This is a genomic window from Ignavibacteria bacterium, assembly GCA_036262055.1.
Classification (GTDB): domain Bacteria; phylum Bacteroidota; class Ignavibacteria; order Tepidaquicellales; family Tepidaquicellaceae; genus DATAJP01.
The window spans coordinates 1,030,344-1,145,686 of sequence record DATAJP010000003.1 but is presented as its reverse complement, the minus strand read 5'-3'; the positions used below and the strand labels follow the sequence as shown (position 1 = coordinate 1,145,686).

Below are 115,343 nucleotides of genomic sequence, written 5' to 3'. Positions count from 1 at the left end.
TATGTAAGACTTTTTAGTATCTTAAAATCAATAATTTCCTTTGAAAACCAAAAAATTATTAAAGAAGTAATTAAAGAAGTTAAATTTTTTAAAGAAATTAAAGCACATAGAAGTTCATTAGACAGTGAGTGTGACAGTTTGTTGTCTTTATTGTTTTTTTTCTCAGAATTATCCGAATCTGATTTCAAAGAAAGAATGAATTTACTAAATAAATTGGATTCAAATGCAGCAGAATTAGAGATAGATAAAAATAGTGTAATAGTATTTTGGAATAGATTAAGTTCAAAGCTGACTATAAAATTAAATCCTTCATACTATGAATTTGCAAAACTTCCCACAGAAAAATTTAAGAAGATTTTAAGTGAAGGAATTATTACTTGCGAAGAAGAAAAAAAGAATAACGAAATTTGGAATGATGAATTATCATTAATTGAGTCAATTAGGAGCAAGCATGGAGAAATGGAATTATTTAAAGTTTTAGATATAGGTAAAGAAAATCCATCAGTCGTTATTGAAAAACTTGAGCCCTATGTTAATGATTTATTACTATTAGGAGAAAAAATTACAAATGTTCAAGAATTACAAGTAATGTTTTGGATTGATAAACTAACTATAAATATGGTTAGGCTAAAAGATTTTAAAAATGCAGTTAATTTATTTGAAAAAGCTTTTTTGTTATCAGAAAAATACTGGGAAAGATCAAATAATACTGAAAAAAATTCTATTTTAAAGAGATACGAAAAATGTTTAAAGGAATTAAACAAATAGATTTTAAAGAAATTTTTGCTTGGATTCCTGCTTTCGCAGGAAAGACAAAGAGTGTCTTTCCTTTCCTTGAATTTATGGTTTAAAATGGGTATCTTTAATGCTATTTTAATTTTGATATATTTACGATGAAAACCGCTATTAGAAAATCCATAAGGACGACAGAATTTGCAAAACCGGAGCAAAATCCAAAGAAATGGCATTTAGTTGATGCCGAGGGCAAAGTTCTGGGGCGTCTTGCTTCCGAAATCGCAAAGAGAATAAGAGGCAAAATGAACCCGCAATATACACCAAATGCCGACTTGGGCGACTGGGTAGTTGTTATCAATGCCGAAAAAGTGAAAATGCTCGGCAAGAGAACCGAACAGAAAGAATACAGACATTACTCGGGTTATCCGGGCGGTCAGAAAGTTATTTCATATAACGAGATGATGAAGAAGCATCCGGAAAGAATCATTCAGCTTGCAGTTAAAAGAATGCTTCCGAAAACAAGACTTGGTAACAGATTGATTCATAAGTTAAAAGTTTATAAAGGAAGTGAACATCCGCATTTTGCTCAGAATCCAAAATCATTAGATATATAAATCGGATATATAAATCAGATAATTTCGAGACATAAAAAAGTATGCCAGCAAAACCAATAACAGTAGGAAGAAGAAAAACAGCGAGCGCAAGATGTTTATTGACATCAGGCAACGGCAAGATTACGATTAATAAGAAAGAGGGAAAAGTATTTTTCATCCCGAGCCAGTATGACTTAGCAATATTGCCTTTTAAGGTAACGGATACGCTTGGAAAATATGATGCAGTGATTAACGTTCACGGCGGCGGTTTCACAGGACAGATTGGCGCAGTTCAGCTTGCGATTTCAAGAGCTTTGGTAAGAGAAAACGCGGAGTTTAAGACAGCTTTGAAAGCTAAAGGGTTGATGACAAGAGACCCGAGAATGGTGGAGCGTAAGAAATACGGTCAGCCAAAAGCAAGAAAGAAATTCCAGTTCTCTAAGAGATAATTTTACAATGCGTGTGGTTGTTGGTGCGGCAAAGCCGTCCCTTCGGGAAAAACACCAACAACGGCGTGTGATGTTTCAAATATAAGTTTTTTAATAAAAAATCATACCGCTTGATTTTTGCAGACGGGTGTCTTGTGTAACAGAGATGTTTGCAGCAAGATGTTTGTAAGAAGATGAGAGCGGTAGTTGAATAACAAAAGCCAACCATTTTTACTTTTCTTTTGAGCGCTTAATTCAAATCACGAGCGCAGACTTAATGAGATGGCTTTGTTTACATAAACAGAACAAGAAAAGGAGAATCATTAAATGTTTAATGTTCAAGTAGAAGACCTTTTGCTCGCAGGTTCACATTTTGGTCACCTGACCAGAAGATGGAATCCTAAGATGAAGAAATATATCTTCATGGAGCGAAATGGAATTCACATCATTGATTTAAAAAAGACACGCGAGATGCTTCAGGATGCTTGCAACTCGGTATCGAAAATTACTTCTGACGGAAAGAAATTGCTTTTTGTCGGAACGAAAAAACAAGCAAAGCAAATCATCAGGGATGAAGCAGAAAGATGCGGAGCGTTTTATGTTTCAGAAAGATGGCTTGGCGGTATGTTAACCAACTTCAACACTGTAAGAAAGAGCATAAAAAAGCTTACGACTTTGCAGAAGATGGAAGAGGACGGAACGATTGACAGATTTGTGAAGAAAGAAAGACTTATCATGGGAAGAGAAAAAGATAAGCTCGACAAAGTATTGAGCGGGATTGTGAACATGACAAAGCTTCCGGGCGCAATATTTTTAGTTGACGTTAAGAAAGAGCACATTGCAATCGAGGAAGCAAGAAAGTTGAATATCCCGGTTTATGCAATAGTGGATACGAACTGCGACCCAGACTTGATTGACTATGCAATTCCTGCAAATGATGATGCGGTGAAATCTATCGAGGTGATTACAAGAGCCATTGCAGATGCGGTGATTGACGGTCAATCGCTTGCAAAGCAAAAAGCTGAGGATGAGTCAGAAGAGATGAAAGAAAAAATGGAAACAGCGTAAGGGGAATTTATTACAACCCCCTTTGTCCCCCTTTGCTAAAGGGGAATTTCAAAATGTCATTCCTGCGAGGGCAGGAATCCAGATAACAGAAAAATTAAATAACATAATAAACGATGGCAATAACTTTAGATCAAATAAAAGAATTAAGAGCCAAGACGGGTGCCGGAATGGCTGATTGTAAAAAAGCTCTTGAGGAAGCAGGCGGTGATTTAGAAAAATCGATTGAGATTTTAAGAAAAAAAGGCGCTATGCTTGCCACAAAGAGAGCCGATAAAATAACAAACGAAGGCGCGATAAAAGATGCGTTTAGTGAAGACAGAACTGCGGGTGCAATCGTAGAAGTAAACTGCGAAACTGATTTCGTTGCCAAAGGCGATGACTTTCAGAACTTTTCAAAATCAGTTGCTGATGCTGCTTTGTCTGCTAACAGCTCTGACGTTGATGCTGTTTTGAAAGCAAAAGTAAACGGATTGACTGTTCAGGAGCATCTTGATGCATTAATGGGAAAAGTCGGCGAGAAAATCGAAGTGAAGAGAGTGAAGAATGTGAATTCAAAAGACGGATTCATTGCTGATTACATTCACTTCGGAAGCAAGCTCGGCGGACTTGTTGCTTTCAAAGGAAACAAGAATGAAGAGTCGCTTGACCTTGGAAAGAAGATTGCGATGCAGTTAGTTGCAATGAATCCTATTTCTATAAAAAGAGAAGATATTGGTGCTGATGTAATAGAAAAAGAAAAAGATATTTACAAGACGCAGTTGTTGAACGAAGGAAAGAAAGAAAATATCTTAGATAAAATCATCGGAAACAAAATCGAGAAGTTTTATCAGGAAAACGTATTGATGGAACAGTCATTCATTCAGGATGAAAAGAAATCAATCGGTGACCTTATAAAAGATTACAATAAGAAGACAGGGGATAACCTCGAAATCCTTGAAATTGTAAGATTTCAGTTAGGGTAATTTTTTTAAAGTCCGCTTTATGCGGACTTTTTTTATATTAAAAAATGAAGACACCTTACAAAAGAATCCTCTTAAAGCTCAGCGGTGAATCCCTGATGGGAAACCAAAACTTCGGAATTGATTCAGACGTGCTTGAGCATCTCGCAACGGAAGTTCAGAAAATAATTTCACCAAAAGTTCAGATTGGCATAGTTATAGGGGGCGGAAATATATACCGCGGACTTTCTGCAAGCAAGCAGGGAGTTGACAGAGTTACAGGCGACCATATGGGTATGCTTGCAACGGTGATAAACTCTCTTGCGCTTCAAAACGCAATCGAAAAAATGGGAACTCCTTCGCGCGTCCAGACTGCAATTCAGATGGATGAAATTGCCGAGCCGTTGATTTTAAGAAAGGCAATCAGGCATCTTGAAAAAAGCAGGGTTGTTATATTTGCAGCCGGAACGGGAAATCCGTTTTTCACTACTGATACTGCGGCAGCACTCAGAGCTATTGAAATAAAAGCTGATTTTGTATTGAAGGGAACAAGAGTTGACGGTGTTTATGATTGTGACCCGGAGAAAAACCCTAATGCAAAAATGTTCAAAAAACTGACATATTCTGAGGTTTTGGAGAAAAATTTGCAGGTTATGGACTTAACTGCCATTACTTTATGCCAGGAAAATAACTTGCCGATTAAAGTTTTTAATATGAATTTAAAAGACAATCTGCTGAAAATCGTATCAGGTGAAGATGTCGGAACGCTTATAAGCTGAGGTTGATAATTTAATGCAGGGATTCGAAACTATTTAAATTTAAAAAAGTAAAATTATTAAAGATGGTAAAAGATATTTTAAAACAGACACAGGACAGAATGGCGAAAGCAGTTGAACACGTTCGCCTTGAACTTATAAAAATCAGAACAGGTAAAGCTACAACGAATTTGTTAGACGGAATAAAGATTGATTATTACGGGACACCAACGCCGCTGAATCAGGTTGGAAATATCAGCACTCCTGATTTTCATACAATTACGATTCAGCCTTGGGATAAGACTGTTATCAGCTCAATCGAAAAAGCAATTTTATCTTCTGACTTAGGATTAAATCCTGCAAATGACGGAAATTTAATCCGCGTTCCGATTCCTGCTCTTAATGAAGAAAGAAGAAAAGAAATTGTTAAGCTTGTCCGCAAGTTTGCTGAAGATGGAAGAGTTTCCATCAGAAACATAAGAAGAGACGAGCTTGAGAAATTAAAAAAGACTGAAAAAGAAGAACATATTTCTGAAGACGAAAGAAAGCAAGGCGAGAATGATATTCAGAAATTGACTGATAAATATGTAAAAGAAATCGATGAGCTTCTGTCGGTCAAAGAAAAAGAAATAATGGAGGTCTAAAGACCTTAACAAAATGCGAAAATTCTGGTTCATCGCATATAACATTTTTTTTGTGCCCCTGATGTGGTTCTTTTTCCGTTTCGGATATTTTTTTAGTCCGAAAATCAGGCAGGGGCTTAACGAGAGACGAAATTTATTCCCGCGTCTTAAAATGTCACTCGGATATCTTGACGTAAACAAAAAAACAATTCTCATTCATTCATCATCGCTCGGTGAATTTCAGCAGGCGCTGCCTCTCATTAACGAACTCGACCATACAAAATTTAACATTGTCCTGAGCTTTTTCTCACCTTCGGGATATACAAACGCCCGCATTAATTTAAAAAATACAATCAAGACATATCTTCCGTTTGATACTGCATCAAATGCGAGAGAATTGCTTGATTTGATTAATCCCGATAAAGTGATTTTAATGCGTTATGATTTGTGGTACAATTTTTTGTATGAATGCAAAAAAAGAAGTCTGCAAACAATTCTTGCAAATGCGCGTTTTGATGAAAAAGACATTTTCTGGAAGCTTCCCGTAACAAAGTCATTCAAGGTTGCACTTTATAACATGATTGATAAAATTTTTGTCATCAACAAAGAAGATGAAGTTAATTTCAAGAAAGTGGTTAAATCTGAAATTAATCTTGCAGGTGATTCAAAATTTGAGAGGGTAATTCAGGCGTCAAAGAAAATCGAATCAAAAGATATTTTGCCTGCGCAGGTTATTGCTAATAAGAAAATTTTTGTAATCGGAAGCTCATGGAAAGATGATGAAGATTTTATTTTTCCGGTGTTAAATAAAATTAACAGATTCCATCCTGACTTGCTCACGATTCTTGTTCCGCACGAACCGAAGGAAAAGAAGCTTGAACAAATTGAAACACGAATTACGAATGAATTTGAGAACATAAAACCGTTAAGATATTCAGAGCTTCATAAGTTTTCAAAACATAACATGATAATTGTTGACAGGGTCGGTTTGTTGATGAAGCTTTACTCGGTTGCTTATCTTAGCTATGTCGGCGGTGGATTCAGAACGGGGCTTCATAACATACTTGAGCCGGCAATTTATAATATGCCGATATTTTATTCAAACAAAGCTGTTAATTCCGACGAGCATGAAATTTTAGTTTCTGCAGGCTGCGCATACATAGCTGAAGACCAGAGGAAATTTTATAAAGAATTGAGTGAGCTTTTATATAAACCTGAGTTGAGAAATGAAACCGGCGGGAAATGCGAACGAGTTTTTGAGAACTCCCTGGGAATTGCAAAGAAAATAATCTCGAATATATGAAATTATGAAAGTAGGACAGACATTCTGTCTGTCCCGACAGGCAGGAATGCCTGTCGTACTAAAGTTTGTTTATTAATCTTTCTTTGGATAAAAGAAAGATTCCTTGCCAGTTATATCCTTTGCGTAAAAATAATAATTAAATTCGGTGAATCCACTTGATGAGGGAATGCTTGCGGTGTATCTTCCGGAACCGTTTGCATCAAAAACTTCCGTGCTTAATGTAAGCGGAGCTTCATCGTAATTACTTGCACCGTCAGTGTTATAAAAAACTTTTATGCTCGATTCATCAAGTTTTGTATTTGAAGCTATGTATGTTGAAATGTTTATGCCGTTTGTATTCGTCTGAATTTCAGGATATGGGCTCCAAATTATTCCGCTGTATAATGCGGCATTGTAAGCATTCACAACTCCCCATCCAAGAACGTTGTCGGGTTTATCCGATTGATTTGCTGTCATTCTCAGCGCTTCACGAAGCTGCATTGGAGTTAAACTTGGGTTTGCTTCAAGCAGCAATGCTGCAACCCCTGCAGTGATAGGAGTCGAGAAAGAGGTTCCATCACCGTATTCATAAGATATATTGTCACCTGATTTTTCTTTCATCGTCGCAAAATAAACAAACACACCGGGAGCAGAAACATCAGGTTTCATTTGACCGTCGCCTGTGGGACCGTTTGATGTGAAGTTTGCAGGTTTGCCATTATACATAACAGCACCGACTGAAATCACCGAATCACCATCTGCGGCAGAGCCCAGTGATGGTTCGGTTGTCTGGTCATAATTTCCCATTGCCTGAAATACCGCAACACCTAAATATGTACATCTGTCGCCTGCGAATGAAGTAATAGGAGCGTCACCGTTCAAATGTTTATATAAATAAGTATTATTGCTGTATGCATCGTCATAATTTCTGTAAATCAGCGAGCTCGTGATGATGTCGACACCAAGAGCTTCAGCCCATTCGGCGGCTTCAAGCCAGAAATCTTCTTCCATCGGAGTTTCAGTCGGGACATATTCTGTTTTTGCGAGAATAATTTCCGAACCAAACGCCGGACTTACAAGCTTGCCGTTTTTAAATCCGCTCATTGTCGAAAGCGTTGCAGTTCCATGCGAACCCTGATTGTTTTTGTCCTCATATTTCTGATTCTTCTGCATATAGGTTGCGCTGTCCTCATTTATGAAATCATATTCCATTGTGATGTTCAAATCCTGCAATGATTCATGATTTCTCCAGTCAAATCCATCATCGAAGCTTGCAATCATAACGCCCTTGCCTGTGAATCCCATCTGATGGAGCAAAGGAACGTTTACCATTTCCATTTGCTTAAGCGAACGACCATAATCATATTTATATTTTATGGAATCTTTCTTTTGCAGTTCCGTTTCAAGTTCAGCTTGTTGTGATTCAACTGATTGTTTTATTAATTTATCAACAACCCTTAACCCCATTACATAATCAAGGTCTAAAATTTCTTCAACCTGCTCTGCTGTAAGATATGCACTTACACCGTTCAGCCATCTTGAAACAGCAATTATCTGAACTTTTTCGGATTTTATTTCATTGATGTATTTTTGATTAACAGGTAAGTCCATATAATCAATCAGCTTATTCTCCGGCAATACTTTGAGACGGCGATTGACAGCGCGTTCGGTCAGAAGCGAGAGTCCTACATTATATGCCTTTGAGCCGAGTTTGATGACAGTGGTTGGCTTAAACTCACCTTTATCTTTAAAGACTATCCAGTACTTAGTGAAGTTTTTTTGTTGTGAGTAAATCTGCGGAGTAAATCCGAAAGAAAAGAATAATACGAGTAAAAGTATTTTTTTCATATAAAGGGGAACAAGTGTGTCATTCTGAGCGGAGCGAAGGGGAACCCATCGGGTCATCCCATTCTTTCAAGTAAGGGGATTCTTCGTCATTTCATTCCTCAGAATGACAAATATTTTTATGAATTATAATTTTCGAGATAATGAACGATTCTCATCAAGAACTGTCCGCCGAGCGCACCGTCAATCAATCTATGGTCGAATGAAAGCGAAAGATATACCATCGGTTTTATCACGACAAAATCACCCTGCTCGGTTTCAAGAACTGCAGGACGTTTTTTAACTGCGCCGACTCCGAGAATTGCTACCTGCGGCTGATTGATAATCATTGTGCCGATAATGTTTCCGAACACTCCGTAGTTTGAAATCGTGAACGTTCCGCCTTGAATTTCATCAAGCGTAAGTTTTTTTACTTTTGCACGCTTGCCGAGGTCGCTTATGTCGCGGGCAAGACCGACAAGATTTTTTCCATCGGCGTTTTTTATAATCGGAACTATAAGTCCGCCGTTATCCATTGCTACTGCCATTCCGAGATTGATTTTGTTTCTCATGATGGCTTTGAACGGAGCTGATGTATCGTCTATAATCGAATTTATAAGAGGAAAATCTTTCAATGCTTTCACGGTAGCTTCGGCAATGAAAGGCATATATGTCATTTTGAAACCTTCTTTTTCAGGGAAGTCTTTGTTCATTTCTTTGCGTGCTTTGTCAACAGCGCTGAGGTCGCACTCTGCGATTGCATTTACGTGAGGTGAAATAGCCATCGAGACAACCATGTGCTCTGCCATCTTTTGGCGTATGTTGTCGAATTCCATAACCGACAAACCTTCTTCGTTGTAGTCAACTTCGTATTTCGGAAGCTCAGGTTTTCTGACCTGTGTTGCCTGTGGTTTTGCAGCGGGTTGTGAAGTTGTCTGAACAGGTTGAGTTGCCGGTTTCTGAGCTTGAACCGGTTGTGTTGCTTGTGTTTTACCTGATTTTCTATTTTCTAAATAAGCGAGAATATCTTTTTTGGAAACTCTTCCGCCTGCGCCTGTGCCGGGAATTCTTTCAAGCTCTTCGAATCCGATTCCTTCTTTTCTTGCAATGTTCATCACGAGCGGAGAATAAAATCTGTCGCTTGTTCCCGATAACTTTGCAGATTCAGGTTCTTCGACTAATGTATCAACTTCTTTTGAAGCTTGCTGAGGTGTTTCTTTAGGAGTTTCTTTCGGTGCTTCTTCTTTAGGTTCAGATTTTTTCTCTATGACCTCTGTGGCTGAAGCAGAACCGTTTGTGTTTATCTTTGCGATTACATTGCCGACCTGAACGACGTCGCCTTCATTGAACATAATTTCCGAGATAACTCCGCTTTCGGGAGACGGCACTTCGGTATCAACTTTATCAGTGGAAATTTCAAGAACGGTTTCATCGCGCTCGACTTTATCGCCTGGCTTTTTATGCCATTTCAATATCGTGCCTTCCATAATGGACTCGCCCATTTTCGGCATCACTAAATCAACAACCATATAATTCTCCTGTAATTTTTAAAATTTGTGCGGAAAAATACGGGCTTTAGCCCATAATCCAACATTCCATAAAATACCTATATAGATTGAGGTATTCAATTCAAAGATTAAGGAGAATTATAAATAAATTTTTATATCATTTCCGAATTGGAGGTTTTTCAATTTCAGTAATTATAAAATGAGTATTTTCTTTTATAACTTCTTTTGAAACTGGAATTAATATAGGATTATTTTCAATAGTTAAATCTCTTAATTGATACCTTGTATAAAGATACTTTGCTACCATTAAGGTGATAAATATAGATGTTATGAAAGACGGCATAAAGCTTCTTCCGTCTGCGACAGCGGACATAAAACCATATACCCATAAAAACATTGAAAAGAAAAAAATAGCCACAAAAAATTTTTGATAATTATATTGCTCCGTAACAGAAAGATTAATGTCATATTCCATTTTATATTTTTTGACAAAGTATAAATACACAAACATTATGCTAATCAAACCGGGAATACCCAATACCAGAAGGGGAGCAATATAAGCTCTCGTTCTGAATAAATTTGTAAAAAACAAATCGAATGCAGGAGTCCAGATATATGATGGCAAATCATTAAACTGAATTCTAACTATTGCAATAGCTGTTAAGGGGAGAATAAAAATCGCTGAGTAAAAAATTAATTTGTTTGGTTTATATTGTTTGAATATGTAATTATAAATAAAATATGTCGGGATTAAAATCAAAGTAAATTCTTTAGCCAGAGCTCCGAGAGTTAAAGCTATTAAGAATAAAAAATCGTTTCGTTTGAAAATGGAATATAGTCCCACCACATAGAAAAATATAAAACCTGACTCTATTAATCCCATTGTCAGATAATAAAAAGTAAAAAAAGATATTCCCAGCATATAGCAACCGATAACCGAAAAACTTTTTGAAAAATTTAATGCTTTTAGAGTAAAATAAAAAAGAACTATTGAACATAAAAAAAGTATTATGTTCATTACGTTTAATGAAGTCAGGGCATCGTTGACAGGCAAAAGCGAAGCGAGATACGGAACAAGGAAACGATAAACAAAAGGTGTGTTTAGTTTGCCGCGGTCTGTTTCACCCCGGTAATATTTGACGCAAAGCAGGTAATCGACTGCGTCACCGGATAAATGATATCCGCGGACAATATTATACTCATCATACTGCCCTGCAATTTTGTTTAAACCGAAGAGATTTTGCTGGTTAAATCTTGGAAAGGATAATGCAATAACAAAAACAAACAATAAAACAAAACTAAATATGATATTGGCGGTTTTCATATTAGTATTATTTGAGGGTTTATAAAAGCTTCAACCCGCTTGCAAAATACATGCATGCAAGCATGCACATTAAGCTTTTAAAATTTTATTTTTGGTTGTGCGGGGTCTCCAATTACCAGCAAACTAAATATTTCTTTTTTAAAAGTAAAGAGGAAAGAGGGAGTTAACATTTATAGGTTTTAGTTTAATAAGGATTTAGGATTTTGATTAATTATTGCAGGATTTTAATAAAAAAATTATATTTGATTAACTTAACTATACGGAAATGAGTGAAATTAAATTGAGTGATAAAGATTTTCTAGAAGCATTTATCAAGAACAATCTAGAATATAAAAAAATTATAAATGATATATTGTTTGAAAGTTCAAAAAAATATTCAGATATAGAAAGTATAAAAAGTATTGTGATACAATTAATAGAAATCTACGTTATTATAACTGAAACTGTTCTAATGGTTTTATATGCAATTAGAAAATATCAATATAATGGAAAATCATTTTTATCTATATATAAATCAATAAAGATAAGTGAGTCTGAAAATTCAAAAATGAGTACTGAAAAAATTCTTGAAACGATTATGAATTTAAATGTAGAAGATTTTATAAAATATTTTAATTTACCATCTTATGATGAATTTTACAGTAGTGTTTCTAAAGAAAAACAAAATGAAGCCAAACAACTATTTGGAAATGAAGAAGAAATTAAAACACAACTATATATAGAGTATTCAAATTTAAAGAAAACCTTAGAAGCACTTGCACAAAATAGAATAAAAATAGGAGATACAGATATAATACCTTTTTATAGGATGTATAACAAATTAAAGCATGGGATGCAAATATACACGGAAAAGGATAAAGATAATATAGGTTTTATTGACGAAGTAAATAGTGTTGATTCTATAACTTCAAAAATTACAATAGATTTTATTTTGTTTCAGAATAAACATATATTATATTATCACAATCAAATTAATAATATGATATTTTCACTAAAACATTTAATAAGTTTAATTATTTGGAGATTAAATTAATTATCTCATCCCTTGTTTATATCAAACAGGGAGCTGACGGAGCGGTTTTTGTTTGTGCGGCTGATTGCTTCTGCAAAGATTTTTGAAACGGAAACAACCTGAATCTTGGGAGATTTTTTTGCTAATGGAAGCGTATCGGAGACGATAAGCTTTTTAATTCTTGAATCATTTATTCTGCTAGTTGCCGGACCTGAAAGTATTGCATGCGTGCAGAATCCATAAACACTTCTTGCGCCTTTATTCAGAAGCGCATTAACGGCATTCACGAACGTTCCTCCGGTATCGATAAGGTCATCAACTATGATGACATCTTTTCCATCGGCATCTCCTATGATGTTCATTACTTCGGCTACGTTCGGCTTAGGACGGCGTTTATCGATTACAATAAGGTCGCCGTGAAGACGCTTTGCGTAAGCGCGAGCCATTTTTATTCCGCCGACATCGGGAGTAGCGATTGCAATATTTTTCAGATTTAATTTTTTCACCTCTGCAGTGAAAACACTTGATGCATAAAGATGGTCAACGGGGATGTCGAAAAAACCCTGAATTTGCGGAGCGTGCAAGTCCATTGTGATGATTCTGTCAGCGCCTGCGGCTGAAATCAGGTTTGCAACAAGCTTTGCAGTGATTGAAACGCGCGGCTGGTCTTTTCTGTCCTGACGGGCATATCCGAAATAGGGGATTACCGCATTTATTCTTCTTGCAGATGCGCGGCGCGCAGCATCAATCATAATGAGAAGCTCCATTATGTTTTCAAACGGCGGATTGGTTGATTGAACGAGATATAAATCCGCGCCGCGGATATTCTCGTTATATTTCATCCATATTTCACCGTCAGAAAAAGTTTTGAACTCGCATTTACCCAGCCTGGTTTTCAGATGTTTTGCAACGGATGCTCCGAATTGGTTAGATGACCTGCCTGCAAAGATTTTTAAATCTGACATTTAAGAATAAATGATGTTTGTGTTGAGATAAGAAGTAAATAGAATTGTAAAATAACTTAATTTTGTAAAATGTAAAACATAAAACGTAAAACAATTAGAGCAAAAATTCTCTTATGGAATTACAGATAAATTCTGTTTCACTGCCGGTAAGCGAAGGAAAGCTCGGCAAGTTGATTCCTGTCCATCCTAAGTTTTCTGCAACGGGAAGCTTCTGATATTTACCTGAATACATTGGCATTGTATGCACGGGATAAAATGACGGTCTTGTTTCAATTCCTTTTTGTTTCAGATGCTCTCTTAAGCTGTCACGAAGATTTATGTCTTTAACCATAATTGTGAACATCCAGTATGTACTAAAAATGTCTTTTGTTTCGCGCTGGTAATCTAAGGGAAGACCTTCGAGTAATTCCATGTATTTAAAAGCAAGCTCGCGCTTAAGTTTTATTTTCTCACCGGCTTTTTCAAGCTGCGCGGTTCCTATAGCAGCGCAAATGTTAGTCATACGGTAATTAAATCCGACAACATCATGCCAGTACTCTCTGTATTTTGCAAGACCATGCATTTTAAAATGATACGCCCTGTCATATAACGTCTCATCGTTTGTGACAACCATACCACCCTCGCCTGTTGTAATGGTTTTATTGCCGTAAAAACTGAAAGTGGATATATCACCAAAAGTTCCTACATATTTATTCTTAAACTTTGACCCGAAAGCCTCGGCGCAATCCTCTATGACGAAAATGTCATGTTTCTTTGCAATATTGCCAATTGCTTCCATATCGCACGGATATCCATAGATATGAACTGCCATTATTGCTTTTGTCTTATCGGTAATCTTTTTTTGAACATCGGCAGGGTCCATTTGCCATGTGTTTTCAAGCGAGTCTACAAATACCGGCTTTGCGCCTGAAAACGTAATAGAGCTTACGGACGCAATGTAAGTGAAGGAAGGAACGATTACTTCATCTCCGGGTCCTATACCTAAAGTTACAAGCGCAAGGTGAAGCGCAACGGTTCCATTGCAAACCGAAGTTGCATGGTTTACATTAATGTAGCCTGCGAAATTATCTTCAAATGCTTTTACAAATTTTCCTTTGGAAGAAATCCAATTTGTATCAAGACATTCATTGACGAATTTTTTTTCGTTGCCGTCGAGCGAGGGCTTATATACAGGAATTTTATAATCCATTTTTAAAAATTTTGTAACTCAGTTATTAAAGGAAGGCTTGTTCAAACTGAAGTTTATTACACCTTCTTTGATTTTTTTTAAGTCAATCATCGCGATACATTCAAGATTATACGGGCAGACACGCTTCCAGCAAGGCGAGCACTCGAGTCCTTCAGGGACAAGCTTAATTCCGCGTCCATAAAGCTCTATTTCGGATGCGCATGAAAGTCCAAACCAAGCTATGACATATTTTTTTAAAGCAATTGCAAGATGCATTCCGAAGCTGTCGCCAGTGATAACCAGGTCGCAGACATTCATATAGCATGCGCCTTTGCGGATGCCCTCGCCGGTTGGAGTGTTTATTATTTTCTCACCGTGAAAATCAGGAAAGCTTTCGTAAATAAGCTTGTTCCGTTCGGTGTCTTCACGTCCGCCAAGCAGGACAATCTTGAGATTATCATAAAACATTAGTTCGCTTATGAGCTGTATATGCTGTTCGATGGTCATTTTTTTATTAGGAAAAAGCTCCGAGCATCCCGTGTTAAATCCGACATAAGTAAATCTGTTGTCATATTCAATTTCGGCTTTATAATCTTCGATGAATTTCAGTTCTTCTTCTGTAAATTCATAGATATATTCATCAGCTTCATATTTTAAATCGAATACCTCATGCAGAATTTCAATTCCTGTCCTTTCATTCTCCCGGAATTTTAGCTGGTCATCATTACCGAGACGATAGCTGTAATAAGCATTTTCATTTGCAGGAATAATTTTTCCGTCTTCATTAAGCAGAAACCCGAATTTGTTTTTTGCTTTTACTTCATTTGCAAATGCGCAGGCATAAACAGATTTATCGGCATTCATCAGGTAATCAAATTCCATATTCCGCAAAATCATTTTATCTTCATCAGTCCAGACAAATATTTTATCGATGAGAGGATTATTTTGTAATAATTTTTGCGCATTCTGCAAAGTTATCCAGTATATAGTACTTTCGGGAAATTTTCTTTTAATCGCTTTCAGTATAGGGGTATTATCAAGAACATTTCCAAGCGCATCCAGTGAAATGATAAGTATCTTAACACCGGTTCTGTTTTCAGGCGTGTCATATTGACAGCCGTTAGTGAGGCAATCGACATAAGAAACACAGGGCTTATAACCCGAAAAATTTTTGCAGCGTGGAAGTTTTAAATCCAAAATTATTTTTTTATTAGTTTATTTTTTTCTTAATCGCATCAAATACTGTTTCAACGGTAATCCCGTTTTCAATCATACATCTTTCCTTGTCCGGACTGCAATGCGAATCGCAATAAGATGCAGTAACTTCGATGTTGCTTGAAGGGTCATTTATAATTCCCCAGTGTTTTGCGCAATTCATCGGACGGTGACAGTGAATTACAACTGCTTTTTTCTTTAACGCATCCGCAATGTGCGCAGGTCCTGTCGAAGAAACCATTATCAAATCGACTGCATTTATAAAAATTATCAGGTCTCTTAACGAATCAAGCTTCTGAGCAATATTAAAAATTCTTTTATCGTTGAGCTTAATGATTTTTTCCAAAAACTCAGGTGACATTTCGCGCGCAGTTAAAAAAATGTTTGTCTTAACATTTTTAATTTCTGTAAGCAATCTTGTTATAAGCTCAAAATATTTATCTTCGCTCCAGTTCGGTGAAGAGTTTAATGAACCGGAATGAACGATAATTTTTACCGCTTCAGGGTCAGCACCGACTTCTTCAAGAAATTTTTCACCTTTAGTCAGCTCTTCCTTAGTTAGAAAAATCTCCGGTGAGATATTATTTGTTTTTACACCGATTTTTCTTGCCAGGTCCATGCAGTAATCAGCTTCGTGACGTAATGGAATGTATTTGTTTCTCGAAACACTTTCCATTAACGTGATAACTTCGTAAAGCTTTTTACCGACACCGATGCGTTTCTTTACTCCTGCAAGAAACATTTGATAAGCAGCGCGCTCGGTCGGCATTACGAGCAGACCATGCATGAATTTTCTTGACCGTAACTGCCTGACGATTTTCCAAAAAGAATCTTTTTGAAGGTCATCAGTTATAATTTCATCCAGATGCGGATTATTGATTAAAACATCAGCAGAGCTTTTGCGCACAAGCGCAGCAATGTATGAATCAGGAAAAGCTTTTTTTATTTCTCGTATCATAGGTGTAATCATAATAACATCTCCGATTCTATCGGTTCTGACAATTAATATGCGTTTCATCTACGCTTATTAGTTTTCAGTCAAAATCGGCGGTGTTCCCAAAATTGTTCTTGTCTGCATATAGCTTTCAACTTTGTAATTTCTCGCATATAGTATGAAACAAATTGCTGTAACCATCATAAATCCCGCGAAGAACCAGAAATAATTTGCACCTGTCAGCGCTTCTGCAATGGCAGGAACACTGATGAATGAATTGACGAGCCCGGTAAATAAATTACCAACTGAAACTGACAAGAGCCAGAGCCCCATTATAAATGACTTCATGCTGTTCGGAGCTTGTGTATATGAAAACTCAAGACCTGTAATAGAAACCATTACTTCTGCTGCTGTGAGAATCACATAAGCAAAAAACTGATATAAAATACTCGGAGTTGCTCCACCGTCAATCTGCATCTGAGCTATTGCTATTACGGCAAATGAAAATGCCGTTATGAACATTCCAATGGAAATTTTTCTAAGAGCAGTTAACGTCCAGAATTTATTAATGAAAGGATAGACCAGATATGTAAATAAAGGAATAAATATTATTATCAGAAACGGATTAATTGCCTGTATCTGCGATGCAAGCAGTTCAAATCTGACAAAACCAAGATTTACCCATCTGTCCATGTTTTCCGATTGCAATACCCACGAAGAACCGGTCTGGTCAAACAACGACCAAAAAACCGCGATGAACAAATACATTATACTAAGATTAAAAATTGCTTTCTTGCCCTGAGGACTGAATACGTCTTTCTTGTATTGTTTCCATCCGACTGGTGGTATCGCAATAAAGACTTTATGTCCCATATAAAAGACTATTGTAGCAACGAGCATTAAAAGTCCCGGCACACCAAAAGCGACGTGAGGACCGAATTTATCCAGAAGAACCGGAATGAGCAAAGTGGAAAGCATAGCTCCGGTATTTATTGAAAAATAAAATATACTGAAGATTTTTTCTAAAAGGTTTTTGTTTTTTTCTTCGAATTGGTCGCCGACGTGAGCCGATACACAAGGCTTTATACCTCCCGAACCGATTGCAATTAGAGTCAGCCCGATTGATAATCCCAAACGCGTATCATCAATAGCAAGCGCAAGATGTCCGAAGCAGTAAACAATGGATAATAGAATTATTGTTTTGTATTTGCCCCAGTAAACATCTGCTATTATTGCTCCTAATATGGGGAAAAAATAATTTGCCATGCTGAAATAATGAAACCATGCTGTTGCTTCATTGTCAGACATCGGTGTAACTACTCCCTCGCTGTTCATTATGTATTGAGTCATAAAGACAACGAGAATTGCCTTCATTCCGTAATAGCTGAACCGTTCGGCAAGTTCGTTACCGATAATGTACGGTATGCCTTTCGGCATTTTATTGCTCTTTTCTGCCATATTAATTGCTATGAATTTTAATCAGTCTTACTTATCTGATTTATTAATTAAACTGTAATTTATTAATATCTATCAATTGATTTATTTTATCAATAATTAAATCTTTAGATAATTGAGTCATGCATATATTGCCTATAGGGCAATCAAGCAGATTGCAATAGAGACAATCGAGTTCTTCTTTTACTATGGTCAAATTTTTCTCGCCGAAAGGTCCCTGAAGTTTTGGATTTGTAGGACCATAGATTCCAAGAACGGGGGTGCCGACTGCAACGGCAAGATGCAATGGTCCTGAATCATTGCCGATTATTAATGCGCACTTTTCTATTAAAGCTCCGAGATATCTTATTGGGCTATCAGGTATAATGAAAGTATTATGCGGAACTTTGGAATGAATATATTCCGCTTCTTCCTTTTCGTTTGCGTTTCCCCATATTAAAATAAAGTTTAAATCGTATAACGCGTTGAGCATTTTTATAAGTTCAACATAATCATCCTGCTTATATTTTTTTGCTTCCCATCCGCCGGTAAACGTTAAGCCGATTGCAGATTTTGCATATAAATTATTTTCTCTGAAAAATTCATCAGCAAAATCTCTGTGAACTACATTAATGGGGATATATAACTCTTTGCTGATGACGGGAATTCCAAGAGTTTCAAGAGCATCAAGATTGAACTGAACATTGTGGACAATTCCGCCGCGTCCTTCACGTGTAATATTATAAGCATATTGTCTTCCCCTGAAATTAAATCCGAACCTGTATTTTGCACCGCTTAAATAAGTTATTAGTGCAGTCCTCGGGTTTCCATAGAGGTCAATGATTAAATCATATTTTTGCTTGCGGATATTTTTTATGAGACACCATGAGCTGTCTTCTTTAGGATCATAAGTAAGAACCCGGGAGATATAAGGATTTTCATCGAGTATGTCGCGGGAATGGCTTAATGATAAAAAATTTATTACGGCATTTGGGAAATATGCGCGCAGGTTCGGAAGCACAGGTGTCGTGAGCAAAATATCTCCTATGCCGCCGAATTTTATTACAAGAATTTTCTTTATTTTATTTTTATCTAATGCCAATTATCTAGCTTATATATGCTCGAAAATTATAAAATTATTTTCCGTTCCGGGAACGTTAAAAGTTTTTTCTTTAAAGAATTTTTTAAGTTCGAATTCGCAATAGCGATAAACGGGACAGATGCCGCATAAAGGGTTCTGAGCGCGGCAGATGTTCCTTCCGAATTTTATTACGTCTGCATGAAACGATACTTTGTATTTATCGGGAATAATTTTATTTGCCTGCTCGAATGTTTTATCAGGAGTATTGGCTTTTGTAATTCCTATGCGGTTCAAGACACGGTGAACGTGTCTGTCAACAACGAAGCTCGGTCTGTTCAAGCCAAACGTGAGCAAACATGAAATTATTTTCACACCAAATCCTCGATATTGCAAAAGTTCCCTGTATATTTCGTCATCCTTCATTTTATGTAGAAACGATAAATTAAAATTTCCGTATTTTTCTTTCATTTGCCGGAGCATTTCCTGAATTTCTTTTGCTTTCGTATTTGCAAGTCCGCAAACTCTTATCTCATCGGCTAATTCCTTATGAGATGCTTCAAGTGCTTCATTCCAATTCTGATATTTTTTCTTCAGATTTTCAAAAGCGATATAAGCGGATTTATCGGTTGTGTTCTGGGTAAGTTTTGCGGCTATCAGCAAGTCCAGCAAATCATCTCTTTTCGGATAACTTCCCTGACTGCCGTAAAGCTTGTGTAATGCATCAATGATTTTTAATAAGGTTTCTTTGCTTTTCAATTTATATCAATTAATATGTATATCAGCTAATCTTCTTCAATAAAATTTTTACGATTCTGCCTGCTGTTTTGCCGTCCCAGTATTCTGGAACTTTTCCTTTTTTATATTTACCGTTTTCAATTTCTTTTATTTTCTTAATGATTAAGTTTTCGTCAAGTCCGCATATTGTATTTGTGCCGATATCCGACGTTACGGGGCGTTCTGTATTTTCACGAAGGGTTAAACAGGGAATTTTGAGAAACGTCGTTTCTTCCTGTATCCCGCCCGAGTCAGTCATAATAAACTTTGCATTATATGTCAGGTTAAGAAAATCAAGATAACCAAGCGGTTCGGTTATGATAAGATTTTTTATTGAGCTTATGGTTTTATCTAAACCAAATTTTTCAATCATTTTATAAGTTCTGGGATGAACCGGGAAAACAATATCAAGCAAAGGATTTATTTTGTTTATTTTCTTAAAGACATCCAGAATTTTGCTAAGATTTTTTTTGCTGTCGACATTTGAAGGTCTGTGCAGGGTTACAAGCACATAATTTTTTTCTGAAACGGCAAGCTCTTGTAATATTTTATTCTTTTTGATTTTTTTCAGATAAAAATTTAATGAGTCAATCATTGTATTGCCGGCATAAAAAATCTTTTTCTTGTCGTATCCTTCTTTTGTAAGATTTTTTATTCCGCTTGGCTCGGTAACAAACAGATAATTTGCAACAACATCGGTTACTTTCCTGTTTATTTCTTCGGGCATTAATAAGTCAAAGCTTCTCAAGCCGGATTCTATATGAGCAACCGGAACCGGCTGACCGTTTTTTCCATACATCTTTGCGCAGACAAGCGCTGCGGCAGTCGTTGAATTAACATCCCCGTAAACCAAAACTAAATCAGGTTTTTCTTTCGCGACAATTTTCTCGAACTTAACCATTATATCGGCAACCTGTTCAGCGTGAGATTTTGAGCCGGCATTCAGATAGATATGCGGTTCAGGTAATTCAAGTTCTTTAAAGAAAATACCCGACATTTTACGGTCATAATGCTGTCCCGTATGGACTATTTTATGAGTTACCTGTTTTTTATATTTTTGGAGCTCTCTATGAACAGGCGCCATTTTCATAAAATTAGGTCTGGCACCCACTACGGACAGGATTTTTTTCAAGAAAAGTTGAGATTTTTGATTAAAAAATGAAACTAAGTAAAATAAAAACGATAAAAAATGAAAGAGGAGTTATATAAAATATTGGGTTTTTGCTTTGATTTTAAACATATAAGTTACTAAAAATAAATTTCTATAATGAAAAAAATATTACTTTTAATTGCTGTGTCAGGAATTTTTCTCACAAATGGCTGCAGTGACAATCCGGAATATTCAGCTCTTTTTCATACCGTTCAGGGAACGGTAATTGATAAATATGGTAAAGCAATACCCGGTGTTAATGCTTATATCGGGAACTATAGATTAACATCAAATGCTGACGGACAATTTCAGTTTAACGCTATTCAAGATCCATATGATTTACAATTAGCTTATACGAATGCAGCGGGAAAACGTGTCGGAATCCATTATACTTCTTTGTTTAATGAAAAAGTAATATTACAGCTCGAAGATTATGTAGCATCATCTCCTTTTTCGGCAAATATATCATTAACTTTACCTGATATTCCTTCAAACTCAAGGTATCTGTTTTTTATCAGCGACTTTAGAAATTTTACATATTCTAATTCAACTACAGGAAGTGTGTCATCATTGATTATTAACTGGTTAGATTCAGTAAACATAAATGCCAGAGTAATGGTACTTATTCAGAATTTAGTTACTCAGCAATACGATAATTATGCATCTAAACCTTTTGTTTTGACAAATAACGAGAATATAAATATAACATTTACTTCGGGAGATTTTGATTTTGATCCATCTGACACACCAATTTCCGGTAATATAAATACAGCCAGCGGGTTTACAGCAAGTGGTTCGGCTTTGTCATTTCGATTTAATGAAGGTCCCGGATTATATGGAAGTATGCCGGCACAAATCGGTTCATCAACTTCGAATTATAGTTTTTTTATTCCGGACAATTTACCTGTGAATGCAAAATATATTGTTAGTGCTTCGGCAACAAATTCTTCGGTATCTGCTATATATAATACAATCACATATACTCCCGAGTTTCCGAATGCTGACCTTCCTTTATATGCTCCGTCTCAGCAACTTGAGCCGGCTAATAATACAACAGGAATAAATTATGATAAATATTTTACCTTTACCGACGGAGGAGGAGACGGAATTTATAAAATTTACCTGACAGGCACCAGCAAACAATTTATTATTTATACGAGGGCGACATCATTCAGGATTCCCAATTTTCCTTATGATGACCTGCTTAAAATTATAAATGATGAAAGTTTTACGTGGCAAGTTTATAAATTAATTGATATTAACAATGTGGATGAGTGGCTGAGGATGAGGGAAATTAACCAAGCGGATTTTGACGGAATAACACGTTCGGAAATTTATAATTTCACTACAAGCAGTAATTGAAAAAAGTTTTTTTAATATTTTTTTTATTTGTAATTCCTGCACTGACGTTTGCGCAGGCAAAGATTGCCTCAATAGATTTCAGAGGAAATGATTTTTTCAGCAGCAGGACTCTCCAGGACTATATGGTGCTGAAAAGAGACCGGGACTTTAACTCTTTTCAGTTCGACGCCGATTTAAAAGCAATAAGAAGCAGATACAAAGCAAACGGGTTTTTGTTTGCAAAAATCGACAGCTCTGCGATACGTTATAACTATGACAGCTCGTTTGTTGATTTATCTATTTTCATAAGTGAAGGTGAGCAGGTTAAAGTCGGGAAGATTGAACTAAGCGGAAATCATGTCATTACCGATACCGAGATTCTATCTCAGCTTGAAACGAAATCAGGTGAGATTTTAGATGAAAGAGTTCTTGATGATGACATTATAAATCTTCTCGATTATTATCAAAAAAAAGGACTACCGTTTGTAAAGGCAAGTATCGATGATGTTTCGATTTATGAAGGTAATGGTAAAACATATTTAAAAATAAATCTACAAATTGAAGAGAACTCGCAGATAAAAATTCAGGAAATAAAAATCACCGGCAACGATGTTACAAGCCGAGACGTGATTCTGCGTGAGATTCAACTCGACACAAGCGATTATGTAACTTCCGAAATGCTTGAAGACATAAAGCTTCGGCTGGAGAAACTGAATGTTTTTGATTATGTTGAGAATCCCAAAATTTATATTAACAAAAAGCAAAATAAAACCGGTCTGCTGATTCAGGTCAGAGAAGGGAACAACAATACATTTGATGGAATTATCGGATATGTTCCGCCGCCGAGTGAAAATGAGGATGGTTATTTTACGGGACTTGTAAATGTTTCTTTCAGGAATTTGTTCGGCACAGCGCGCCGTCTTCATCTTCGCTGGCAGCAGGAAGTCAGGGAGACTCAGGAACTTGAGTTTCAGATAGGCGAACCATATTTGCTTTCAAGTCCTGTGAGTGTTGACCTGGGTTTTCTGCAGAGAATTCAAGATACAACTTACACTCGCAGAAGAGTTGACGTTGTTGCCGGGCTTCCTGTTACTCAAAGGTTTTCTATTTCGGCGCTTGGGGGTTATGATAGAATAATTCCTGCGGAAGAAAACAGGAACAGTTTTATAATTGCTGACTCAAGAATTTTTTCAACCGGAATAGAACTGCGGTATGATACGCGCGATAATATTTATTTCCCGACAAGCGGAAATTTGATTAAGACTTCATATACATACGGTGATAAAAAGATTTTTAACATTGCTGAGCTGGACACGCTTGGGTTTAAGGAAAATTATACGATACAAAGATATACCGGCGAGCTTGATATTTTTTATTCTTTCTTTAAAAGAACTTCTACTTTATTAAAATTATTCGGGGGTGAAGTAAGAGGCGAACGGATTGAAGAATCGGAGCTTTTCAGAATAGGTGGAAACAAAAGCATCCGCGGATACCGCGAAGAACAGTTCCTTGCCTCGAGATTGTTTTATGGAAATCTTGAAATGCGCTTTGCAATTTCGCGTCGAAGTTTTTTCTATGGATTTTATGATGCGGGATATTATCAGAGAGTTGCAGATGAGATTAATAAAATTCCCGCGCAGGAAGGATTTTTGTTCGGGTATGGCATCGGCTTGCGCCTTGAGACAAATCTCGGATTAATCGGTGTCAGTTACGCGCTCGGCAAAGGCGACAGTCCGCTTGACGGGAAGATAAATTTTGGTTTGATTACGGATTTTTAGTTATCCTCCCCCAACCCCCTCCAAAGGGGGCATTGCTAAAGTCCTCCTTTGGAGGAGGATTTAGGAGGAGGACTTTAGATATTAGTATATAATTATTTTCATTGGTTCGAAGGTCATGTTGTTGTAATATAAAAACTTTCCTATATCACACTCACTACATTTACCTTTTATGCAGTAAAAATTATGCAAGTGAATCAACCCCTGCTCATCCTGCAAATATTTTGTTTTGAAGTTTAGCTGTGCATTCATCTTGCGGGTGATTTCATTGTCGTTTCCGGATTTCATTCTAGCATAAACTTCTTTTATTTTTAAAGTCAGTTCAGGTTTTTCAAATAGTTTAGCATATAAATATATAACTGGTATGACTACGTTTATGAAAATGTCCGTTAATCTTTGCTTGCCGATGAGTGAACCTGCGGTTTTCTTTGTTTCTTTGCCGAAGTTATAATGATTCAGCCAGTAATCGCTTACTTCAACTTCTTCAAATAAATTTATAAAATCTTTTTCGGTGTTTTTGCTTTTCTCAAATAATAAAATGACTCTCTTAAAGTATTCTTCATAAATAATTTTATAAACTAAACCTGATAAATATGCGAGGCGTATTGTCGGGAAGTTTGCAGGTCTTAAGCGGAAGAAATTCCAATCGGCTTTGTTAAGCACTTCATCAAATTTTTTGTTTAATGCTTTCCAGTTGTCTTTTAAATGAGATATATATTCATCTTTAAAACGCAAATCTTTCAGAAAACCTGCGGTGCCATAAAGAACGGAATCAATCTGAATTAAATTCAAATTTAGTTTTTTTATCTTATTTAGTTTAGTGAAATTTGCAAGCTTTAAAAACTGTTCTTTGTTTTTTGAGTACCCAAGCGCTTCTGCAATCAGCTCAAAGAATACCTGCTCCCAGTTTTCACGGCTCGATAAACTTTTTCCAGAACAAATTAATTTGTATTTTATTCTTTCAGCTTTATACTTCAGACGCATTTCGCTCAACTCAAAAATCCAGTCGCGTTTTAAATCGGGATTAACATCGTGATTATCAGGGTGGCAGGGGATTTTAAATTGTTCGGAAGGATTGTTTATTATGTCACGCCAGATTTTATGAACGGACGTATTCAGAAATTTTGACAAAACTACTGTCGGAATTTTTCTTGACTTCGACATCTTTGGAATTTCACCATCGTAAGTTTCCCACATCACGATTTGCAATACAACGTGATTATATTTTTTATCTTTGTAATGCTTGTGGCTGTCCCAGTCGGTCATTGAGCGGTGAATTTCAACATCACCTCTCAAAACTGTCTCGCCGATTTTAACCACGGCTTCCTTATAATCGGCTCCCGAGTCAAAATTTTTTATTCCAAAGTTAATTATTGAAACTTTTTGTCCTTCGGTGGTGTGTAAATCAGTATAATATTCCCCGTTTTCCCATATCCGTGAGATGAAGCTTTCGTTTAGGTCAAGTTTTTTCATTAAAATTGTGGGATAAATTTGATAATTTTAACGAATTAATAATTAAATTAAAAAGTAAATTTATGTTAAGAAAACTATCTCAGTTATCATTTTTAATTATTTTGGCGGTGGTGATTTCATCATGCGGGAATAAACAGGCTGCAAAGTCAGAACAGCAGTATATGCAGGAAGCGCAGGCGAAAGTCGATGCTAAGCAGTACGAAGAAGCAATAGCTATTTACAGGGAATACATAACAGCTTATCCTAAATCGGAGGGTGTGCATGATGCTTACAATAAAATTGCAGGTTATTATTTAACCGAACTTAAAAATACTCCCGAGGGAATAAAAGCATATAAAGAGCATGCTGAAAAATATCCTGATACAAAACAGGGAAAAAATTCTTTGTTCCTTGTTGCGTTTACTTATGATGAAGTTCTGAAGGATAAAGACAATGCGATTAAAGCTTATGAAGTGTTTTTAGCAAAGTATCCAAATGATACAGACCCGAACGAAAAGTTCAGCGAGTCTGCAAGAGTAATGCTTGAGAATCTGAAATCTGGAACATCGATTGAAGAAATGATTAAGAAAATCGAAAGCCAGAATCCTCCAAGCACAGACACGACTACTAAAGTGAGCCCTGATGTTCAGTTAAAAAAAGTAGAACCGGAAAACACAACCAAGAGTCCGAAACAGGAATTATTAGACCAAAGAAAAGAACTGGAAAAGAAAAAATAATTTTTAAAACAGAGTTTAGAATAAAAAGCCGCTTTATTTAAATAAGCGGCTTTTGTTTATGCAGAATGATTATCAAAAATATTTAATTCCTAATGTTATTGCGCGGCTTTCAAATATGGAGCTTCGCGCTAAGCTTGTTGTTGAGGGATTTATGGCAGGGCTACATAAGTCGCCGTATCATGGCTTCAGCGTTGAGTTTGCCGAGCATCGTCAATATATTCCGGGAGATGATTTAAAGTTTCTCGATTGGAAAATTTTTGCAAGAACAGAGAGATATTACATAAAGCAATTTGAGGAAGAAACAAATCTTAAATCTTATATATGTCTCGATATCAGCAAGTCAATGGATTTTTCTTCTCAAAAAGAACAAACAGTTAAGAATAAAACAAAAAGTTTGTTTAAGAAAGTTTTGAATAAGTCTTTTGAAGCGGCTGATAAAAATTCAGATGACGTAATTACAAAACTTGAATACGCTTCTTATCTTGCGGCATCACTTGCATATTTAATGCTTATGCAAAGAGATGCTATTTCACTAACTACTTATGACGTTAAAAGACAAAGTTACATTCCTCCTCGCGCAACTCCGAATAATTTAAGACAAATTTTAAACACCCTGACATCTATTAAGCCGAGTAATCAAACAGGTACTGCAAGTTCACTGAATGAAATTGCTTCCGGTATAAAACGCAGAGGGCTTGTTATAGTTTTGAGTGATTTATTCGATGAACCGGAAGAAGTGGTTAAATCATTGAAGCACTTCAGATTTATGAATAATGAGGTGATTGTATTCCAGATTTTAGACCCGATTGAGATGAATTTTCTTGAGGGCAATCCTGTAACTTTAATCGACATGGAAACAAAAGAGGAAATGTATTCGCAGCCGTTTGCAATACAAAAAGCTTACAAGGAAACGATAAAAGAATTTCTTGAAAATTATAAGAGCCAATTAAAAAATAACGGCATTGATTATCAGGTGCTTTCGACGGAAACGTCATTTGATAAAGCCCTGCTTACTTACCTCGCAAAAAGAACCAAGCTAAATTAATAGGAGCGTGTTTTTTCGTTCCAGATTGGTTCGGTTAAACGATAATCGCCAAATCCTGTATTATCTACAAAAATAAATCTTCTGTTTACGTCATAATAATCCCAGATTTCATATGGTTTTGTGCCTTCCGTGAAGGGGTGTCTTTCAATATTGCTCGGGTCTCCGAAAATTATGTAAACCATTCCCATATCTGTTTTCCAGCCGGGGAAATGAGTTGAATATCTTTCGTTTGCAATTCTCACACGGTTGTAATAATCCAGCATTACCTCATTTTTTGCAGTGTTTGGCGTCGGGTCCTTGCTACGCCAGAAGTTTATAAACGCTTTTTCTTTTTCAAGACGTGTCTTTGCGTTTCTCAGTTTATCAAATTCATCTGCATTTGCAAAGTATATACACTGTGCAATTGCAACATCCAAATCTTTTATAGTAACGGGAAAATCAGTCCATCTGAAATTAAATTCTTTTGTAACAAGATTTTTGTTCTCAGCTTTATCGGAAATTTCGATTGAATAATTTCCCGTCAGGAAATCCTCAGAAGAGAATTTTTCAATTTTTTGGTTCTTGCCGGGTTTCAAAATATAATCAAATGTTCCAGCTGAGACGATATTCTTCTTGTTGTTGTCGATTTTTGAAATTTTATAATCGAATTTTTTTTCTATGTTTGCATCACTGAGATTGTTAACTTCAAAAAAAACATAAAAGGTTTTATTGCCTCCGACATTCTTTGTAACAAGCGGAGTTATGATTTTCTTACCGTCTTTGCCTTCTTCATAGTTTGAAACAAACATTATATCACTCAGAGTAAAATCGGAGCTTTGAAAGTTATTAACGTGTATAATGCTCGATTCAGAAAATTGGTTCTGGTTATTTTTATCTCTTATTTCGACTTCAACTGAATACTTGCCTGATGGTAATGAGAAAGATTTGATTATATATTCAGAGTTATACTTGCTTTTCAGGCGGTCGTCTTTTGTATATGAAATATCAGACGAAAATTTTTCATTGACAAATGCTTTATTTGTTTCATCAACGATGAGAATAGAATATTCAATGTTTGCAGTATATTTATTCTGAGAGGAAATAAATTTAAATTGAATATTTTCCAGAGGTATCTCTATGTATATATCAACTCTTGAATTTGCGGAGGAATCACCTGTATAAAAAACAATCGGGTCTATGTAAAAATAATCCTTCTCGTAGTTGAGATTAGTTATCGATTTCTCCTCGAGCTGAGAATAGGATACATTACTTGCAAAAAATAATGCAAGAACAATTAAAAACGTTTTTGTAATTTTAAAAAATTTCATAGTTTAAGTCCCTCCGGATTAATTTATTACTTCGCCAAAGAGGTCAAATTCTTCAAAGTCATTAATTTTGACATTATAAAATTCACCTGCTTTGAGAGGGTTAACAGGATGCACAAAAATTTCCTGGTCAATTTCGGGTGCGTCTTTATAGCTTCTACCAATGTAGTAATCATTTTCCTTTCTATCAATCAAAACTTTAAGGACACTTCCGACGGTTTTTTCGTTAGATTCCAATGAATTTTCCCGCTGTGCTTCCAGGAGCAGTTTTTGCCTCAATAGCTTCTCTTTATACGGAATTTTGTCAGGCAAGTTAGCGGCGTAAGTATTATCCTCGTGAGAGTATGTAAAAACGCCAAGACGGTCAAACTTAAAATCTTTCACAAAATTGAGCATTTCCTCAAAATCTGCTTCTGTTTCATCCGGATAACCTGTAATTAAAGTCGTTCTGATAGCCATTCCATCGGCATTTTTCCGTATCGATTCCAATAAATTCATCTGTGTCTTTTTGGTTATTCCCCTGCGCATTGATTTCAGAACGTTGTCGGATATATGCTGAACAGGTATATCTATATATTTTATTAACTTAGCATTAGTTCTAAAGGTTTCCAAAAGGTCATCAGGAAAACGTGATGGATATGCATACATAAGACGAATCCATTCAATTCCGTTTATTTCCGAAATTGCATTTATAACATGCGAAAGATTTCGCTTTCTATCGGTATCAAAGCCCCAGTAAGTTGTGTCCTGCCCGATGATGATTAGTTCTTTTACACCCTTTGAAGCCAATTTCTGAGCTTCAATTAAAATATTCTGCAAAGGTTTTGATTTGTGTTTTCCGCGCATGATTGGAATCGCGCAGAATGAGCATGGATTATCACAGCCCTCGCTGATTTTTAAGTATGCAAAATGTTTTGGAGTTGAAAGCTCGCGTTCGCCGAGAAGTTCGGATTTGTAATTACAGCACGCGGCATTTAATATGTCGATAATTGTTTGCGGCTTATCGGTTGCGCCGAAATATTGGTCAACTTCAGGAATGTCTTTTTCGAGTTCCGGTTTGTAACGGTCTGAAAGGCACCCGGCAACATAAACGCTTTTTAAATGTCCTTCTTCTTTGCGGCGAACTGCTCTCAATATGGTATTGATTGATTCTTCTTTTGCTTCTTTAATGAAACCGCATGTATTTATGATGAGATTTTCGGCATCATTTTCGTCTTCGACGATTGTGATGTCATTTGATTTTAATTGTGCTAAAATAAACTCCGAATCTACAAGATTTTTCGAGCATCCGAGCGTTATAAGCTTAAATTTATCTTTCTTAACTTTCATATTTTAAAATAACTTATATAGGGGTAAATTTTAAGTCAGAAATACTCTACTTTTAGTGGGACAGACATTCTTGTCTATCCCGACAAGCAGGAATGCCTGTCGTACCCACGTTTCTTTTGTAGGGGAAGCATTAATACTTGTAAAGACTATTATCAAAGCATAGCAAAAGATTTTCTATTTTTGTAAATTAATTACACAACTTTTTATCAGGGGAATTACCACTTCATTGAAAGAATTTATTCACTTACATAACCATTCTCATTTTTCTCTCTTAGATGCAATTTCTACCATCGACGGACTGATAAACGCAGCAGTCGAAGACAACATGAAAGCTGTTGCATTGACCGATCACGGAGTTATGTACGGCGCGATGGAGTTTTATAAAAAAGCAAAAGCTAAGGGAATAAAACCAATCATCGGCTGTGAGGTTTATGTTGCGCAGTCTGGGACAAGACACGAACGCGGAAGAAAAGATACCGATATTGATGCTTCCACAGAAAGTTCCGACGGACTTGCCTCAACAAACATAAACTATGCGCATCTCATTCTTCTTGCCAAAGATGAAATTGGTTATAAAAACCTGATGAAGATTGTTTCCATCGGACATATGGAAGGTTATTATTATAAACCAAGAGTGGATCTGGAAATTCTTAGGCAGTATAACAAAGGGCTTGTCGCAACATCCGCCTGTGCCGGAGGCGTGATTTCGTGCTATATTACGCGAAATGACCTTGAAATGGCTCGAAAAATGACGGGAGTATATAAAGATATTTATGGTGAAGATTTTTATCTGGAGATACAAGACCACGGCTCAATAGATGCAGAAAAAAAAGTGTTGAGAGAAATGCCGAAGCTTGCGAAAGATTTTGGCATAAAATTGATTGCAACAAATGACGTGCATTACATAAAGCACGAGCATGCCGTTGCTCATAATATTTATTTAAACATCAGCGCAAAGCAAAGCAAAAGCAGTATTCCGGTTGATGTGATAAATGATTTGCGTTACGGCACCGACCAGATTTATTTCAAGACGGCAAAAGAGATGACCGAATTGTTTAAAGATTTTCCTGAAGCAATTCAGTCAACTCTTGAAGTAACTGAAAAATGCAATCTTGAGCTTGACCTTTCGAAGAATCACATGCCGAATTTTAAGATTCCGGGAGAAGAGAAGAAAGCAAAAACTCTTGAAGAATATCTTGAAAAATTATCACGAGAAGGTTTAAAACAGCGAGTTAAGGAAGTTACAAAAGAAGCTGAAGACCGTCTTGCGTATGAGCTTGGTGTAATTAATAAAATGAACTTTGCGGGATATTTCCTGATTGTGATGGATATTATCAAAACCGCAAAGGAGAAGGGCATACTTGTCGGTCCGGGGCGGGGAAGCGCGGCGGGAAGCTTAGTTTCATATTGCATTGGCATAACTGAAGTTAATCCGCTTGAGTATGATTTGCTTTTTGAAAGATTTCTGAATCCGACAAGAATATCAATGCCCGATATAGACATGGATTTTCAGGATGACAGACGAGATGAATTGATTCAGTATGCAAAAGAAAAATACGGAGAGAAATCCGTTGCGCAGGTGATAACGTTCAATAAGCTTGCTCCTCGCGGTGTTTTGAAAGACGTCGGCAGAGTTTTGAATTTTAATTTCGATGAGATAAATAATCTCACTAAGCACATACCGATTGTGTTCGGCAAGGTTACTTCTCTTAAGAAATCTCTTGAGGAAGTTCCTGATTTTGGAGTGTATTTCAAAGGGGGGAATGCCGATGAAAAAAAAGCACGAAAGAGATTGTTCGATTACTCGACCGTTCTTGAAAATCTTAATAAAAACTCATCTCTTCATGCATCGGGAGTGGTTATTGCACCCGGGGATATAACGGATTATGTTCCGCTCTCAAAAGTAACAGGCGAAGATAATCTTTTCTGCACGCAGTATGACATGAATCAGCTTGAAGATGCAGGGTTGATTAAGATGGATTTTCTCGGATTGAAGGAGTTGAAAGTAATCGGCAAGACGCTTGAGCTTGTAAATAAAAAGTATAATTTAGATTTAACGACGGAAAAAATTCCGCTTGATGATAAAAAGACTTATGATTTATTTTCAGCAGGTGCAACTGTCGGCATATTCCAGTTTTCAAAAGGGAAGATGCGCGAGTCTCTTGCAAAGCTGAAGCCGAAAAATATCAATGACCTTTCTGCGATGAACGCTTTATATCGCCCGGGTCCAATGAAATTGATTCCTGAATTTATCGATAAACGTTTCGGAAGAAAACCGATAAAATATTTACATCCACTTCTTGAAAATTCCTTGAAAAGCACTTACGGAATTATTGTATATCAGGAGCAGGTGATGCAGATTGCGCGCGACCTTGCAGGATTCTCTATGGCTCAGGCAGACAATATGAGAAAGGCAATGGGGAAGAAGATTAAGGAAAAGATGCAGCAGATTAAAGAAGAGTTTGTTGCAGGTGCGGTTAAGAATAATGTTCCGAAAAAAGTTGCCGAAGAAATTTATAATTTGATTCTGGATTTTGCTGATTATGGCTTCAATAAATCTCACGGAGTTGCTTATTCGATTTTAGCTTTTTATACTGCGTATCTTAAAACGCATTACCCGATTGAGTTTCTTGCAGTATCGATGCTTTGCAGAAAAGACAGCGATACTGAAATTCAGGAGCTTGCAGTCGAAGCTAAAAAAATGGGAATCAGGCTGCGACCACCAAGTATTAACGAAGCGGAGATTGATTTTAAGATAAATTATTTTGATGATGAATCATCTTTTGGAAGTCATTCCCGCGAAGGCGGGAATCCCAGTCAGGATTCTAAAAAGAAACAAATCGGTGAGATTATTTACGGACTAAGCGCATTGAAAAATGTCGGTGAAAAAGCAGCGCAGAATATTATACTGGAAAGAGAAGCAAACGGAAAGTACAAAGGTTTTATCGATTTCATGAAGCGGGTTGATTTGCGTCTTGTGAATAAGAAAGCTTTAGAAAGCATGATACTCGGAGGTGCGTTCGATGAGCTCGAGCCGAACAGAAAGAAATTATTCACGCACATGGAACGCGCGACTGCTTATGCGATTCATTATAAAGAGCGACCTGAATCAAAAGGTCAGGAAGGTCTTTTCGGCGGAGCAGAAGAAGAACAAAAAAATGAAGATTATATTTTAGATAACTGCGAAGATTTCAGCGAGACCGAAAAGTTCATAAGAGAAAAAGATGTAGTCGGGTTTTATCTAACAGGTCATCCGCTTGATAAATATGAGAAAGAGATAAAAAGCTTTACGACATTAAGCTTCAATGCGGACTTAAACGAGATAAATTTGAATCAGATTAATCCTGTTAAGATGTGCGGAGTTATTCATGATTTGCAGATAAAGATCTCCAAACGCGGCAAAAAGTTTGCTATTTTTAAGCTGGTGGATTTCTTCGGAAAGGGCGAATGCGTGGCGTTTCCGCAGACTTATGAGGAAAAAATGAACTTATTCAGAGAAAATGCACTTATAGTAGTAGAGGGAAAAGCCGAAGAAAACGGGGATGAAATAAAATTAGTCTTAGATAATATTTATTCGATAGACGCTTTGCACGAGAAAAACGCAGCAAACATGCAGATTATTTTGCATAAACAGTTCGACCCTGAGAAGCTTGATAAGATTTTTGAGGAAATCAGCAGGCATCCAGGGGGTAGCTGCAGACTATTCTTCACAATTGTGAATAATGGCAGCACAAAAAAATATTTATCGAGAGAAATGAGGGTAAATCCCAAACAAGAACTAATTTCAAACTTGAAAAATATTGTTGGTGAAACTAACTTAATTATAAATTAAATATATAAAGGAAAAAATAAATGAAAGCATTAGAAATAACAGATGCAAATTTTGCCGCCGAAGTTGAACAATCCACTATTCCTGTATTAATTGATTTCTGGGCTGTATGGTGCGGACCTTGCAAGATGATTGCTCCGATTGTTGAAGAGCTTGCGGGCGAGTATGAAGGTAAAATTAAAATCGGAAAGCTTGACGTCGATAACAATCCTAACGTAGCAATGAAATTCGGTATAAGAAGCATACCTACATTACTCATTTTCAAAGACGGTAAGGTAGCTGACCAGATAGTAGGCGCAGTTCCAAAGCCGCAAATCGTTTCAAAGCTCGAAGCACAACTTCAGACAGCATAAATTATTTCACAATCCTGTTCCGGAAAAACCGGGACAGGATTACTCTTCTTTTTATTCCCCGATAATTTTTACTAAAACTCTTTTATCTCTCTTCCCATCGTATTCACCATAGAAAACTTGTTCCCACGGACCAAAATCCATCTTGCCGTTTGTGATTGCAATGACTGCTTCACGTCCCATGATCGTGCGTTTTAAGTGAGCATCGGCGTTATCTTCAAAGCCGTTATGTTTGTATTGAGAATGCGGTTTTTCGGGAGCGAGCTTTTCGAGCCATACTTCAAAATCCTGATGCAAACCTGATTCATCATCGTTGATAAATACGCTTGCAGAAATATGCATCGCATTGCAGAGCATGAGACCTTCTTTGATTCCGCTTTCTGCCAAGCAGTCTTCAAGCTCGGGCGTGATGTTGATATATGCGCGTCTGGTTTTTGTATTAAACCAGAGTTCTTTACGGTAAGATTTCATTTGTCCTCCTCCTAAATCCTCCTCCAAAGGAGGACTTAAAAGAATATTTATTTAAACGGGTTTTTGAACTTATATAGAACAGGAACTTTATTTGCGAAATATTCCATGTCCTTTGCAGTAAGCTTTTTCTTATCGAACACATCAGGATTGTAAACTTCTTTCCACGGGTCGAGCGCAACATAAATTGAACCTTCGTTATCAAACGTGATTGATTCGGGAGAAAAGCCCATAATTTTGTTTATCTCAGGATAACCTGGAACGGTTAAATTCATATCGGCAACACCGTAATCGGCAACACTGAAATCAGGATTAAATTTTATGCAAAATATTTTTTTCTGATTACGGTCGATGCAGTATAGTTCATAGTCATTGACTGCATAAAGCCCGCAAATAGTCATAATACCCAAATCATGCGTATTAATTTTTTTAAGAAGCTTTAAATCATCATCAAGAATGTAAATATATGTGCTGTCGCTGAAAATTATGTCGGAAATCATTGCATTCTCAAGCCCCATAAAATAAAAATTCGGACTTTTCGTCATTCCTTCAATGGCAACATTAACCCGGGTAAATTCAAACACTTCTGAAGGGACATTTATTTTTTTTATTGCGGTAATTGTGTCGCAGGAAATTAAATTACCATTTGTCTGCAATTCAAAAACACCTTCATAATTTTTGAAGTCATAAACAATGTTACTATCGTTAACGTAGCCCTCGATTGATATAAGCAGTTTATTATCAGATTTTCTAAAAATAATTTCTTCAAAATCTTTTTTTCTGAAATTTTGCAGAAAAGATTGCGCTGCTGCACTCAAATGGATTGAATCTATCCGAATCGTATGAGGAAAAATATTTTCGTTGATGACAACTCGTCTTATCACACCAATATCATCTGCGACGATAAAATTTTTTATATTAGCACTGTCGGAAACTATGCAAATGCCGGAAGTTTGATTTGTGTAATGTCCATCGCTGTCCTGCATCCAGATTGGGTAACCCGGAACAGGATCGACGGTTTTAGAAAGGTATGTTGAATATACAACAAGAGAAACAATTATTAATAACGGTGTTAAAACTCTAAGCATTTCTTAAATTGATTACTTATTTGCATCCGGTTTGTCATCAGACTTGTCAGATTTTTTTGGTCTGTATATGTGAGTGCTTTGTCCAAAAAATATTTCAGCGGTTTCCATGAGTGTCTCGGATAAAGTCGGGTGCGGATGAATTGTTAGTTTTAAATCGGTAACGTTTGCACCCATTTCTACTGCAAGAACTCCCTCTGCAATTAATTCTCCTGCACCTGCTCCGGCGATTCCCATTCCTAAAATTCTCTGACTTCCTTGTTCGATTATAATTTTGGTTAAGCCGTCTGTTCTGTCCAAGGTCATTGCTCTTCCTGATGCCGCCCATGGGAATTTTGCGACTTCGTATTTTATGCCCGATTCTTTTGCTTCAGCTTCGGTGTAACCGCACCAAGCTATTTCGGGGTCAGTGAATACTACTGCAGGAATTGCATTAGGAGCAAACTCAACTTTATGTCCTGCGATGACTTCAACCGCAGTTCTGCCTTCGTGAGATGCTTTGTGAGCAAGCATCGGCTCGCCTGCAACGTCGCCGATTGCATAAATACCCGTTACGTTAGTTTTGCATTGCTTGTCGACGATTATGAATCCTTTGTCATCAACCTTAACTCCGGTTTTTTCTAAATCAAATCCTTTTGTATTTGGCTTTCTTCCTGTCGAAATCAATACGGCATCAAATTCGCGTTCATCTTTTTTCTTATCGGAAGTTTCGAAAGTTACTTTTACTCCTGATTTTGTTTCGGAAATACCTGCAACTTTTGTGCTGACTAAGATTTCTTTGAATAGCTTGCTGATTCTTTTCTGAAACACGGCAACCAAATCCCTGTCAGCACCGTTTAGCAAATGGGGAAGCATTTCGACAACGGTAACTTCCGAACCAACCGAGGCATAAACCGTTCCAAGCTCGAGTCCAATATATCCGCCTCCGATGACTAAAAGTTTCTTCGGAATTTTTTTGATGTCGAGTGCGCCTGTTGAATCCCAGATTTTATCTGAGAATTCAGGAAAGTTCGGGATGCGCGCAGGTGATGAACCTGTTGCGATGATTATATTTTCAAAAGATAATTTTTCTTTTTCTCCGCCGGATTTTTCGACTTCAAGTGTATGCGGGTCTAAAAATTTTGCTGTTCCCTGAATATAATGAACTTTTCTTTGCTTTGTTAATTGTCCGAGTCCGCCTGTTAAATTCTTGACGACTTTATTTTTCCACTCGTTGATTTTTTCGGGATAAAGCTTCGGTTCAGAAAACTCGACGCCCCATTTCGAGGCTTCCTTTGCTTCGTTTACGAGTTTCGCAATATGAAGCAATGCTTTTGAAGGAATACACCCGCGGTAAAGACACACGCCGCCGGGATTTAATTCTTTGTCAATTAATGTTACATCCATTCCAAGGTCAGCGGCAAGAAATGCAGCAGCATATCCACCCGGACCCGCACCTAAAACTATAAGTTGTTTCTTAGACATTAAAGATTTTATCGTTAAAGTGATGCCGTCAGGTCTTCTGACCTGACGGAAGACTGTCAGGAAGTAATTCCTGACAGCAAATCAAATAATTCCTAACAGCAAATTTAAATTATACGCTGTTTCTTAGACAATTCTTTTGAAAAGGGTAATGGGATGACCCAAAGGGTACCCCTTCGCTTCGCTCAGAATGACACGAAGGAAGTCATTCCCGCGAAAGCGGGAATCCCAACACATTTTATAAAAACAAATTAAATAAATTTTCCAGCGAGCCGCAGACCCAACGAAGGAATCTTGCTGCGTCGGCGCCATCAATTATTCTATGGTCATACGAAAGCGATAACGGAAGCATCAATCTCGGTTCGAATTTATCATCAACATAAACTGCTTCTTTGCTTGCTCTTGAAACTCCAAGTATTGCAACTTGCGGTGAATAAACAATCGGAGAAAAATTTGTTCCGCCTATACCGCCAAGATTTGAGATGGTGAACGTTCCGCCGTCCATTTCATCGAGAGTGATTTTTTTACTGCGAGCTTTTTCGGCAAGCTGAGTAAGCTCGATTGAAATTTCAGTGAGCCCTTTGCTGTCAGTGTTTTTAATTACAGGAACAAGAAGTCCTCTGTCGGTATCAACCGCAATACCTATGTTATAATACTTCTTGTTTATAATCGTTTGATTTGATAAATCAATGCTTGTGTTAAAATTCGGGAATTTCTGCAAAGCAAGAGTAATGACCTTCACAAGAATAGCAGTCATCGTAAGATTGCCGCCCTGCTTTTTTACCTCATCAGCATTTTTCTTTCTGAACTCCTCGAGTGAAGTGATGTCGGCTTTATCGAACTGTGTTACCTGCGGAACGGAGTTCCATGAGTTAAGCATTGTCTCTGCAGTTTTTTTGCGGACGTTAGACATCTTTTCGATTTCAATATCCCCCCATTTGGAAAAATCAGGAAGTTTGATTGCAGTCGCAGGAGATACCTTACCGCCTCCGCCTGAAGACATAGTTGTCTTTATATGTTTCTTAACATCATCTTCGGTTATTCTGCCGCTTCCGCCGCTTCCTTGTATGTCGGATAAGTCAACACCAAGCTCACGCGCTAAACGTCTAACGGACGGCGAAGCAGGAACTACTTTTGAAGGAGCAGATTTTTCTTTGGACTCTTCTTTTGGTTTCTCTTCTTTTTTGTCTTCTTTTTTTACGGATTTTTTATCTTCAGAAGCTTTTATTTCTTTCTTTGATTCTTCTTCAATTTCATCCTCATCGGCTTCATCCTTTTCTTCTTCCTCTATATTTTTTTCCTCTTCGCTTTGTTCGTTGTCAGTGTCTTCTTCTTTTGGCTTTGACTTTTCTTCTTTAGAATCCTCTTTAGATTCTTTCTTATCTTCGGATTTCTTTTCAGATTTCTCATCCGATTTTTCATCAGATTTTCCGCCGCCGCTTTCTTCAACCTTAACAATCACGCTGCCGACTTTAATCTTGTCGCCTTCTTTGACATTAATCTCCGTTACTTTTCCCGCAACGGTTGAAGGAACTTCAAAAGATGCTTTCTCAGTCTCTACCTCAATCACAGGCTGGTCAACTTCAATTGTATCTCCTATTTTAACGAGAACTTTGGTTACATCACCCGAATCAATATTTTCGGATATTTCAGGTAGTACTACTTCTTTTGCCATAGTAATAATCTTATAAGTTGGGACAGACAAGATTCCCGACAAGTCGGGACAGGTGCCTGCTCATTAAATTTTTTATACTGTTACCGGATTTGGTTTTTCCGGATTAATTCCAAAATCTTTTATCGCCTGTTTCACAACATCAATTTTTATTTTGTCTTCCTTAGCAAGACCATTGAGCGCAGAAACGGTTATGTATCTCCAGTCAACTTCAAAGAAATCGCGCAGTTCGGCACGGCCTTCACTTCTTCCGAATCCGTCAGTTCCTAAAATATACAAATCGCCGGGGAACCAATTGTCAATAGAAGATGGAAGCATCTTTAAATAATCTGATGCAGCAACGAATACGCCGGTCTCATTCTTTAGCACCTGTTTGACATAAGCTTCTTTTTGTTTCTCGCCGGGATGAAGCATATTCCATCTTTCAACTTCGGTTGCATCCATGTAAAGCTCCTTGTAGCTTGTAATGCTCCATACGTCAACCGAAGCATTGTATTTTTCTTCAAGTACTCCGGCCGCTTTAATTGCTTCGTTCAAGATGGTTCCGCTTCCGAATAAATGAACCTTATTTTTCTTTTTGTTGTCTGATTTCTTGAATCTATAAATTCCTTTCAGGATACCTTCTTCTACACCTTCAGGCATTTTTGGCATTTTGTAAGTTTCATTCATCAAAGTAAGATAATAAAAAATATCTTCGTTGTTATGATACATCCTTCTTATCCCGTCTTTAATAATGACTGCAACTTCATATGCAAATGCAGGGTCATATGCTTTTAAATTCGGGATAGGGAATGCAAGCACGTGGCTGTTGCCATCCTGATGCTGAAGTCCTTCGCCTGCAAGTGTTGTTCTGCCGGCTGTTCCGCCAAGTAAAAATCCTTTTGTGCGCATATCACCCGCTGCCCATATTAAATCACCGATTCTCTGGAATCCAAACATCGAGTAATATATGAAGAATGGAATCATATTAACGCCATGCGAGGCATAAGCAGTTCCTGCAGCAATGAATGACGACATCGAGCCCGCTTCCGTAATTCCTTCTTCAAGAATTTGTCCGTTCTTTGCTTCTTTATAATACAGCAAGCTGTCTTTATCAACAGGTTCATATAATTGTCCTGCGTGAGCATAAATACCGACCTGTCTGAAAAGTGATTCCATACCGAACGTTCTTGCTTCATCGGGAATAATCGGCACGATATATTTACCTATGTTTTTATCTTTCAAAAGCTTTGCAAGAAGCTGAACAAAAGCCATTGTGGTTGCGGCAGTGCGCTCGCCTGAGCCGGCTTTGAAATCTTCAAATATCTTTTCATCGGGCATTTTCATTTCTGCTACTTCGACAATTCTTTTCGGAACGAACCCGTTTAGCTTTTCGCGTTTTTCTTTTAGGTATTGAATTTCCTGACTGTCATCTGATGGTTTATAAAACGGAGTAGCCGCAATATCTTCATCAGAAACCGGAATAGAAAATCTGCTTCTGAATTCTTTTAATTCGTCTTCGTTGAGTTTTTTCTGCTGGTGAGTAATGTTTCTTCCTTCGCCTGATTCACCGAGCCCGTACCCCTTTATTGTCTGTGCAAGAATTACAGTCGGTGCGCCTTTATGCTCGACGGCAGCTTTATACGCAGCAAAAACTTTTGCAGGGTCATGTCCGCCTCGTCCGAGTTTTCTCAATTGCTCATCTGAGTAATTTTTTACTAATTCTAACAGCTCCGGATATTTTCCGAAGAAATCTTTGCGGATGTAATCACCGCTCGATACCGTATATTTTTGAAACTGCCCGTCAGGCACTTCAAACATTCTTTTTGCGAGCAGGTCGTCTTTATCTTTTGCCAACAACGGGTCCCAATCGCTTCCCCAAATAACTTTTATTACGTTCCATCCCGCGCCTCTGAATGCCGCTTCAAGCTCCTGAATGATTTTTCCGTTACCACGGACAGGTCCATCAAGACGCTGAAGATTGCAGTTAATTACAAAAATCAGATTGTCAAGTTTTTCGCGTGATGCAAGTGTAATTGCTCCGAGTGATTCAGGTTCATCAGTTTCACCGTCGCCAAGGAAAGCCCAGACTTTTTGTTTTGAGGTATCTTTGATGCCTCTGTCCATCAGGTAATGATTAAATCTTGCCTGATAGATTGACATTATAGGAGCAAGCCCCATAGATACGGTGGGGAATTCCCAGAAGCCCGGCATCAGCCACGGATGCGGATAAGATGAAAGACCTTTTCCGTCTGTTTGAAGCTCTCGCCTGAAATTTTCTAATTCTTTTTCTGTGATGCGTCCTTCGAGAAATGCTCGTGCATAAATTCCAGGAGTAGCGTGTCCCTGAAAATAAATTAAATCACCATCATGTTTGTCGCCTTTGCCCCGGAAGAAATGATTAAATGCCACTTCATACAATGTAGCTGCAGATGCATAGGTCGAAATATGTCCGCCGATACCGCTAAGCTCACGGTTGGCTTTGACAACCATTGCCATAGCATTCCACCGGATGATACTTTTTATGCGGCGTTCGAGTTCGCGATTGCCGGGATATGGCGGCTGATCTCCGGCGTGTATGGTATTAATGTAAGGAGTATTTGCAGTGAAAAACGTTTTTACCCCTATGTTTTGCGCGTGTAATTGAAGTTTTTTGAGAAGCTCGCTGACGCGTTCAGGACCTTCGGTTTCAAATACATAATCAAGAGAACTTAGCCATTCCTTATTTTCCTGGTCAATGTATTCTTTGTCAAATTCTTTATCTTTATTTTCAGCCATAAAATGTTATAATTCATCGGAATATATACAAATTAACATAACTAAATAAGCATATCAATTTACCTTTTTGGGACTAATTTTCTTTGTCTTTCCTGCGAAAGCAGGAATCCAGCAACGTTTCGTTGACCCTGAATCCAGTTCAGGGTGACAAAATGAAGATTTAATATATAAGGATAACCAATATTTAGTCTATATTGTTCTTTCTATTGCTTTTCCTAAATATTTTAATAAAGTTTCAATAAATAACCCCGTTCAATATGAAAAAGATAATACTAATTTTCTTAATTAAGATTTTCTTTTTTTCTCTGACATCCCAAAGCTTTGCATGGGATACAACAGCAGCAAAATTTTATCCGCTGGCAATTGGAAATTCATATACATATGTAAAGCAACAGCTCCATGACTTGGGATGTCTTCCAATGCAAATATATGGTAATTATAGAGTCAAAATTACGAGAGATACTATATTAAATAATGGAAAAAAATATTTTGTGTTTGAAGGTTGGAATAATATTCTTTCAACTCCTAATTGGAGATACCAAAGAATAGATTCTTCAACTATGAATGTATATTTTTTTGATGAGACTGTTAGTCTTGACAGACTTATGGACAGTTTAAAAGCACAATTAGGAGATACATTCAAATGTAACCGATTTACCACAACCCATTGGGCTTGGGCAAAATTTCAAAATCAAAATACAGGTTTTATATACGGACAAAACAGAATTTTTAGAAATTATCCGGCAAGAGCATCCGCACCTACACAACTTTTAGAATATAATCTTGTTGAAGGAATTGGCTTCAGAAGTTTTTCAATGTGTGAGCTTGGCGGTGTTACATATTATACCAAAGGTGCAGTCATAAATGGTATTGTTTACGGAGATACAAGTTTGACGCATGTTCAGCAGATAGGAAGTGCTGTTCCTGATAAATTTGAGTTGATGCAGAATTATCCAAATCCGTTTAATCCCTCTACAAATTTCGAATTTCGCATTGCGGATTTCGGATTTGTTAAGTTGAAAATTTTTGATATGCTTGGTAAGGAACTTGAAACGCTGGTAAATGAAAACCTTAATCTGGGTATTTATCAAGTTCAGTGGAATGCTAAAAATTTTCCGAGCGGAGTTTATTTTTATAGACTTGAGACGAATGACTTCAAAGATGTAAAGAGAATGGTTATACTAAAATAACAAACAGCCCCGAACGTCCAAGGGGCTGCAGTTCGCTGTCGAAACCATTGCGGAGGAGACGAACAGCAGAATAATCTTATGATTCAGCGAAACTTATTTTAAATTGTTAAAGCTGAAGAGCTCGTTTGCAGATAAGAGCAGGTTATTTTGTTTAGCATCGTAAATTTTCATTTCACAAGTAAAATTTTTGTTGATGATTTCTTGTGCGGGTTTGAAATAGACTCCGTGATTGCCTTTAAAAACTTCACCTTCCACGAGTGTCTGAATGTCTTTCCCATCACATTTTACTTTGAGGATAACATAACCGTCATTCACTGATTCAAACCTGATAAGAAATATATTGTTTATCTTATCGGGAGTTATATTTATATATTTAGATTGCTCTGTTTTGTTTTGCACAAAATTAATATCATTCGCATTAATTTGTGCGGCACTCACAAGAAGCAGTAAAGCTAAGCTGATAATAATTTTTTTCATTTTAATATTTTTTGTTTAGTTAAATTACTTGATTCAAAAATATGTAACTTTTTCTTTCTTGCAAAAGAAACTTTTTAACGATTTTCATTTTTGAAATTCTTATTTTTCTGCAATAATAGTTCAAAACTTGCATTTTTTAATTAAATTTTTCATTAAATATTACTATGCACAAAAGCTCGGTTATTGAAATAATAAAACATTTTTCAGAAGAAGAACTAACTAGATTTAATGATTTTGTAAACTCCCCTTATTATAATAAGAATAAAAGTGTGCGCAAGTTATATGCGGAAATAAAGAAACATTCAAAAATTTTTGAAAGTGAAAACTTAAAAAAGGAAAATATCTGGAAAAAGATTTATCCGGGAAAAAATTTTAATTACGGGGTGATGAAGAATTTGATTCATGAGTTAACAAAATTGCTTGAACAATTTATCGTGGTGGAATATTCGGCAAAAGATGAGCTCACATATATCAGAAATCTGATTTATGCTTTATTAGAGCAACGAAATTTTAAGCTTTACAACCATAAGTACAATAAAGTTTTAAATAATTATTTTAAAAATTCAAATAAAAGACTAACAACATTTGCAAATAAATATTATGAGCTTTATTCTGAAATTATACTTTCAAAAGCACATGACCCTTTAACGTTTAAAAAAATTGAATCATTGGGAGAAATAATTACCACTTCAGAAAACTTCAGTGCCATCAGCATACTGATTCTTTCGATGATTAATTTTCTTAATATAAAGCCTTTAATGAATATAGGAGGGATTGCTTCAGAAGAGACAATGATTCAAAGCTTGCAATTACTTGATGAAAAAAAGATAAATAAGATACTAAATTATTTGAAAAAAAATTCTCAAAAAGACTATAGAATCCTGAATTGCTATTATATGTTTTATTTATCTATGTCTAACTTAAGCGACATCAAGTTATATTATAAAACCAAAGAAACATTAGCTGAGGAGAGAAATTTATTCAGCAGAAAAGAATTGAGAATTTTGTGCATAGGGCTTCATAATTTATGCTACAATATGCCAATTGAAGTGAATAAAATAAATGAACACTATGAAATTTATAAATTTATGGATGAAAACGATGTATTATTAGAGGAAACAAATCTGATTCATCATATAAATTATGATAATTATGTCTATCAATTAATAAATTTAAAGAAAACCGATGAACTTGAGCAATTTATAAATAAATACTCACAATACCTGGATGAGAAAGGACAAGAAAGTTATTTTAATTATGCAATGGCTGAATTAAATTTCTTAAAAGGAAAATTTGAAAAATCATTGGAACATCTAATAAAAATAAATGATGAGTTTGCAAAATTAAAAGTTCCGATTAAAGTTTTGCATATTAAATGTTTTTATGAATTAAATGAGTATGAAAAATTTAAGTATCTTTATGAATCATATAAAAGGTTTCAGCCTAAAAATGAACAAGTTTCAGAAGATAGAACAGAAAGAACATTAAAACTTTGTAAATGGGTAACAAAATTGTTTGAATTGCGTGAACGCCGCTCAATATATGAAATTGAAAAACTGAAAAAAGAATTTGATTCTATGCATAAGTTGCCTTATAGAGTGTGGATAAAAGAAAAAATTGATGAGTTGGTTAAAGAGAATAAAAATCTTAATACATCAAAGAATAAACGATAATATTTGTTCCCATTTTCATTGCTTCTTCGCGTTTTTCGGGAGGGTCGTTGTATTCGCGCGGGTCGGCCCAGCCGTCTGTGATGTTCGATTCATAAATATAAAAAACACAAATACGCCCGTTCGCATCATATATGCCGAAACCCTGAGCCGGTTTTGAGTCGTGTTCGTGAGTTTTCGGCAATCCGTTTGGAAAACTGTAATGACAGTTGTATATCGGGTTATTAAAAGGAATTTCTTTTAATTCTTTATCGGGAAAAACTTTTTTGATTTCTTTTCTGAATGATTCGTCCATACCGTAATCATCATCCGCAAATAGAAATCCGCCTGACTCGCAGTATTTCCTCAGACGTTTCGCCTCAGCATCCGAGAAGGTAATGTTCCCGTGACCTGTTAATAAAATGAAAGGATAGTTAAATATATCATCGGATGAAACATCAACGGAATAAAACTCAGGCTTATCAACATCGATGACAGTATTTTTTTTCAGATAGTCCATCATATTTACTTCGGCAGACGGGTCATTATACCAATCTCCGCCTCCTGAATATTTTAATCTTGCAATCTTAAATGGAAAAGAATTTTTCTTAACTCCATCAGTTTGCGAGAAAACATTTTCTGATATAAGCAAAAATACTATTAAGATAATTAAACTTTTCATATTAAATTAAGGATTGAAGTTAAGATATATTAATTATGTTAAAATTTTGATATAATTAATATATCTTACAAACGCTCGGGGGTAAAAGTTTCTTTTTTAGTTTTAAAAGATATCCATTATAAGAAAAAATAAACTAATATCGGGCGCTTTAGTAATTTTATTGCTATGTGCGCTGACCTATGCGGATATTATTTCAACCGCAAAGATTTCACTTACGTTATTTTATGTTCTTATAGTAATTTACTCCACGTGGAAAGTAAATCTTAAGTACTCAATATTTGTCACCCTTCTTATTACCGCAAGTACCGCCTATGTGGATAATGTTCTTTTTGGCATTTCATTTCTGGACTTTTATAGTATTATAAATCTCATATCGCGCTTAATCGTTTTGATTATTGTATCAGTATTAACTGAAAAAATCATTCAGAGAAACATTACGCAGGAAAAAATAATCAAAGAAAGAACGGAAAATCTTGAAAAAGAAATAAGTGAAAGAATAAAGAAAGAAAATTTACTTTCAGAAAGTGAGATTAAATATAAAAATCTTCTGAACAATGAACCGGTTGCGGTATTGAGATGGAATTTACTGGATAACCGTGTTGATTACGCAAATAAAGAATTTACGCGTCAGTCCGGTTATACTATGGAAGAATACGATAAGCTCAGCGATGAGCAAAGCATAAGCATGATTTATCCGGATGACAGGGAAATGCTCTTTGGTTTTTACAGAGACTGGTCAGCATCAGATTATAAAGAAAGCCAGTCAGTTACTTACCGCATAATAAACCGCGAAGGAAAAATAATATGGCTTGATACGTTTCTTTATGCCGAGCGCAACAAAGAAGGTGCAGTTAAGTTTATTAATCAGATTTGCTATGACATAACTGATAAGAAGCTAACGGAAGAATCTCTTATAAAGAGTAAGGAGCGGTATCAATCATTCATTGAAAACAGCAACGAAGGAATTTACAGGATTGAATTTGACATACCTGTGGACTTGAAAAAAGCTGAAGATGAAGTCATAAAAAGCATTTATCGTTTCGGTTATATTGCGGAGTGCAACAATGTATTCGGGAAAATGTATGGATACAAAGATGCATCATCACTCATCGGGGATGAAATAGCCCGAATATTCGGATATGACCCGAAAAAAAATAATTCTGCCACTACCATTTTCAAAGACTTCATTCCAAATAATTTTAAGACAAATGATTTTGTTACCGAGGAAATTGTCGGAGAAAATAAAAAATATTTCAGAAAAAATCTTGTTGGAATTATTAAGGATGATAAGTTAATGCGCATATGGGGAATTCAACAGGACATAAGCGAATTGCGGATTGTGCAGGAAAAGAACAGAGCTTTTTCAAGAGCCATTGAGCAGAGCCCCGATGCAATTGTAATTATGGATACGAATTTTAAAATTCAATTTACAAATCCTAAGTTTGAAGAGATTACGGAATTCGATGAAATTGAAATACAAAATAAAAGACCGTTCATAATTTTAAAAGAAAACACACCGGATACTTTAAGAAAAGAGATTTTGAGAACTTTACTGAGCGGGAAAGTATGGACAGGGGAATATGCAAACCAGACAAAGAGCGGAAAAAAATACTGGGAGTTTGCAACACTTGCCCCGATAAAAAACGAGCAGGGCGAGATAACAAATTTTGTGTATATTAAAAAAGACATCAGCGACAGAAAGAAATTCGAAGCTGAGCTTGTCGAAGCGAAAATAAAAGCCGAAGAAGCAAATAAAATCAAAGATGAATTTATTGCAAACATGAGTCATGAGATAAGAACGCCAATGAACGGCATTATCGGCATGATTCAGCTACTGGAAATGAGCAAGCTTGATGAAGAGCAGGTTGACTGCATAGAAACGATTAAATATTCTTCCGACTTGTTGTTGAAAATCATAAATGATATTCTCGATTTTTCAAAACTTGAGTTTGGAAACGTGAGACTGAATTACGAGCGTTTTAATTTAAAGGAAGTCGGCAAAAACATTTACAATATTTTTGCAAACGAAGCTAAGTCGAGAGGATTGGATTTCAGAATATCTCTGAATAGTGATTTTAATTATTTAGTTGCAGGCGACATCCATAGAGTAAATCAGATATTGATTAATTTAATCAGCAATTCATTGAAATTTACATCAAGCGGATTCATTGAACTCATCATAAATGAGAATTATAAAAACCAACATAAAGTAATAATGGATTTCAAAGTCAAAGATTCGGGGATAGGAATTCCTCAGGAAAAATTCGGAATGCTTTTCGAAAGCTTTACGCAGCTTGAAAATCCTTATACCAAAAAACATATGGGAACTGGTCTCGGTCTTGCAATAGTCAAAAAAATCGTTGACCTTATGAAGGGAGTTATATGCGTCGATAGCGAACCCGGTAGAGGGAGCGAGTTCGCAGTTCAATTGACATTTGATTTGGTGAAGAATTAATTTTTCAATTATTTATTAATAAAAAAAGCACTTAAAACGATGTTTTGAGTGCTTTTTGTTTGTGGTCAGGGCCGGAATCGAACCGGCGACACACGGCTTTTCAGGCCGTTGCTCTACCAACTGAGCTACCTGACCATTTTTAATTCATTACAAATTACCGTTTTTTGTTATGAGTTTCAATTCAGTTTTAACTTAATTTATCATTCACCTTTAAAAATGTTTATACATTGCTTAATTTACGTGCAAAATTAACCTAAAAACTTTATGGCAGATAATACATCTTCAAAACCTGTTCTTGAAAAACACGATAAATATGATTTATACATAACAATTATACTGGGGCTTGCAACTTTATGCGGCGCAACGGCTGCATACTTCAGCGCATTGTGGGGCGGAGAATTGCAGACAAGTTATGCGCAGGCAGTTAACTACAGACAGGAAGCAAATACTTTATATCTCGATGCAGCTAACCAAAAAGAAGATTGGGAATTCACAAGCTTCAAAGATGATATGTTTTATATTCAATGGAAAGAAAGTGTGCAAAGAGGAGACCCTGATGCGGCATATTATTTCAGCCAGCTTAGTGAAGAATATCAGAAAGATTTAACCGACACCACCGGCGGTGAAACAAATTACGAGCAGGGCGAACAACAGCGTCTTGCGGAGCTTGAAGCAACGTTTGAAGTTGCAGATTCTATATTTACATTAAGCGAGCAGAAAATGACTTACGGGCAAGAAGCAAATAGGAACGGCGACCAGTTTACTCTTTCAACAGTGTTATTTACTATTGTGTTATTCTTCGGAGGTCTTGCGGGATTGAAAGCAACGGAGAGTTATAAAAGATATTACCTGATAATTGCGGCGGTTGTGTTTGTGCTGTCGTTGATAAAAATGCTTACGTCGCCATTTCCACCGTTGTAATTTTATCATTCCGAGCGAAGTAAAGAATCCCCTTAGTCAGGGGATCCTTCGCTTTGTTCAGGATGACACGAAATTAAAAACTAAAGGACATTCCTAACTTAAACGAGTCATAGTCCAATGGTGCGGCTGTATTAAACGGCCAGTTCATTGAGCTTGTTCTTAGCTGTGACATTCCGTATGAATACCCGCTTTTCAAAACAAATCCGACTATTGCTCCGCCAACGGGAGTTTTTTGCATGACGTTATGAACAAATCCGTCAACAAGCATATATCCTGCTTCTTCGACAAGCAAGCTTACCATATGTTTTCCGAACTGGTGTCTCGGGAAGATTAAGCTTCTTTCATATTTGAAATCTATGCCGATAAGGTTGTTTGCTTTTACGTTGATGCCGATTTCATTTGACGTTCCGAAACGGAAGTCTTTATTAAAATCCGATAAGACTGTTATGTCATTTTGAGGAAGTGATGAAAGTGAAGCTTCGTTTATGTTAACTCTGCTCCAGATGTATGAGTTTGAGTTGTAAGGTAAAATTGAAAATGAGTTAAACTTAAATCCCGTTCCTGTTCTTTTTCCAAAACCGAATCTCCACATATCGGATGCTAATCCTATCTGGTTGTTTCTGTCATAATTCAAATCACTTGAAGCGGTTGAAAGCAAAAGATACTTAAAGCTGTATCTTGTAACATTATGATTTCTGAAATTCGGACTCTGGCTTGACGTTCCGAGTTTCAATTCCATCATACCGGTTTTGCTTATAGTTGTGGTGAGGCGCGGAGAATTAATTGCTGATGTTCCGTAGGAAAGCTCAACGGTCGGTTTTTTGCCGAAACTTGTATAATCATAAAATATGTTATATTTACTTGCTTCAGGGTCATCACAATAATAGGATGAATTTGAGGAAGCCGATTGTGAATTAGCGACGCCTGAAATACAGAAAACGAATAAAATTAGAAATAGCTTTTTCATAATTTTATGGATTTAAGGTTTGTAAATAAACGAACTTGGGGAAAATTAGTTTAAAATGAATATAAAACACCTGTATACGAGTTTTGACGATTAAAGTGAGAAAAAGGTTTCATGCAATAAAATCGAAAATAAGCCCCAACGATTGACTTTTACCACAGAAACTTAATGCAAAATTTTGGTGTTTAAATTCTTGAAAATAATAGATAATTTTATAATAAGTGGTAAAGAATATATTTAAAATATTATCTCTGAGAGTTGTTTCAATTGTTTTATTATTAACTCTGCTTTCGAGCAACACTATTGTAATTGCACAATATGTGTGTTCAAGTCAGATGGAACAAAATATTGAAGAAGGATGCTGCTGTCACGATAATAAAAATCTTAACACAAATGATAATGCCGAACTGATTCGCAGCGATTGCGGATGTTGTATTACTCAGGGGCAGCCAATCGATAATTCCTTACCGCCCATTACCGTTGCTTCAAATCAACTTATCCAGGATCACCAGTATGTTCAGTCGGAAATAAATACACAGAATATTTTTACCGCTGAACTTAATTTACAAACATCACAAATTCCTCTCATCAAACAGGATATAAACATCCTGAATGCTAATCTCAGAATTTAAAAAATTTTCCTTTTCAATTTTTAATAACGGATAATTCAATTAGATTATCCGGCATATTATAATTTTAAATTTTAATAAAAACATATAATGAAAAAGAAAATATTTTTATCGTTGATTGCATTCATTGCAATTGCAACTTTATCATTTGTAAATAATTCAAATGCAAAAGTTGAGTATATAAATTCATGCTGCTGCGCTCAATGTGTATGTACTGATTGCGGGAATTGCTGTTCTCAAGGAAATTGCGAAAACTGCGCAGATTGTTCATCTTGCTGTACATCTTCAAATTGTTCAATGCCGCATAATTCAGACGGAACTTCACAAGGAATTGAAACAATGAGCCCTGATTCTGCTATCTGCATGGTATCTGGAGAGCCGCTTGAAAGCGGCAAAGGCGTAGGATTCACTTATCTCGGCAAAGAATATAAATTTTGCTGCGCGGGATGCATTGAAGAATTCAAAGCCGAGCCCATGAATTATTTGAAAGATGAAATTCAATGTCCTGTTATGGAAGGCGCTGCAAAAAAAGATGTCTCAACGGTTGTTGACGGTGTGAAATATTATTTCTGCTGCGCAGGATGTGATGACAAGTTCAAAGCAAACCCTGAAAAATACATGAATGGAAGCGTTGAAAAAGAAAGCAAACATGAAGGTCATCATTAAAATTAAATAATTAATCCTAAGCCGCCCGCATAATTTCATGCGGGTGGTTTCTACATAATCATAAAATGAAAAAATTAATATTTATAATAATCCTTTTCCTGACAACCGGCATTGCAAGCGCACAGGTTACCAAAGCAACGGTAGGCGTTGACGGCTTTACGTGCTCGCTTTGCGCTAAGGGAGTAGAGGGAGAATTGAAATCTCTCGACTTTGTGAAATCAGTTAAGACAAACATAAAAGCAACTACTTTTGACCTTACATTTAAGACAGGCTCTAATATAGTAATCTCAAGCATTGCAGATGCAATAAATGACGGCGGTTTTACTTTGCGCGACATTAAGATAATTGCATCGGGAAAAATTGTGTCGGATAACAACGGTGGGTTCAAACTTGTAACCGGGAATACACCCGATTTGATGATTAAAAACCTGAATGGAGATTACAAAGACGGTGACGAGTTAAATATTACCGGCATGGTAAATGTTTCGGGAAAATCCGTTAATGTTATTTCGGCTAAGAAAATATAAACTCTTAATATTAACTAAAATAAAACCGGTGCAAGCCGGTTTTATTTTTTTATGAAAAAACTTTTACTCATTACATTAACATTACTTTTTATTGCTTCATCCGTTTACGCGCAGATAAATCGCGACTGGGTGCAGAGATATAACGGCACCGCAAACAGTTATGACATAGTCTGCGACATTATTCCTGATGACAGCGGAAACGTTTTTGTTTACGGCACTTCCTTTAATACAGGCACAGCAACCGATATTACAGTTGTTAAATATAACTCTTCGGGCGGAATAGTATGGAATAAAAAATTTAATTTTGGTGAGAACAGCTATGACCAAACGCGTGCAGTTTATAAGGATGAAATGAATAATTCTTATATATGCGGTTTCACGACTGAAGGCGGAAGTGATAACAAGATGATTACATTGAAAGTTGACGGAACGGGGAATCTGAATTGGTCAAAGATATTTACAAAAGTTAATTATTCTAATTTTGTCGGTTCCGATATCGCTCTATATAATGATAGAGTATATGTAACCGGCAACGGACGTAACGCATCAGGATATAATGAAATGTTTCTCTGGTGTTACAATTCCGGAGGAGTTTTTCAATGGGATAAAAGTGCGGGCAGCGGACAGAATAATTATGAGGGCATCAATCTTGTTGTAAATGGCTCTTCTAAGATTACGGTTGGTTGTAATATAACTTATTCAACTAACATTACAACCGTTGGATTTTTAAGATATAACTTAGATGGGAGTTCCAATGGCTTTTTAGGTTATGAAACTCCAAGTAAATTAATAAAATTAATAACCGATAATTATAAAAATCTCATATATCTTACAAGCGTAGTACACCCGGATTCTTTAGGTAGTGTGAACTTTATGGTGATAAAGTGCGACAGTATTTCAATATCAAATCATAATTGGTTAAAAATTTTTAACGGCTCTGGCAATCATTATGATTTTCCTTTTGATGTTTGTGTTGATACTCAAAATAATATTTTGGTAACAGGCAGCAGCCGTCACGGTGATTCGCTCGGAACGGAAGACATTGTAACATTGAAATACAGTCCAAACGGTGATTTACTGTGGAACAGAATCTGGAATTCTGATTCCAACGGTATTGACCAGGGAATGAGCATTACGACTGATGCTTTTAACAATGTATATGTAGGCGGTGCGGCGGATATTGGCGGAATAAAATTAGCTTACAAAATTCTAAAATACAGTCCCGCAGGAAATTTGCTATGGCAGGATATTTATCACCACGCACCGAACCCTGAAGATTTTGTTTATGCCGTGAGAATAAATAACAGAAATGATTTATTTGTAACGGGCATCAGCTTTAATCCCGGAACGGATTATGATTTTGCAACCCTAAAGTATTCACAAAATGTAAGTGTTGAAAATATTTCAAATAATATTCCGGATAAATTCTTATTGAAACAGAATTATCCGAACCCGTTTAATCCCTCTACTAATATAGAATTTTATGTTCCGTCAAACGTCAAACGTGAAACGTCAAATGTGAAATTAATTATATATGATATGTCAGGAAAAGAGTTAGCTGTTTTAGTAAATGAGCAACTAAACGCAGGAGCATATAAAGTTAGTTGGGATGCATCAAATTATTCAAGCGGGGTTTATTTTTATGAACTTAAAACAAACAATTTTAGCGAAACAAAAAAAATGCTGCTGATAAAATAGTGGAATTATTTTATTGCAGTTTGGCATTGCGGGAATTTTAATAAAATGAAAACAAAAATTTTATACATATTATTATTTTTATTTATTTCTGCCGGTGTTCAGGCACAGACCTTAAAAGGAAAAGTTGTCCTCGCATCGGATGAAAAAGAAGTTTTGCCGGATGCAAGGATTCAATGGATTAATACTGAAATATTTGCGGTATCTGACATTGAAGGAAAGTTTGAAATTACTACGCAGGATATTGCAGATAAGCGTCTTGTTATTAGATTGTCAGGATATTTTACCGATACGGTTGCGATAACAAATGAAAAGTATAAAATAATAAGACTGCGCGATTACCAAACCGGTGAAATAGTTGTAAAGGATAAGTCAGATAAAGATTTAGCAAAAGAAAAAATTGAAAAAACCGAAGCAATAGACCAGCACGATTTGGAAAAAGCAGCGTGCTGCGACTTAAGCGGATGTTTCGGGACAAGCGGAAATATAGAAGTAAGCGTATCCGATGTCGTTACCGACAGTAAGGACTTGAAGCTTCTCGGAACGGACGGTGTTTATACATTAACGCTTAAGGAAGGCATCCCTTTGCTCAACGGTCTTTCATCTGTATATGGTTTAAGCTCCATTTCGGGAACGATGATCAATGCAATTACTGTTGCAAAAGGTTCCAATTCTGTTTTGCAGGGTTATGAATCTATAAGTGGTATCATAAACGTTATAATGAAAGAACCCGAGTCGAGCGATAAATTTTTCTTAAATGCATATACTAACAGCTATCTTGAAAAACACATCAACGTAAACGGCAAACAGAAATTCGATAAAATGATTTCTGCTTTGCTTGCTTTTCATTCCGTACAGAAAGCAAACCGCATTGATAATAATGATGATGGATTTCTTGATCTTCCTTTAATTACAAGATACTCATTTTATAACAGATGGAATGTCGGTAATCCTGAAGATAATGAATGGAGCGGAAACGTCGCGTTCAGGTATCTTGATGAAAAAAGAATCGGCGGACAAAAAAACTTTAATGAAGATAATGCAACGAGCGGGATTTATGGACAGACAATTAAAACAATAAGAAATGAATTTACAGGACGACTTAACAAAAGACTAGGGAGTGAGAATTCAATCGTTGCTCAGATTGGCTGGAGTGACCACAGGCAACGTTCAATATTCGGATTGACTGACTATAATGCGTTTCAGAGAGATTTATATGTTAATGTGCTATTTGATTATTTTTATTTGGAGCATAGTAATTTAAAAGTAGGATTTAATTACAGACATCAGGACTTAAACGAAGATATTTTATTTAGTGAAAATCCGTATTCAAAAACTTATAACGGAAGCTATAAGTTTGAGGAAAGCATTCCGGGTTTGTTTGCTGAAAATAAATTTGAAGTGATTCATGAGAAGCTTGACTTGGTACCGGGAGTGAGAGTTGATTTTAATAGTAATTACGGGACTATTTTGACTCCGAGATTTATGTTTAAATACGGAATTGATGAGCAGACCGTTTTACGAGGTTCGGTCGGAAGCGGGTTCAGAACTCCAAAGCTTTTTGCAGAAAATCAAAATTTGTTTGCAACGGGTAAAGACATAATATTCCCGCAATTCATAAAAGGTGAAAAATCCATTAACTGGGGAGTGAGCTTAACAAGAGAAATCGTGATTGATGAAATTGATTTTGATGTAGCTTTGGATTTTTACAGAACGACTTTCACAGACCAGTTTGTTGCGGATTATGATGAAGTTCCCGGACAAGTTATATTTTATAATAGCAGTGAGTCTTCAGTATCAAACAGTTTCCAGAGTGAAATCACATTTAACATTTCAGAAGAGTTTGACGGAAAGTTAAGCTATAATTATCTCGATGTTTATTATTTTAAGAACGGTGTCAAAAATGAAATGCCATTTAATGCAAAGCACAGAGGACTTTTCAGCTTAACCTATGAAACTCCCGGAAAAATGTGGATGTTTTCAGGAAGCGCGCAGTATTTTGGGAAACAAAGACTGCCTTCGACAAAAGATAACCCGGTGCAATATCAGCGACCGGATTATTCGGATGCATTCGGAATGATAAATTCGCAGCTTACTTTCAGGATTTCAAATTATGAAATTTATTCCGGGGTTGAAAATATTTTGAATTACAAACAGTCAAATCCTATTATCAGCGCAGAAAATCCTTTCGGTCAATATTTTGATACGAGCTTTAACTGGGGTCCGACAAAGGGAAGAGAGTTTTATGTCGGCGCAAGGTTTAAGCTGAACTAAATTTTAACACCCCCTTTTTCCCCCTTTATTTACTAAGGGGGAATATTTTTATGTCATTCTGAGCGAAGCGAAGAATCCCGTCTTTGCAATATGCAAATTTCTAATTCCATACCTGAAAGTATATCACGTCACGACAAGTTATATAACATCGCCTTTTATCTCAGCTTGTTCACGATTTTTTATAACATTGCCGAAGGAATAATTTCCACTTATTTGGGTTATCAGGATGACAGCTTAGCGCTGTTCGGGTTTGGAGTTGACAGCTTCATAGAAAGCTTGTCGGGTGTCGGCATTGCAGTGATGATTTTAAGAATGCGTAACAATCCGAAAAGCCATAAAGGACCGTTTGAAGTTACTGCACTGAAAATAACAGGAGTAGCATTTTATATTTTATCTGCGGGATTGCTCGTTGGCGCTGCTGCAAATTTAATTGAAGGCAGAAAACCCGAAACAACTTTTTGGGGAGTCGTAATTTCGCTTATCTCTATTGTAGTAATGGTAATTTTGATGTTATGGAAAAACAAAGTCGGAAGAGAGCTTAACTCAAAGCCGATTCTTGCAGACTCAAATTGCACTCGTGCCTGTATTTATATGTCGATTGTTTTGCTTGTGTCGAGTTTTATATATGAATTAACAGGAATCGGCTACATCGATGCGTTGGGAACGCTCGGTATTGTTTATTTTGCAGTCACTGAAGGACGCGAATGCTTCCAAAAAGCTAAAGGAATTGATTGCTGCTCATAATGAGCATTACAAATACTCTGATAAATCAGTTTGCACAACAGTTTTGAGCATACTTACATTTTTTATCTGAATAGCTGCAAAACACACAACAATCATTTTTTAAAGGCTTAAATATTTTATTACAATTTTTACACTCAAAGAAGAAAACACAACAATTATCAGGGATTGTTTCCTGGGTGATGTTGTTACACTCGGGGCACTTTAAATTTGCTTTTACTGTATTCAACTCTTTTAATTTAATAATATTCCCGTAATGCGGGACTGCAATAAAATAACTCCGTTATTTTATCAGCAGCAACTTTTTTGTTTCAGAAAATTTTTCTGTTTCAAGTTTATAATAATAAACACCGCTTGAATATTCAGACGCATCCCATTGGACTTTGTATGTACCTGCATTTAAATTTTGATTAACGAGTCTCTCAACTTCTTTGCCGAGATTATTGAAAATCTTTAACTTTACAAATCCGAAATCAGCAATCCGAAATTCGAAATTGGTTGAGGGATTAAACGGGTTGGGATAATTTTGTTTTAACTCAAACTTCGTGGGAATGATGTTTGAAATATTCTCAATATTCACAATGCTGTCTTTTCCATATCTGTAAACTCTGTTTCCAACTGCAAATCCAAGAGTATCACTAAGCAATTGAAATACATTTACGTTTAGTAAATTAGGAACTCCGACCCATGTAACTCCGCCGTTTGTGGTTCCAAATGTATTTGAATAAGGCGGCGGAAATTCATGACCTCCTCCAACCCATCCGGTATTTTCATTCAGAAAACAAATTCCCTGAACTACAGGAAAAAAATTATAGTTTTGACGAAACCAGTTTGCACCACCGTTGGTTGTTTTTGCATAATAAGTTGCAGTACCACTTCTTTCCACTGAGCAATATCCTGTAGTTGAATTTATAAAACTGAACTTCCATCCCCATTCACCTGATGTTGTTGATAAATATACTGAATCCCATGTTAACCCTGAATTTGTTGTTCGTAGTATAACGGTTCTTCTCGATGAAAAACCGCCACCAAGTCCTCCGCATACAAAACCTGTATTTTCATTTTGAAAGTAACAATCAATTAATGAAGTTGCTTTGTTATCAATATTTAAAGAAGTCCAAGTAACTCCACGGTTAGTGCTTTTTATTACAGTAGCGAAGCCATCATATCTTCCCGATGCAAAAACAAGATTCGGTCCTGCGATGCTTATTCCACATATGCCGTGCGGCATTGTTCCTGTTATGTTTGTATTTAATGTCCAATTTAATCCGCCGTTTGTTGTTGTGAATAAAGTGCTGTCACTGTCTAATGTTCCTAATACTCCGTATGATGAATCAAAAAATGCAATACTTCTATAGCCTGCAAAAGCTTGTGAGTATATTTGCGACCAATTTTTGCCTCCATTATTTGTTTTATAAACTAACCCATCTATGTCTATAATCCAACCTGTATTGTTATTGATGAAATACACATCTTCAAATCTTGTACTTGATGCTGTAGGTCCTGTTTCGATTACTCTCCACTGGTATACTTGTGAAAAAATATTTTGAGAGTTTAATAAAAAAATAAAAGTAAAGAATTTTAAGATGAAGTGCGGGGTTAATTTTCTCATAGAGTTCTCCTTTGATTCTATTGAGGGTATGTAACCATAAAAATTTTTGTTCTTAAAATCAATACTTTTAAATTAATCCGACTCGGATGGTCGGGTTTCGAGCAATGTATAATTCATAAATAAGAATATCACAAGATAAATATTTTTTCTCTAAGAGATTTATTTTATCTGTTAATATTATAAATAATTTTGTTATTTTTATAAGTTCAACTTATGAAAAGATTTCTTCTCGACTACAACCTTAAAGTCAGACTTCCTATCATTCTCTTTACTGCCGCGGCGGTATTTACAATCACATATTATACATCATTTGCGGAAAGAAATGGAATCGGATATCAACCCGACCAGCCGATTTTATATTCACATAAGCTTCATGCAGGAGATATGCAGATTGATTGCAAATATTGTCACACAAATGTTGAGAAATCGAGCTTTGCTAATGTTCCTTCAGCAGATGTGTGTATGAATTGTCACACGCTTGCAAGAAAAGACAGACCTGAAATTCAGAAACTTACTCAATATTATGAGGAAGGCAAGCCTATCCCGTGGAAAAGAATCCACAGAGTTCCTGATTTTGTTTATTTCAATCACAGCGTTCACGTAAATAAAGGCATTGATTGCGCAAACTGTCATGGTGATGTAAAAAATATGGAAAAGATTGCGCAGGTAAATTCATTCACAATGGCAGCATGTCTTGATTGCCACAGAAATCCACAGAATAATATAGCAGAGTTTCAGCTTATTAAGGATAACTTGAAAAAAGGTCCTCAGTATTGTTCAGCTTGTCATAGGTAGAAGAAAAAACAGATTTATATATTTATTTAATAGTATAGTAAAGACTTTTACATCCTAATGGAAAACAAATCAGTAAGTAAGCCGCAGAAAATAAAAAGGAAGAAATTCTTTTTATATTTTGGGGTTTCGGTTATGGGAGTATTCGGATTATCTAAATTACCCTTCAAAATTTTTCAGTCAAGAAATAACAAGACGGCAGTAAAAGCTTCGCCTATTAAGGTTGAAATCAATCCGCTTGCTGTTAAAAGAACAATAAAACCGGGACAGCAGAATGGGTAAAGATAAAAATTACATAGATTTGAGTTCCGAGATTATAAAAGAAGACGAAAAAATCAATCATACCGAAGTTAAAAACGGTCACGAAGTAAAAGTGGGCGATAAGGACGCTCATTATTGGCGTTCATTCCGCGAGCTTCATAATGACCCTGAATTTATCAGAGCTAAGAATCTTGAGTTTGATAAAGATGCTAACAAGCCGCTTGATGAGGGTGCTTTCAGCGGTTTATCACGAAGAAAATTCCTCGGCTTGCTTGCCGCTTCCGCAGCATTCGCTGCAGCGGGATGCTCTAATTACAGAGACAAAGGTGAAATCATTCCCTATAATAAAAAACCTGAAGAAATTGTCGAGGGTAATCCTAATTATTATGCATCAACGTTCATAATCGGCGGAATGCCAGTTGGTGTTCTTGTGAAAACCCGTGAGGGAAGACCGATAAAAGTTGACGGCAATCCTGAACATCCCGTGAGCAAAGGAAAAATAGATGCAAGAACTCAGGCAAGCATATTAAATGTATATGACCCTGATAGAATTCAGAATCCAAAGTTTGCTTCGGACAGAAACTCATTTGCCGATATGCAATGGCAGGACGTTGATACTCAGGTTATCGGCTTGTTAAACAAAGCAGCATCATCAGGAAAAGAAATTGCAATCGTTGCAAACCCGGTTTATTCACCGACATTCAAAAAAGTTTTAACTGAATTTCAGGCAAAATATCCGACCGCAAAAGTTTATACATACGACACAGCGAATATGTCGAATAAGAACAGCGCGTGGTTCAAGTGCTACGGCAATAAAGCTTATCCGACAATTAAATATGAAGATGCAAAAGTAATCCTTGCGCTTGAATCGGATTTTCTTGGCAATGATGCAAACAAAATCGAGAACGCAAGAAGATTTGTTCAAAACCGTGAAGTAATCAACGGTGACAGTTTCAATAGATTATATGCAGTTGAAGGAAATGTTTCCATAACGGGAATGAATGCAGATTATAGAATAAGATTGAGAACCGATGCAATAGAAGAATTAGCTTTGTGTCTGATAAAAGAGCTTTCAGGAAGATTATCGGGAACGTTCGCAATGGATGCAGGTGCGTCAGGAGCGGTTTCAGGTTATAACTTAAATCAGTTTGCGCAGAAATATAATGTTGATGCAAAGGTAATTTCGAATTTAGTCAACGACCTTGCAAAGAATCCGGGAGCATCGTTTGTAACTGCTGGCGATTCACTTCCTGAATCAACACACATCACGGTTAACCTGCTCAATGAAGTTTTAGGAAACAGAAATTTATACATACTCGATAACTACGAAGAAGAATTGCCTCCGTTCATGTCATCTGACATAAATAATCTTGTCAGTGATTTAAACAGCGGCAACGTTGCGGTGTTAATTCATCTTGATGTTAACCCTGTATATAATCTTCCGGGTGATTTCGGTTATGCCGATGCAATGAAGAAAGCGCAGAGTGTAATTACGTTCACATTAATAGACAGCGAAACATCGGCGTCAAGCAATTATGTGCTTCCGGTTAATTCGGATTTTGAAAGCTGGGGAGATTACAGAGGAAGAGTTGGGTTTTATTCTGTTCAGCAGCCTGTGATTGCTCCTCTATATAATACACGCCAAAAAGAAGGGGTGATATTAAACTGGATTAATGGAAGCGCTCAGACATATAACAATGATATTTATTCAAATTATATAAAGAATAACTGGCAGACAACTATTCATCCTGCAATAGGTTCAAAAGTTAAGTTTAACGAATACTGGTTCGGAGCTTTGCACGATGGATTTGTGATGACCAACCAACCTCTTGCTACACTTGCTCCGATGAATCAGGGTGCATTCACGGGAATTCAAAAAAGATTAACGCCGTCGAGCACTTCTATTATGTTGTTCACTGCAAGTCCGTTTATCGGCGCTGACGGTTCATTTGCAAATAACGGATGGCTTCAGGAACTGCCTCATCCTATTTCAAGAGTTGTATGGGATAACTATGCTGCCGTTTCACCGAACATGGCTAAGTCGCTCGGTGTTGATATGAATGATTTAATTGATATAAGCATCAACGGAAAAAACTTACAGCTTCCTGTTATGGTTCAACCGGGAATGGATGATAATGTGATTTCAACAGAATTGGGTTATGGAAGAACGGTTGCCGGAACGGTGGGAACTGAAGTCGGTGTAAATGTATATCCTGTTATTTCAAAATCACCTGCGCTGAGCGCATATTTTTATAATAACGCGGCTGTAACAAAAGCTGCAGGAACATACGAGCTTATTTCTACTCAGGAGCATTACCCGATTGATAATCCGCAATATAAAGACATTCAATTCAAAAGGTTAATAATTCAGGAAGGAACTTATAATCAATATAAGAAAAACCCACAGTCAATTACTGCAAAGCAAAGTTTTGAGGGTATTCCTCTTGAGCAATATCCAAGTATCAATCCAAGTATCAATGCTGAAAATCCGACTGACCCGAGAAATACGAATAAGTATTATCAAGGTCCGACAAAATGGGCAATGGCAATCGACCTTAACAAATGTATTGGCTGCGGCGAATGTGTAGCTGCCTGCAATGTCGAAAATAATATTCCCGTTGTAGGAAAAGAGCAAGTCGGCAGAAATCGCGAGATGACCTGGTTAAGAATTGACAGATATTATTCCGGAACACCTGAAGCACCAAATGCTAATTTTCAACCGATGCTTTGCCAGCATTGTGATTTTGCTCCGTGCGAGAATGTTTGTCCTGTTCTTGCAACCACACACAGCGAGGACGGAATTAACGGAATGACTTATAACAGATGCGTAGGTACGAGATATTGCAGCAACAACTGCCCTTATAAAGTAAGAAGATTTAATTATTTCAATTTCAGAAACAGATTTAAAGATGGATATCAGGAAGAGCCGTCATTTGCTCTTGCTGCAAACCCTGAAGTAACGGTTCGTTCAAGAGGGGTTATGGAAAAATGCACATTCTGCGTTCAGAGAATTATGAAAGCAAGACAAGTTGCAATTCAGCAGGGAAGAGAAGTATTGGGAAGCGACGTTACAACCGCATGCCAGGATGCCTGCTCGACCAATGCAATAACTTTCGGAAATATGAATGATAAAACAGATAAGATTCAGGCGTATCGGGAACACCCTCTTGCATATTATGTGCTTGAGCCGATTAAGGTAAAACCAAACGTTACTTACATTGCGAAGTTAAGAAACATAGAAGAAACAATGGAGGAAAGAAATTGAGTTTTGATGCCACATATACAAAAGAGATTCCTCTTGTCCCTGAAAGGAATACCCTTCAGGAAGTTGATGATGTAATCATAAAGCCGGTTGTCTCGAAGCCGACTATCAAGTGGTGGATTGCCATCAGCATAACCGGAACAGCACTTGCAATCGGTTTGTTTTGCTGGACAATGACTGTCTTGAATGGTATCGGATTGTGGGGAAACAACAACACAGTCGGATGGGGATTTGACATCGTTAACTTCGTTTTCTGGATTGGTATCGGTCACGCAGGAACATTGATTTCAGCTATCTTATTTTTATTCAGACAAAAATGGAGAACAGCTATTGCGCGTTTTGCAGAGGCAATGACTATCTTTGCTGTTATGTGCGCGACTATGTTTGTTGCGCTGCATACCGGTCGTCCATGGCTCGACGGATATTTATTTCCTTATCCTAATCAGAATATGATTTGGGTAAACTTCCTTTCGCCGTTGAACTGGGATGTGTTCGCGGTTAATACATACTTCATCATTTCATTTGTATTCTGGAGCATTGGTCTTATTCCTGATTTTGCAACTCTCAGAGATAAAGCAAGAACAAGAGTAAGAAAAATTACTTACGGAATACTCAGCTTAGGATGGAGCGGTTCGAACAGAAACTGGCAGCATTATGAAAGAGCTTATTTGATTCTTGCAGGTATTTCTACTCCGCTTGTGTTATCGGTTCACTCTATAGTTAGCTTTGACTTCGCCGTTTCGATTATACCGGGTTGGCACACAACAATATTTCCTCCTTATTTCGTTGCCGGTGCTATCTTCTCGGGATTTGGTATGGTTGTTACTGTAATGATTTTTGTGAGAAAGATTTTTGACATGGAGCATATCATTACTCTCGACCACCTCGACAAGATGAATAAAATTCTTCTTGCAACGGGAACGATGGTTGGATATGCATATGGAATGGAAATGTTCATGGCTTGGTACAGCGGATACATATTTGAACAGTTTGCGTTTATGAACAGGGCGTTTGGTCCTTATGCATGGTCGTACTGGATTATGGTTGCATGTAACGTCGGCTTCCCGCAGCTGTTCTGGTTTAAGAAAGTAAGAAGAAGCATCCCTATAATGTTTGTGCTTGTATTGCTGGTTAATGTCGGTATGTGGTTTGAAAGATTTGTAATCATTGTAACGTCTCTGCACAGGGACTTTCTGCCGTCAAGCTGGGCTATGTATATACCGACAATATATGATTTCGGAATATTGCTGGGAAGCTTCGGTTTATTCTTTACATTGATTTTAATATTTGTGAGAGTATTTCCGTCAGTGTCTATATCTGAGCTTAAGGCAGTTGTGCCGGGAGCTCAGCCTACACATGATGACGGTCATCATTAATATAAAGTTTAGTTTGTCTTTAAGATAAGATGATTAAAAAGTATTTAGAAAAATTCAGGAAGATTAACGAATCACCTTTGCCCGAGGAAGAAAAGTCGGATAAGGTGTATGCTGTTGGTGCGTTGTTTGATACGCCAAACCAGATTATTGCGGCAGCGAAAAAAGTTTCTTCTGAATATACACAGTTCGATGTAAATACCCCCTATCCCGTTCACGGAATGGATGATGCAATGAAGCTGAAGCCGACAAAACTCGGATGGTTCAGCTTTACACTCGGCATAACCGGAACGATATCTGCTCTTGCTATGATAGGATGGATGTCAGGTGTTGATTATACAAACATAGTAGGAGGCAAGCCGTATTTCAATATTCCTCCGTCGATGCCTGTTACGTTTGAGCTTACGGTTTTATTCTGCGGTCTTATGACTGCAGGCGCATTGATTGCGCTTTTCAGCAAGCTTCCATGGTTTAATAATCCGCTGCTCGAAACTGATTATCTCAAGGCAACCTCGCAGGATAAATATGGTGTTTATGTAAAATCGAATGATAAAAAATTTAATAAAGAGCGGGTTGAGAGTTTATTCAGAGAACTCGGAAGCACACAGATATATAGTATATATGACTCTAAGGTTAAGGAAGACAAAGTTAAAACCCCGATTTTTTCAGCAGGCTTTATAAAAGTTTTAGTTGTCTTTGCAGTATTAGTTGCAGGCGGAACATATTTTACTTTGAACTGGCTTATTTATCAGATGCCTTTTGACTGGATGTGGCATCAGGCAAAAGTTCTTCCTCAGGAAAAAAGCACTTTCTTTGCAGATGGTTTTGGAATGAGAGTTCCTCCTCCCGGAACAGTAGCTCGCGGATATATGCCTTATGAATATGCAGGAATGCCTGATTCATTGGTAAAGCTTCTTGCAAACCCTCTGCCTGTTACTGAAAAGGTTATGCAGACTGGACAAAAAAGATATGATACATACTGCAGTCCATGCCACGGATATTTCGGAAGAGGCGACAGCAGATTGCGGGGACAATTTCCTAATCCGCCGTCTTTCCATACCGACAAAGTTCGCAACTGGGCTGACGGAAATATTTATCACGTAATTACAAACGGACAAAATACGATGCCGAGCTATACGAAACAGATTTCACGTGATGACAGATGGGCAATCATTCATTATATAAGAGCATTGCAAAGGTCACAAAACGCAAAAGATTCTGATTTACCGCAATAATAATTTGCAGTTAGGATATAACAGAGAAAAGAAAATTTAATTAATGGAAGTTCAGATAGAAAATAAAAAAATTCCTAATAAAGTTTTTTCAATTGGAATCGCATTGATTGTAATTGGCGGTATCCTTGCCGCAGCTTCGTTTATTTTCAATCCTGACAGGGCATATTTCAATTATGTAATTATGTATATGTTCATCGTCAGCATCGCAATAGGTTCCCTCGGGCTTGTTGCAATGGAATATCTTGTAGGTGCTTCATGGAGCGTGCCGTTCAGAAGAATAAGCGAGTTTCTTTCGTCTGTTACGCCGCTTCTTGTGCTTTTGGTCATTCCGATTATATTGGGAATGCATACTTTATATCACTGGACGCATCACGATGCGGTTGAGGCGGACCCGATTTTAAAAGGAAAAGAACCCTATCTGAATACAAGCTTTTTCCTGATTCGACTTGCAATTTATTTTATAATCTGGATTATATTTTTTATTATATTTATAAGAAATTCTCAAAAACAGGATGTTACAAGAGACCCTAAGCTGACAAGACGAAGCGTAGCTTTTTCGGCATTGTTTGCTCCGTTGTTTATAATAACTCTTACCTTTCTTGCAGTTGATTTGGTAATGAGTCTTGAACCGCATTATTATTCAACAATGTTCGGAGTTTATTATTTTGCGGGAACACTTGGTGTTGCATTTGCAGCATTAACTTTGATTGCAGTTCTTTTAAAACAAAACGGATATCTTGACCCGAGAATTTCGAACGACCAGTTTTATAGTCTGGGTACAATGATGTTTGCATTCGTTATTTTCTGGGCTTACATTGCTTTTTCCCAGTTTGTTCTTCAGTGGTATGCAGATATTCCTGATGAAACATTCTGGTACACGATGAGATGGGAAGGCGGATGGAAATATGTTTCCATCGGATTGCTGTTTTTCCATTTTATTTTGCCGTTCCTGATTTTACTGCCGAGGTCAACGAAGACAAATTTACAGAAATTGAAAATTATGTCTATATGGATGCTTGCAGCGCATTATCTTGACATGTACTGGCTTGTGATGCCGACTTATACACATGCACACGGAATGCACGGACCTGTTTTTGGATGGATTGAAATAGGATTTCCGCTTATTGCTGTCGGTTTGTTCATGGTAGCATTTAAGATGAAATCAAATAAAACCAATTTAATTCCGGTTGGCGACCCGAAACTTCAGAACGCTTTGGATTTCCATTTGTATTAAATTTTATAAAATGAGTGATTTACCTAACATAAAAGAAAATTTAGAAGAGAATTTAGACCTTTATGAAAAGGCCAGAAAAGCACTGCCTGCTTATGGGGTGTTTTACATACTTATTCTTGCTTTACTCGTAGTAGTCGGGGCATTTTATGTTATGAATATAAATTATGTAACAAGGATGTCAATTGCTCCTCCTGTTTATGATACGACAAAGGCAAAACCACCGCAAGTATTTAAGAGGGGAACTTTATCGCCACCAGTTGACGTAAAATTATATGTAAACCCCGGCGCTCTGGTTTTGGACAGAGGCAGAGAATTATATGTAACTAACTGTGCAAGCTGTCATGGTGACCAGGGTAACGGTGACGGTGTTGCAGGAGTTAACCTTAATCCAAGACCGAGAAATTTCCATTCGCTTGAAGGATGGACAAACGGCTATACCATCGATGCAATGTATAAAACATTACAAGAGGGCATTACTACAAGAGGAATGGCTTCTTACAGCAATTTGCCGCCGAGTGACCGCCTTGCAATAATAGAATACATAAGAGATTTTAATCCGGCAATTCCGAATACTACGATAACAGATTATCAGACTCTGGATGCAATGTATAACTTGACAAAAGGTTCTCTTGAGCCGAATATGATTCCTGTTGAATCGGCAATTGAAAGAATGGTCGCTGATTACGTTAATGGAAATGAATTGAAGATGGATACTGTCAGGTCAAAGATAGTTAATGACAAAGATAATCCCGATGCACAGCTTTTCAAGAGAATTGTCAGAAATATGGATAAAGCTTTGACCTCTTTGATGGGGAATTCGAAGTGGAATGAAAATGAAAATGAATTTGTTAATTTTATTATGACAAACCCCGTTCAAAACGGGTTCCGTCCTGAAGCAATCTCCCTTACTCCTGATGAATGGACACGAGTTTATAACTATATAAAAGGTTTATATAGCCAATATAATATGTTTGCACCTGTTCCGGTTTCCGCATCGACCATTATTAATTTAACACCCGGCACGGATACGACAAAAACAGGCACAACAACAAGCACGCAGCCAAAAGATACGACTGCGAAAAAATAATTTTAGAGGTAAATTTTGTATAAGTTCTTAATACATATATTGATTTTATTTGTCAGCGTAAATATTGTTTTTGCTGACGAACCTTCACCTTCGGATGTCGGTATAGACGAGAAGTTAGGTGAAACTGTTCCTTCAGATATAACTTTTTTCGATGAATACGGGAAGCCTGTGACAATGGGTCAGCTTCTTAACGGAAAGCCAACTGTTGTTGCAATGGTTTATTACAGATGTCCGGGTATTTGCAGTCCGTTGATGAACGGAGTTGCTGATGTTGTCGATATGGTTGATTTATATCCCGGAAAGGATTACAATGTTGTTACAATCAGCTTTGACCCGAGTGAGGATTATATCTTAGCTAACGATAAAAAGAAAAATTATCTGGCTTCGATGAATAATCCGATTGATGAAAACGGATGGAGATTCCTGACAAGCGACAGCGCTAACATTGCAAGAATATGCAATGCTCTCGGCTGGAAATATTTAAAGCAGGGAAATGATTATGCGCACAGCGCAGCGATTATGGTTCTGTCTCCCGAAGGAAAAATTGCAAGGTATTTATACGGGATTGAATATAATCCGTTTGATTTTAAGATGGCAATAACCGAAGCTTCCGAAGGAAGAACAGGGGCTACGATTTCGAAGCTTATGAAACTATGCTACAGTTATGACCCTGTCGGAAGAACGTATGTGTTGGATGTTACAAGAATTGCCGGCGCAGTAACATTGTTTTTGCTCGCAATATTTGTTGTGTTTTTTATCATAAAAAAGAAAAAGAAAATTAATCGGGTTGATTCCGGAGATGTTGGTGTTCCGGTAAATCCGAATTTTAAATAAATTTAGTTTTAATAATTATGGCTAACGGAACGATTGCCGGTAATCCGGCTGAAGTATCGTTTTACGAATACGACGGCAAGAGAAAGGGAATAGCAGGATGGCTATTAACTTTAGACCACAAAAGGATAGGTATTTTATATCTTATCTCGATGCTCTCATTTTTTGCCGTTGCGGTTACTTTAGGATTTCTAATGCGGCTTGAGATGCTTTCACCCGGTGAAACCATCATGAAGGCGCAGACTTATAATTCCATTTTTACTCTTCATGGAGTAATCATGGTGTTTCTTTTCATCATACCGGGAATACCTGCAGTATTCGGTAACTTTATCATGCCGATTCAAATCGGCGCAAAGGACGTTATCTTCCCGCGTTTAAATTTAATGTCCTGGTATTTATATATCATCGGAGGCGCGATTGCAATAGTTTCGCTATTCACTGGCGGCGGAATTATGGATACGGGCTGGACTTTCTATGCTCCATATAGTCTTCGCTCGACAGCCAATATTTCATTATCGGTTTTTGCTGCGTTTGTCTTAGGTTTTTCTTCAATTTTGACCGGCTTAAATTTTGTTACCACGATTCACAGAATGAGATGTCCGGGAATGACATTTTTCAGAATGCCTTTATTCTGCTGGGGGCTTTATTCAACAGCATGGATTCAGATTCTTGCTACTCCGGTTATCGGAATTACATTGTTACTTATAATATTAGAAAGATTTTTCGGTATTGGTGTGTTTGACCCGAACAAAGGAGGTGACCCGCTTCTTTACCAGCACTTGTTCTGGATTTATTCGCATCCTGCTGTTTATATTATGATTCTGCCTGCGATGGGTGTTGTTTCCGATATCATCGCAACGTTTACAAAGAAAGATATTTTCGGATATGTCCCGATTGCGCTTTCATCTCTTGCAATTGCATTCGTGGGTTATCTCGTCTGGGGACACCATATGTTCACAAGCGGAATGAGCGATACCGCAAGAGTTATATTTTCATTTTTAACATTTCTTGTTGCTATTCCGACAGGTGTTAAGGTGTTCAACTGGACTGCAAGTCTTTATAAAGGTTCGATTGACATGCGTGCCCCGATGCTTTATGTTATGGCGTTTATTGTAGTATTCTCAATCGGAGGATTAACCGGATTGGTTCTCGGAACTCTCGATACAGATATTCACTTAACTGATACATATTTTGTAGTTGCTCACTTCCATTATGTTATGTTCGGAGGCATGGGTCTTTTATTCTTTGCATCGCTTCACTATTGGTTCCCGAAAATGTTCGGAAGAATGTATAATGAAAAAACGGCAAAGGTCGCATGCTGGGTTTTCGTTGTTGGATTTAATACGCTTTACTTCCCGATGTTCATTATGGGATATCTCGGAATGCCGAGAAGATATTATGATTATCTGCCTGAATTCCAGATTTGGCATGTAATTGCAACGGTAGGTTCGTGGATTATGATAACGGGAATGATAATTATGTTTGTTAACTTAATAAGAGGTTTATATAAAGGAGCAATAGCTCCTGAAAATCCATGGGGCAGCACTACACTTGAGTGGAAAGTCCCTTCGCCGCCGCCGTTAGAAAATTTTGATGAAATACCTGTTGTTACTCACGGTCCTTATCATAGAGACTGGGAAGACGATTCACTTGAAGTTGTAAAGGAGGTTAAAAAACATTGAGCCATAACAGCGAGACTTTAGCTCATGAAGTTCACGAAGGCGGGCATGCGCATCGCGATGACGTCGGTTCAAAAATGGGAATATGGCTGTTCCTTTTCACCGAGCTTTTGCTTTTCGGAGGAATGTTCATCCTTTACGCATCATACAGATATATTTATCCGAATGATTTTAAAGCAGCGGCTCTTGAGCTTGACCCGATTTTGGGAGCAGTGAACACTGTCATTCTTTTAACAAGCAGTCTTACCGTCGTTCTCGGCATTGTTGCTTTAACAAAAAATAATGCAAAGCTCTGTATGACTTATTTATGGATAACGCAAGTCTGCGGTCTTGCGTTTCTGGTTAATAAGTATTTTGAGTGGACGCATAAAATTCACCTCGGAATTTATCCGAATGGTCCTGCTCTTGATGACATGGCGCAGGGAGAAAGAGTATTCTTTGGACTTTATTATACAATGACAGGGCTTCACGGACTGCACGTTATCGTCGGTATGGCTTTTATCGGTTTTGTTATGTGGTTTATACATAAAAAATATATTACGTCAACAAATTTACAGAAACTTGAAAATTCCGGATTATACTGGCACCTTGTTGATATTATCTGGATTTTCCTGTTCCCGTTATTCTATTTAATTCATTAAAATATTATGTCAGCAGAACTCAAAGCAAGTCAGGTTGAAATTATTGATGAGCATCGTCTCAAAGCTGAAGAAGAGCATCTTGCTCACGAAGAGCATTCCGTTGGTTACGGAACATATGTTATGGTATGGCTGGGGCTGGTTGGATTAACGGCAATTACGGTTACACTTTCAGGCATCAGTCTTGGTTCGCTTGCAATCATTGCAGCGCTGTTGATTGCAGTTATAAAAACGGTTATGGTAATGAATTATTTCATGCATGTAAAATTCGATACGGTCATATTTAAAGTATTTATTGCGGTATGTATTATAATATTTCTGACGATGATAATTTTAACTTTCTTTGATTTAACTTTTAGAAATCCATTAATATGAGACCTAATATTGTTCAGAGTGTTGATGACACTTTTTGGTTAATTATCGGAGTAAGCGTTGTTCTTTTGCTTATTGTCGTCGTTGCTATGTTTATATTTATTTATAAGTATAACCAGAAAAGACATCCCGTAGCAGAGCAGATATCAGGGCACACAATGCTTGAAATTACATGGACTGTTATTCCGCTTGCACTCGTTATATATTTATTTTTTGTCGGATGGAACGGTTTCAAAAATATGCGCAGTGTTCCTTCAGATGCAGACAGTATTACGGTAACAGGGCAGATGTGGAAGTGGAGCTTTAAGTATCAGAACGGAAAGACAAGCGATACGTTATATGTTCCGCATCAGAAAAACATTCATATGCTTATCAAATCGGTTGACGTTAACCATAGTTTTTATATTCCTGCTTTCAGAGTAAAAGAAGATGCCATTCCGGGCAGAGTAAATTATTTGTGGTTCCAGACCCCGAAGCTGGGAAGTTATGACATTGCTTGCGCGGAGTATTGCGGATTGAATCACTGGAATATGTACACAAAAGTTGTCGTTATGCCTCAGGATAAGTTTTATAATTGGTATAATACTCCGGGTGATACTACATCAAAACTTGCAGCTCCGGATTCATTGATTAAAGTTGATACTACGGGAACAACCACAGGAGTTCAGACACCGAGAATTATGACCGATACAATGACGCGAAAGATTCAAAATGATTCATTACTAAAAAAATGAAGTTAATAAATTCAAATATTGCAGTTGTTAATTCTTCCACAGGGCTTTTAACAGTCTTATTCGATGCTATTAAAATTAAGATAACTCTTTTTGTAGCGTTCTCAACTTTTTTAGGATATATTCTTGCCTCGGGATCATTTTCTTTTGATTTTATTTATCCCGTGCTTGGAATTTTCATTCTTGCGTGCGGTTCAGCGGCTCTTAATCAATATCAGGAAAGAGATTATGATGCTTTGATGAAAAGAACAATGAACAGACCTATTCCATCCGGCACGATGAAGCCTTCATCTGTTCTTGCGATTTCATTGGCATTAATTCTAACCGGTTCGGTTATATTAATTGTTAAAACAAATTTGCTGACTCTCATAGTTGGATTGCTGACACTGGCTGCATATAATTATATGTACACTCCGCTTAAAAGAAAATCGGAGTTTGCAATTATTCCGGGCTCTCTAGTCGGCGCGCTTCCTCCTCTTGCAGGATGGGTTGCTGCCGGTGGTGAAGTTCTGAACGGTAACATTTTATTAATAGTCGCTTATTTCTTTGTATGGCAGATTCCTCATTTCTGGCTTTTGCTTTTGATTTATAATAATGATTACAAAAGAGCCGGTTTCCCTGTTTTAACTGATAAATATGATACAAACAAACTGAAAAAATTGATTATCGCAGGAGTTGTTGCTACAACAGCATTTCCGATAGTTTTGTGTTTCACGGGAATATTGAATTATGATTTATCTGCAGTGTTTATTATCATGGCAGGAATAATAACTTCGGCTTTGTTTGTTAAATTTTACAATTCGGAATCATCGAATAAAACTTACTTGAAATATTTTATTTTAATTAATCTTTATAATCTTTTAATAATCTCGGTTTTTTCTTTAGACAAGTTAATAAGCTTTATATAATATGAATATATTCGACCAGTTAATCATACCCCCAACGGCAGACCATACGGAAATGCTGAATATATTTCTGGTATTTTCTCTATTGCTTTTCATTCCATTCAGTGGAATCATTCTCGGTTCGTCGGTATTTGCGTATATTTTTAATTTTCTTGGCAGAAAACATGTTAATAGTATTTATCAGAGATTTGCAAAGGATATTCTGGATAAACTTATAATCAGCTTAAGCGCAGGAATTGGAATTGTTGTTGTTCCGGTTTTGTCGGTTACATTTGTTTATGCGCAGATGCTCTGGGGCGCTAATGTTATTTCGGTCGGTGTGCTTCTGCTGGCAAGTATATTCTATACTGCGGGGGTTATTCTCCTTTACCGCTACAAACATTCAATGAAAGCTGTAAGCGTTATTGAGTCATTCAAAAAAATGGTGGGTAAAGATGCAAAGCTTCCCCAGGATATCGAAAGTTATGAAGATTCTGCGAAAACCGTTAAGAAACAAAGCGGTTTTTCAGGTATGTTTTGTTTGTTAACGGCAACGTTTCTTTTTGCAGGAGCTACAACACTATCGGAAGACCCTTCGCAATGGAGCGTCGTAACCAATATACTTGGTCTTTTTGTGTTAAGCGATGTTGCAATTAATTTCACATATTTATTTCTTGCTTCGCTTTCGATTTCATCTGCAGCAATTTTGTATTTCTTTTTTATCTGGCAGGGCGGAATAAAAAATATGACCGAAGATTACAAAAAGCTTGTATTAAGATTTTCCGTAACGACTGCTTTAATTACGACTGTGCTTCTTCCGCTTTTCATCATTATAGAATTTGTTATGACCCCGCAGGCAGCAATGTCCAAAGCGGTGTTTATTTATACAGGATTGGCGCTTGTTTCATTCCTGCTTGTTTGTAACTTTCTTTATGCAATCATTAAAAATTCGGAAGTTAAGTATTCTACCGCAGCATTTTTTGTTCTTATACTTGCGTTTTCTTTTGTAATCATAAAGGAGCAGGTAACCTTTGCCAATGCTCTGCAAAAGCATTTAATAACAGTTAATCACGTTGCTGATTCTCTTGAAGCCGCGCATTTCCCAAAAGAAACCAAAGTGGTCGGCTTAACAGGAGAGCAGATTTATACTCAGAAATGTTCCGCTTGTCATAAATTTGACCAGAAAGTTACCGGTCCGCCATATGACCAAACTGTTCCGAAATACAACGGTGACGTAAATAAGCTTGCTGCGTTTATATACAACCCGACAAAAGTTGACCCGGGCTATCCGGCAATGCCGAACCAGGGAATTTCAATGAAGGAGGCACAGTCGGTTGCGCAATACCTGATTGACCAGGTGCAGAAACAAACAGGAAAATAAATTTATTTTAATAATAAGAAATTTGAAACCCGCGAAAGCGGGTTTTTTGTTTATATTAATTCCATAATGTGTCATTCTGAGCCCCGTATCAAGTACGGGATAAACTCCGCGAAGAATCCCATTTTTTTTAAAACATGAAGCGAATTGCAGTTTTGACGGGTGCAGGGGTAAGTGCTGATAGCGGACTTTCTACGTTTCGTGATTCGGGCGGATTGTGGGAAGGATACGACGTTATGGAAGTTGCCTCGATTCAGGGTTGGCACAAGAATAAACAACTCGTTCTTGATTTTTATAATCAAAGGCGAAGACAGCTTAAAGACGCAAAGCCAAACGCCGCTCATCTTGCAATTGCAGAGCTTGAAAAGAAATTCGATGTAACAGTCATAACTCAAAACGTAGATGATCTTCATGAGCGCGCCGGTTCGAGTAAAATAATCCATCTCCACGGAGAGCTTACCAAAGCAAGAAGCTCGATGAATGAACATATTGTTAAAGAAATCGGTTACGAAGACATAAAAATCGGTGATAAATGCGAGCACGGTTCACAGCTCAGACCTCATATCGTATGGTTTGGTGAGCTTGTACCTAAAATTGCTGAAGCGGCTGAGGTTATTGAAAATATTGATATACTTATTATCGTCGGTACTTCTCTCGTCGTTTATCCGGCTGCGGGATTAATCGAATATGTTCCCTATGATATTTCAAAATACATAATAGACCCTGTCAAGCCGGACCTATATAAAACTTACCCTAACTTAGAGTTCATAATTGAACGTGCAAAAGACGGAATGCCTGCATTAACGGAGAGATTACTTAATGATTTTTCGTAATTTAGCTGTCTAATTGCATTGAATATCAAAACGGTTATTTTTATTTTATCTAAATATTATTTTTTTAGATGGCAAAAGGATACAACGTTCTCTTTGTAACAAGCGAGGTTTTCCCGTATTCAAAAACAGGCGGATTAGCTGACGTTTCAAATTCTCTCCCACAGGCACTAAATTCTCTCGGTAATGAAGTCAGGATAATTACTCCCAAATACGGTCAGTTGGATGAAAGACGGTTACAAATTCATGAAATAAAGCGTCTTAAAGACATCAGCCTTAATATGGATGGGAAAGATTATAAGTATAGCATAAAATCTTCGTTCATTCACGGAAAAAATACTAAGGCGCAGATTTATCTTCTGGAAAATAATGATTTTTTTAAGAACAAAGGCATATATCAGAATTCAAAAACCAAAGCTGATTTCACAAACAATGACGAGCGTTATATGTTTTTCTGTAAGGCAGTGCTTGAAGTTCTTGAAATCTTGCAGTGGAAGCCCGACATTATTCATTGCAATGACTGGCAGACAGGGTTGATTCCCGCATACGTGAAAACTCTTTATAAAAATAATGCACAGATTGGTGACATAAAAACTGTTTTTACAATTCATAATCTTGCTTATCAGGGGAATTTTCCGAAATCAACTTTTGATAAAACCGGCTTGCCCGAAAGTATTTTCACTGACAACGGCGCAAAGTTTCATGATAAGTTCAGCTATCTCAAAGCGGGTATTAAATATGCAGATAAAGTAACTACAGTGAGCCAGAAGTATGCAGAGGAAATCCGTTCCGATAAGGCTTATTCATGCGGAATGGAAGATGTGCTGAACGAACGAAAAAAAGATTTAGTCGGGATATTAAACGGAATTGATAACACTATATGGAATCCGAGTTTTGACAAGATAATTCAATACAGATATACTTATCAGGAAATCCCTTTGAAATATGAAAACAAGAGGGATCTTCTTGAAAAGTTTAAATTGGAATATGATGAAAATGTCCCGCTTATAGGTGTTATCAGCAGATTGGTTGACCAGAAAGGTTTTGATTTAATCGTTGAGGCATTTCCTGATATAATGAAAGAAAATGTTCAGATGATAATTTTAGGAACCGGTGATGAAAAATATCAGAAGCTTTTATTAAAGATGAAAAAGAAATATCCCAAAAAGCTTATTGTCCATGTGGGTTTTGATGAAGACCTTGCGCACTGGATTGAAGCGGGAAGCGATATATTTCTTATGCCGTCAAAATATGAACCATGCGGTTTAAATCAAATGTATAGTTTAAAATACGGAACTATACCGGTTGTTAGAAATACAGGGGGATTATCAGATACTGTGACCGATTATAAAAATCCGAAAGGAACAGGATTTTTATTTGATAAATATGATGCTAAGGAAATGGTGAAAACTTTGAAGGCGGCTCTTGATGCTTATAAAAATAAGAAACTGTGGTATAACCTGATGCGAAACGGTATGGCTCTTGACTTCTCATGGAATATGTCCGCAAAGAAATATATGGATTTGTATAAACAAATTTGTTCGAGGAAGTAGTTAAAATTGAACAAAGCGATTTTTCTTGACAGGGATGGCACGATAAACGAAGACGTTCACTTTCTGACCAAAATCGAAGACATAAAAATTTTTGACGGAGTAAAAGAAGCTCTTTTAAATTTCAGACAGAACGGTTTTCTTAACATAATCATTTCAAATCAATCGGGAGTTGCAAGAGGTTATATGACTATGAATGAACTTCAGGGAATTACTGATGAAATCTTGAACACTCTCAGAAATGATGAAAATTCGCTTATAAATGGCGTTTTTTATTCGCCATATCTTGCTGAAGGTAAGATTGGGAAATATAAAATAGACCACGATGACAGGAAACCTAAAACAGGAATGATAGTTAAAGCTATAAACAAATACGACATAGACAAAACAAAGTCCTGGATGATTGGTGATTCTCTGACAGATATGCAGTGCGCTTTGACTGCGGGTATAAAAAAAATTTTGGTAAAAACGGGTAAAGGTAAAACCGAATTGATAAAATGTAAAGAAGCAAACATTATCCCCGAATATGTTGCTGAAAATCTTCTTGATGCTTCAGAATATATTTTAAAATCAGGAAATTAAACTCTTACCTTTGCACTTCTCTTAAAAATTGTATAATTGTTAAAATAATAAATGATTAGAAAATTCAGATTAAGATTTTTGATGCTTTTTGTTTTCTGTTTGACAGGCGCGGCGATTTTGCATTCATGCAAAACAGAACCATCAGATCTCGGAATAAATTTTATTGACCCCAATGATACAACGGGGACATTCATCCTCGACTCACAGGCAGATACTATGGCAATCACAAGCAATAATTATAAAAAACCGGTTAATACATATAATTCTCCTTACATAATGATTGGAGCTGCTCAAAATTATGAGACTAAATCGTTTTTAAAGTATAATGATATTTTTACTGATTATGATAGTGCGACAGTCGTTTCTTCCGTTCTATATCTTAATTATGCCAATTATGCATATACGGATTCCAATGGTTCAATATCATTTAACATTTATCGTGTAAACAGAGATTTAAATTTGGCATCAGTTACATGGGATTCCATTATGGCTTCAGACATTGGAACAACTATTTTGGGAACATATTCCGGAACACCGGTTGACAGCGAAACGATTTCTATAGCATTGGATGTGCAGCTTATCAAAGACTGGCTTGAATATTCTGCTGATACAAATTATCCTGTTAAGAATTATGGAATAGCCATTATCCCGAATTTATCTTCAAATTCAATTAAAGCTTTTAGTTCTTCTTTTACATCAAGAGACCCTTATATCCAGAGTATAGTAACCAAGAACGGTGAAACTGACACGCTGACAATGAATAGTTCATTATCTTTATGGCTTGCAAATGCGCCAACATCTGTTTTAATGCCTGATAGATTTACTTTGCAGAACGGCATTGCGTTTAATGATTTGATGGGGTTTAATTTAACAAAGCTTCCTTCTAATGTAATTATTAATGATGCACTTCTTATTTTGACTTTAGATACCGTGAATTCATTTATTTTACGTACATCTGACAGAAGATTAAGAATCGGAGCTGCATCAGATTCTGTAAATAAAACCGATACTACTCTTAATCCTATTATTTCTTTAACGCCTGTAAATGGAGTTTATGAAATAAGGCTAACTCCTTACTTTCAGTATTGGAATAACGGTACGTATCCTAACTTAGGAGTAATTTTAGCAAATGTGAATCAGTTTACTAATCTTGATGAATTTGTTTTTTATTCACCAAGTTATTCTGATTTAACTAAAGTTCCGCGTCTCAGAATAAGATATACACCACGGCTTCCATAAATTTTCAAATGCATAAAATGCGAAAAATAATTTTAATAGTTTTTGTTTTCATACTTTCTCTTAATGCTGCATCAGCGCAGGATGAATTTCCGGGCGGCTCACCTTATTCTATTTTTGGTATCGGTGATTTGAAATATAACACAAGCCTGCGGACGCTCGGAATGGGAGTTCAGGGAGTCGGATTGCTCGGGAATTATATAAACAATATGAATCCTGCTGCAAATATTTTTCTGGATTATACAAAATTTTCTTTTGCGGTAGATTATGGATTTTTAAAATCCTCAAATGCAACAAGTGAACTCAAAAATTCAGATGGAAATGTAACGGGAATGAATATCGGAATCCCGTTCAATAAAAATAACGGATGGGTAATGAATCTTGGAATTAACCCCATCAGCATAGTTAATTATAAAATTTCGGAAAGCGGCACACAGGCAGGTGAGAATTATACAAAAATTTATTCAGGCAAGGGAAGTATATCATCTTTGAGTCTTGGGATGACATATATAGGATTTAAAAGTATCGGTGTCGGCGCTGAATATAATTACGCTTTTGGAAATCTGAAAAATCAGAGCAACATAAAGTTTTCAAACCCTCTTATCACAAGCAGTTATGTTCGTAATGAAAATGACTTGAGAGGGTCTTACTTTAAAGCAGGAGCTGTGTTTTTTCTTAATGAGTTAACGAAAAGTAAAAATCTTAAGGATTTAACTTTTGGGTTTTTTTATCACTCAAAGTTAGATCTTACTTCAAATGTAGATGCAATTTATTCAACGAGCATTGGCTTGGATACAATCAGATTTACTCAGGGGACTTTTGAAATTCCTTCTATGATGGGCTTTGGTGTTTCAAACAGGTTTGATAACAGATATGTAGTTGCGGCTGACGTTTTGATACAGAATTGGGAAAACTTCCGTGAGTTTGGCATTTCTGACCCAATTTACGGAACTTCAATGAAATACGGTTTGGGACTTGAAATGCAGCCTCCGGACAAAGCAGACAAAACTATGTGGGAAAATCTTACATACAGGTTCGGAGTATATTATCAAAAAGAATACTATACTGTTAACGGTGAAGACATTATGGAATACGGAGCTGCGTTAGGCGTGGGAATTCCTATAAGTGAATATAATTCAATAGATGTTGCTTTGAATTATTCAATGAGAGGAAAAACTGAAAACAATCTTGTTAAAGATGAATTATTTAATGTAGCAGTCGGTTTAAATTTTGGAGAACTTTGGTTCTTAAGAAGAGCAGAAGAATAATTTATTGAAATGAAATTAGCAATCGGAGCAGACCACAGAGGATTTAAGCTTAAAGAGTCGCTTAAAGAATATTTAAGCTCAAAAGGTTATGAAGTTTTTGATAAAGGCGCATTTAATGATGAATCATCCGATTACCCCGATTATGCAAAGTTAGTTGGCAAGAGCGTTGTTTCCGGTGAAAGTGATTACGGTATTCTCATGTGCGGCAGCGGAATGGGAATTTGCATCGCTGCCAATAAAGTGAACGGAATACGCGCGATACTTCCCTGCAATGAAAACATGGCTGAAATGGGTAGAAGACACAACAATGCCAATGTATTATGTTTTGATGCCGATACTATAAAGCCGGAAAATGCTCAAAAATATATAGAGACCTTTTTGAAAGCTGAGTTTGAAGGCGGAGAAGGAAGCAGGCACGAAAGACGGGTGAAAAAAATGTCTGGCATGGAATCTGATAAATAAACTTACCTTATGATATTAAATAATCTACAAGATTCGGATAAAGAAATTTTTGATACAATAGCGCTTGAACAGGGAAGACAATCGGAAAAACTTGAAATGATTGCTTCCGAAAATTTTGTATCAAGAGCCGTTATGCAGGCGCAGGGTTCTGTTCTTACAAATAAATATGCGGAAGGTTATCCCGGTAAAAGATATTATGGCGGATGTGAGTTTGTAGATATTGCTGAAAATCTTGCAAGAGACAGGGCAAAAGAATTGTTTGGAGCAGAATATGTTAACGTTCAGCCGCATTCCGGAAGCCAGGCAAACATGGCGGTATATTTTGTGCTCGTAAAACCGGGCGATAAAGTAATGGGAATGGATTTATCTCACGGCGGACATTTAACTCACGGCTCTCCTGTTAATTTTTCAGGTCAGCTTTATAATTTTACTCCTTATGGCATTAACACGGATACGGGTTATATAGATTATGACCGCGTTATGGATGAAGCAGTTAAAGTTAAGCCGAAGATGATTACTGTTGGCGCAAGCGCATATTCACGCAACATAGATTATAAAAAATTCAGAGAGATTGCAGATAAAGCTGGCGCGTTTTTATTTGCCGATATTGCGCATCCTGCCGGATTGATTGCAAAAAAACTTCTTAATGACCCTCTTCCTCATTGTCATTTAGTAACAACAACAACACATAAGACACTTCGCGGTCCTCGAGGCGGAATGATTTTAATGGGAAAAGATTTTGAGAATCCATTTGGTTTGAAAGCTCCAAAATCAGGCAGAACAAAAATGATGAGTGAGCTTATTGATTCCATGGTAATGCCGGGAATTCAGGGCGGACCTTTAATGCACGTGATTGCAGCTAAAGCAGTAGCGTTCAAGGAAGCTTTAACACCTGAATTTGCTGATTATGCCAAACAGGTAATTAAAAACGCTCAGGCACTTGCTAATAAGCTTATAGGGTATGATTTTAACATAATATCAAAGGGAACAGATAATCATTTGATGCTGATTGATTTGCGAAATAAAAATATTTCAGGTAAAGCTGCGCAGGAAACTCTTGATGAAGTCGGAATTACCTGCAACAAAAATTCAGTTCCTAATGATGATAAGAGCCCTCTTGTTTCAAGCGGTATTCGTCTCGGAACTCCGGCTCTAACGACACGCGGAATGAAAGAACCCGAGATGGAAACGATTGCACAAATGATAAATGATGTTGTTGCAAATCCAAAAAGTGAAGATGTGAAAAAGAAAACTCTTGAGCAAGTTAAAGAACTAACGTCTAAGTTTCCTCTTTACAATTAATTTGGTTTGAGAAATGGAAATCATATTAAAGCCGGTTGCGATTGTTAAGAATGTCCGGACTGAAAGAGAAGATGATAACTGGGGAGAGATTAACTCTGAAATTACACTGATTCCTGAAATTCCTGCCGAAGCACTCACCGGATTAAAAGAATTTTCTCATATAGAAGTGATTTTTTATTTTGATAAAATTTCCGAAGCCGATACAAAAACTTATTCCAGAATTCCGAGAGGAATGCACGGGTTGCCTGAAGTCGGTATTTTCACTCAAAGAGCAAGCAAGCGTCCGAACAAGCTCGGAGTTACAATTTGTAAATTGACTGACATAAAAGATAAAACGATTTTTGTGAAAGGGCTTGATGCAATTGACGGTACGCCTGTTCTTGACATCAAACCTGCATTAAAAGAATTTTTGCCAGATAGAAATGAAGTTACACAACCGGATTGGGTTAATGAAATTATGAAAAATTATTGGTAATATATTATAAATGAGCACCGATATCGATAATAACGAAGATTATGACGAAAAAGAAATGGGGTTTCTCGACCATCTCGAGGAACTGCGCTGGCGTATCATCAAAGCATTGATAGGAGTTGTAATTGCCGGAATTGTTGTCGGTATCTTTGTTGATTTTATTGTTGCAAATATTATTCTTGCTCCGTCTGCTCACACAATTCCGCCATTGAAAATAATTAATATAAAACCGTTCGGTCAATTTACTTTGTATATGGAAGTCGTGCTAATCGGCGGAATTATTCTCAGCATTCCTAATATTATTTATCAGTTCTGGAAATTCATCGAGCCGGCGTTAAAGCCGTCCGAAAGAAAATATATTTCCGCGATTGTAATTTTTACTTCCTTCTGTTTTCTGGCAGGAATCGTGTTTGCATATTTTGTTATGCTGCCGACCGCGCTTGGGTTCCTTTCTTCATTTGGAACAACTATGATTGAAAATTCCATAGCCATAGATGAATATGTAAGCTTCGTTATTTCAATGTGCCTTGCAGCGGGTATTGTATTCGAGCTTCCCATGGTTTCATTTTTTCTTTCCAAAATCGGAATATTGAAGCCGCAGTTTATGAGAAAATACAGGAAGCATGCGTTGATTATTATTTTAATTTTGTCAGGTATCTTAACACCGAGCCCGGACATCACAAGCATGCTTTTGCTCGCAGGTCCGCTTTTTGTTTTATATGAAATCAGCATTATTATTTGCAAGCTCTCGCAAAAAAAAACCGTTGAAGAAAATTTTGCAACAAATTGATTTATTGGATAGATGAAAGAACTTGATTTAAAAAGCATAAGCAAGCCGATTGAAAAAGAACTTGCCGAATTTGAAAAGAAATTCTCGGAAGTTCTTAAATCCAAAGTTGCCTTAATTGACCTCATCACTAAATACATTCTGCGTCAAAAAGGAAAGAAGATTCGTCCCATACTTGTTCTATTATCCGCTAAGCTCTGCGGAAAAGTTAATGAACGAACTTATATAGCCGCAAACCTTGTTGAGCTTCTTCACACGGCTACATTGATTCACGATGACGTTGTGGATGATGCAAAAACACGCAGAGGACTTGCGTCCATAAATGCTGTATGGAAAAATAAAGCAGCGGTATTGATGGGGGATTTTCTGCTTTCTAAAGGTTTGTTAATCTCGCTCGAAAACGATGAGTTTGAGTTTTTGAAATCGACTTCTGAAGCTGTAAAGCGCATGAGTGAAGGCGAGCTTTTGCAGATTCAGAAAGCACGCAACTTCGATGCAACGGAAGAAACATATTTTAAGGTTATTTCAGATAAAACAGCATCACTTATTAAGACATGCTGCAGAATCGGCGCATTAAGCACAACTACAGACAAGCAGAAAATCCAGACAATGTCAGAGTTTGGTGAAACCATCGGAATTATTTTTCAGCTTCGTGATGATTTGCTTGATTATGTCGGCAGGAAAAAGCTTCTTGGCAAATCACCGGGTAATGACCTCAAAGAAAAGAAATTTACTTTACCTTTGATTGTTGCTTTGAAAAATGCACCTGCAAAAAAATCTAAAGAAATGATGAAGTTGATTAAAAGCGAGAAGCCAAAATTTGAACATGTATATAATTTCGTAAATGAATATGGCGGAATTGAATATACTGATGGAAAGATAAGAGAGTATTCAAAACAAGCAATCAGCTTAATCTGCACATTTCCGGAAACGGAAACCAAAAAAGCACTTCTCAATCTTATTGCCTTCATCTCACAAAGACAGCACTAAGAATTTAAAATCTTTGCCATTTCAAACACTGCAATTCCATAAGACACAGAGACGTTTAATGATTGTTTAAATCCATGCATTGGTATTTCCAATGCAATGTCTGCAATATCAATTATTTCTTTAGATACTCCCGAGATTTCATTTCCGATTACTAAACACAAAGGGAAATCCTGTTTAGTCAGTTCCCAGTAATTCTTCCCTGAATCCGTGATTTCAAGAACAGCGATTTTTATTTTTTGTTCTTTGAGATTTTTTACAAGCTCAATTGGATCTTTGTGATATTCCCACGGAACACTAAGAGTTGAACCTAGTGCAACTTTATCAATTTCTTTTCTTGGTGGATATGGAGTATATCCGCATAAAAATAACTTTTCTATGAAGGCACCATCTGATGTTCTGAAAACAGAACCGACATTGAAAATGCTTCTTATGTTATCGCATAAAACGTAAATCGGTAAACGTTCATAATTCTGCAAATCGGGAATCTTCTTTCTTTGTTCTTTTATTTCAGTATTTGTTAATTTTCTCATTTTAGTTTAATCAATACAAAATATTAATAATTAATAACTTAAGTAAGTTTAAAATCTAATTACCCTTAAATTAAAAGGGTAAATTATTATACTTAATAAGAAAAATTTATTCGCTAATTTTGTTTATGTCCTTGAATGAAAAAGTCACAGATTTTTTTAAAAGTGATGGCATTTTATCAGGCAAGTTTAAGAATTACGAATTTCGTCAGAGCCAGACGGATATGGCTCTTGAGATTTTAAAGAACCTTGAAGAAAAACGCCATTTGTTTGTAGAAGCTCCGACCGGTGTCGGCAAGAGCTTCGCATATTTAGTCCCTGCTATTTACTACGCCAAAGAAAATCAAAAAAAAGTCGTTGTTTCCACTCATACAATAAATTTACAGGAGCAGCTTTTATATAAGGATATTCCTGCTCTTCATGAAATTCTTCCGGTTGAATTTAAAGCAACATTAATAAAAGGACGTTCGAATTATTTATGTCCTAAGCGACTTGCGCGCGCAATGGAAAAATCAAATAATCTTTTTGATGAAGATGAAATGAGTTTTCTTGACAAAGTTTATGCGTGGTCTTTGACAACTGAAGATGGCTCGTTATCAGACTTACCTTTTGCGATAAAGCAGAATGTTTGGAACTCAATTTGTTCGGAGAGGGGAATCTGCACCACAAAAACCTGCGGCGGTGAAAATACAGATTGTTTTTATCAGAAAGCAAAACAAAAAACTGCGGAAGCTGATGTCGTGATTGTAAATCATCATTTGTTTTTTACTTTATATGATGGAATTGGCGATAGAGAACTGGAAGGTTATTTATTCTTAAATGATTTTATAATTTTTGATGAAGCGCATACAGTTGAGGCAATTGCTGCAGAGCATATTTATCCCGCTATTTCACGTGAAGCAATTAAGTATAACCTAAACCGTTTATATAACCCCGGAAAGCAAAAAGGATTCTTACTGAGTTTTCCATCTTTGCATATTTTGCCGATTGTTCAGAACCTGTTTGATTTAACTCATCATTTCTTTTTTTCCTTAAAAGAAGAATTATTTATTATGAATGACGGCAGGTATCAACAGCTTGCAGTCAGAGTTTATGAAAAAAATATCGTGAGAGATATTTTAACCCCCGAGATTGAAAACTTGCTTGTGCAGTTAAGGGATTTAAGAAAAAACTGCAAGGATGATATTGAACTAAACGAACTGAATGATTTTATAATACGTTTTGGAGAATTTAAATTTTACATAAGCGCATTCCTTGAGCAAAAATATGACGTAAAGGAAGGCAATGAATTTGTATATTGGGTTGAACTTTCAAACCAAAAAGAGGATGCGAATATTTTTATATGCTCATCACCGATTGATATTTCGGATTACTTCGAGAAAAATATTTTCAGAGAAAATAATTCCGTTATATTAACAAGCGCAACATTGACGGTTAATAACAGCTTTGATTATTTTAAAAAACGTCTTGGCGGATATGTAGCAAATGAATTAATGCTTCCGACACAATTTGATTTTTATAATCAGGTAAAGATTTTTATACCCAACTCCATACCGCCGCCTTCAAGGAACAATGATTTATACTATATAACAGTGCTGAAAGATTGGATTTTGCATTTCATAAAGATGACTGAGGGTAAGGCATTGATTCTTTTTACAAACATGTACCTGATGAAGCAAATCGCAAATGACCTTCGCGATGTTCTGAACTCTATGAACATAAGCACTTTTGTTCAGGGAGACGGGTTTTCAAGAAAATACTTGCTCGACGAATTTAAGAAAAATATCAACTCTGTTCTGTTTGGTGTTGACAGCTTCTGGGTTGGTATTGACGTTCCGGGTGAGGCATTAAGCAATCTTATAATAACGAAGCTGCCGTTTCAGGTGCCTGACCATCCGGTTGTGAAGGCAAGAATGGAATTTATTGACTCAAGAGGCGGAAACAGCTTTATGGAGTATTCACTACCGGAAGCAATCTTAAAGTTCCGTCAGGGAGTCGGAAGATTAATAAGAAACAACAATGACAAAGGCATCATTGCAATTTTAGATAACAGAATAATTTCAAAACCTTATGGGAAATATTTTTTAAATTCAATTGATAAATGTCCCGTTGAATTTGTTAATTAAGAACCTAAATGAATAAATAAAATGGAAAACAAAGAAACAAACATTCCGGAAAAAAACGAAACTCAGGCAGATAATAAGGAAATAAAGAATTCCGTAGAACCTCAATCTGATAAACCGCAAGCTAAAGAAGCCCAAAAGGAAAACCATAAGCATGAAAATCAGGAAAAAAACCAAAATCACCGGTATAAACCTGACTTCAATGACAAAACAATTTTCTGCGATGCACGGTCGATTGCCGTTAAGATTCTTTGCCGAACTGAAAGAACCGATTCATATCTTGATAAGCTGATTGATGCAGAACTCAGAACGGATGTTCTCAATGACTTTGATAAATCATTGTTAAATGAGCTTTCGCACGGTGTTATAAGATGGATGAGGCGTCTGGATTGGTTCCTCAACGGATTTTACCGTGGTAATTATGAAAAATGCCTGCCGGAAGTCAAAAATACTTTGCGGGTTGCTATGTATCAGATTTTATTCTTAAATAAAATTCCTCATTTTGCTGCGGTTAACGAAGCTGTCGAGTTCATAAAAAAATTAAGAGGAGATAAACACGCTGCTGTTGTAAATGGCTTGTTAAGGACGATACTAAGAACGTTAAATAATCTTGTTTGGCCATCGAGAGATGTTGATGAAGTTAACTATCTTGGAATTGTGCAGTCCCACCCTAACTGGATGGTGAAGAGATGGATTGCAAGGTTCGGATTTGATGATGCGGTCAAGCTTTGTGAGTCTAATAATAAAAGACCGATTTTAAGTTTGCGTATAAACAAATTGAAAATTTCTTCAGAAGATTTTGAAAAATATCTGAATGAAAAAAATATTCAGTTCAGAAAATCGGATTATCTCAGTAATTTTTATACAATAAAGATTCTCTCGAAAATTTATGCCGATGATTATTTCAAACAGGGGTATTTTTCTGTTCAGGATATAAGCGCGGGATTTGTTGCTGAGCTTATAAAGCCACAGGAAGGGGATTTGATAATCGATTTATGTTCAGCTCCCGGTGGAAAGACAGCGCATTTGTCCGAGTTGATGAGTAATAAAGGTGAAATCATTGCAGTTGAAAAATATCTTTCAAGAATCGAGGTTATGAAAAGCAACTTCAAGCGTCTTGAAGTTAAGAATGTAAAAATACTTCATGATGATGTTAATGAGCCAACTTCGGCTGAGCTTACTGAAACTTTGGTCGGCAAAGCTGATAAAGTATTGTTAGATGCTCCTTGCTCAGGACTTGGCGTGCTTTCAAAGAAACCTGATATAAAGTGGAAAAGGGAATTTGAAGACATTAAAATGCTTCAGGATTTACAAATGAACATGATTGAAAATGCTTCTAAATATGTAAAACCGGGAGGAGTTTTGGTTTACAGTACCTGCACAACCGAGAAAGAAGAAAATATGGATGTTGTAAATCAATTTTTGCAGAATCATCCGGAGTTTGAAATTGATGCTGCATCAAAATACGTTACTGATAAAGTTGTGAATTCAGATGGCGTGATTGAAGTGTTTCCTCATACTCACCATATAGACGGAAGTTTTGCGGCACGACTGGTAAGAAAATCATAAAAATTAAATAATATATTAAGTATAAAAAAAGCCCGTTTTGATTTCTCAAAACGGGCTTTAATATTTTACTAAAGCAAATTACTTAGCATCTTTCATGTTAGTTACCGGTTCTTTTCCTCTTTTCTTTCTTGTCTTCTTCACACCTTGTTTTCTGTTTTCCATCATTTTCTTATCAGCGTCTGAAAGAGCAGGGATACACAATACCTGACCCGGATAAATTAAGTTCGGATTCGGGATTGTTGTTTTTACTCCCTTAGGTGCTGAAATCACACCGTTCTTATTTGCTTCCCAGATTTTTGGCCAGTATCTTGGATTTCCATAGATATTGCTTCTTCCGGCAATCTTGTATAAGCAATCACCTTTAACAACGGTATATTGCTGTGCACATGGTTTACCCTGGTCGCAAGTTTCCATTTTCTTTTTCATTGCCTGATATCTGTCCCAGAATTCGTTCAGACATTTTATCTTTGAAGCTGAAATTGCAGCAAAGCAATCTTTTGCATTTTTGCAATCAGTGTTTACTTTCTTTTCGCAAGCTTCAAACTGGCTTCTGAAAGCATCCACGCCGGCTTTATCGGTTCCGACAGATGCATAAAGATCGTTTTGTGCTTTAAGCAGCTCAGCATCAAGCTGAGAAGAACGGTTTCTTAAAGCATCGATGTCTGCATTCAATGAATTAAGCTGATTAATTAAATCAGTCTTTCTTGCGTTAAGCTCATCCATTTGTCTCTGCCATTCTTCCATCGTCATTTCTTCACTGACCGTTCCGTCATCATCACAGCAATCATCTTGTGCCATAGCATTTACGGATGCAAACAAGGTAAATGCAAGCATAAAAATCAGTAATTTATAAAACTTCATATTATTATTCTCCTTTTATAAATTTTTGTTTAAAATTAAGGACATCTTTTCTGAACGTTACCAATTTCGTTCAGGTATGCTTTCACTTTTGCATCTTTGTCAGCAATCTGTCTTTCTAACTGTGATTTTTGTGATTGCGCATCATTAACCTGTGACTGAAGAGATTCAACTTCCGCTCTCAAATCATTAAGCTGCTGCATTTGTTCGGGGCTTGGTCCGCCTCCACAACCGACCAAGTAACCGGATATTACTAAACTTATAATTATTAAGTATAACCTCATTGTGATTCTCCTTTGTTAATGGTTGAATTTGAGACAAATATAACTCAATATTATTCATTTTTCAAGATATATTATTTATTTACAGTTAATTAATGCATCATATTTTGCAAATAAAAAACCCCTTAGCTATTCACTAAAGGGTTCTTATAAAAATGAAAATGTAGGGTATATTTCTATTTTTCGTCGAAATAATCACCCATTTTGAAACGCATATTTGCTAATACTGTAAGCGCTCCAAAACCACCGCTTGACGTAGTTCCAAGTCTTACCGATGGTCCAAATGCAAATGAAGTCTGACCGAAACCTTCAGCAATGTCTGCAATGAAGGCTTCTACCAATACCTGATAGTTTCTTATGCCGCCCCAACAATTGTCGATTCTGACGTCAAACAATGAACCTGCAAGACGCATTTCTCTTCCAAGGAAGCCGGCGTGGAATTCACCGAGATATTTTGCAAAATATACCTTTGCGGTAGTTGAACCGAATGTTCTGAACGGGTATCTGAATTCAAAATTTGTATAACTTCCTTCAACAACCAGGTTCGGCATGAATACCGAATCCTGTAAAGGATAAAGAGCATTTTGAACTTTTACAGGTCTGTCTTCCTGTTTAGAAGTAAGAGTTGTGTAATAACCAACCTGGAAAAAGTTACCGAACGGAATAACATAATTAACTTCAAGTCCTAACTCAGGAGCAAAAATATTATTATAATTTGCTAAAGAAACTCCATCTTCGGGAGTGATAACCGCGGCACTTTCGCTGCTGCTTCTATCTAATGTTAATTCCTTAATCCTTGTTGAGATACCCACTGATGCTCCTAATAGGTGGAAAGCAGCGCCAACCATTTCGCATTCCATTGGTCCTGAATAAGGTGTTCCCTGCATAAAGGAGAAACCGAATCCTCTTTTAATCGGTACACCAAGAGCCGGACCGCCGAATGCCTGAAAATAAGGACTGATATATGCGGTTGTGTTTTTAATTTCTCTTTCCTTTTGAGGAGGAGCAATTAATTCTTTAACTTTAATTCTTCTTATGACATCAATGAAAACGGATGCATAATTTAATTTCTTTTTGTTTAGATTTTCTTTGTTTGTCCCAACCCAATTAATCAATCCTTCCTGAACTGTTGGTGAAAGCTGCGACCATGCATAACGCAAAGCATCAGGAGAAGATTCGTCACCAATAACAACATATTGGTTTAAGGGCTGTGGGTCTTGAATGTTTACTGTTATAACGTAAGATTCAAGTTTTGGGTCAATGAGAAGGTCATCTTGCAGCTTTATAAAAATGCTGTCATCACCTGAACGTGCAAAGATTCTGAAGTATTTCCATGTTCTAGGGTTATCCTCTCTCTCTTCCTGAGCATAAGAATTTCCGAAAAAACTTGCGGAAATGACTAAAGTGAACAAAATAAATAAAAGTAGTCTTATTTGTGAGGTTTTTTTCATATACTGGATTTAGTTATTAAAAATGATGCCCTGCAGGTAATCTGCAGGGCAAATATCTTACCACTCGCCAAATTGGAATACTCCTGTTTGAGTAAGTGAGTGTCCGGCGATTTTGTCCTTAACTGATACCTGGAAGCCGACTGAATAAGGGGCGTCTTTATTATCAGTGTAATTATCGAAAGCTGTTTTGGATTTTAAGAAATTAAGTGTAACATCATACGTATTTGGTCCTGATTGATTTACAGTTACCGGACCTGAGAAATTCACATCAAGATTTCCCGGGAAGTCATCGTTAATTGTTATACGATAACCGACAGTTCCCTGAATTGACCTGATGGAAACGTTTTCACCTGCAGGAACAAGTCGCTGCAATGAAATCTTTGGTTTTTCATTAGGTTTGGTTGTAACATTCTTTGATGTTGTTCCGACTCTTAATGTTATAGTTGACTGCCCGCCGGTTACGAATGACTTTGTACCTTTCGGAGGAATAGTTGTTATTCCTACGACTTCCATCGGCTGGTCATACGGGTTGGTTAAGCTTTGTTCAGCAAACTGGTAAATGGTTACGTTTCCTATTCTTATTTCCTGAATTTCTTTTGGTTCAATTATCTGTTCTTCTTTCTGCTCAATCTGCTGTCTCTGCTCCGGAGTTAAATTTAAGTTCGGAGTTGTTGTATTAACGGTCAGATTTGGATTAACCTGCTGCTGTACAACCATTAACTGCTGACGTGTAATCTCAAGCTGTTTTCTTAACTCTTCCGGATTTGTGAACTTTTTGTTGGTATCGAATTTTATTTCGGGTACCAGTCCCAGGGCAAGAAGTGAATCAAGAATTTTTTTCAAAGAATCGGCGTATTCTTTCTCAACTACCTTCTCTTTCTGTATAACTTCGGTAAGATCAAGGTTTGCTCCTTTCAGCGCAATAACGCAAACCACGAAGATATACAGCATCTGGTAAATGATAAATTTTACATCTCTGGTTTTTTTCATATCTCTACAATTTAAAAGATTAAACCGGTTAAACCGGTTCTAAATTTTTTGTTATCGTTTCCCTGCAATATATACAAGATTTTCAAGAGATTTTGTAGTTGCAGCATCTTTCATGTTGTTCATTGTTTCGGTTAAGAAATGTGCTGTAACCTGTAATTCTTTTAAAACTTTTTCATCAGGTAGTTTCATTGAATTGATATTCGAAATTATCTGGTTTATCGATTCAAGGTTTGTTCTGATAGTTTGAGTTACTTCTGCTGATTTATTTGAAGCCTCTATTACATTCATATATGTCTGCGAAACTTTTACAAGCTCGGTTATAAGCTTATCATCTATTACTTTAATGTTGCCGAATCTGTTAATATTTTCTGTGAGTGCTTTCAGATTATTAGAAAATTTCTCATTCAAGTCGTTGGTTAATTTAACGACTGCATACATTCTTTCAAGCTGTTCGTTTGTAAGTGCAGGTGCCTGACCTTTTCCGCCGCCTACGCCGAGTGAGGATTTCAGTTCATTAAGTATAGAAACATTAACATGTTCGGTTTTCTTAAAGAAATATTCAGATTCGATTTTTCTTATTTCTTCTATTATTCGCTGATATTTCAATGCTTGCGCGTCAAATACAGACTCAAATAATAAAGCAATTGCAAGAATGATAATCGATTTAATTTCGAAAGGAACCGAGAACCCGAGGAAGATTACCGGACCTTCTTTAATAGACACAAGCAAAATTGCAGCACCGATAAGAGGCAATGCAGTTCCGATACCGTTGACGATACCGGAGTATCCGTCTATTATTCTTGAAACACTGTTTTCGGATGTTCCTTTTTTGGTTATTTCTTCTTTAAGGGCTCTGTTGCATGAAACAGCAACCAAAATAAAAATAAGATAAGCAACTAAAGGTATCCACCAGAACATAAGAGGTTCAACACCGGAATTTAAAATTTGTGAACCGGGGAAAAGCATACTTGCAAAATTAACTGCAATCTTCCCGAGGAAAGGAACATTGCCAACATCAATGAAGAATGATAAAATCAATACAATGAATGAAGGCAGTGCTGCTTTCAAAATAAAGCCTGCACCCTCTTTGTTAAGGCCTTCAAGCTTTTCCTGAATAAGATATTCTCTTATTTCATTTAATTCTTTATCGGTCTTTAGGAGGGAATTGATTTTTTCCTGAACATTTCCGGAGAATCCGTTTGTCTGTTCAGTCAAGGTTTGATCTATATTTGAAGCCATTGTTATGGATTAGTTTATTTTAATAAAACGTTGTAGTTTCGACTACGACAAAATTAGTGAGTATTTATTTTAATGTCAATTACTATTTTTTGTTGAATAAAATTAACTAATTTAATTTTCCCGTCAAATGATTTAAGTCAGGAAAATGAATTTAATCATTATTTCAAAAAAATGATAATGCTTTTCAAGTATAAAATAAATGTATATTTTTTAAAATACAAAGTATAAAAACTGATGAATTATTGCAAAATACTTAATAAACTCAATAAATATAGTCAGTTAATTTTTCCAGTTTTCCGTTAAAAAAACTCATTATTGATAATGAATGATTGATTCTGTTTTTCAAAACAATGTTGTTTTGGATGCCGGGGTAATCAATTTGCTGGTTTAAGTAATTTTGTAATTTATTTCTGCTTAAATTATTTTCACAGGATTGCAGAAGAAAATTCATTGAATTATAGCCAAATAAATAATTTCTCAATTCACTTTCGGAAAAATTCTTTCCTGAATAAACATTACTCAATGAATCATTTAAGTAAAAATCACATTCATAATATAACGTTTTTATATTATTTTTGTTCTGCAATAAAGTTTCCTTATTATTCCAATCACTTGAACCAAGAACCGGCAAATCGGGGTAATATTTGATTAAAAGAGGAGAGATTACATTAATATCTGCAGGGCTTGCGATGGATATATAAATAGCGTCGGGTTTTTGTGTATTTATGGTGTTTTTAAATTTTATAAAGCCGCTTTCAATTAAATCTGCATTGTCGTAATAAAATGTATCAATTATTGTGCCATCGTTTTTATTAACTTCATTGATAAATGGTTGTGAAAAAAATCTTCCGTATTTATTTTCGCTGAGGACAAGAATGTTTTTAAAATTCAGTTCCTTAACAGCATACCTTGCCATTGATGAGCCGCGAATTGTATAATCAGGATTTAATTGAAAAAGATATTCTGATTCAGATGCAAGATTGTCAGCCGTTGCTGTCGGAGAAATTATGGGAAGCTTCAAAGTACTTGCCATGCTTTTCATTACATACATTTCAGCGCTGAATATAGGACCTAAAACCGCAATGACGCTGTTATCTTTTGAATATGAAAGCATCATATTATAAAACACTTCAGGATTTTTTTGCGTGTCGCCGAGCTTAATTTCAATTTTTGTTTTTGGATTGCTTGCTTTATATTCGTTGTAAGAATCTGTTACCCCTTTAAGTATATATTCACCTACTTTTTTATCCGCATCGCTTCCTGACTCTGACATAAGTGGAAGCGCAAGTCCGATTTTTTGCTGGGCTGACACACTATTGCCAGCAATAAAAATAAAAAGGGCAATAAAAAAATATTTAATCTTTTTTGTCATTATACTTTTCGTAAGCATCAATAATTTCTTTTACTAATCTGTGGCGGACTACGTCTGTTTTATTAAAATAAACAAATTCAATTCCTTCAATCCCTTTGAGTATGTTTTGTATTTCAACTAATCCTGATATTTCCTTTTTAGGAAGGTCAATCTGCGTAACGTCTCCGTTAATGATTGCCTTTGAGTTTGCCCCTATCCTGGTCAAAAACATTTTCATCTGCATAGCAGTAGCATTCTGCGCTTCATCAAGAATGAGAAATGCGTTGTTCAAAGTTCTTCCTCTCATATATGCAAGTGGAACAACTTCAATCACGTTTCTTTCCATATAGGTTTTCATCTTTTCAATAGAAATTAAATCTTCAAGAGCATCATATAAAGGGCGTAAATATGGGTCAACTTTTTCAGACAGGTCGCCCGGAAGAAATCCCAGGCTTTCGCCTGCTTCAACAGCAGGTCTTGCAAGAATTATCTTATTGATTAATTTATTCTTCAACGCAGCAACAGCAAATGCAACGGCAAGATAAGTTTTGCCCGTTCCTGCAGGACCGATTGCAAAAACTATGTCGTTATTGTTGATTGCGTTTGTGTATTCGATCTGTGTTTGTGTGCGAGGTTTTACGAAGTCATTTTTCTTAAACAGAATTATATTTTTTAAATCCTGAGTGTTAACATTAAACTTTTTGTTAAAATTGTTAAGCCTGTCTTCGTTGCTTTCAATAAGCTCAAGTATGAGCTTTACGTCATCGTTTTTTATTGTCCCCTGTTTTTTTTGAAGGAACAGAAGCTCGCTCACGACTTTATCGATTTTTTCAAGCTCTTCGTTTTCAGCTTTAATATAAAGTGTATCACCGCGAAGGGTTATGTTTCCGTCAAAGCTGTCTTTAATAAGGTTCAGTTTTTCATCATTAAAACCTGTGAAGTCGAGTAAATCAGCGCCGGTAAGTTGTATTTTTTTTTCAGTCATTTGAAAGTATCAGTATCTAAAATGTAAATTTTGTAGACTGTTAAAATTTTTAAATTTAATAAATAATTAAATTTCTTTGGATTCCCGACCGGAGTTTATCCGTACTGGATACGGGACGGGAATGACATAAAATGAAAAAAGCCATTATATCGTGGATATAATGGCTTTTAACTACAAATTTATAAAAGAAGTTCACTAAAAAAATTACTTCTTAGTGTCAGTCTTTTCGTCTGTCTTAGTGGTCTTTGTAGTAGTTTTCATTCTTGTAGTACCACTTCTCCAGTTTCTTGCACTATATTTCTTTGCAAGATAATCTTTCTTTTGTGCATCTGTTAAAGCAGGAACTTTCAAGATCTGACCCGGATAAATTAAGTTCGGGTTTGTGATCTTCATAGGAGTTCTCTTGTGAGCTGTAGGTGCTAAACCTGAGATACCGTCTCTGTTAGCTTCCCACAATGCAGGCCATAGTCTTGGGTTACCATAAATGTTTGACATACCGGCAATTTTCCATAAGCAGTCACCTTTAACAACTGTGTATCCGCTTGGTCCTGCAGGTTTGCAGCCAGCCATTTTGGTGGTCATTTTGTTGTATCTGTCCCAGAACTCATTTAAACATCTTATTTTTGAAGCACCAAGAGTAGCAACATCTTTATTAACTGCATCGATGTCAGCTTGTGAAGCAGAACCGCAGTTCAAGCTGTTAACTCTTTTTTCGATTGCTTCGAATTTACCTCTGTAATCAGCAACACCTGATTTTGTTGAACCAACTGCACCGTAAAGGTCGTTTTCACCTTTTGTTACAGCTGCATCTAAATCAGATGATTGTTTTCTTAATGCATCAACGTCTCTGTTTAAAGAGTTCAACTGATTCATTAAGTCGTTCTTTCTGACTGTAAGCTCATCCATTTGTGCTTGCCATTGCTCCATTGTCATTTCTTCTTCAGATGACATATCGTCATCCTGAGCAGTAGCAAAATTGGTTGCAAAAGTCAAGGAGAACGCAAAGAGTATGAGTAATAATTTATGTAATTTCATTTTGAATTTTCTCCTTTGAAAATTTTTTTGTTTTAAAATTTTTTGCAAATCTGATAAATTTGTTTAAGTTAAAAGATTACGGACATCTTTTTTGAACATTAGCGATTTCGTTCAAGTAAGCTTTTACTTTTGCGTCTTTATCAGCAATTTGTCTCTCTAATTGAGATTTTTGACTTTGAGCGTCATTAACTTGTGACTGTAATGATTCGACTTCTGCTCTTAAGTCGTTTAACTGTTGCATTTGCTCAGGGCTTGGACCACCACCGCAACCGGTGATTAATACGGAGCCTGAAAATAATGCCGCAACAAAAAACATCGCGAAGAGTTTTTTTGTTTTTGCCATTTGAGTACCTCCTGAATTTTTAATTGGCTGGTTTATAAAAATTGTTTTAATTTTCACTCAAAACTAAGCAGAATTTTGATAGATGTCAAGTCTAATTCTAAAAAAGTGGACAGTGGATGTGTTTTTTTTGAGGCAGGGAAATAGCTAAAATCTAGTCGATTTTATTATTTTACGAATTCATATACTTCATACGCTTTGTACTTCGATAAATCTTTTCCTTTCATACTTTCTTTTTCTTTATAAAAAACGCCTTCTTTGAAGTATTTATCCATATTGGAATCGGGTTCTAAAATCAGTCCTTCGGCTTCTACCAATAACACCCAATAAGAGACTCCGCTTGAGTTTGTTTCGCATCCGCAGCCGATTGACGTGCCGCCGCTTGTGAGCAAAATTGAGTTATGAGGCGTGCTGTTTTTCCATCCGTCGAGAATTTCTTCCCAGTGCGGATTTGCATTTGATGCTTCGAAACATTCAAGCACCATGGTGAACGGAGGAATGACATCGGCAGTAAATAATTTATTGAACGACGGAAACCATCCGTCTTTCAATGCGCGGATAGTTGCTCCTTCGCCGTTCATGTTATGGTCCATATTAAATGAGTTAATAGAGGCAAGCTTCTTTGCGGTTTCGTTTGCTGAGTGCATCAGGTCTTTATTGGTAGAGAGAGTAATATTTCCTTTCTCGTTTTCATTTGCACCGACTAAAGTGTATTCAGGCTGGTCGACAGATTTCCATTCGGATTTATTTGCCCGGTATGTATTGACGGCATTGATTAATGCTTCGAGTGAGCTTTGATTGCAATTGGACTGAGGTAATGCGGAAGAGGAAGAAAGTATTATTGAAGAAAGTATTATTAATGAAATGAATGTTAAAATTTTCATAATATTTCTAGTGTCATTCTAAGCGCAGCGAAGAATCCCATTTTTTTTATAATTAAGATGTTCATTCGCCCTAGTAAGGGGATCCTTCACTTCGTTCAGGATGACAATCAAAATATTTTTACTCCCACTCTATAGTAGCGGGGGGTTTTGTGCTGATGTCATAGACAACACGGTTGACGCCTTTTACTCTATTGATAATTTTGCTGGATACGGAAGTAAGAAAGTCTTTTTCAAACTGATAAAAATCTGCAGTCATACCGTCTTTTGATGTAACAGCGCGAAGTCCAACAACGTTCTCATAGCTTCGCTCATCGCCCATGACTCCGACCGACTGAACGGGCAAAAGCACAGAAAACGCCTGCCAAATTTCATTATAAAGCTTATGCTCTTTAATTTCGTTTATATAAATGTCATCTACCTCACGCAAAATATCCAGTTTATCTTTTGAAACGTCAGAAAGAATTCTGATTGCAAGTCCGGGTCCCGGGAACGGATGGCGTTTAAGAACAAAATCGGGAAGCCCGAGTTTCTTGCCGATGACGCGGACTTCATCTTTGAATAATTCCCTGAATGGTTCTATTAATTTAAATTTCATTTTTTCCGGAAGTCCTCCGACGTTGTGATGTGTTTTTATTGTCGAAGAAGGTCCTTTGAATGAAACGGATTCAATCACATCGGGATAAAGCGTCCCCTGAACGAGATATTTTATTCCTTTAATCTTCTTTGTTTCTTTTTCAAATACTTCAATAAATGTATTGCCGATGATTTTTCTTTTTTGTTCGGGGTCAGTAATGCCTTTCAATCTTTTCAGAAAAATATCTTCTGCATTTACAAAAATAAGATTGAGCTTGAAATTCTTTTTAAACAGTTCGATAATCTTTTTGCTCTCGTTTTTTCTCATCAAGCCGTTATCTATGTGCATACAGATTAAATTCTTGCCTATTGCTTTATGAACGAGCAATGCGGCAACAGAAGAATCAACTCCGCCGCTGAGAGCGCACAAAACCTTGCCGTTACCGGTCAGTTTTTTTATTTCTTCAATTTTGTCATCAATGAATGACTGAGGTTTAAACAAATGCTTAACTTTGCATATGTTGAAAACAAAGTTTTTGTAAATCTGTGTGCCGTTTTGAGTATGATGAACTTCAGGATGAAACTGCACACCATATAGATTTTTCTGCGGATACTCAAAACTACTCACGACTTTGTTCGAGCTTCGTGATTTTATATCGAAACCCGCAGGCATATTAATTATAGAATCACCATGACTCATCCATGCAATGAATTCATTGCTCACTCCTTTAAACAGCTTACCCGGTTTTAAAGTGTGAATTTTGGTGTAACCGTATTCGCGGTGTGTAGATTTATGAACCTTGCCTTTGTTCAAATGAACAAGCAGCTGCAGTCCATAACAAACTCCAAGAATAGGAATATTTTGATTAGCTATATAATTATAATCTTTAACAGAAATCTTTGGTGAGCTTTTATCCAGAACACTTGACGGTCCGCCCGATAAAATTACACCCTTCAAAGTATAATTATCTTTTGATTGAAAATATTTTTCAACGTCCAGATTATAAGGATGGATTTCGCAATAGACGTTCATTTCACGCAATCGTCTTGCAATGAGTTGAGTAAATTGAGAACCGAAGTCAAGGATTAATATGAAGTCGAGTTTATGCATCTAAAATAGTTTATCAGGTTTGAAAGTTATAAGGTTTATAAAGATAATTAAACGTAAAAGGGCAAACGTAAAACAAAAAATAAACATATTAAATCATAAGGAAATCATAAAAATTCAGCGTCAAAATTTAGAAGCAAGAATGATTGCACCATAAACAGGCGGATTTTTTTTCTTAACTACATTAATTAACGGCAGTTCTTTTTTTATTCGCTGCTTGAATTTTTTTGAAAGCGGATTATCTGTCTCTATTATAGAGCCGATGAAAGCAACATCAATTGATTTTTTCCTCCGTGCAACTTTAAGAAAGGTTTCCAGATGATGCAAAAGCCCGTCAATTGCATCATTGACAATTTTCAAACATACCTTATCTTTTTTTCCGGCAAGCTTCAAAACCAACGGTGCGACATTTTGAATAGGGAAATTGCCATGAAATACCTGCTCGACAATATTTATCTCGTTCAGAGCATATTTTTTCTCAAGTGAACGAGCAAGCAAACTTTTTTTGGGTAACGGTTTGGTTTTTCTCTGTGAACTCTGTGGCTTTTGCAAAAGGTCGTATTCTTTAACAGCGTTTTTTAATGCCTGAAGCCCAATCCAATATCCGCTTCCTTCATCGCCTAAAATTCGTCCCCAACCGCCGACACGGTAAATTTTTTCCCCTGATTTTCCGAATAAAACCGAACCTGTCCCCGAAATTAAAATCAATCCGTCGGCACCGTTGAATGCACCGTAGAGACCTGTCATAGTATCGGTTTCAATTCTGATTTTATCGAACTTTAACCGTTTTGAAAATTCTTTTTTAAGAGATTTTCTGTCGGCATTTTCGCGAGCTCCTGCAAGACCTATGCAGATACCTTTGCAGTTTTTTATGTCAAGCTTATTTTTCTTTAAGACGGTTTTTATAAGAGCGGAAAACTTTTCGGCAATGACCTTTGCTCCGACAATGGAATAGTGAAGTGACTTAAATTTAGACTCGTATATTTTTTTGAGGTTTACATCGGCAATCATCAACTCGCATTTTGTCCCACCCGCGTCTATGCCTAAGTAAAAGCTATCTTTATCAGTTCTCACTAAGTTTGCCTTTAAGGTATTTATGAATTACTGTAGTGATTAAAGATTGATAAGGAATGCCTTCTTCCAAGGATTTCACTTTTAAGCTTATCAAATCTTTCTCAGAAATACGGATATTTATTCTTTTATTTTTAAGAAATGTATTTTTTGCATATTGTTTATATACGCTTTTTCTCTCTTTTAAATTCTTTACAGACTTCCATTCATCTTCTTCGTAAGATTTTAAAAGTTCATCTTCATATGTTAATTTTTTAGCCATAGTTTAAATATTTTTTTGTTGCTTTTCTGCTTGGGATAATTGTTTTTAGAAATATTTTTTTTTCATCTTCTGAAAAAGGAATTAAATAAGCATAGTTTTCATACTCAATTATAAAAATTTCCTGGTTTTTATACTTTTTTTTATTAGGATTTTCAATTATGTCGAGAATTTTATCTTGTTCTATCTGGCTAACAATAATTTCAAAAGAAATGCCTCTTTCTTTCTTCAATTTTGTGTTTTTTGATTCATTCCAATCAAAATATTTCATGATTAAAATTACACAAATGTGTGCCTATTGTCAATACAAAGAAAAACTATTTTTTGCATATAAAAATTGGATAGTTGATATTTTTCCGTCTTAAAAAGTCCTTGATATTAACAAAAAATGATTATAATTTATGCTAAGGTTATATGAGAAAAGCTTTACCACTTCTAATCACATTCATATTAATTTCCGGTTCGCTTCTTGCAGGAGCGACGCTGCAATATTTTACTGCGCGCACCAACAACGACGGTGTTTTCATTGAATGGAAAACAAGTAATGAAAACGGTGTTCAAAGATTCGAACTCGAAAGAAGCGCCGGCAATACCGAAAACTTTATCTATATAGAATCATTTAATGCAAAGGGAAGTAACTCATATTATTCCTACCAGGATAATTCAGTAGATATGAGAAATAATGATATATATTATTACCGTCTTAAAAATATTGAATCAAACGGTTCGCATTCATACAGTTATAATATATCCGTAATCCATTCAGTTTCAGGAATAAGAAGTACATGGGGCAGCATTAAAGCTATTTTCAGATAAAATTTTTAACACAAGAATTTTATCAGGAATTAGCCCGGTTTTATTCTTTCACAACTCTAAAAATCAAACTTAAGGAGAATTATATTAATGGCAGAATCTACCAGACAGCTTCACATTACCCCCGAGGAAATTGAAAAAGGAAAAACAATGGCGTTTGTTGCTTACCTTATCTTTTTCGTTCCGTTGTTGATGGATGAATATAGAACAAACAAGTTTGTGATGTTCCACACAGAACAATCAATTGTCTTATTAATTTTTAACATTATTGCAGGCATCGTCGGAACCATAACCTGCGGTATAGGTCTGATTTTATATATTCCATGGTTAATATTCCTGATAATGGGATGTATGAACGCGCTTCAGGGCAAGGTTCAACCACTGCCTTTAATCGGTCAATTTGGAGAAAAATTTAACTTAGTAAAATAGATTAGTTTTATTTAATTTTGAAGAGCAATCCTGACAAACGGCTTAAGCCGTAAAACGGGGTTGCTCTTTTTTTATTAGTATAAGTCATTCCCGCGAAGGCGGGAATCCCAGTATCTAACTAAATATGCCATCAGAACTTAATACCTCGAAAACTTTTTTCCTTATTTCGGCTATAGTAAACATACTCATTCTTCTCGGATGGGGAGGAACTACCGTAATAGGAGGAATTGCAACCTGCGGTTTGGGCTGTATAACAGGAATTTTCCCGATTATAAATCTTGTTGCATGTATATTGGATTTCATGGCTTATTCGAAATTGAATTCTATGAACCAGCCGGGAACAGCAGGAACAATGAGAAATGCAGCTGTAATGGATATAGTTTCGATATTGACAGGAAACGTAGTGAGTCTGATTTTTGGAATTTTAATTTTGCAATATCTCAATAAGCCCGATGTTGATACTTATTTAAGAGAAAGGAATATTTATTAAAATATGTTTGAAAGACTTGAAAAAGTGAAGCAAAGATATGCTGAGCTGGCTGAACTTCTTGCCGACCCGAATGTAATCAATGACCAGAAAAAATACCGTGAGCTTTCAAAGGAGTATTCCGATTTAACGGATATTGTTAATGCTTATAATAATTATAACGACACCAGAAAGCGTGCTGATGATAATAAGGAGTTGTTATATAATACCGATGATGCCGAGCTGAAAGAAATGGCGAAGATTGAACAGGAAGAGTTAGAGAACAAACTTATTGAAATTGAAAATGAAATAAAAGAGTTATTGATACCTAAAGACCCGGCGGATTCTAAAAATGCAATACTTGAAATACGAGCCGGAACAGGCGGTGAGGAAGCAGCATTATTTGCTGCGGAGCTTTACAGGATGTATTCAAGATATTTTGAAAACAAGCGCTGGAAAACCGAGCTTATGGATTATAATGAATCTTCAACACCCGGGGGATTAAAAGAAGTTATTTTAAGCGTTTCGGGAAAAGGTGTTTATGGAGAGCTCAAGTTTGAAAGCGGTGTTCATCGTGTTCAGAGAGTTCCGAAAACCGAAGCAAATGGCAGGGTTCATACCTCTGCTGCATCGGTTGCGGTGCTTCCGGAGGCGGAAGATTTTGATGTTGATATAAACGAAAATGATTTGAAAATTGATGTCTATCGCGCAGGCGGCGCAGGCGGTCAGAACGTGAACAAAGTTGAAACTGCAGTGAGAATTACACACATACCATCAGGAATAGTAGTGCAATGTCAGGATGAACGCTCACAGTTAAAAAACCGTCAGAAGGCAATGAAGGTTTTACGTTCAAGGTTATATGAATCAGAGCTTGAGAAGCGCGAAAAGGAACTTTCATCACAAAGAAAATCGATGGTTAAATCAGGCGACCGCAGCGAAAAAATAAGAACTTACAATTTCCCCCAAAACCGTCTTACTGACCACAGAATTGGTCTTACACTTTATAATCTTTCTGAAGTTATGGAAGGCGACCTTGAAGAAGTTATTGACAAGCTTAAAAATGCTTACCGTGCGGAAGTTCTCGCAGGTGCAGCGGCTTAAATTTAATTAACCAATATAATAATATATATTATATCCTCATTGATTTAAATTGATTTAAAACTAAAAAAATGAAAACCTTTCTTTCTACAACGTTAATATTCATAATTGCAGTATTTTTATTACGGTTTGACTTTCAACAAAACTATGAAAGCAACCCTTATGAAAAATACTCTGAAGTTAAAATCAGACTTAACTCATCTTCAGACATTCAGCGGTTGCAGATGTCGGGAATAGATGTTGAGCATTACACAGGTCATATACATGAAGGCATAACCGTTGTAATAAATCAAGCAGAGATTACAAGATTAAAAAACTCCGGCTTTGCTTATGAAATAACAATTCCTGATATGGATGAATACCACGCTAACAGACAGCCATCAAGTCCGCAGGATTTGGAACGAAGTGAACAAATAAAAAGAAGTGATAATATTGACGGATTTGAATACGGAACAATGGGCGGTCATTATAAATACGATGAAGTTGTTCGTGAGCTTGATTCATTCAGATTGCAGTATCCGAATTTGATCACTGTTAAGCAAGACAGAGGCACGACAGCCGAAGGAAGAAAAATCTGGATGGTAAAAGTTTCTGATAATCCTGATGCGAATGAATCAGCAACCGAAGCTCCTGTATACTATGATGCTGTTCATCATGCTCGAGAGCCGATCTCCATGATGGCAATGATGTATTACATAAATTACTTATTGGATAATTATGCATCAAATCCGGAGGTTCAGTATCTTGTCAATAATCGTGAGATATTTTTCGTTCCTATTGTAAATCCGGACGGTTATGTTTACAATCAGACAACAAATCCGAACGGCGGAGGCAATTGGAGAAAAAACAGAAGAAACAACGGAAGCTGTTTCGGTGTTGACCTTAACAGAAATTACAGCTACGGTTACGGGCTGAACTCAGGTTCAAGCAATGACCCCTGCAGTGATACCTATAGAGGTCCTTCTGCAAATTCAGAACCTGAATCTCAGGCAATTAAAAATATTGTCGATGCTGTAAGACCTAAGATTGCTTTTTCCATGCATTCGGTAGCCGGAAGATACTTGAATCCTTACGGATATAATGATTCATCTGTATCATACGAAATTTATTCCGAGTTCGCAGGCGATTTTGCTCCAAGTAATAATTATTTATATGGAACGGTAATAGAAATGCTTGATTATTATTCAAGCGGAACAACACGTGATTATCTTCACTCAATCGGAACATACTGCTGGACTCCTGAACTTGGAGGGAGCGGATTTTGGCCATCCCAAGCGACAATTATTCCGATATGCAATGAGAATTTATACGGTTTAAAATATCTCACATGGGTTTCGGGAGCTTATGCTGATTTTAAAAGCTGGAAACTTAACGGCAAAGGATGGGGATATAGAAACGATACTTTGCAGATTCAGGTTGATATTAAAAATAAAGGTCTTTCAAAAACTTCAAAAAATGTTGAGGTGACTATGAGTTCGCTGTCAGGACTTGCATCACCGCTTGTTACATCAATAAATTATGACAGCATACCATCAAGAAGCTTGAAAAACAATGCTTCAAATCCATTTAAATTTATTGTTTCAAATTCTGCAAATGTCGGGGATGAAGTAAAGCTTATGGTTTTAGTGAAGCAGGAGAATGTCGAGACTTCGCGCGATACAATCTCATTTTATGTGGGCGCAAGGAATACATTATTTCTTGATAATGCAGAGAACGGAATTTCAAAATGGACAAGAGCCGGAACAGGATTACAGTGGGACACTTCTTATGTATCAAATTACAGCGGATTGAAATCATTTGCAGATTCAAGATATGGCAATTCAAATAATAGTTCAAATAATTCTTTTACATTAATAGATACAATTAATCTTGCAAATACGGTGAAACCTAAAATAGAATTTGATGCCAAATGGGCAACGGAAAGCACCTTCGATTATGCCCGTATTCAGGTCAGCTCTAACTTTGGTTCGACCTGGACAAGCATGCCAGGCAAATATACGAGAACCGTAAGCAGCCAGCCCTCATATACTGATATAAAATCATGGGTGAATGAACAAATTGACCTGACCTCATATATTGGTCAAAAAATCAGAATCAGATTTACATATTTTACTGATTCAGGATTACCCGGAGACGGAATTTATGTTGATAACTTCCGTGTTGTTGATTATCGAAGCTCGTTGGTTGGTGCTGAACAAATTTCCTCATCAGTTCCTGACAGGTTTGGGCTAAAACAAAATTATCCTAATCCTTTTAATCCTGCTACCACGTTTGAGTTCAGCATTGCAAAGACTGAATTTGTAAATATAAAAATTTATGATATAAGCGGAAAAGAAATTTCATCGCTCGTTAACCAAATAATGAATCCGGGGATTTATAAAATAAATTTTGATGCCTCTAACTTTGCAAGCGGAACATATTTTTACAAAATAACGGCGGGAAGCTTCAGCGATATTAAAAAAATGGTGTTACTAAAATAGGAATTTTAATTCAAATTGGTGTGTTTTTAAAACAGAAAGGGCGTTTAGCCCTTTTTGTTTTTTTTATTTGAAACAAAAAAACTATAATTGCTATTTAATACAGACATTGGTATTTTGAAAAAATTCTAATTAACAAATTATGAATAAAATTCTACAAAAAACGAAATTTGTTTTTATTCTCATTCCTTTATTGTATCTGACCTTCACCGGTTCTGAATGCGAAAAACTCCTCACAGGCAGCATAAACGAACAATTAATCGGAACCTGGCAGATGACCAGAATGGAAGGAGCGCTTCAGGATATTTGTTATAATGAACGTGTAACCTTTCAAACTGATGGGGTCGCATTGCTTCAATGTCCCGGGGGTACCCCAATCAGCAGAAATTATTCAGCAACATCAACCACTCTTACATATACTTCTTCAGGGGTTGAATACGATATAACAAGCGTAAATTCTTCTGAGTTAAAATTAAGGGGCAGAAATGTAAGCAGGAACTTGACCTATGTAAAAGTGATTACCACTGATTCTCCTGTTGTAGGAAATGATGCAAAGTCAGATTCAAAAAATTCTTCAGACAAATAAAATTATACTAATATGAAAAAAGTTTTATATACTATTTCTTCATTAATAATTATTATAACATTAGGGTTTTTTGGATTAACAAAAACCTCACACACGGAGCTGAAAGCTCCCGAATATAACCAGCATTTCAATAAAATATCTGCTGAAGTTTCAACAGCAAATTTTGAAAATGCAGGTTCAAGACAGCTATTCACTTATAATGAATCACCTGCAACAGAAAATTTATCATCAATTGTAAGTAATTCAACACCCTTAGTAATATCGAAAAGCAGTTTAAGAGAACTTGTCAGCTTAAATTCAAACGCATTGAATTTAACTATTCCTAAAAATCGTAATGAAAACATCGAGCTTGAATTGATTAAAGCGGAAATTCTTGCTCCTGAATTCGTCGTTAAAGAAAGAAGCGGTTCTTCAAAAACCATTGTAAACGTTAAGAACGGAGTTCATTATAGAGGAATTATTAAAAACGATAATAACTCTGTTGTTTCATTAAGTTTATTTGAAAATATGGTTATGGGAATAATTTCCAATGATGAAGGTAATTTTGTTTTAGGAATTGAGAAAACTACAAATCCAAATTCAAATAATTATGTGCTATATAATGACAGAGATATGTTAATTACAAGTAATTTCAAATGCGGACTTGAAGGCAGGGAAGAAGAATTTACTATTTATAAAGATAATATAACCGAACAAATTACAGATAATCCTGCAGGCAGCACAGCTCCTGTTAAGGTTTATTTTGAGTGCGATAACAGGATGTATCTCGATAACGGCTCTAACATGCAGAACGTTGCTAACTTTGTGACAGGCATGTTTAACTCCGTTGCGACTATTTATGCAAATGAAAATTTAGTTGTTCAGATTTCCGAAATTGATGCATGGACATCAATTGATCCATACGCAAGTATGAGTCAATCTGATGATATACTCGTAGCTTTTGGACAAAATACTCAGAATAATTTTATGGGAAGCTTAGCGCATTTATTATCAACAAGAAATGCGGGACTTGGAGGTATTGCATGGATTAACATTTTATGCGTTCCTTACCAGTCGAACGGAAGTTACGGAAGATATGCATTCAGCAATATTGACAATAATTATTCAAACTTTCCTACTTATTCATGGACAGTCGGTGTAGTAGCTCATGAAATGGGTCATAATTATGGTTCATATCATACGCATGCCTGCCATTGGCCGACAACTCCATTTACTACAACGGGAGCAATAGATTCCTGTTATAATGCAGAAGGCTTTTGTTTCAGCAATCTTCGTCCAACACGTGGAACGATTATGAGTTATTGTCATTTATGGTCAACTGCACAAGGCGGAGGAATTGATTTTAACAAAGGCTTTGGTCCGCTTCCGGGAGATACAATCAGAAGATGGTATAATTCGGCACCATGTCTGACAACAGTTCTTAATTCATCTGAAGCGCCGTCAACATTTGCATTAACTCAAAATACACCGAATCCATTTAATCCGACAACTAATTTCAAATTCTCGTTGCCTGTTAACTCGGTTGTTACGCTGAAAATTTATGATATGGTTGGACGTGAAATTGTAAGCTTGATTAACAATCAAACTTTCGGACCGGGAACATACGGATACCAGTTTAACTCTGCAGGGTTTAATCTTTCGAGCGGGGTATATTTTTACCGGCTGATTGCTCAAAAATCAGATGATAATAGTGTTGTATTCAGTGACATAAAAAAAATGGTTCTGTTAAAATAAAAATATTAACATGAAGAAAACATTTCTTGGTTTTATATGTTTATTATCAGCAATAATTTTAGTTTCATGCAGCGGATCGCAAACAATGGAATCACGAATTTCAACCGGTGATTATATTTTTACTATGTATGACGGTAATGAAAAGATTATTATGAGCGGAACAATGACAGTCAGTAACATAGTTAATATGGAAATTTCTGGAACATATAATATTACAAATTTGGTTGACAAAAATTTTGAAGCATTGGGTGTAATGGAAGGCAAATTCAAAGGCACAATGGAAAAAAATACGAGCGCTGTTTTCATAAACACAAACCCGATGATTGCGGATGCGAACGTATTTTTTAATCTGAGATATAATTATGTCGAAGCAAAGTTTGTGGGAGAATGGAGATATTCGGTGTTCAGAAGAGATGCAGAGCCGCTAAAAGGCAGAGTTACATTAGTAAGACAAAGCTAAAGATTTAGATAAATATATAACATAAGTTCTTTATAAGTCCGGGGATGAAGAAGGGGAGTTTAAACTCCCCTTAAGATTTTTTATTTTAAATAAAATTAAAAAAATGAAAAAACTACTTCATCTCTTTTTCTTTCTCACCTTTCTTTTATTTATATCCACGTCAATTTTATACTCTTATCCGAGATTCTCAGCTTACACGGGTGATAAATGCGTAGACTGTCACGTAAATCCTACCGGGGGAGTTATGCGTAATAACTACGGCACAAAATACGGGAAGGAAGAACTGAATATGGAACTATTCAGAAAAATTTCAGAGAAAATGGAATTTTCTCCGAAAATTACTGAAGACATTTCAATCGGCGGTGATATACGCATTGCACAGGTTGATAATCAGATTCCTTCACAGGCAAATCTCAACACATTTTTATTAATGCAGGGAGATTTTTATACAAATGTTAATATCAATGAATATCTTGCAGCATACATCGGTATTGGCATCGATATCCCGCGCATCGATACAAAATCGGAAATCTTCGGGCTTGTAAAAAAACTTCCGTGGAATTCATATTTTAAAGCAGGTAGATTTACTCCGAACTATGGGATAAAGCTTGTTGAACACCGTGTGTATCAGCGGCTTGTTCTGCTTAATACTCCGTATGCGGCAGATGCGGGACTTGAAGCAGGGATTTCTCCCGGTGATTTTAATCTTAATGTCGGAATATTCAACGGACTTAACACTGAATTTTTTGATCGTGACCCCAAAAAAATGTTTGTGGCTTATACGGATTACACATTTAGGTTTGATGAAGCTGATATTTATTTCAATTTAGGAGCATCGTTTTTTAATAATCCTTTTGTTTCGCGAGACCCGGTGACGAATCAGCACATAGATGATAACCGGCGCGCGTGGGGAGGATTTTTCAAACTGGGCATCAAACAACGAGTGGCACTTCTTGGCGAGTTTGACCGTCTTGAAAACAGAGTGCTTGGCGTTACAACCGAAAGCGATTTTTATTATGGAGAGCTTAATGCAAGAATTGTAAAAGGAATCGAGCTGCGCGGACAATATGAAAGATTCAATCGTGATATAAACCTGCCGAATGTAACAGTTCAAAGAATCAGCGGTGGAGTTGCCATATTTCCGTTTTATGGCTTAGAGATGGAGGGCATGGTGCGTTTTGTAGATGATGAAACTCTGCTTCCCGACCAGAAAGCAAACGAGTTTCAATGGAATTTTCATTTTTATTATTAACACCTTTCTTGTCATTCTGAGGAGCATAGCGACGAAGAATCTCAATTCTTGAAAATAAGGGGATTCTTCGCTTCGCTCAGAATGACACAATCTAATATCACTTATACCTTATCTTAAAAATCAAAATGACGGAGATAAAAAGAAGTGAAATGGTATTGGCGGCGATAACAGGAATGTCGTTGTCGCCTATGCCGTAAATCAACCAGCTTACAATTCCGAATTCCAGGAGTATTAATGTAAATAAGGACAAGTCTTTTGTGTGGCGTGTCCTTATTGTTTTTATTGACTGGGGCAGATATGCAAAAGTCGTGCATGCGGCAGCAAACAAGCCGATGATAGTAATAATGTTTATCTCCAAAATGTTAAGATGTTAAAAGTTAAATTTTATTTTGTCGGAAATGTAAGAATATAAATTATCTTTGTTAATTCTTTCCTGCTGCATTGAGTCGCGCTCGCGAACTGTAACGGTTCCGTCTTCGATTGTCTGTGAGTCAACTGTTATACAATAAGGCGTTCCGCATTCATCCTGTCTTCTATATCTTCTTCCAACTGCTCCTGACTCATCATAAAAAACTTTAAAAGATTTTTTCAGTTCACTTGTTATTGCGTTTGCAATTTCAGGCATTCCGTCACGGTTAACGAGAGGAAAGACAGCCGCTTTAATCGGTGCAAGCGCAGGATGAAAACGTAATACAGTTCTTGTTTCGGATGATGAACTTCCGTCCGAGTTTTCTTTCTTAACTTCTTCTTCATTATATCCGTTGCATAAAAATGCAAAAAAGCTTCGGGATGCACCTGCGGATGTTTCGATTACATATGGAATGAATCTTTCTTTTGTCTGGTCGTCGAAATATTCGATTTTCTTTCCTGAAAATTCAGAATGTCGTTTTAAGTCAAAATCGGTTCTGTTATGAATACCTTCAATTTCACCCCACCCGAATGGAAATTCAAATTCAATATCGAAAGCAGCTTTTGCATAGTGCGCGAGCTTTTCGTGTTCATGGAATTTCAGTTTTTCCTTTTTCATCCCATATTTTTCAAACCAGTTAACTCTTTGTTCTTTCCAGTATTCAAACCATTTATTATCTTCACCGGGTTTTACGAAAAACTGCATTTCCATCTGCTCGAACTCGCGCGTTCTGAAAAGAAAATTCTTTGTGTTGATTTCGTTTCTGAATGCCTTGCCGATTTGCGCAATACCGAACGGCAATTTCTGACGTGATGATTCACGGACATTATTGAAATTAACGTAAATCCCTTGCGCAGTTTCAGGACGCAAATAAACTGCATTAGAAGATTCCTCAAGCGGACCAATATATGTTTTGAACATGAGGTTGAAGCTCCGGGCTTCGGTAAAAGTCCCTTTGGCTCCGCAGCTTGGACAAGGTGTATCAGGATTTTCTTTTAAATACTTAATTGTAGCTTCATCAATTTTTGATTCAAATTCTTCTATCGTAGTTGCAGAATTCTTAACGAAAGTTTCATATATTGCTGTTTGAACTTTTTGAGATAAAGTTTCATAAAGATGGTCAACACGAAACCTCGACTTGCAGTTTTTACAGTCAATCATCGGGTCGGAAAAATTCTCGACGTGTCCCGATGCTTCCCAGACTTTGGGATGCATCAAAATCGATGCATCTATTCCTTCGACATCGCTTCGCAGAGTCATCTCACGCCACCAGGCTTCTTTAATGTTGCGTAAAAGCTCAACACCAAGCGGACCGTAGTCATAACATCCGTTGAGTCCTCCGTAAATTTCCGAAGATTGAAAAACAAATCCTCTGCGTTTTGAAAGTGAAACTATCTTTTCTGTTGTATCGTTTTTCTGTTGTTTCAAATCTTATTAATTGTTCTTATTTAAAATTTATAATCAAAATCTGTTTTTAAAACTTCACGCAATCCTTCTTCAAAAGAACGCGGCTTGTAGTCAGGCATTATCGAAAGCAATTTTGAAATATCCGTGCGCTTCTCATACATACCGTCAGGCTTTGAAGTATCCCATTCAATATCGCCTTTGTAATCAAAAACTTTTTTCCCGATTTCGACATACTCTTTTATTGAGTTGTCAAAACCGGTTCCGATATTCACAATGTCTTCACCATCGTAATTCTGCATAAGATAAATGCATGCGTCGGCGCAGTCATCTGCATAAAGCGCTTCTCTGCGCGGTTTTCCGGTTCCCCAAAATACGAGCGGTGTTCCGTCTTTCTTGTTATTTATAAACTTAATTATCATTGCGGCAATAAAGTGGCTGTTCTGCAAGTCATAATTATCACCAAGTCCGTATAAATTTGTCGGCATTGCAGAAATAAAATTCATTCCGTATTGTTTCCTGTAAAGCTGTCCCGCAACAACTCCCATTCCTTTTGCAACCGCGTAACCTTTGTTTGTCTCTTCAAGCGGTCCCATCATAAAACGATTTTCGTTTATGGGCTGAGGATTTTCTTTCGGGTAAATGCAGGTCGAACCCGTATATAAAATTTTTGTTTTCGGAGAATAAATTTTTATAGATTCAAGAACGTTTAAAATCATTACAGCATTTTCATATAAAAAATCTGCCTGATAAGTATTGTTGGCAAGAATGCCTCCAACCTTGCCCGCAACCATAAAAGCAAATTCAGGTTTTTCATTTTTGAAGTAATTATCAACTTCTTCCTTGCTCAAAAAATTTACACCTTTGCTTCTTGAAACTTTCTGAACGTTTGTGAAATTTTTATTTTCAAGCTGACGTGCAATCGCACCACCAAGCATTCCTGTTGCGCCTAACACACTTATTTTGCTATTTTTATTCATATAAATTAAGAATTAATTCTGAACTACCATCACCCTAAGCTCTGTCATTTCTTCCATTGCATATTTCACACCCTCGCGTGAGTTGCCTGAGAGCTTCACGCCGCCATAAGGCATTGAATCCATGCGATAAGTCGGAACGTCATTAATCACAACTCCGCCAACATCAATATTATTATAAGCGTAAAAAGCATTATTCATGTTATTTGTAAAAACTCCTGCTTGTAAGCCATATTCCGAATCATCCACCATGCGGACTGCCTGCTTAAAATCATCAAACTTATTCAAAGTTACAAACGGAGCAAACGCTTCCTTTGTATTTACTTTGCTTTTTATGTCCACGTTTGTCATCACAGTTGGTTCAAGAATTGCTCCTTTTCGCTCGCCCCCAATTAAAACTTTCCCATTTTCTTCTTCTGCTTCGTGAATCCATTCCTCGATTCGCTCGGCTTCTTTCTCGGTAATCATCGGACCGACAATTGTATCTTCTTCAAAAGGGTTACCGTATTTTATATTCTTAGCTTCATTCAGGAATGCTTCTGAAAACTTATCATAAATATTTTTATGAACAAAAATTCTCTGGACTGATATACAGCTTTGTCCTGCCTGTGCAAATCCGCCTATTGAAATTTTCTTTACAGCAGTTTCAATATCAGCATCTTCATTTACAATGACTCCCGCGTTACCGCCAAGCTCGAGAGACACTTTTTGGTAAACAACTTTTTTTCTTATGTTCCAACCGACATCCGAACTTCCTGTGAAGCTGATCATCTTCACTCGCTTATCAGCAAGAAATTTATCGATTTCACTGCCTGATGAAGTAACAACATTCACCGGACAAAAATCCAGTCCGACTTCTTTTGATGCTTCGTGAATTAATTCACCGACTTTTATTCCGCAGGTTAAGCTTACAGATGCAGGTTTTAGTAAAACAACATTGCCCGATGCAAGTGCAGGTGATAATTTATGCGCAACGAGATTGATAGGGAAGTTCCACGGAGTAATTGCAAGTATAACTCCGAGCGGAAATCTCCGAACTAATCCGATTTTATTTTCCGAACCTTTTAATAAATCAAGATTTAAAATTTCACCTTCGGTTTGCATGCACAATTCGCTGCCAAGACGGAAAGTCAGAATTGCTCTTTCAACTTCGATTTTAGAAAACTTAATCGGCTTACCTGTTTCAAGAGTAATCAAATACGCAAGTTCATCTTTTCTTTGCTTAATTTTATCGGATACTTTTTGAAGTAGTTCCGATTTTATATATGTAGGAACGTTTTTATATTTTTTCTGAACTTCGGTCAGATAATCAAGCGCTGTATCTACATCTTTTTCAGGGGATTTAAATACTTTCTTGGCTACCTCATTTGTATATGGATTCACAATGTCGATGACCTTGTCAGACGAAACAAATACATTTTTAATTAAATATTTTTCTATGTCCATATATATCGTAAAAACAAAGATACCGAATATGGAATTTAATTTTGAGGGGAGAATTTGGTGCAAAAACACAAACGGGGCTTGAAGCCCCGTTTGGAAAACGTCATATTACAAATTTTAATTTATTTTATCAGTAGCATTTTCTTTGTTTCAACAAAATCACCTGCGAGAATCTTATAGAAATATGTTCCGCTTGCGAGTGACTTTGCGTTAAATAATAATTCATAAGAACCTGCTCTCTGGAATTCATTTGTTAATGTTTGAATTTCTCTTCCAAGAATATCAAATAATAAAATCTTTACATTAACATCTTTTGCGAGACTGTACCTAATTGTCGTTGATGGGTTAAACGGGTTAGGATAATTCTGTGAAAGCGAGAATTTATCCGCAACGCCTGTGTAATTATTTTCAACACCAACAAGAGTTTGGTTATTAAATTGAATTCCCCAGCCGGCTAATCTACCATCATTAGCTCCGGGATTTATATCTGTAACTGTCAGTTTCCACCATCCGGAAGTATTCTGTCCGTTAAAAGCAGAAAGAGGATTTGATGGTTTTACTTTTGGACTAAACGGAGCTCTTGTAGTAGCGGTAATGGAACTGTCTGCCTGGTCGTCAAATATTGTAATCATGTTCATTCCTGCATCAATGGCGCTTCCGGGATAAAGAACAACGGTTGTGTTGCCGGAAGGATTTTTTAAGCTGACTGAAACATCATTTCCAAATGCATGTTCGACTCCAACAAAAACATTTATGTCGGAAATTACCGAGCTATTAGGGAAAAAAACAGAATCCGTTGCCGAAGTAGGAGCTGCACCAAAAGATAAGTCAGCATAACGCATACTGAACCCATCAGCAAAATTTGCAGCATCAAATCTGTTCAACGGAGTTGGAGGTTCAACAGGATTATTTACGTTAGTAAATCTTTTTCCTGCTCCGACAAATACGGCACTGCCTGTAATTGTGTCTGCGTAACTTTGAAGTGTTCCGTCAAAATTAAATGCAAGATTTGAGCCCGCGGGATTCGGTTCATTATTGCTGTCAATAGATACAAACATTCCTTTTGCAATCTGCAAAGGAGTTTTTACATAATTTGCAATCCTAACTTCATCAATCAGTCCGTTAAACTCAACCAAATTAGTTCCTCCGGCGATAGTAACAGAATCAGAATTAGTCGGAATTGTAAATGCCTGAGTTCCGGTCAGGGTTTGTATTCCGTTCATATAATAAGCGAAGGTACTTGTTCCGCCGTCATATGTAAAAGCAAGGTGTGTCCATTTGTTGTTTGGAATAATTCCTCCGAAGTTGCCTGAACCAGCCGCTGTACCATTTATGAACACTCTAAAACTGTTGCCGATACTTTTTACCATCCTGTAAGGATAATTTGTCGAACCCTTTGCAAATATGACTTGAGTAGATGCATTGTTATGATATACCCAGGCTTCAAGTGTCATCGCAGTTGTTGGTGAAGTTGCTGAAGAATTAGGTATAGCAATATAACTTCCGTCAGTGGCATCACCGATTATTGCAGTATTAAATGCCATCGGGCTTCCGGGATTGCTTCCAATATCTGCAAATGTACAGCCACCTCTGAGATGAGCAGTATAACCGTTTATGGGTTCAATGCCGCTTCCTCCGGTGACAGTATTTGCCCGGTACACTACAACCAAACCGGGATAAAGACCGCCTGTTACACCAAGAGGTATGCGCATTGTCTGCACAATTTCAGATTGGGTTCTTACAACATTCCAGATTCTGATTTCATCCATAAGTCCGGCATATACGGCGTTAAAACCTGCACCGATTCTTAATGAATCCGTATCGGCAGCCGGAGTAGCATTTGCAACTGTTACGGTTGCACTTTGGACACCGTTTAAATAGATAACAAATGTTCCTGTACTTGCATCATAAGTAGCTGCCACGTGATTCCAGACGTTATTCTTAATGCTGTCGGGTGCCGTTAAACGAGTTGTTTGATTTGTTCTGACGGCTGGTCTTCCGCCTGTTGCAGCATAAA

The 115,343-nt window shown here is 36.6% G+C and carries 104 protein-coding genes and 1 tRNA gene (2 of these 105 cut by a window edge); 60 read left to right on the top strand and 45 right to left on the bottom strand.

The features are described 5' to 3' along the window. The 8 genes from VHP32_12135 to VHP32_12100 all read left to right on the top strand — a co-directional run. Window positions 1-768, top strand: partial view of a J domain-containing protein gene (locus VHP32_12135; GenBank protein ID HEX2788638.1) — the 3' end only. The gene continues 1,164 nt to the left of window position 1, outside the view; the window shows 768 of its 1,932 coding nt (coding positions 1,165-1,932); its start codon lies off the left edge, out of view; it ends in the stop codon at window positions 766-768. A 125-nt stretch (window positions 769-893) separates the two neighbouring features. Then, on the top strand, window positions 894-1,349 hold the full coding sequence (gene rplM / locus VHP32_12130) for a 50S ribosomal protein L13 (GenBank protein HEX2788637.1): 456 nt from the start codon (window positions 894-896) through the stop codon (window positions 1,347-1,349). Between the two features lie 41 nt (window positions 1,350-1,390). Further along, the gene (rpsI, locus tag VHP32_12125) at window positions 1,391-1,777 is read left to right on the top strand and encodes a 30S ribosomal protein S9 (protein HEX2788636.1); all 387 of its coding nucleotides are present in this window, start codon (window positions 1,391-1,393) and stop codon (window positions 1,775-1,777) included. Window positions 1,778-2,083: 306 nt separating this feature from the next. Further along, the gene (gene rpsB / locus VHP32_12120) at window positions 2,084-2,824 is read left to right on the top strand and encodes a 30S ribosomal protein S2 (protein HEX2788635.1); all 741 of its coding nucleotides are present in this window, start codon (window positions 2,084-2,086) and stop codon (window positions 2,822-2,824) included. Between the two features lie 113 nt (window positions 2,825-2,937). Beyond that, window positions 2,938-3,786, top strand: a complete 849-nt coding sequence (tsf, locus tag VHP32_12115) for a translation elongation factor Ts (GenBank protein ID HEX2788634.1) — start codon at window positions 2,938-2,940, stop codon at window positions 3,784-3,786. A gap of 44 nt (window positions 3,787-3,830) precedes the next feature. After that, a complete protein-coding gene (gene pyrH, locus VHP32_12110; protein HEX2788633.1) occupies window positions 3,831-4,541 on the top strand; it encodes a UMP kinase in 711 nt (236 codons plus the stop codon). 62 nt (window positions 4,542-4,603) lie between these two features. Then, window positions 4,604-5,161 carry a ribosome recycling factor gene (frr, locus tag VHP32_12105; protein HEX2788632.1) on the top strand — a complete coding sequence of 186 codons (558 nt, stop codon included), beginning with the start codon at window positions 4,604-4,606 and terminating at the stop codon, window positions 5,159-5,161. Between the two features lie 61 nt (window positions 5,162-5,222). After that, window positions 5,223-6,443, top strand: coding sequence for a glycosyltransferase N-terminal domain-containing protein (locus VHP32_12100; protein HEX2788631.1), 1,221 nt, complete (start codon window positions 5,223-5,225; stop codon window positions 6,441-6,443). Between the two features lie 72 nt (window positions 6,444-6,515). On the opposite strand, the gene VHP32_12095 is transcribed toward VHP32_12100, so the two are convergent. From VHP32_12095 to VHP32_12085, 3 genes are all read right to left on the bottom strand, one after another. Continuing rightward, window positions 6,516-8,270, bottom strand: coding sequence for a S8 family serine peptidase (locus tag VHP32_12095; protein HEX2788630.1), 1,755 nt, complete (start codon window positions 8,268-8,270; stop codon window positions 6,516-6,518). A 116-nt stretch (window positions 8,271-8,386) separates the two neighbouring features. Continuing rightward, window positions 8,387-9,775 carry a dihydrolipoamide acetyltransferase family protein gene (locus VHP32_12090; protein ID HEX2788629.1) on the bottom strand — a complete coding sequence of 463 codons (1,389 nt, stop codon included), beginning with the start codon at window positions 9,773-9,775 and terminating at the stop codon, window positions 8,387-8,389. Window positions 9,776-9,911: 136 nt separating this feature from the next. Next, entirely contained in the window at window positions 9,912-11,078 is a 1,167-nt protein-coding gene (locus tag VHP32_12085) for a hypothetical protein (GenBank protein HEX2788628.1), read from the bottom strand. A 265-nt stretch (window positions 11,079-11,343) separates the two neighbouring features. On the opposite strand from VHP32_12085, the gene VHP32_12080 reads away from it, so the two are divergent. Beyond that, window positions 11,344-12,111, top strand: a complete 768-nt coding sequence (locus tag VHP32_12080) for a hypothetical protein (protein ID HEX2788627.1) — start codon at window positions 11,344-11,346, stop codon at window positions 12,109-12,111. Window positions 12,112-12,116: 5 nt separating this feature from the next. Here VHP32_12080 and VHP32_12075 read toward each other — a convergent pair whose 3' ends face one another. The 8 genes from VHP32_12075 to wecB form a co-directional block, all read right to left on the bottom strand. Further along, complete coding sequence (locus VHP32_12075; protein ID HEX2788626.1) at window positions 12,117-13,055, bottom strand: ribose-phosphate pyrophosphokinase; 939 nt, start codon at window positions 13,053-13,055, stop codon at window positions 12,117-12,119. A gap of 94 nt (window positions 13,056-13,149) precedes the next feature. Beyond that, window positions 13,150-14,244, bottom strand: coding sequence for a DegT/DnrJ/EryC1/StrS aminotransferase family protein (locus VHP32_12070; protein ID HEX2788625.1), 1,095 nt, complete (start codon window positions 14,242-14,244; stop codon window positions 13,150-13,152). 18 nt (window positions 14,245-14,262) lie between these two features. Next, window positions 14,263-15,420, bottom strand: a complete 1,158-nt coding sequence (locus tag VHP32_12065; protein ID HEX2788624.1) for a glycosyltransferase family 9 protein — start codon at window positions 15,418-15,420, stop codon at window positions 14,263-14,265. Window positions 15,421-15,433: 13 nt separating this feature from the next. Continuing rightward, a complete protein-coding gene (locus VHP32_12060; protein HEX2788623.1) occupies window positions 15,434-16,456 on the bottom strand; it encodes a glycosyltransferase family 9 protein in 1,023 nt (340 codons plus the stop codon). Between the two features lie 9 nt (window positions 16,457-16,465). Next, window positions 16,466-17,830 (bottom strand): POT family MFS transporter, encoded by a 1,365-nt coding sequence (locus VHP32_12055; GenBank protein HEX2788622.1) that lies wholly within the window; start codon window positions 17,828-17,830, stop codon window positions 16,466-16,468. Between the two features lie 43 nt (window positions 17,831-17,873). Continuing rightward, window positions 17,874-18,908, bottom strand: coding sequence for a glycosyltransferase family 9 protein (locus VHP32_12050; protein HEX2788621.1), 1,035 nt, complete (start codon window positions 18,906-18,908; stop codon window positions 17,874-17,876). 9 nt (window positions 18,909-18,917) lie between these two features. Then, entirely contained in the window at window positions 18,918-19,643 is a 726-nt protein-coding gene (locus tag VHP32_12045) for an endonuclease III (protein ID HEX2788620.1), read from the bottom strand. Window positions 19,644-19,665: 22 nt separating this feature from the next. Further along, window positions 19,666-20,793 carry a UDP-N-acetylglucosamine 2-epimerase (non-hydrolyzing) gene (wecB, locus tag VHP32_12040; protein HEX2788619.1) on the bottom strand — a complete coding sequence of 376 codons (1,128 nt, stop codon included), beginning with the start codon at window positions 20,791-20,793 and terminating at the stop codon, window positions 19,666-19,668. A gap of 135 nt (window positions 20,794-20,928) precedes the next feature. Here wecB and VHP32_12035 point away from each other — a divergent pair, with 135 nt between their 5' ends. Both VHP32_12035 and VHP32_12030 read left to right on the top strand, forming a co-directional pair. Then, window positions 20,929-22,173, top strand: a complete 1,245-nt coding sequence (locus VHP32_12035; protein ID HEX2788618.1) for a carboxypeptidase-like regulatory domain-containing protein — start codon at window positions 20,929-20,931, stop codon at window positions 22,171-22,173. Next, complete coding sequence (locus VHP32_12030; protein ID HEX2788617.1) at window positions 22,170-23,930, top strand: POTRA domain-containing protein; 1,761 nt, start codon at window positions 22,170-22,172, stop codon at window positions 23,928-23,930. Before VHP32_12035 ends, VHP32_12030 begins: the two co-directional genes overlap by 4 nt. An 81-nt stretch (window positions 23,931-24,011) precedes the next feature. Here VHP32_12030 and VHP32_12025 read toward each other — a convergent pair whose 3' ends face one another. After that, window positions 24,012-25,400 (bottom strand): DUF2851 family protein, encoded by a 1,389-nt coding sequence (locus VHP32_12025; protein HEX2788616.1) that lies wholly within the window; start codon window positions 25,398-25,400, stop codon window positions 24,012-24,014. Between the two features lie 62 nt (window positions 25,401-25,462). Here VHP32_12025 and VHP32_12020 point away from each other — a divergent pair, with 62 nt between their 5' ends. Together VHP32_12020 and VHP32_12015 are read left to right on the top strand one after the other, a co-directional pair. Then, window positions 25,463-26,116: a tetratricopeptide repeat protein gene (locus VHP32_12020; protein HEX2788615.1), complete on the top strand. Its 654-nt coding sequence runs from the start codon at window positions 25,463-25,465 to the stop codon at window positions 26,114-26,116. 58 nt (window positions 26,117-26,174) lie between these two features. Further along, a complete protein-coding gene (locus VHP32_12015; protein ID HEX2788614.1) occupies window positions 26,175-27,161 on the top strand; it encodes a DUF58 domain-containing protein in 987 nt (328 codons plus the stop codon). Here VHP32_12015 and VHP32_12010 read toward each other — a convergent pair. Then, window positions 27,158-28,468, bottom strand: coding sequence for a GWxTD domain-containing protein (locus tag VHP32_12010; protein ID HEX2788613.1), 1,311 nt, complete (start codon window positions 28,466-28,468; stop codon window positions 27,158-27,160). The genes VHP32_12015 and VHP32_12010 overlap by 4 nt on opposite strands. An 18-nt stretch (window positions 28,469-28,486) precedes the next feature. Further along, window positions 28,487-29,794 (bottom strand): 30S ribosomal protein S12 methylthiotransferase RimO, encoded by a 1,308-nt coding sequence (gene rimO / locus VHP32_12005; GenBank protein HEX2788612.1) that lies wholly within the window; start codon window positions 29,792-29,794, stop codon window positions 28,487-28,489. A gap of 226 nt (window positions 29,795-30,020) precedes the next feature. On the opposite strand from rimO, the gene dnaE reads away from it, so the two are divergent. Together dnaE and trxA are read left to right on the top strand one after the other, a co-directional pair. Beyond that, on the top strand, window positions 30,021-33,626 hold the full coding sequence (gene dnaE / locus VHP32_12000) for a DNA polymerase III subunit alpha (GenBank protein HEX2788611.1): 3,606 nt from the start codon (window positions 30,021-30,023) through the stop codon (window positions 33,624-33,626). A 20-nt stretch (window positions 33,627-33,646) separates the two neighbouring features. Continuing rightward, on the top strand, window positions 33,647-33,976 hold the full coding sequence (gene trxA / locus VHP32_11995) for a thioredoxin (protein ID HEX2788610.1): 330 nt from the start codon (window positions 33,647-33,649) through the stop codon (window positions 33,974-33,976). Between the two features lie 51 nt (window positions 33,977-34,027). On the opposite strand, the gene VHP32_11990 is transcribed toward trxA, so the two are convergent. The 5 genes from VHP32_11990 to aceE all read right to left on the bottom strand — a co-directional run bounded on the left by VHP32_11990 (window position 34,028) and on the right by aceE (window position 41,416). Next, window positions 34,028-34,444 (bottom strand): secondary thiamine-phosphate synthase enzyme YjbQ, encoded by a 417-nt coding sequence (locus VHP32_11990; protein ID HEX2788609.1) that lies wholly within the window; start codon window positions 34,442-34,444, stop codon window positions 34,028-34,030. Between the two features lie 47 nt (window positions 34,445-34,491). Beyond that, on the bottom strand, window positions 34,492-35,529 hold the full coding sequence (locus tag VHP32_11985; protein ID HEX2788608.1) for a hypothetical protein: 1,038 nt from the start codon (window positions 35,527-35,529) through the stop codon (window positions 34,492-34,494). Between the two features lie 12 nt (window positions 35,530-35,541). Further along, a complete protein-coding gene (gene lpdA, locus VHP32_11980) occupies window positions 35,542-36,990 on the bottom strand; it encodes a dihydrolipoyl dehydrogenase (protein ID HEX2788607.1) in 1,449 nt (482 codons plus the stop codon). 235 nt (window positions 36,991-37,225) lie between these two features. After that, window positions 37,226-38,662: a 2-oxo acid dehydrogenase subunit E2 gene (locus VHP32_11975; protein ID HEX2788606.1), complete on the bottom strand. Its 1,437-nt coding sequence runs from the start codon at window positions 38,660-38,662 to the stop codon at window positions 37,226-37,228. 72 nt (window positions 38,663-38,734) lie between these two features. Continuing rightward, window positions 38,735-41,416 carry a pyruvate dehydrogenase (acetyl-transferring), homodimeric type gene (gene aceE, locus VHP32_11970; protein ID HEX2788605.1) on the bottom strand — a complete coding sequence of 894 codons (2,682 nt, stop codon included), beginning with the start codon at window positions 41,414-41,416 and terminating at the stop codon, window positions 38,735-38,737. Window positions 41,417-41,673: 257 nt separating this feature from the next. Between aceE and VHP32_11965 the strand changes: the two genes are divergently transcribed. Beyond that, window positions 41,674-42,606 (top strand): T9SS type A sorting domain-containing protein, encoded by a 933-nt coding sequence (locus tag VHP32_11965; GenBank protein ID HEX2788604.1) that lies wholly within the window; start codon window positions 41,674-41,676, stop codon window positions 42,604-42,606. Window positions 42,607-42,699: 93 nt separating this feature from the next. On the opposite strand, the gene VHP32_11960 is transcribed toward VHP32_11965, so the two are convergent. Next, complete coding sequence (locus tag VHP32_11960) at window positions 42,700-43,083, bottom strand: hypothetical protein (GenBank protein HEX2788603.1); 384 nt, start codon at window positions 43,081-43,083, stop codon at window positions 42,700-42,702. A 164-nt stretch (window positions 43,084-43,247) separates the two neighbouring features. On the opposite strand from VHP32_11960, the gene VHP32_11955 reads away from it, so the two are divergent. Then, entirely contained in the window at window positions 43,248-44,756 is a 1,509-nt protein-coding gene (locus tag VHP32_11955) for a hypothetical protein (GenBank protein ID HEX2788602.1), read from the top strand. Here VHP32_11955 and VHP32_11950 read toward each other — a convergent pair. After that, window positions 44,731-45,414 carry a DUF4159 domain-containing protein gene (locus tag VHP32_11950; protein ID HEX2788601.1) on the bottom strand — a complete coding sequence of 228 codons (684 nt, stop codon included), beginning with the start codon at window positions 45,412-45,414 and terminating at the stop codon, window positions 44,731-44,733. The genes VHP32_11955 and VHP32_11950 overlap by 26 nt on opposite strands. Before the next feature lie 388 nt (window positions 45,415-45,802). Here VHP32_11950 and VHP32_11945 point away from each other — a divergent pair, with 388 nt between their 5' ends. After that, window positions 45,803-47,869, top strand: a complete 2,067-nt coding sequence (locus tag VHP32_11945; protein HEX2788600.1) for a PAS domain S-box protein — start codon at window positions 45,803-45,805, stop codon at window positions 47,867-47,869. Between the two features lie 62 nt (window positions 47,870-47,931). Here the strand turns inward: VHP32_11945 and VHP32_11940 are convergent. Continuing rightward, window positions 47,932-48,004, bottom strand: a tRNA-Phe gene (locus VHP32_11940). 129 nt (window positions 48,005-48,133) lie between these two features. On the opposite strand from VHP32_11940, the gene VHP32_11935 reads away from it, so the two are divergent. Next, window positions 48,134-48,790 carry a hypothetical protein gene (locus VHP32_11935; protein HEX2788599.1) on the top strand — a complete coding sequence of 219 codons (657 nt, stop codon included), beginning with the start codon at window positions 48,134-48,136 and terminating at the stop codon, window positions 48,788-48,790. Window positions 48,791-48,863: 73 nt separating this feature from the next. On the opposite strand, the gene VHP32_11930 is transcribed toward VHP32_11935, so the two are convergent. After that, complete coding sequence (locus tag VHP32_11930) at window positions 48,864-49,757, bottom strand: hypothetical protein (protein HEX2788598.1); 894 nt, start codon at window positions 49,755-49,757, stop codon at window positions 48,864-48,866. Between the two features lie 218 nt (window positions 49,758-49,975). On the opposite strand from VHP32_11930, the gene VHP32_11925 reads away from it, so the two are divergent. From VHP32_11925 to VHP32_11900, 6 genes are all read left to right on the top strand, one after another. Next, complete coding sequence (locus tag VHP32_11925; protein ID HEX2788597.1) at window positions 49,976-50,386, top strand: hypothetical protein; 411 nt, start codon at window positions 49,976-49,978, stop codon at window positions 50,384-50,386. 87 nt (window positions 50,387-50,473) lie between these two features. Further along, window positions 50,474-51,049 carry a YHS domain-containing protein gene (locus VHP32_11920; GenBank protein ID HEX2788596.1) on the top strand — a complete coding sequence of 192 codons (576 nt, stop codon included), beginning with the start codon at window positions 50,474-50,476 and terminating at the stop codon, window positions 51,047-51,049. A 65-nt stretch (window positions 51,050-51,114) separates the two neighbouring features. Then, window positions 51,115-51,576 (top strand): heavy-metal-associated domain-containing protein, encoded by a 462-nt coding sequence (locus tag VHP32_11915; protein ID HEX2788595.1) that lies wholly within the window; start codon window positions 51,115-51,117, stop codon window positions 51,574-51,576. A gap of 51 nt (window positions 51,577-51,627) precedes the next feature. Further along, window positions 51,628-53,274, top strand: a complete 1,647-nt coding sequence (locus VHP32_11910) for a T9SS type A sorting domain-containing protein (protein ID HEX2788594.1) — start codon at window positions 51,628-51,630, stop codon at window positions 53,272-53,274. A 45-nt stretch (window positions 53,275-53,319) separates the two neighbouring features. Beyond that, window positions 53,320-55,545 carry a TonB-dependent receptor gene (locus VHP32_11905; GenBank protein ID HEX2788593.1) on the top strand — a complete coding sequence of 742 codons (2,226 nt, stop codon included), beginning with the start codon at window positions 53,320-53,322 and terminating at the stop codon, window positions 55,543-55,545. 90 nt (window positions 55,546-55,635) lie between these two features. Then, window positions 55,636-56,289 (top strand): cation transporter, encoded by a 654-nt coding sequence (locus VHP32_11900; protein HEX2788592.1) that lies wholly within the window; start codon window positions 55,636-55,638, stop codon window positions 56,287-56,289. Window positions 56,290-56,314: 25 nt separating this feature from the next. Here the strand turns inward: VHP32_11900 and VHP32_11895 are convergent, their stop codons facing one another. Next, window positions 56,315-56,515, bottom strand: coding sequence for a GDCCVxC domain-containing (seleno)protein (locus VHP32_11895; protein HEX2788591.1), 201 nt, complete (start codon window positions 56,513-56,515; stop codon window positions 56,315-56,317). A 54-nt stretch (window positions 56,516-56,569) separates the two neighbouring features. Further along, window positions 56,570-57,898 (bottom strand): T9SS type A sorting domain-containing protein, encoded by a 1,329-nt coding sequence (locus VHP32_11890; protein HEX2788590.1) that lies wholly within the window; start codon window positions 57,896-57,898, stop codon window positions 56,570-56,572. 213 nt (window positions 57,899-58,111) lie between these two features. Between VHP32_11890 and VHP32_11885 the strand changes: the two genes are divergently transcribed. The 24 genes from VHP32_11885 to VHP32_11770 all read left to right on the top strand — a co-directional run bounded on the left by VHP32_11885 (window position 58,112) and on the right by VHP32_11770 (window position 83,134). Further along, complete coding sequence (locus tag VHP32_11885) at window positions 58,112-58,693, top strand: cytochrome c3 family protein (GenBank protein ID HEX2788589.1); 582 nt, start codon at window positions 58,112-58,114, stop codon at window positions 58,691-58,693. Window positions 58,694-58,750: 57 nt separating this feature from the next. Further along, window positions 58,751-58,972, top strand: a complete 222-nt coding sequence (locus VHP32_11880; protein ID HEX2788588.1) for a hypothetical protein — start codon at window positions 58,751-58,753, stop codon at window positions 58,970-58,972. Beyond that, window positions 58,965-62,216: a TAT-variant-translocated molybdopterin oxidoreductase gene (locus tag VHP32_11875; protein ID HEX2788587.1), complete on the top strand. Its 3,252-nt coding sequence runs from the start codon at window positions 58,965-58,967 to the stop codon at window positions 62,214-62,216. The genes VHP32_11880 and VHP32_11875 overlap by 8 nt, the downstream gene beginning before the upstream one ends. Next, window positions 62,213-63,589: an NrfD/PsrC family molybdoenzyme membrane anchor subunit gene (gene nrfD / locus VHP32_11870; GenBank protein HEX2788586.1), complete on the top strand. Its 1,377-nt coding sequence runs from the start codon at window positions 62,213-62,215 to the stop codon at window positions 63,587-63,589. The genes VHP32_11875 and nrfD overlap by 4 nt, the downstream gene beginning before the upstream one ends. 29 nt (window positions 63,590-63,618) lie before the next feature. Then, a complete protein-coding gene (locus tag VHP32_11865; protein HEX2788585.1) occupies window positions 63,619-64,821 on the top strand; it encodes a quinol:electron acceptor oxidoreductase subunit ActD in 1,203 nt (400 codons plus the stop codon). Window positions 64,822-64,864: 43 nt separating this feature from the next. After that, entirely contained in the window at window positions 64,865-66,055 is a 1,191-nt protein-coding gene (locus VHP32_11860; protein HEX2788584.1) for a quinol:cytochrome C oxidoreductase, read from the top strand. A 10-nt stretch (window positions 66,056-66,065) separates the two neighbouring features. Beyond that, the gene (locus VHP32_11855; protein HEX2788583.1) at window positions 66,066-67,142 is read left to right on the top strand and encodes a cytochrome c; all 1,077 of its coding nucleotides are present in this window, start codon (window positions 66,066-66,068) and stop codon (window positions 67,140-67,142) included. Window positions 67,143-67,157: 15 nt separating this feature from the next. Beyond that, window positions 67,158-67,976 (top strand): SCO family protein, encoded by an 819-nt coding sequence (locus VHP32_11850; protein HEX2788582.1) that lies wholly within the window; start codon window positions 67,158-67,160, stop codon window positions 67,974-67,976. A gap of 17 nt (window positions 67,977-67,993) precedes the next feature. Next, a complete protein-coding gene (locus tag VHP32_11845; protein ID HEX2788581.1) occupies window positions 67,994-69,655 on the top strand; it encodes a cbb3-type cytochrome c oxidase subunit I in 1,662 nt (553 codons plus the stop codon). After that, on the top strand, window positions 69,652-70,293 hold the full coding sequence (locus VHP32_11840) for a cytochrome c oxidase subunit 3 family protein (protein HEX2788580.1): 642 nt from the start codon (window positions 69,652-69,654) through the stop codon (window positions 70,291-70,293). The genes VHP32_11845 and VHP32_11840 overlap by 4 nt, the downstream gene beginning before the upstream one ends. A 6-nt stretch (window positions 70,294-70,299) precedes the next feature. Continuing rightward, window positions 70,300-70,665 (top strand): cytochrome C oxidase subunit IV family protein, encoded by a 366-nt coding sequence (locus VHP32_11835; GenBank protein ID HEX2788579.1) that lies wholly within the window; start codon window positions 70,300-70,302, stop codon window positions 70,663-70,665. Continuing rightward, window positions 70,662-71,396 (top strand): cytochrome c oxidase subunit II, encoded by a 735-nt coding sequence (gene coxB, locus VHP32_11830; protein ID HEX2788578.1) that lies wholly within the window; start codon window positions 70,662-70,664, stop codon window positions 71,394-71,396. Before VHP32_11835 ends, coxB begins: the two co-directional genes overlap by 4 nt. Beyond that, a complete protein-coding gene (locus VHP32_11825) occupies window positions 71,393-72,301 on the top strand; it encodes a protoheme IX farnesyltransferase (GenBank protein ID HEX2788577.1) in 909 nt (302 codons plus the stop codon). The genes coxB and VHP32_11825 overlap by 4 nt, the downstream gene beginning before the upstream one ends. A 1-nt stretch (window position 72,302) precedes the next feature. Then, window positions 72,303-73,658 carry a c-type cytochrome gene (locus VHP32_11820; GenBank protein HEX2788576.1) on the top strand — a complete coding sequence of 452 codons (1,356 nt, stop codon included), beginning with the start codon at window positions 72,303-72,305 and terminating at the stop codon, window positions 73,656-73,658. A gap of 134 nt (window positions 73,659-73,792) precedes the next feature. After that, window positions 73,793-74,488 carry an NAD-dependent deacylase gene (locus tag VHP32_11815; GenBank protein HEX2788575.1) on the top strand — a complete coding sequence of 232 codons (696 nt, stop codon included), beginning with the start codon at window positions 73,793-73,795 and terminating at the stop codon, window positions 74,486-74,488. Between the two features lie 68 nt (window positions 74,489-74,556). Next, window positions 74,557-76,038 (top strand): glycogen synthase GlgA, encoded by a 1,482-nt coding sequence (gene glgA, locus VHP32_11810; protein HEX2788574.1) that lies wholly within the window; start codon window positions 74,557-74,559, stop codon window positions 76,036-76,038. A 6-nt stretch (window positions 76,039-76,044) separates the two neighbouring features. Beyond that, window positions 76,045-76,617, top strand: a complete 573-nt coding sequence (locus VHP32_11805; protein ID HEX2788573.1) for an HAD family hydrolase — start codon at window positions 76,045-76,047, stop codon at window positions 76,615-76,617. Between the two features lie 51 nt (window positions 76,618-76,668). Continuing rightward, complete coding sequence (locus tag VHP32_11800) at window positions 76,669-77,856, top strand: DNRLRE domain-containing protein (protein HEX2788572.1); 1,188 nt, start codon at window positions 76,669-76,671, stop codon at window positions 77,854-77,856. Window positions 77,857-77,873: 17 nt separating this feature from the next. Then, a complete protein-coding gene (locus VHP32_11795) occupies window positions 77,874-79,121 on the top strand; it encodes a hypothetical protein (GenBank protein HEX2788571.1) in 1,248 nt (415 codons plus the stop codon). A gap of 9 nt (window positions 79,122-79,130) precedes the next feature. Then, window positions 79,131-79,583 (top strand): ribose 5-phosphate isomerase B, encoded by a 453-nt coding sequence (rpiB, locus tag VHP32_11790; protein HEX2788570.1) that lies wholly within the window; start codon window positions 79,131-79,133, stop codon window positions 79,581-79,583. A gap of 9 nt (window positions 79,584-79,592) precedes the next feature. Then, entirely contained in the window at window positions 79,593-80,885 is a 1,293-nt protein-coding gene (gene glyA, locus VHP32_11785; protein HEX2788569.1) for a serine hydroxymethyltransferase, read from the top strand. A gap of 13 nt (window positions 80,886-80,898) precedes the next feature. Continuing rightward, the gene (tsaA, locus tag VHP32_11780; protein ID HEX2788568.1) at window positions 80,899-81,360 is read left to right on the top strand and encodes a tRNA (N6-threonylcarbamoyladenosine(37)-N6)-methyltransferase TrmO; all 462 of its coding nucleotides are present in this window, start codon (window positions 80,899-80,901) and stop codon (window positions 81,358-81,360) included. Window positions 81,361-81,370: 10 nt separating this feature from the next. Continuing rightward, window positions 81,371-82,147 carry a twin-arginine translocase subunit TatC gene (gene tatC, locus VHP32_11775; GenBank protein HEX2788567.1) on the top strand — a complete coding sequence of 259 codons (777 nt, stop codon included), beginning with the start codon at window positions 81,371-81,373 and terminating at the stop codon, window positions 82,145-82,147. Window positions 82,148-82,159: 12 nt separating this feature from the next. Further along, complete coding sequence (locus VHP32_11770; protein ID HEX2788566.1) at window positions 82,160-83,134, top strand: polyprenyl synthetase family protein; 975 nt, start codon at window positions 82,160-82,162, stop codon at window positions 83,132-83,134. On the opposite strand, the gene VHP32_11765 is transcribed toward VHP32_11770, so the two are convergent. Beyond that, entirely contained in the window at window positions 83,131-83,664 is a 534-nt protein-coding gene (locus VHP32_11765) for an RNA methyltransferase (GenBank protein ID HEX2788565.1), read from the bottom strand. The genes VHP32_11770 and VHP32_11765 overlap by 4 nt on opposite strands. Before the next feature lie 125 nt (window positions 83,665-83,789). On the opposite strand from VHP32_11765, the gene VHP32_11760 reads away from it, so the two are divergent. Together VHP32_11760 and rsmB are read left to right on the top strand one after the other, a co-directional pair. Continuing rightward, window positions 83,790-85,787 carry a helicase C-terminal domain-containing protein gene (locus tag VHP32_11760; GenBank protein HEX2788564.1) on the top strand — a complete coding sequence of 666 codons (1,998 nt, stop codon included), beginning with the start codon at window positions 83,790-83,792 and terminating at the stop codon, window positions 85,785-85,787. Window positions 85,788-85,808: 21 nt separating this feature from the next. Next, window positions 85,809-87,353, top strand: a complete 1,545-nt coding sequence (gene rsmB / locus VHP32_11755) for a 16S rRNA (cytosine(967)-C(5))-methyltransferase RsmB (GenBank protein HEX2788563.1) — start codon at window positions 85,809-85,811, stop codon at window positions 87,351-87,353. Window positions 87,354-87,431: 78 nt separating this feature from the next. Here rsmB and VHP32_11750 read toward each other — a convergent pair whose 3' ends face one another. The 14 genes from VHP32_11750 to VHP32_11685 form a co-directional block, all read right to left on the bottom strand. Then, entirely contained in the window at window positions 87,432-88,214 is a 783-nt protein-coding gene (locus tag VHP32_11750; GenBank protein HEX2788562.1) for a LysM peptidoglycan-binding domain-containing protein, read from the bottom strand. 35 nt (window positions 88,215-88,249) lie between these two features. Beyond that, window positions 88,250-88,495 (bottom strand): hypothetical protein, encoded by a 246-nt coding sequence (locus VHP32_11745; protein ID HEX2788561.1) that lies wholly within the window; start codon window positions 88,493-88,495, stop codon window positions 88,250-88,252. A 173-nt stretch (window positions 88,496-88,668) separates the two neighbouring features. Then, complete coding sequence (locus VHP32_11740; GenBank protein HEX2788560.1) at window positions 88,669-89,943, bottom strand: hypothetical protein; 1,275 nt, start codon at window positions 89,941-89,943, stop codon at window positions 88,669-88,671. 57 nt (window positions 89,944-90,000) lie between these two features. Beyond that, on the bottom strand, window positions 90,001-90,933 hold the full coding sequence (locus VHP32_11735) for a hypothetical protein (GenBank protein ID HEX2788559.1): 933 nt from the start codon (window positions 90,931-90,933) through the stop codon (window positions 90,001-90,003). A gap of 51 nt (window positions 90,934-90,984) precedes the next feature. Further along, entirely contained in the window at window positions 90,985-92,172 is a 1,188-nt protein-coding gene (locus VHP32_11730) for a hypothetical protein (GenBank protein HEX2788558.1), read from the bottom strand. 262 nt (window positions 92,173-92,434) lie between these two features. Beyond that, the gene (locus VHP32_11725; protein HEX2788557.1) at window positions 92,435-93,544 is read right to left on the bottom strand and encodes an ABC transporter substrate-binding protein; all 1,110 of its coding nucleotides are present in this window, start codon (window positions 93,542-93,544) and stop codon (window positions 92,435-92,437) included. Continuing rightward, a complete protein-coding gene (locus tag VHP32_11720; GenBank protein ID HEX2788556.1) occupies window positions 93,528-94,508 on the bottom strand; it encodes a PhoH family protein in 981 nt (326 codons plus the stop codon). Before VHP32_11720 ends, VHP32_11725 begins: the two co-directional genes overlap by 17 nt. A gap of 204 nt (window positions 94,509-94,712) precedes the next feature. Continuing rightward, on the bottom strand, window positions 94,713-95,543 hold the full coding sequence (locus tag VHP32_11715) for a LysM peptidoglycan-binding domain-containing protein (GenBank protein HEX2788555.1): 831 nt from the start codon (window positions 95,541-95,543) through the stop codon (window positions 94,713-94,715). Between the two features lie 76 nt (window positions 95,544-95,619). Further along, on the bottom strand, window positions 95,620-95,943 hold the full coding sequence (locus VHP32_11710; protein HEX2788554.1) for a hypothetical protein: 324 nt from the start codon (window positions 95,941-95,943) through the stop codon (window positions 95,620-95,622). A 107-nt stretch (window positions 95,944-96,050) separates the two neighbouring features. Continuing rightward, on the bottom strand, window positions 96,051-96,767 hold the full coding sequence (locus VHP32_11705) for a CAP domain-containing protein (protein ID HEX2788553.1): 717 nt from the start codon (window positions 96,765-96,767) through the stop codon (window positions 96,051-96,053). Window positions 96,768-96,885: 118 nt separating this feature from the next. Next, window positions 96,886-98,451: a glutamine-hydrolyzing GMP synthase gene (guaA, locus tag VHP32_11700; protein HEX2788552.1), complete on the bottom strand. Its 1,566-nt coding sequence runs from the start codon at window positions 98,449-98,451 to the stop codon at window positions 96,886-96,888. A 120-nt stretch (window positions 98,452-98,571) separates the two neighbouring features. Continuing rightward, complete coding sequence (locus VHP32_11695) at window positions 98,572-99,522, bottom strand: BadF/BadG/BcrA/BcrD ATPase family protein (GenBank protein HEX2788551.1); 951 nt, start codon at window positions 99,520-99,522, stop codon at window positions 98,572-98,574. Continuing rightward, window positions 99,512-99,781: an antitoxin gene (locus tag VHP32_11690; GenBank protein HEX2788550.1), complete on the bottom strand. Its 270-nt coding sequence runs from the start codon at window positions 99,779-99,781 to the stop codon at window positions 99,512-99,514. Before VHP32_11690 ends, VHP32_11695 begins: the two co-directional genes overlap by 11 nt. Then, window positions 99,774-100,049 (bottom strand): toxin, encoded by a 276-nt coding sequence (locus tag VHP32_11685; protein ID HEX2788549.1) that lies wholly within the window; start codon window positions 100,047-100,049, stop codon window positions 99,774-99,776. Before VHP32_11685 ends, VHP32_11690 begins: the two co-directional genes overlap by 8 nt. Before the next feature lie 143 nt (window positions 100,050-100,192). Here VHP32_11685 and VHP32_11680 point away from each other — a divergent pair, with 143 nt between their 5' ends. The 9 genes from VHP32_11680 (at window position 100,193) to VHP32_11640 (ending at window position 109,093) form a co-directional block, all read left to right on the top strand. Then, window positions 100,193-100,594, top strand: a complete 402-nt coding sequence (locus VHP32_11680; GenBank protein ID HEX2788548.1) for a hypothetical protein — start codon at window positions 100,193-100,195, stop codon at window positions 100,592-100,594. Between the two features lie 87 nt (window positions 100,595-100,681). After that, entirely contained in the window at window positions 100,682-101,020 is a 339-nt protein-coding gene (locus tag VHP32_11675) for a hypothetical protein (protein ID HEX2788547.1), read from the top strand. Window positions 101,021-101,144: 124 nt separating this feature from the next. Continuing rightward, window positions 101,145-101,510, top strand: a complete 366-nt coding sequence (locus tag VHP32_11670; GenBank protein HEX2788546.1) for a hypothetical protein — start codon at window positions 101,145-101,147, stop codon at window positions 101,508-101,510. Window positions 101,511-101,513: 3 nt separating this feature from the next. Further along, on the top strand, window positions 101,514-102,587 hold the full coding sequence (gene prfA, locus VHP32_11665; protein HEX2788545.1) for a peptide chain release factor 1: 1,074 nt from the start codon (window positions 101,514-101,516) through the stop codon (window positions 102,585-102,587). 68 nt (window positions 102,588-102,655) lie between these two features. Then, window positions 102,656-105,064 carry a M14 family zinc carboxypeptidase gene (locus tag VHP32_11660; GenBank protein ID HEX2788544.1) on the top strand — a complete coding sequence of 803 codons (2,409 nt, stop codon included), beginning with the start codon at window positions 102,656-102,658 and terminating at the stop codon, window positions 105,062-105,064. A gap of 139 nt (window positions 105,065-105,203) precedes the next feature. Beyond that, on the top strand, window positions 105,204-105,647 hold the full coding sequence (locus tag VHP32_11655) for a hypothetical protein (GenBank protein ID HEX2788543.1): 444 nt from the start codon (window positions 105,204-105,206) through the stop codon (window positions 105,645-105,647). A 12-nt stretch (window positions 105,648-105,659) separates the two neighbouring features. After that, window positions 105,660-107,381, top strand: coding sequence for a M12 family metallo-peptidase (locus VHP32_11650; GenBank protein ID HEX2788542.1), 1,722 nt, complete (start codon window positions 105,660-105,662; stop codon window positions 107,379-107,381). 85 nt (window positions 107,382-107,466) lie between these two features. Further along, window positions 107,467-107,841 (top strand): hypothetical protein, encoded by a 375-nt coding sequence (locus VHP32_11645; protein HEX2788541.1) that lies wholly within the window; start codon window positions 107,467-107,469, stop codon window positions 107,839-107,841. Between the two features lie 103 nt (window positions 107,842-107,944). Next, window positions 107,945-109,093: a hypothetical protein gene (locus tag VHP32_11640; protein HEX2788540.1), complete on the top strand. Its 1,149-nt coding sequence runs from the start codon at window positions 107,945-107,947 to the stop codon at window positions 109,091-109,093. A gap of 97 nt (window positions 109,094-109,190) precedes the next feature. Here VHP32_11640 and VHP32_11635 read toward each other — a convergent pair whose 3' ends face one another. From VHP32_11635 to VHP32_11615, 5 genes are all read right to left on the bottom strand, one after another. Next, window positions 109,191-109,451 carry a SemiSWEET transporter gene (locus VHP32_11635; protein ID HEX2788539.1) on the bottom strand — a complete coding sequence of 87 codons (261 nt, stop codon included), beginning with the start codon at window positions 109,449-109,451 and terminating at the stop codon, window positions 109,191-109,193. A 12-nt stretch (window positions 109,452-109,463) separates the two neighbouring features. Next, a complete protein-coding gene (locus VHP32_11630) occupies window positions 109,464-110,930 on the bottom strand; it encodes a glycine--tRNA ligase (GenBank protein ID HEX2788538.1) in 1,467 nt (488 codons plus the stop codon). 20 nt (window positions 110,931-110,950) lie between these two features. Further along, window positions 110,951-111,886 carry a GDP-L-fucose synthase gene (locus tag VHP32_11625; GenBank protein ID HEX2788537.1) on the bottom strand — a complete coding sequence of 312 codons (936 nt, stop codon included), beginning with the start codon at window positions 111,884-111,886 and terminating at the stop codon, window positions 110,951-110,953. A 12-nt stretch (window positions 111,887-111,898) separates the two neighbouring features. Continuing rightward, a complete protein-coding gene (locus tag VHP32_11620) occupies window positions 111,899-113,329 on the bottom strand; it encodes an aldehyde dehydrogenase family protein (protein ID HEX2788536.1) in 1,431 nt (476 codons plus the stop codon). 119 nt (window positions 113,330-113,448) lie between these two features. Continuing rightward, window positions 113,449-115,343, bottom strand: the 3' portion of a protein-coding gene (locus tag VHP32_11615; protein ID HEX2788535.1) for a LamG-like jellyroll fold domain-containing protein. Its footprint extends 259 nt past the window's final position; the window shows 1,895 of its 2,154 coding nt (coding positions 260-2,154); the start codon falls outside the window, past its right edge; its stop codon occupies window positions 113,449-113,451.

What these genes read in the sequence shown, in the direction of transcription:
- VHP32_11765 (HEX2788565.1), bottom strand. Translation starts at nt 83,664, where the DNA reads ATGAGAAAATTAACAAATACTGAAATAAAAGAACAAAGAAAGAAGATT.
- glyA (HEX2788569.1), top strand. Translation starts at nt 79,593, where the DNA reads ATGATATTAAATAATCTACAAGATTCGGATAAAGAAATTTTTGATACA.
- rimO (HEX2788612.1), bottom strand. Translation starts at nt 29,794, where the DNA reads ATGAAAGTTAAGAAAGATAAATTTAAGCTTATAACGCTCGGATGCTCG.
- VHP32_11720 (HEX2788556.1), bottom strand. Translation starts at nt 94,508, where the DNA reads ATGACTGAAAAAAAAATACAACTTACCGGCGCTGATTTACTCGACTTC.
- VHP32_11735 (HEX2788559.1), bottom strand. Translation starts at nt 90,933, where the DNA reads ATGAAAAAAACCAGAGATGTAAAATTTATCATTTACCAGATGCTGTAT.
- VHP32_11890 (HEX2788590.1), bottom strand. Translation starts at nt 57,898, where the DNA reads ATGAGAAAATTAACCCCGCACTTCATCTTAAAATTCTTTACTTTTATT.
- VHP32_11950 (HEX2788601.1), bottom strand. Translation starts at nt 45,414, where the DNA reads ATGAAAAGTTTAATTATCTTAATAGTATTTTTGCTTATATCAGAAAAT.
- VHP32_12070 (HEX2788625.1), bottom strand. Translation starts at nt 14,244, where the DNA reads ATGGATTATAAAATTCCTGTATATAAGCCCTCGCTCGACGGCAACGAA.
- VHP32_11845 (HEX2788581.1), top strand. Translation starts at nt 67,994, where the DNA reads ATGGCTAACGGAACGATTGCCGGTAATCCGGCTGAAGTATCGTTTTAC.
- VHP32_11955 (HEX2788602.1), top strand. Translation starts at nt 43,248, where the DNA reads ATGCACAAAAGCTCGGTTATTGAAATAATAAAACATTTTTCAGAAGAA.
- VHP32_11760 (HEX2788564.1), top strand. Translation starts at nt 83,790, where the DNA reads ATGTCCTTGAATGAAAAAGTCACAGATTTTTTTAAAAGTGATGGCATT.
- VHP32_11865 (HEX2788585.1), top strand. Translation starts at nt 63,619, where the DNA reads ATGATTAAAAAGTATTTAGAAAAATTCAGGAAGATTAACGAATCACCT.
- VHP32_11750 (HEX2788562.1), bottom strand. Translation starts at nt 88,214, where the DNA reads ATGAAGTTTTATAAATTACTGATTTTTATGCTTGCATTTACCTTGTTT.
- VHP32_11645 (HEX2788541.1), top strand. Translation starts at nt 107,467, where the DNA reads ATGGAATCACGAATTTCAACCGGTGATTATATTTTTACTATGTATGAC.
- VHP32_12015 (HEX2788614.1), top strand. Translation starts at nt 26,175, where the DNA reads ATGCAGAATGATTATCAAAAATATTTAATTCCTAATGTTATTGCGCGG.
- coxB (HEX2788578.1), top strand. Translation starts at nt 70,662, where the DNA reads ATGAGACCTAATATTGTTCAGAGTGTTGATGACACTTTTTGGTTAATT.
- VHP32_11930 (HEX2788598.1), bottom strand. Translation starts at nt 49,757, where the DNA reads ATGAAAAAGCTATTTCTAATTTTATTCGTTTTCTGTATTTCAGGCGTC.
- VHP32_12055 (HEX2788622.1), bottom strand. Translation starts at nt 17,830, where the DNA reads ATGGCAGAAAAGAGCAATAAAATGCCGAAAGGCATACCGTACATTATC.
- VHP32_11885 (HEX2788589.1), top strand. Translation starts at nt 58,112, where the DNA reads ATGAAAAGATTTCTTCTCGACTACAACCTTAAAGTCAGACTTCCTATC.
- VHP32_11740 (HEX2788560.1), bottom strand. Translation starts at nt 89,943, where the DNA reads ATGAAAAAAACCTCACAAATAAGACTACTTTTATTTATTTTGTTCACT.
- rpsB (HEX2788635.1), top strand. Translation starts at nt 2,084, where the DNA reads ATGTTTAATGTTCAAGTAGAAGACCTTTTGCTCGCAGGTTCACATTTT.
- VHP32_11820 (HEX2788576.1), top strand. Translation starts at nt 72,303, where the DNA reads ATGAATATATTCGACCAGTTAATCATACCCCCAACGGCAGACCATACG.
- rpiB (HEX2788570.1), top strand. Translation starts at nt 79,131, where the DNA reads ATGAAATTAGCAATCGGAGCAGACCACAGAGGATTTAAGCTTAAAGAG.
- tsf (HEX2788634.1), top strand. Translation starts at nt 2,938, where the DNA reads ATGGCAATAACTTTAGATCAAATAAAAGAATTAAGAGCCAAGACGGGT.
- VHP32_11685 (HEX2788549.1), bottom strand. Translation starts at nt 100,049, where the DNA reads ATGAAATATTTTGATTGGAATGAATCAAAAAACACAAAATTGAAGAAA.
- trxA (HEX2788610.1), top strand. Translation starts at nt 33,647, where the DNA reads ATGAAAGCATTAGAAATAACAGATGCAAATTTTGCCGCCGAAGTTGAA.
- VHP32_12085 (HEX2788628.1), bottom strand. Translation starts at nt 11,078, where the DNA reads ATGAAAACCGCCAATATCATATTTAGTTTTGTTTTATTGTTTGTTTTT.
- rplM (HEX2788637.1), top strand. Translation starts at nt 894, where the DNA reads ATGAAAACCGCTATTAGAAAATCCATAAGGACGACAGAATTTGCAAAA.
- VHP32_11680 (HEX2788548.1), top strand. Translation starts at nt 100,193, where the DNA reads ATGAGAAAAGCTTTACCACTTCTAATCACATTCATATTAATTTCCGGT.
- frr (HEX2788632.1), top strand. Translation starts at nt 4,604, where the DNA reads ATGGTAAAAGATATTTTAAAACAGACACAGGACAGAATGGCGAAAGCA.
- VHP32_11800 (HEX2788572.1), top strand. Translation starts at nt 76,669, where the DNA reads ATGATTAGAAAATTCAGATTAAGATTTTTGATGCTTTTTGTTTTCTGT.
- VHP32_11965 (HEX2788604.1), top strand. Translation starts at nt 41,674, where the DNA reads ATGAAAAAGATAATACTAATTTTCTTAATTAAGATTTTCTTTTTTTCT.
- VHP32_11650 (HEX2788542.1), top strand. Translation starts at nt 105,660, where the DNA reads ATGAAAAAAGTTTTATATACTATTTCTTCATTAATAATTATTATAACA.
- VHP32_11640 (HEX2788540.1), top strand. Translation starts at nt 107,945, where the DNA reads ATGAAAAAACTACTTCATCTCTTTTTCTTTCTCACCTTTCTTTTATTT.
- VHP32_11815 (HEX2788575.1), top strand. Translation starts at nt 73,793, where the DNA reads ATGAAGCGAATTGCAGTTTTGACGGGTGCAGGGGTAAGTGCTGATAGC.
- VHP32_11825 (HEX2788577.1), top strand. Translation starts at nt 71,393, where the DNA reads ATGAAGTTAATAAATTCAAATATTGCAGTTGTTAATTCTTCCACAGGG.
- rsmB (HEX2788563.1), top strand. Translation starts at nt 85,809, where the DNA reads ATGGAAAACAAAGAAACAAACATTCCGGAAAAAAACGAAACTCAGGCA.
- VHP32_11860 (HEX2788584.1), top strand. Translation starts at nt 64,865, where the DNA reads ATGGAAGTTCAGATAGAAAATAAAAAAATTCCTAATAAAGTTTTTTCA.
- VHP32_11960 (HEX2788603.1), bottom strand. Translation starts at nt 43,083, where the DNA reads ATGAAAAAAATTATTATCAGCTTAGCTTTACTGCTTCTTGTGAGTGCC.
- VHP32_12080 (HEX2788627.1), top strand. Translation starts at nt 11,344, where the DNA reads ATGAGTGAAATTAAATTGAGTGATAAAGATTTTCTAGAAGCATTTATC.
- VHP32_11770 (HEX2788566.1), top strand. Translation starts at nt 82,160, where the DNA reads ATGAAAGAACTTGATTTAAAAAGCATAAGCAAGCCGATTGAAAAAGAA.
- VHP32_11935 (HEX2788599.1), top strand. Translation starts at nt 48,134, where the DNA reads ATGGCAGATAATACATCTTCAAAACCTGTTCTTGAAAAACACGATAAA.
- VHP32_11725 (HEX2788557.1), bottom strand. Translation starts at nt 93,544, where the DNA reads ATGACAAAAAAGATTAAATATTTTTTTATTGCCCTTTTTATTTTTATT.
- VHP32_11920 (HEX2788596.1), top strand. Translation starts at nt 50,474, where the DNA reads ATGAAAAAGAAAATATTTTTATCGTTGATTGCATTCATTGCAATTGCA.
- VHP32_12035 (HEX2788618.1), top strand. Translation starts at nt 20,929, where the DNA reads ATGAAAAAAATATTACTTTTAATTGCTGTGTCAGGAATTTTTCTCACA.
- tsaA (HEX2788568.1), top strand. Translation starts at nt 80,899, where the DNA reads ATGGAAATCATATTAAAGCCGGTTGCGATTGTTAAGAATGTCCGGACT.
- aceE (HEX2788605.1), bottom strand. Translation starts at nt 41,416, where the DNA reads ATGGCTGAAAATAAAGATAAAGAATTTGACAAAGAATACATTGACCAG.
- VHP32_11715 (HEX2788555.1), bottom strand. Translation starts at nt 95,543, where the DNA reads ATGAAATTACATAAATTATTACTCATACTCTTTGCGTTCTCCTTGACT.
- VHP32_12060 (HEX2788623.1), bottom strand. Translation starts at nt 16,456, where the DNA reads ATGAAACGCATATTAATTGTCAGAACCGATAGAATCGGAGATGTTATT.
- rpsI (HEX2788636.1), top strand. Translation starts at nt 1,391, where the DNA reads ATGCCAGCAAAACCAATAACAGTAGGAAGAAGAAAAACAGCGAGCGCA.
- VHP32_12025 (HEX2788616.1), bottom strand. Translation starts at nt 25,400, where the DNA reads ATGAAAAAACTTGACCTAAACGAAAGCTTCATCTCACGGATATGGGAA.
- VHP32_11675 (HEX2788547.1), top strand. Translation starts at nt 100,682, where the DNA reads ATGGCAGAATCTACCAGACAGCTTCACATTACCCCCGAGGAAATTGAA.
- VHP32_11835 (HEX2788579.1), top strand. Translation starts at nt 70,300, where the DNA reads ATGTCAGCAGAACTCAAAGCAAGTCAGGTTGAAATTATTGATGAGCAT.
- VHP32_12010 (HEX2788613.1), bottom strand. Translation starts at nt 28,468, where the DNA reads ATGAAATTTTTTAAAATTACAAAAACGTTTTTAATTGTTCTTGCATTA.
- VHP32_11690 (HEX2788550.1), bottom strand. Translation starts at nt 99,781, where the DNA reads ATGGCTAAAAAATTAACATATGAAGATGAACTTTTAAAATCTTACGAA.
- VHP32_11745 (HEX2788561.1), bottom strand. Translation starts at nt 88,495, where the DNA reads ATGAGGTTATACTTAATAATTATAAGTTTAGTAATATCCGGTTACTTG.
- VHP32_11730 (HEX2788558.1), bottom strand. Translation starts at nt 92,172, where the DNA reads ATGGCTTCAAATATAGATCAAACCTTGACTGAACAGACAAACGGATTC.
- VHP32_11855 (HEX2788583.1), top strand. Translation starts at nt 66,066, where the DNA reads ATGAGTGATTTACCTAACATAAAAGAAAATTTAGAAGAGAATTTAGAC.
- VHP32_11655 (HEX2788543.1), top strand. Translation starts at nt 105,204, where the DNA reads ATGAATAAAATTCTACAAAAAACGAAATTTGTTTTTATTCTCATTCCT.
- VHP32_11625 (HEX2788537.1), bottom strand. Translation starts at nt 111,886, where the DNA reads ATGAATAAAAATAGCAAAATAAGTGTGTTAGGCGCAACAGGAATGCTT.
- VHP32_11705 (HEX2788553.1), bottom strand. Translation starts at nt 96,767, where the DNA reads ATGAAAATTTTAACATTCATTTCATTAATAATACTTTCTTCAATAATA.
- glgA (HEX2788574.1), top strand. Translation starts at nt 74,557, where the DNA reads ATGGCAAAAGGATACAACGTTCTCTTTGTAACAAGCGAGGTTTTCCCG.
- VHP32_11985 (HEX2788608.1), bottom strand. Translation starts at nt 35,529, where the DNA reads ATGCTTAGAGTTTTAACACCGTTATTAATAATTGTTTCTCTTGTTGTA.
- VHP32_11915 (HEX2788595.1), top strand. Translation starts at nt 51,115, where the DNA reads ATGAAAAAATTAATATTTATAATAATCCTTTTCCTGACAACCGGCATT.
- VHP32_11620 (HEX2788536.1), bottom strand. Translation starts at nt 113,329, where the DNA reads ATGGACATAGAAAAATATTTAATTAAAAATGTATTTGTTTCGTCTGAC.
- lpdA (HEX2788607.1), bottom strand. Translation starts at nt 36,990, where the DNA reads ATGTCTAAGAAACAACTTATAGTTTTAGGTGCGGGTCCGGGTGGATAT.
- VHP32_12090 (HEX2788629.1), bottom strand. Translation starts at nt 9,775, where the DNA reads ATGGTTGTTGATTTAGTGATGCCGAAAATGGGCGAGTCCATTATGGAA.
- guaA (HEX2788552.1), bottom strand. Translation starts at nt 98,451, where the DNA reads ATGCATAAACTCGACTTCATATTAATCCTTGACTTCGGTTCTCAATTT.
- VHP32_11660 (HEX2788544.1), top strand. Translation starts at nt 102,656, where the DNA reads ATGAAAACCTTTCTTTCTACAACGTTAATATTCATAATTGCAGTATTT.
- VHP32_12095 (HEX2788630.1), bottom strand. Translation starts at nt 8,270, where the DNA reads ATGAAAAAAATACTTTTACTCGTATTATTCTTTTCTTTCGGATTTACT.
- VHP32_11875 (HEX2788587.1), top strand. Translation starts at nt 58,965, where the DNA reads ATGGGTAAAGATAAAAATTACATAGATTTGAGTTCCGAGATTATAAAA.
- VHP32_12075 (HEX2788626.1), bottom strand. Translation starts at nt 13,055, where the DNA reads ATGTCAGATTTAAAAATCTTTGCAGGCAGGTCATCTAACCAATTCGGA.
- pyrH (HEX2788633.1), top strand. Translation starts at nt 3,831, where the DNA reads ATGAAGACACCTTACAAAAGAATCCTCTTAAAGCTCAGCGGTGAATCC.
- VHP32_11910 (HEX2788594.1), top strand. Translation starts at nt 51,628, where the DNA reads ATGAAAAAACTTTTACTCATTACATTAACATTACTTTTTATTGCTTCA.
- VHP32_11900 (HEX2788592.1), top strand. Translation starts at nt 55,636, where the DNA reads ATGCAAATTTCTAATTCCATACCTGAAAGTATATCACGTCACGACAAG.
- prfA (HEX2788545.1), top strand. Translation starts at nt 101,514, where the DNA reads ATGTTTGAAAGACTTGAAAAAGTGAAGCAAAGATATGCTGAGCTGGCT.
- tatC (HEX2788567.1), top strand. Translation starts at nt 81,371, where the DNA reads ATGAGCACCGATATCGATAATAACGAAGATTATGACGAAAAAGAAATG.
- VHP32_11905 (HEX2788593.1), top strand. Translation starts at nt 53,320, where the DNA reads ATGAAAACAAAAATTTTATACATATTATTATTTTTATTTATTTCTGCC.
- VHP32_12020 (HEX2788615.1), top strand. Translation starts at nt 25,463, where the DNA reads ATGTTAAGAAAACTATCTCAGTTATCATTTTTAATTATTTTGGCGGTG.
- VHP32_11975 (HEX2788606.1), bottom strand. Translation starts at nt 38,662, where the DNA reads ATGGCAAAAGAAGTAGTACTACCTGAAATATCCGAAAATATTGATTCG.
- VHP32_12100 (HEX2788631.1), top strand. Translation starts at nt 5,223, where the DNA reads ATGTGGTTCTTTTTCCGTTTCGGATATTTTTTTAGTCCGAAAATCAGG.
- VHP32_11880 (HEX2788588.1), top strand. Translation starts at nt 58,751, where the DNA reads ATGGAAAACAAATCAGTAAGTAAGCCGCAGAAAATAAAAAGGAAGAAA.
- VHP32_11670 (HEX2788546.1), top strand. Translation starts at nt 101,145, where the DNA reads ATGCCATCAGAACTTAATACCTCGAAAACTTTTTTCCTTATTTCGGCT.
- VHP32_11990 (HEX2788609.1), bottom strand. Translation starts at nt 34,444, where the DNA reads ATGAAATCTTACCGTAAAGAACTCTGGTTTAATACAAAAACCAGACGC.
- VHP32_11795 (HEX2788571.1), top strand. Translation starts at nt 77,874, where the DNA reads ATGCGAAAAATAATTTTAATAGTTTTTGTTTTCATACTTTCTCTTAAT.